We start from the raw sequence: 114,847 nt of genomic DNA on the forward strand, positions 1-114,847 counted from the left end.
GACAACTTCCTGAGTTGTTACAGTGGTAAAAGGCATTTTTACATCAAGTTTCAAATTCTCTTTATTTATTACAATGGTTTTAATAACGGACTCGAATCCAATAAAGGAGAATTGTAAGGTCATCTTTCCCGATGGCAAATGTTCCAATTGGTAAGCACCATTTTCGTCACTTACAGTACCTTTTTGAATTTCTGGAATAAAAATGCTAACACCTGGAATTGGCGAGTTATCTTTTTGATCGCTTATTATTCCACTTAGTTTATTGTTTTTTATTTCGCCAACAGAAAAGGCAAATTGTGGCAATAACAGAAGTATTGCCAATAGATATCTATTCATAATTGTAATAGAATTATATTGATTTGTCGTGTGAAATTTGAAATACATAGATTTAATCGATAAAATCTGTTTGACTTTATCAACCTGTATTCTAGTTATTCTGTAAACAGAATTGGTTCTATAATTTTAACTACACAACAGGAGGGGCACGTAATGAATAGGTGAGATTAATTTTTACAATTGAACTGATAGTAGCATCCACACTATCTTGTTTCAGCAAAATACTGATGACATTGGGAACAGTGGTTATATCAGCTGGTGTAAAAAAGAAGTAATCGAATTCCTGAATCCTACAAATATCAAGCAGACCAGCATCATGCTGAGTGCACGAATGACAATGATGTTCATGATTGGGAAACATCATGTGCTGACTTTTTATAATCAATGGCATCAAAAATGCCAAGGATAAAAGCCCTGCAAGAATTCTATGATTTTTATTTAGATTCATTCAAAACAAAGCTAGACAAAAAATTAGAAGGCACAAAAAAAGCCGATGTATAACACATCGGCTTAGCTATATTTTGAGATATCTATTCGATATTCTGAAGCATATTGTAAGGAATTTGAGTCAATCCTTCAGCCAGTTGATCGATACCTTTTTCCAGTTTCTTTTTCAGCATCATTTTCATCATGGCATTCAACTCAGCATGCACAGTCAAACGAATTCTTGTATCGTAAGTATCTTTTTCAATCAATTGAATCCAAATATAGAATTCGAACGGGCTGCGACCATAACCAGTTAGCTTTAAAGTTTTGTTCTCTTCCTTCTCAACAAATTGCAAACCTGCTTCGCCAAAACCTTTAATCACGAAAGTACAATTGTCTTCGGTTGCTTCCCAATGCTCAATATGATCGCTAAAGTTCATTTTTTTCTTGGTTTGAGCTTCGATTTGCTCCTGAACTTGTGGGTTATTTGCAGCCAATTCAAATACTTTGGCAATTTTTCTGAAATCAGAAAAGAAACCATACACATCACCAACCGTGTGTGGAATCATTTTTACTTCACTAATAATCTTTGTTGTCGACATTTATCCGTTCGTTTAAACTGTTTTATTCCAATAATTTCCAGTTTAATGCCGATAGATATTTGACTTTCAATATCAAGTTTTCGCAGATAGTGAATTTTTCAAATACGAATCGGTATTAGAATACAAAAGAGGGCATTCACAGTGGAATGCTCTCTTTTTAATTTTATTTTATCAGCAAATTAGAGATTATACTCCCCAACTTCCCGGATCTTTTCTCCATTTTTTCAACTGATCTACATCTTCAGGTTTAACGTATCCAATTTCCTGAGCACGATCAATCATCACGTTGTAATCACTTAAAGTATCTACCTTACATTTTGCATTTGTGAAATTGTCTTCGGCTTTTTGAAAACCATAAGTGAAAATAGCTAGCATTCCCAATACATCGCAATTTGCTTCACGCAATGCTTCAACTGCCTTTATACTACTACCACCTGTCGAAATTAAATCCTCAATTACAACAACTGTTTGTCCAGCTTTAATTTCACCTTCAATTAGGTTTGTCATACCATGAGCTTTCGCCGATGAGCGGATATAAACCATTGGTAAATTCAATTCTTCAGCTACCAATGCACCCAGTGCAATTGCTCCTGTTGCAACACCTGCAATTACTTCTACATTTGGATATTTTTCTTTAACCGCTTGGGCAAAAGCTTTTTTAATGTAGGTTCTTACCTCAGGAAATGAAAGGGTTTTTCGGTTATCGCAATAGATAGGCGATTTCCATCCAGATGCCCAGGTAAATGGGTTTGTTGGTTCAAGCTTAATTGCTTTAATTTGCAACAAATATTCAGCGACTTGTTTAGCAGTATTTTGCATTCTTTCAATGGATTTATGGATTGTTCGTAAATTCAAAAAGCGGAAATTCAAGCAATTGTATATTCCGACACGTTTTAAAAATCTACCGCAAATGTATAAAGTATTTTTTAAAGATCGATCGATTTTTTTAGGGGATAAAAGTGAAAGTTCGAATTTTGAAGGTATGGTATATGCCTGGACCGAGGGAGAATCTCTGGAAGGTTTGATTTTACAGTTTGATGAAGATGAAAGTAAGGAGGCTATTTTTATTGTAGCTGATGATTTGAATGAACTTTATAATCACTTTAAGTCCTGTTTTAAATACATTGAAGCTGCTGGAGGTGTGGTGTACAATTCCAACGCACAAATTTTAGCCATTTACCGATTGGATAAATGGGATTTGCCGAAAGGAAAGGTGGAAAAAGGAGAATCAGTTCGCGAAGCTGCCGTACGCGAGGTGGAAGAGGAGTGTGGTATTTCAGGAGTTGAGATCGTAAAGGAAGTAAATTCGACCTATCATACCTATTGGATGAAAGGGAAGTTTGTATTGAAAAGAACTTACTGGTACGAAATGAGTTACTCAGGCTTAGAAGAATTGGTGCCACAAACAGAAGAAGATATTCAGGAAGCAAAGTGGCTTTCTCAAGATAATTTAGAAGAATTCAGAAGCAATACTTATGCTTCGATTCTTGAAGTAATTATTTAACTTTCCTTATTTGCTCATACATATTAATATTTTCAAAAAGGAATTATACGTTTTATTGGAAACTGCTCCGTAATAAATACTTTGTATTTATTATATGCTTTACCTTTTGAAAAGGTGACCGAGAATTGGATTAATTCGTGATTAAGATTAACCATTTTTAATAATAAGGTCCAGACTTTCTGGTTTAAGTATGGTAATGTTTTTATCCTTCAGTTCTATGATTCCATCGGTATGGAATTTAGCCAGTGTGTGTATTGCACTCTCCTTTGAACAACCAGCCAGAGATGCAAGACCTACACGTGTAACCGGTAAAGTAAAGCTGTCGCTGGAGTATATTTCACTAAATTCCTGTATAATTATAGCCAGTGAACCTTCAACATTTTTATCAGATAATCTGCTTGTTCTGTGCACCATGCTATTGGTATTTGATGACATATGACGGATTAATTTAAGTGCAAATTCACCATTTTCTTTAATAAGACTTAAAAAGATATCCATATTGATCATTTGGATGGTAGTATCTTCTAAAGCAACAGCAGAAAAATCGAGACTTTTGCAGGCAAAACTGCAAACAATTCCTATAAAGGCTCCGTCACTTAGTAATTTTATTGTTGATATTTTCGAATCATTGGTGACATCTAATTTGGCGAGTCCTTTTTCAATATAAAGAATGTGAGATGCTACAAATCCTTGTTTGATGATTGTTTCGCCTTTAGCAAAATGAAGTAAGGTGGTGGAATTTTCCACTATTCTTTTTTGATCAGAAGTGAGGGCATTAAAACAGTCATCAGCACTAATTAGCTCAGCATCGGTTTGATACCTCTCAATTTGATATTCTAAATTCATTTTAGGAACAGATTTGATTTATAGATTGTTACAATCTTGCTGTTAAATTACACCAAATATAGTGAATCTATACTTCGGTTAATAGTTTTATAGTTGATTAAGACACCGCATTTTTAAATGGTAAATTAATTCAGCAACCAAAAATTATAATAAAATGTCAGATTTAAAATTTAGAGTAAAGGCACATAGCGAAAATCCAACCAAAACAATTGTTAAAGCAAGAGGTTTTGAAATTGTAATTGATGAACCGGCGGATTTGGGAGGAACAAATGAAGGAGCAAATCCGGTAGAATATATTTTAGCTGCTTTCTGTGGTTGTATTAATGTAATGGCTCACGTAATTGCAAAGGAAATGAACATTGAATTACGATCGGTAAAAATTAAAATGGCAGGAGAATTGAATCCGAATCGTTTGTTTGGAACATCATATGATGATAGAGCAGGTTATAAAGGGATTCAGGTGGTAATTGAGCCTGATTGTGATGCAACCGAAGAGGAACTAGCAAAATGGTTGGAAGCTATTGAAGATAGATGCCCTGTATCTGATAATTTGAGAAATATAACTCCTGTAGAGTTAAAATTAAAATCTAAAAAATTAGTTGTTTCTTAATTGATAATGAAATTAAAACCACCACATAATTACAGTTGGTGGTTTTTTTATTGTTTGTTATACGATTTCCTTGCAGCATCTCTCGCAATTTTAATAAACTCCATGCGGATATTTTCTTTTGGACCAGCAGCAGGAGCTTTTGCAATATTTCCACTTGGGTCGATTAGAACATAACTAGGAAATGCTTTAACCTTGTACTGGTGAATTAATTGGTGCTGATCTCCAATAGGAACTATTGGCCACGAATAAGCATTCTTTTGAAGAAAATCCAATACAGTGTTTTCATTCCAATTGCAAGCAATACTTAAGAACTCAATGTGCTGACCAAATTGCTGTTTCAGTTTTTCAATTTCTTTAAAATCTTGTACACAAGGATAAGATTGAGTGTTACAAAAATTTAAATACAGATATTTCCCCTTGTAATTAGCCAAAGAGTGATCTCCAATTGTAAAATTGGGAGCAGGATAATTCTTTTGCAGATGAGTTATTTTTGCAATATAATTTGAACTCAAATTCTTATTGTAAGAGTTTTGTGTGTTTTGCTTGAGATCTTTTAATATTGAAAGTGTTTTCCCTTTGCTTATAAATTTTCGGGTATAAGAATCAAATATCGAGCTAGCAATTATCATGTTTCTCAATTGAGAATTCTGATAGGCAGGATACTTTTTCATTAAAGCTGTAAGTGCTTTGAATGTAGTTTCGGATTTGAATGCAGCAGATAAATTGGCTGACTCTTTTTGCTTGAAATATCCGTTCAAGAAATTACCATATTGCTTTTTGTACAAACTTACATAGGCAGGATTCTTCAGTTGAAGTTCCTGATCTAAAAAGTATTTTTCTTCAATTTTCAGGAAGGAATTCGGATAAGCAAGGAATTCTAAAAATCCCAATCGATATTTCAAATATTCTTTAAAAAAGGTATTCTCAGTTGATTTATAATCGTTATTTAATTCTTTAGAAAAATCATTTCCAATGGATTTCTCTTTTTTTCGATAAATTTTGTGAAAGTTCTGATTGATAAAAGAATCCATCTTGTCATCCAGCTTGCGAATCATAAGATTCAATTCTTCAGAATCCGCATTCGCAACACCTAACATCAACTCATCGGCTTCGAAAAACGGATTTAGTTTTTGAGCAGGTGATAATTCTTGTTTTGGAGGAAACTTAAGTTCATATTCCTTTCCTGGCTCCAGATAAACAAATCCTTTGTATATGCCTAAAGGGATAAATACCAACTGAGTTTGATCCAAATCGAATTCGCAAGAGAAATTACCATCAGCATCAACTTTAAATTCTGCTAATTGTTGATCATTATAGGTAAAGGATTCAGAATGAAATTTTACTTTTAGATTGGTTCCAGCATAAGAAGGAGTCGTACCTGAAATTATTACTTTTTCAGCCATTGTTTGAAGTGAAAAAGCCAATATTATCAATAGAAAAGTAAATGCTTTCATTCTGTAGAATTAGATGGATTTATTATTTCAGAATCTTTAAGGCAATATCAACATATTTTGGAATATCCATTGTAATTTGTCCTTGCTTCTCTTTGTCTTTTTGTTTTCCCAAACGAACTACCACAGCATTTTTTTCGGCAATAGCATAAATGTACTGACCACGATGTCCTCTCATGTAAGGGATATTCATTCCTTTATAAGGCAACACCCAATATTGATATCCGTAGCAATCGAGAGCAGCCGATTTTTCTTCGTTTAGTAAGAAACTTGCTGCTTGCGTGGCATCAGTAATGTAATTTTCTGATACCAATTGTTGTCCGTTCCACTGTCCTTTGTTTAAAACCAACTGTCCAAATCGGGCAGCATCGCGAGCATTGGTGTTAAAACAGCAAAAGGATTTCTCATCGCCATCTTTCTTATCTACACTCCAAAGAGCAGGTTTAACTGCGTTCATTGGTTTCCAAAGTTTTCTTTCGGCATACTTTGAAATGGTTTCGCCTGTAGCTTCTTCAACAATAAAAGCCAACAATTGCGTGTTTCCACTCTGATATCTAAAGCGAACGCCAGGTTTTTCAATCAATTGCTGATCGGTGCTAACCTCACGAAGATTTTTACCATAGTAGGCTTTGGTGGTAATCGAAGTAGGACTACTGTAGATCTCATTCCAATCTAAGCCTGAGCTCATGGTCAGCAATTCTTTAATTGTAATTTTACCTCGTTCGTCGGTCGAAAATTCTGTTAGATAATTGCCTATTGGTTCATCAACAGATTTAATTTTGCCTTCGTCGATAGCAATTCCTATTAAAAGGCTTACAATACTTTTGGTAGCGGAGAAAATATTGGAATGAGAATCTGTTCCATATCCATCCCAATATTCTTCAAATAGTACTTTCCCATCCTGAATAATCAGATAAGCAACAGTTTCGTGATTTTCCAGATATTCTCTATCGGTCTGATCTAATTCCTGCTTGTTATAGTTATCGGCATCAGCCCAATCAGCTCCATTTTCAACGGAAACCTCTTTGTTTTCGAATATGGTATAATCATCGAGATTTGCATACCAATAAATTAAACTGGTGCGTAAATACTTTGGAGCTAAAAGCATCCAAAGACCAACTGCAATAGCTAGAACTAAAACTGTTTTGCTTAATCGTGACATGAACTTATGGGTTTAGTTTATAGGCATCCGGATCGATTACATCTGGTAAAAATTGTGAAGCATCACCACCATGACGAATGATATCTCTAACGATAGTTGAGGTAATCATAGTATGTTCAGGAGTGGTTAAAAGAAAGATAGATTCTAAATCGTAAGCCATTTTCTTATTGATTTGAGCTATTGCACGCTCATACTCAAAGTCGGCAGCAGTTCTTAATCCACGTAGAATAAAACCAGCTTTTTTAGCCTGACAGTATTCAACTGTTAGTCCTCCGAAAGTTTCAACTTCAATTTTTGGATTGTTGTGGAATGCTTCTTTTATCCACTGTACTCTTTTTTCAACTGGGAAAAATTGTCTTTTTTCCGAATTGTATCCTATGGCAATAATAATCTTGTCGAATAAAGGCAAAGCCCGGGTCACAATAGATTCGTGACCAATAGTAAATGGGTCGAAAGAGCCCGGGAAAATAGCAACGCGTTCCATTAAAATGTATTTTTTGGTATAGAGCAAAAATAGAAAGAATTATCGGATTGGCTCACGAGTAAAACGATCTAAGCTTGACTACAATTGAATTTTATTGATTAAACTTGAAAAATATTTACTTGCTTTCTGCAAATGCGATTCATACCATGAGAACATTTCACCATCGACTAATTCAATTTTAGCATTTGGTAAAATCTTCTGAAATTCTGCTTTATTAACATCAGAAAAAGGAAATGGCTCCGATGAAAGAAGAACAAGCTCTGGATTTAAATCTTTAATTTGTTCTTCGTTCAGAATTGGGTAACGCTCATCTGATTCTTCTATAATATTCTCGAACCCGCACATTTCCAACATCGAATTGATAAAAGTATCTTTTGCAACACACATGTATGGGTTTTTCCAAATCAGATATAAAACTTTAATTTTTTGATCTCGTTTTGGCAATTTCGAAAATTCTTCTCTAATCTTATTTGCGATTTCGAATGCCTTTGGTTCACTATTCGTAATTTTACCTGTCTTTAGAATATTGCTTAATGCATCTTCAAAATTTCGAACTTTACTAACGTAAACCGGATAGAGTTCCATTAATGCTTCTATCTGTGCTTTATTGTTTTCTTCCTCGTTTGCCAGAATCAAATCAGGATTTAGTAATTTAATTTTATCGGCATGTAGATTTTTAGTCCCACCAATATTCGGTAAACGTTCAATTTTATTTTCAGGATAACGACAAAATCTGGTACGTGAAATAACTTTATCATCCAATTCCAAATCAAATAGAAATTCGGTAGTTGAAGGAACCGCAGAAATTATTCTTTGCGGAGGAAATGGAATTTGTATTTCACGTCCTAAATCATCGGTTACTGTTATAAAATCAGCCATTACTTGATATTAATTTCTTTGTATGAACTTACGAAAAGAATATTTCCCATATCTTCAAAACCAGTGAATAAATTAACACCTTCTTCATCCACATCTTCGTGATTGAAACCTAAGATACTCAAATCGGCATCCATTGAGTTTTGCTTGATTACCTGCTTCTTATTGGCGTAATTTGCATTTATCAACTCAATATTACTAGGTGAAATTGGCAAACGTCCAGATTTAATTAGAGCTAATAATTTCTCTTTTTGATTTTCCAACTGATCTTCAGGGTAAATTGCAAATATCTTAATAGTTCCTTTTTTCCAATCAGGGTGACCTTGAATGATGTAGGCTAGGAGAATCATCAGATTTGCATTTTCAAGATCATTGGCGCCAATCCAGACATGAATTTCTTTTTGATAGCCAAATCCTTTGTATGATGTATTCAGAATACAAACATCAAAATGTGTTGATTCCAACAGCTTGTAATTGTCAATTACATAGTTTAATCTTTCAGGTTGTGTTCTCGAAAACTCAAAAAGAATTGTATTGTAACCGTGTCCTGATATTCCTGACAACTGCATTACCTGAGCTATTGCTGAAGTCATCGATGGACTAATAATTGTATCCAAATAAACACGATTTTTACTGCCTGAAGCTAGATTAATCAACCTGTTCATTACCTTCTTCGATTCAGCATTGGTCTCTTCATTCAAATATCCTTCAAGGAAATGAATGTAGGTGCCAAAACCGTATTTGTAAGATATCCATCGCAACAAATCAAAAGCTGATCTGCGTTTGAAAGAATCCTGCGATATGCAAATGGCAAAAGGTCTCCAACTTAATTCTCTATCACCTTTTTCTGCTCTTTGTGCAAAAATCTGTAAGTGACGACTTAATTGGAAAACAACGCCTCGGAAAAGTTTTGCTAGACCTCTGTGCTCTTTTGCCGTGATATTAAAACCGTAATAAATTCCACCCATTATCAATAAAGACAAAATGGCATAAGACATATTCATCTGGAACATGATCCAAAACGAAAGTAGAGCTCCTAATAGTGACAAGTACCATTTCGAACGGAATGTTGGTCGATAGGAAGGATCTGCAGCAAAATGCTCAAGGAATGAGATCATACAGATTGCACCATATGTCACCATGAAGAACATAGAGATAATTTGTGCAACGAAGTCTACATCACCAATAATTATAAAAACAAAAGCAATCGCAATTGATATTGCCGAAGCATTAATAGGTTCATTATTTTTTTTGCTTTCCGATTTTAACCATTTGTTTAGTCCTTTTTGAGGAAAAATATCATCTAAACCAATGGCTTGTAAAGTTCTTGGAGCAACCATTATCGATCCTAAAGCAGAGGATAAAGAGGCTGCAGCCAAACCGATTGGAATAATTGGACCCCAAATGGCAATTTTTCTCATGATCAACTGATCACTTGCCAGATCTTCCGGATTTGCAGAAACTGTAAATTTATAAGCAGCCCAGATGTATATTACCAATCCACCAATGGTAGCCCAAATGGTACCTCTAGGAATCGATTTTCTTGGATTTTTTAAATCGCCTGATAATCCCAATCCAGCGGCTAAACCTGTAAATGCAGGGAAAACAATAGTAAATACATAGAAGAAACTTTTAGGATTTTCTATAGTTGCATCCAACACAATTTCTTTAGGAGCATCAGCAGGTGACCCGAGAAAAAACATAAATAAGGAAACTCCTAAAGTTGCAACAACAACGTATAAGGCTTTCATTCCCATATTGGCTCCTCGATAAAGAAAAAGAGCTGAAAGAATGGTCATTGTAGGGATACTAATTGCTCGTTTATCGTAAATCAATATCCCATAATTATCAGCTAACCATTGAATTGCTGGATCGAATGCTTCTGCAAATGCAATTACATAAAAAGCTACGGATATGGCTTGTGAAAGGTACAAAGTGATACCAATGGCAGCACCAATATTTAATCCAAACGAGCGAGATATTATGTAATATGCTCCACCTCCTAGTACTTTTTGGTTAGTGGCAATTTCGGCAACTGCCATTGCTGTTGGGATTGTAATTAAATGACCAAGAATAATGATGCCAATAACACCTATAAATCCAACATTACCTACAGCCCAACCGAATCGAAGGAATAAAATTGCTCCAAGGATGGTGGAAATAGCAGTTAAAAAAACTGGCATGGTGCCAAAATTAGCTTTGGTTTTCAGTAAATTATCGGGCATGTAGAATCTCTTTTAATACTTTTTATCAAAGTGATAAATATAGTTAATCGTATTTTAAATCAAGCTAAGCTAGTTTGAAAGATGTTTCGATAGCTCTGTTTTTAAGATTTCAGGATCAAACTTGTTTTGTTTGTAGATAATGTTTCCTTCAGAATCGAGTAAAAAAGCCTTAAAACTTCTATCTAAATAGCGAATAAAATCGACACTATGGTCTAAACTTTCTATTTCAATACAATTCAATTCAGGTTTGGATTCTGGATGCCAATTTTTAGCTATTGCGCTACCTTTTATCTGAACCATGTTAAAGGATGAATTCCTCATAATACTTACGACTTCAAGTGTCGGATGAGTACTTGTGATTTCCTGAATATTGGTATAGAATTCTTTGTTTTGTTCTTGAGTCCATGTTCTCCAGATGTACAATAGAATTGGTTTGCCTTTTTGCTTTGCTAAATCATAAAGATCACCATTTAGAGTTTTTGCCTTAAAATAAGGAAATTGTCCATTACCATTTAATGTTTCAATTGTGTTCACTCTTTTTTCTAGATTATTCACATAAAGACCATTTGGGTTGGCTTGTTTCAGAGTTTTCAATTGTTCTTTAACATATTCAATCCCTTTTTTAGCTCTAAAATAATCTTGATAAATTAGATATGGAATTACCGGTGAGGAAGCATATTTGTAGTAATACTTATTTTTGAATTGATTTAATCTTTTGTATTCAGCCATGAATTTGGCTTTCTTAATAGAGTCATTATATACTTCCGGAATTTCAAGATTATCAGCAATTTTTAATTTTTGCTTATTGTTTTCTTTTAATTTGATTAGAAAATCTTCGTATCTGTCTTGGGCAGGTGAGCCTTTCAATTTTCCGATCGCAAATTTATGCTTAAAATCTTTTGCGTGAATAATAATGTTCATATTGGTAGGCGAGAGAAAAAGTTTACATTTTTTCCATTTGGTAATTCTTAATTCTGCCGCAAAGGCTTGTTTGCATTTTCCTGAGAATTTAAAATCACCATTTTTAATTTTTACTGAATCAATGAGTACTGATTTTTCACCATTGTTTTTATACAAATAGATGGTTTGATCTTGTAGTCCACCAATCATTCCTTGTAGAACGAACTCTTTGTCTTGAGCTTTTGTAGTGTAAACTGTAATTAAGGAAACAATTATGGAAAGTATTAATCTCTTCATTTTTAGGATACGTTAATTGGGTTTTATTTTAAAAACTAAAGATAATAATAATCTCTTTTAATCATAAATTATTAAAGATTTGGATTTTTTCGAGAAACTCACTTGTAAAAATGTCAATAATTAGTCTGGATTGTAAGGTAAAGTACTTATAAAAAGTTTTTTAAGTTTTAAGAAAGTATTTGTAAATTATAAGAATATGTGATGTTTATTAAAATGAATTATTTGTCGGTAAGAAATATAATCATGTTTATTTTGTTGGCTGGAATTATCGTGTTATGGATTTTTTCAGGAATCATTGCTGAATCTACTTTTAGCTTTGTGGAAACTAATTTATCTCCAGATTCATACATGCGTTCTGGCACTGAAGGCCTACAGGTTATTGTACAATCTTATGCTGGTGTATTATTAGTATTTTGGATATTACTTATAATCTTGTTGTTTACAGAGATAGGAGTAAGGTTACAATGTATTTTTTTCCCGGAAAGAGTTAAAGTGTTTTTTTTAGGAGATATCTCTAAAGCTAACGTACTAAAAAGATATTATCAAAAATTATTTTTCACTTCTGTACTTTTAGGGATTCCCATTACATTATTGTCTTTTTTTAATCATAGTCCTGTTGTTCAGGAATTATTAAAAGAGGATGGAATTTTTGAATACTCAACCTTTTTTCTTCTTTTAATTTCAAGTGTAATGCTTTTGGCTGCGTATTTTTTAAGTAGAAAGATACAGCCTAACAATAGAATATTAAGCTATGTATTTGTTCTGTTTTCTATATTTTTATTGCTAGTTGCTTTTGAAGAAATAAGTTGGGGACAAAGAATTTTTGGTTGGGAAACTTCAGAAGAGCTTATGAAATACAATGATCAGAATGAGATTAATATTCATAATATGTTTAATTTATTTTTCCCATTCATTTATCCAGTTGCAGCAATACTAATTTTTCTGTTGTGTCTATTAGGCTGGATACCACGACGTAAATATCGAACCGATAAATTTAAATTGTTTTTTCCACACCCAAGTCTTTTTCCATTTGTCTTATATGCTCTAATATCACTCTTGGCTGGAGATAAAGAGGTTTTTGAAGTATTCATTTATTTCTTCTTTTTCTTTTACAGTTTGAATATGTACTTGATATTATTTTATAAGAGAGTTGATTTGTAGAGAGCCTTAGGACTTAATTAAGAAAAAAATTAATAGGATGAAGAAAATAACTGTATTAGGCACCGGTTTGGTTGGTAAATTAATTGCAATTGATTTAAGTGAAAGATATGCTGTTACTGCTGTTGATCAAGATGCAAAAGCATTGGAGGAATTGAAACGATATTCAAGCATAAAGGTTTTAAGGAGGGATTTATCGGAAGTGGGAGCTGTCAGAAAGCTGGTTGCTGATTCTGATTTGGTTATTGGTGCAGTTCCTGGATTTATGGGGTACAAAACTGTTCGAGAAGTTATCGAGGCGGGAAAAGATATGGTTGATATCTCATTTTTTCCAGAAGATCCTTTTGAATTAGATGGTTTAGCAAAAAATAACGGATGTTGCATTCTCACAGATTGTGGCGTTGCTCCTGGTATTGGTAATTTAATTCTAGGATATCACAATGAAAAAATGAAGGTGAATAATTTTAGATGCATGGTGGGTGGTTTACCTTTCGAGAGGGAGTGGCCTTGGGAATATAGAGCAGTTTTTTCACCGCTTGATGTGATTGAAGAATATACCCGATCTGCCAGATATGTTCAAAATGGAGAGGTGATAGTAAGAGAAGCACTATCGGATCCTGAGTTGGTAAATTTTGAAAAGGTAGGAACATTGGAAGCGTGGAATTCTGATGGTTTGCGTAGTTTGATAAAAACGATGAATGTTCCTAATATGATTGAGAAGACATTACGATACCCAGGGACAATAGAATATTTGAGAGTTCTGCGTGATACAGGCTACTTTTCGCATGAGGAAATTGAGGTTGCTGGACAAATAATCAGACCCATAGATTTAACCTCAAAATTACTATTCTCGAAATGGAAATTGAAACCAGAGGAGAAAGAGTTTACCGTAATGCGAGTAGAGGTGGAAGGCACTAAGAATGGATTGAATCAACGAATTGTATACGATTTATTTGATCAGTTCGACGAAGAAAAAGGATTCACCTCGATGGCACGAACAACCGGATACACCTGTACAGCAGTGGCAAATATTCTCTTAAAAGGAAAATTTGATCGGAAAGGTATCAATCCTCCTGAATATTTAGGAAAGTATGAAGAGTGCTTCCAATTTGTCTTTGATTACCTAAAAGAGCGAGGTGTTAATTATACCATTTGCTAAGATCTACAAATAATCAAGAGATGAATCTTCTATTTTTGCAAATGGAGCTACAGCTCTGTTGTAAATTCCCTGTACATATGCAATTGCCATTCCGTAATTGGTTACTGGTATTCCTCCATCAATTGCCGGCTGCAGTCGGTTGCTCAATTGCTTGGGAGTAATCATGCAACCACCACATTGAATTAGTAATGCATAATCAGACATTTCATCAGGTATTTCATCTAAACCTGCTATTACAACAAATTCTAATTGTTTACCAGTGTAATTTGAAATCCATCGAGGAATTTTCACTCTGCCAATATCGTCGCAGGAAGTATGATGAGTACAGCTTTCCAATAGCAGAACTTTGTCACCATCCTTTAGGTCAGATATCTTCGGAGTTCCTTGTAAGTAAGCATTAAAATTACCTTTAAAATGTGCCAGCATAATACTAAAACTGGTAAGAGCCACATCCGAAGGAATCGATGCTCCTGCTTTTAAGAACACCTGGCTATCGGTTACAACCAATTTTGGTTTAATACCTGTTTTGCGAAGAAAAGCATCTACTTCACGTTCTTTTAAAACAATACAAACAGCATCATTATCTAAAATATCACGAATTGCCTGAACTTGCGGTAAAATTAATCGACCTGCAGGCGCTTCGATATCAATAGGAGTAATTAAAAGAACAATATCACCATAGGAAATCAGATCACCCAACAGGGAAGGAGTTGTAAATGCTGATTCCGGAATTGTCTGTTTGATACTCTTTACAATTGGCTCGATATTGCCGTTCGTATTTGAGAAGTGAAGTATTTCCTTTGCTCCTTTATCAAGTAGTAATTCTGATGTATTGGAGTGAAGTAGTTCAATATCTTCCTTATTGTGAACAGCGATGAATGGAACATCTTGTTTTTTGAATTTTTCAATTAGATCCAATTCAAATTCACCAAAAGTATTTTGAGTAATCACCAAAATTGCCAAATCGATAGTTTTAATGGCTTGATTGGTTTTAAGAATTCGTTTTTTTCCCAATTCCCCTGTATCATCAATACCGGCCGTGTCAATTAAAATCACTGGACCAAATCCGGTAATCTCGAACGATTTTTTAACTGGATCTGTTGTTGTTCCAGCAACATCTGAAACAATTGCAATATCCTGACCAGCTAAAAAGTTGATTAAAGTACTTTTACCATTATTTCTTCTTCCAAAAATTCCGATATGTGGACGTCTTTCTCTTCCCATTTTATTCAGTTATCGCTGTTCACTGTTAATCGTATCGCCTATAATAAATCCTAATTTCAACAATTCCTCTGGCTTAATTAAATTTTCCAATGATTGCACATCTATAATTTTAAGCTTTTCGTTCGCTTCAAGAATTGAAATTTGATGTATTTTCATCTCCTTAGCCAATTTTGCTGCTTTGTGATAGCCCACATAAGGAGATAATGCTGTGGCAACTGAAGGATTTTTTAGTAAATTATCTTCAATTGGATTTGATTTTATTATCAACTGTTTAAACAGATTATCTGCTAAAGTTTTATTCGAGGCAATTAATAGTTTGATACTATCCAAAAGTGCATGACCAATGGATGGGAGATAAGCATTTAGATCCAAACAACCTTGTCCGGCTAAATTACTAATCATCATATCATTTGAATAAACTTTGTGAGCCGAACTAATTATAAATTCTGGAATTACAGGATTAATTTTCCCTGGCATAATAGAGCTACCAACCTGTTTTTGAGGAAGATTAAGTTCTCTGTTGTGAAATAAATCGGAACCTAGTAATCTTAAATCAGAAACCATTTTTTCCAGATTTACAGCGTGCGCTTTTAGTATGGCATGAACTTCGACAAAACCATCCTGATTTGAAGTTGCGTCTGATAAATTCTCTGATCGGGTTATTGGTAATCCAGTTAGTTTTTGCAGGTTTGGAACTACTTCCATAATAAAAAATCGAGGAATAGATAGTCCTGTTCCAATAGCTCCACCGCCTAGATTTACTTCTTTAATTCTTTCGAAACATTTGGAAACTCTCCACCAATCTCTCGAAAGAGCATTGTTGTATGTGCTAAATAATTTATCGTAGGAAGTGGGAACAGCTGCCTGCATCTGCGTATAGCCTTGTCGAAGAACATTTCTGTACTTACTCTCGATTTTTTCAACTGCCAATCGTAATTCGTTAATTGATTCTTCCAGTTCCTGTAACAATTTAATGGCTGCAACTTTTAGCGAAGTAGGAATTACATCATTTGTAGATTGGAATACATTTGCATGTTCAAAAGGATCAATTTTGCTATAATCACCAATATCTTTGCCGGCGATTTGTAATGCACGATTTGAGATAATCTCATTCACATTCATGTTGATACTTGTACCAGCACCACCCTGAATTGCAGGAACTATAAAGTTCTCGAAATGTTTGCCTTCATTTATTTCAGAAGCAACATCTTGTAAATTTTCAATCAGATTTTTATCAAGTAATTGGAAAGGAAATTCTTGATTCGGAAATTTTCGATCAATTCCTTGCAGAAAACCAAGGTAGGTTTTGTAACAAGCCTTTTTCACGATTCCAACAGCCATAAACCATTCCTTATGAAATGGTGTTTGATCAGGGAAATTCTCTTGTGCACGAAGTGAATGTATTCCCCAAAGTGCATCCTTTGGAATCTCTCTGCTACCGATAAAATCTGATTCTGTTCTCATGTTTATTTGGCTACTTTGGTATATGATTTTACATCATCAACACTTATACTCGCTTGTCCTAATATTATTAATCTTTCAATAATATTTCTGAATTCTCTGATGTTACCAGTGTAGTTGATTTTCTTCAGTTCTTCCAATGCGTCTTCATCAATTCTTTTAATAGGTAAGCCCATTTCTGCACAAATCATATCAACAAAATGATTTGCCAACAGAGGAACATCATCAATTCTTTCATTTAGCGAAGGAACTTCAATTAAAATTACACTTAAACGGTGATATAAATCTTCTCTAAAATTGTTGTTTTGAATCTCTTCAGCAAGATTTTTGTTCGTAGCAGCAATCACACGAACATTCACTTTTATTTCTTTATCGCCACCAACACGAGTAATTCTATTTTCCTGAAGAGCACGCAGAACTTTCGCTTGCGCTGATAAGCTCATGTCTCCAATTTCATCTAGAAATAGAGTTCCACCATCAGCCAATTCAAATTTACCTTTACGCTGCTTGTGTGCTGATGTAAAAGAACCTTTTTCGTGTCCGAACAATTCACTTTCGATCAATTCTGAAGGAATTGCAGCACAATTCACTTCAATAAACGGACTTTTGCAGCGATTGCTTTGTTCGTGAATACGATGAGCGACTAATTCCTTTCCAGTTCCATTTGGTCCGGTGATCAGAACTCGCGCGTCTGTAGGAGCAACTTTGTCGATCATTTCATTTACTTGATGAATGGCTTCTGATTCACCAATCATCTCGTATTTTTTGCTCACCTTACGCTTCAAAACTTTTGTTTCTGTAATTAGTTTCGATTTGTCTAAAGCATTCTTAATAGTGATCAGGATTCGATTCAAATCCAAAGGTTTTTCGATAAAATCGAAAGCTCCTTTTTTAATGGCTTCAACAGCTGTGTCTATATTTCCATGTCCTGATATCATGATAACGGGTGTATCGAGAGCTAACTCCTGAGTTTTTTCCAAAACTTCGATACCATCCATTTGAGGCATTTTAATATCGCAAAGAATTACATCGAATTCATCACTCTTAGCCAGTTCCAATCCTTCTACGCCATTTTCGGCTAGACTGATTTCATAATTTTCGTAGCTAAGAATATCTTTTAAAGTATTGCGAATGCTTCGTTCGTCGTCAATGATTAGGATCTTGGACATGCTTATTTATTTACTTCAACAGATTCACTTTCTGTTGGATTAATATTTTTTTCAAAAAACTCATACAAAGCACCCTCTTTAAGCGCGTAGGATGATTGGTACAATTTACTAAATCCGGCTTCTTTCACCAGCTGGTTGATAAAAATACTTGCAATTACCATCAATTCAACTCGAACTGGGTCCATTCCAGGCATTTCTTTTCTCTCTTCTAAAGTTGAATTGAGAAAGCTTTGATGCAATCTGAAAAAATCCTTGAGTTTTATTTCAAATTGTGATTCTGGTAATCCATTTGAAGGAAGACCTTCGGCAAGTAGAACTTGTTTAATCGTATCGAACGATCCTGATGAACCAATCAAAGTTTTAACAGAATGAAGTTCAATTGCTTCGAATAAATCGGATAATTGTTCTTTTAAATAAGTTTCAACTTCCTGTGTCTCTCCTTTTTTGATAGGATCAGATGGCTTGAATTGTTCCAATAAACGAGTTATTCCTAGTTGATAACTTTTCTTCCAGAATACTTTCTCGTTATTAGCAATAATTATCTCATTGCTTCCGCCTCCAATATCGAGAATGGCAACTGGTTCGTGATTTAATTCCATTGCATTTTTGGTTCCGGAATAAATCAATTCAGCTTCTCTGTCACCAGAAATTATTTCGATTGAAACACCATAATTCTTCTCAAGCATTTTTACAAATTCAATTCCATTTTCGGCTGATCTTATTGCTGAAGTAGCAAAGGCTATGCTTGTATCAACTTTGTGTTCTTTTGAAATTTTAGCTATTTCATCAAAAGCATTTTTAGCTCGTTGAAAAGCTTCTTCCGTAATCATATTTTGATTAATACCGCCTTTTCCTATTTTGGTCGGATATTTTGAACGGTGCAGTATTTTAGGTTTCTCTCCCTCTTCTTGCTCCGCTACCAATAAATTGAATGTATTGGTTCCTAAATCAATTACAGAAATCCGTTTTATTTGCATTTTTGTTGGTTAAAGGTTTGTGTGAATGATGATTTCCTAATTCATAAAATAAATTGGGAAAGCTATTCTAAATCGAAGATAGTAAAAACTTTGTTTTCGATTCATGCCATTTGTCAATGTCTTGTTATTACTCGCACATAAGACACGAGGCTAGCACCCCAAAAACTGTGCCTTTTTTATATTTATGACAAATGCCCCAATAATAATTGAGGCATTTGAACTATTTAGTTTTTTTTTTTCTAATTGTGATATCGAAGCCATTTCCATATCTCTTTGTACGACACTTTTTTACCATACATTAGAATTCCTGTTCGGTAAATTTTAGCAGCAATCCAGGTGATGAATAAAAATGTTCCTATCAACAATGTCATAGATAACAAAAGTTCCCAAATTGGCACACCAAAAGGAATTCGAACCAACATTACAATAGGAGAGGTGAAAGGTATTATGGATCCCCAAAATGCCAAACTACTTTCCGGGTTTCTGGCAACAGCAAAACCAATATACAATGCTAAAATTAAAGGAATGGTAATTGGCATCATGAATTGTTGAGTTTCCGTTTCATTATCAACCGCACTACCTACAGCTGCAAAAAGAGCTGAGTACAATAAGTATCCGCCAAGGAAGAAGAAAATGAACGCTCCAATTATACCAGCAACATAAGCCAAATCGAATGTTCCTAATACATCCTGAACCATTTTAAACTGGTTTGCATTTAATGAGGCTGCACCTTCAGGTAATTCAGCAAGAGTTTTAGCTTGTTGGATAGTATCCATGTCAACTCCTGGTAACACAAGAGCGGAACCAACTGTAATGATAATTCCGGATAAAATTACCCATAAGATAAACTGGGTGAGACCCACCATTGCAACACCTACAATTTTCCCCATCATTAGCTGGAAAGGTTTAACCGATGAAATGATAACCTCAACAATTCGGTTACTTTTTTCTTCGATAACGCCACGCATCACTTGCACCCCGTAAAGGAAAATAAACATGTAAATAATGAAACTTGCAGCAAAACCAATTCCCATTGCAATTTCGGTAGAGCTTTGTTTTACTTCACCACCTTCACCAAACTTAATGGTTTTCATAGAAATAGGAGTGCGAGTTGCTGCCAGTTTCTCCTCTAGGTCTGGCATGTTGGCTTCTGCAATAATTTTTGAGCGTTTTATTTTCTCAATGTGTTGCCTGATTTGAGAACCAACTTCAGTTTTTACTTCTATGGTAACCTGTTTATAAGAGAATAAGTCGGCTGTTCTGCTTTCCAAAATATTTTTTGGAATAACAAGAATTGCATAATATCCTTTACTTTCAATCTGAGTTTTTGCATCTTCGAAACTGGTATTTTCGAGATAGTTGAAAGTTGTGTATTCTTTGCTTTGAACTGGCTCAACCAATTCTGATTCGTTGATAACGGCAATGGTTCTCTTTTCGGTATCATCTTTTAACATCATCCAAATCATGAATGCATAAATACCTGCAATCAATACTGGAGTAAGGAATGTTAAGATTAAAAATGATCTCTTTTTTACACGAGAAAGATATTCTCTTTGTATAATGATAAATATTTTGTTCATCGGTATAGATCTGTCTGGTTAGATTTTTTTATTTTCTTTCACAACTCTGATAAAGATATCGTTCATATTAGGAATGATTTCGCTAAATGAAACGATGTTTAAGTAGGGCAGAAGTTGTTCCAATAATTCGTTAGAAGTTGAGCCGTTGTGTAGCTTAATTTTTAAGCTGTTCGATTCAATTCCTTTTGTTTGTTCCACTACTTCAAAATCGGCTTTAAGAATTTGATCTAATTTATCGAATTCTCCAGTATAAGTAACTTCGTAGGTATTGGTTCTGTATTTTTTCTTGATTTGTTCAACCGGACCATCAAGAATTTTTTCTGATTTGTTGATCAATGCAATGTGATCGCAAATTTCTTCAACAGAACCCATGTTGTGAGTGGAGAAAATAATGGTGGCACCTTTTTCACGAAGTTCAAGAATTTCCTTTTTCAAAAGGTTCGCATTGATTGGATCGAAACCGGAAAATGGCTCATCGAAGATCAATAATTCAGGTTCGTGAAGAATGGTTACAATGAATTGAACTTTTTGCTGCATTCCTTTCGATAGCTCTTCAACTTTTTTATCCCACCAAGGTAAAATATCAAACTTATCGAACCACGATTTTAGCTTTTTGGTTGCTTCTTTCTGGCTCATACCTTTAAGTTGGGCAAGATAAACAGCTTGTTCGCCAACCTTCATTTTTTTGTATAAACCGCGTTCTTCTGGCAAGTAGCCAATTCTTTTAACATCGTCTGGCTTAAGAGCCTCTCCATTAAAAAAGACTGTACCTGAATCGGGACCGGTTATTTGATTGATAATACGAATAAGAGTTGTTTTACCCGCACCATTTGGACCCAGAAGTCCAAAAATACTGCCTTTCGGAACAGAAATGCTTACTTTATTCAGCGCTTTGTGTCCTGCATATTGCTTAACAACGTCTTTTGCTTCGAAAAATGCCATGTAGGATTATTTAGGTTTAGTTACACTTCAATTTTTAACTGAAATCTAATGTACGCAATTTTGAGAAACCCAACATAAAAAATCGATATAAACAGAAAAGAACATGTTTTTGTTCTGTTTTTCAACGATGTATTAATTAGAACAAAAAATCCCCAGCCGAAGACTGAGGATTAGATATTATTTTTTTTAAATCTTACTCAAAAAAGTTTCTCACCTTTTTAAAAAAGCTTTTCTCTTGTGAAGTTGGCTTAGGAGTAAATGATTCTGAAGCCTGAAGTTTTTCCAGAATCTTCTTCTCATCTTTAGTAACATTGTTTGGAACCCAAACATTAATTTTTACCATTAAATCACCTCTTCCATATCCATTTACATCAGGTAAACCTTTACCACGTAGGCGAAGAATTTTTCCAGGTTGAGTACCAGCTTCTATCTTAACTTTCACTTTGTTTTCGATAGTAGGAATTTCAACAGCAGTTCCTAAAATTGAGTCAGGAATACTAATAAATAGGTTGTATAATAAATCGTTTTCATCACGAACCAATTCTGGATGAGCTTCTTCCTGAATTAATATCAAAAGATCTCCGTTTACACCACCACGTCGTGCTGCGTTACCTCTTCCGCCTACAGATAGTTGCATTCCTTCAGCAACACCAGCAGGGATATTGATTGTAATTATCTCTTCGTCGCGAACGATACCTTCACCTGAACAACTAGTACATTTGTTGGTAATCATTTTACCTTCTCCACTACATGATGGGCAAGTTGAAGCTGTTTGCATCTGACCTAAAATGGTATTCTGAACTCTGGTTACCTGACCAGACCCATTACAGGTTGAACAAGTTGAGAAAGAAGAACCATCTTTTGCACCTGATCCGTTACAAGAGTTACACTCGATGTACTTTTTAACCTTAATTTTCTTTTCAACACCTTCGGCAATTTCTTTTAAAGTAAGCTTAACCTTAACACGAAGGTTGCTACCACGATTTACTCTTTGAGAGCGACCTCCGCCGCCGCCAAATCCACCGCCAAAGAAGGAACTACCTCCAAAAATATCTCCAAAATGAGAGAAGATATCTTCCATGTTCATTCCACCACCGAAACCACCTCCGGAAGCACCGCCCATTCCTGCATGACCGAACTGATCGTAACGTTGACGTTTCTCTGCATTGCTCAAAACTTCATATGCTTCAGCCGCCTCTTTAAAGTTCTCTTCAGCTTCCTTATTTCCAGGGTTTTTATCTGGGTGAAACTGAATTGCTTTTTTTCGATATGCTTTTTTTAGTTCGGCTTCAGAGGCTGATTTTGAAACCCCTAATACCTCGTAATAATCTCTTTTCGACATCTTTTATCAGATTAGATTTAGGAACCAGATATTTATTCTCCTACAACAACTTTTGAGAAACGGATTACTTTCTCGTTTAGAGTGTATCCTTTTTCAACACAATCAACAACTTTTCCTTTCAACTCCTCGCTAGGAGCGGGTATTTTTGTGATTGCTTCGTGGATGTCGGTGTCAAATTCCTGGTTTACAGCTTCAATTTCTTTAACTCCGTTTTGAGAGATAAAATCTTTAAAATTGCTATAAATTAACTGAACACCTTCTTTAAGAGCTTCAACATCTTTGGCATCATCCATAGATTGTAGCGCGCGTTCAAAGTTGTCCATTACAGGCAAAACATTAACAAGAATTTTTTCACCTGCCGATTTGGTAAGTTCCATTTTCTCTTTTAATGTTCTTTTTCGATAGTTATCGAACTCGGCAGACAAGCGCATGTACTTATCGCTGATATCTTGTAATTTAGTTCCAAGTTCTTCTATTTCATCTGCTTTTTTCTCCTTTGCAGATTTCTTCTTCTCTTTCTTTTTTTCTGCTTTTGGTTCTTCTTTAACCTCCTGCTCCTCTACTGTATTTTCAACAGTAGTTTCCAAATCCTTTTCTTCCAATTCTTCTTTTTTTGATTTGCTTTTATCTTTTGTCATTTTTCAATGATTTTTTTGTTCTAAAATTCTTGGCACAAGTAAACAAATAACCTGCCAATGTGCAGCTTTGCGACAAATTGGCACAAAGATAGAATTTGAATCTGTAAAAATTGCCTTTTTATGTCATTTCATTCAGATAATGATTCGATTAGACTTAATTAAAAAAGTATTGATTTGGTTATTTTCAAAAAGAAGTAACTTATGTTTTTCAAAGATTTGAGTGTTTAACTTCTTCATTTTGATTATTTTTAATTGTAAATAGGTTTTTTATGGAAATAGTAATTGACAATGAGGATTTTTGTATCCGTTTATATAAGAATGTAGCCTATCTAAAAGTGATAGGAATGCAGGATGCAGATTCGGCTGAATTCTTTGCAAAAACTATTGATGAGATGTTGAAAAAATATCCTTATAAAGAATTTGCTTCTCTTTGTGATCTTACAGATTTGATTTTATCTGATCCCAGAGTGGCATTACAAATTAATAAAGCAATACGAAAGATTACAGAAACCTTGGAATACAAGCACAATGCTGTAATAGTTAAGCCAAAATTCTTACAAATTATACAGGCTTATATTTTTTCATTTTATTTGAGAGATACGGATTTAAAAACGAAAATTTATAAAAATCAGCTAGATGCGATTTGTTGGTTGGAAGATAAGGGATATTGTTTGAAAAAAATAAAGGAATTTCTTTGTGTTAATTGTCAATAAAAAAGCTGATAACCACAATCATTTATGTAGTTACCAGCTTGAGATATATTTTAGAAAATTGTTATTTCTTGGTATAGTACTGAAGAGTTAATTCTAATTTTTCACCACGAATATTTTTGGCTAGAATAATACCGTTGCCATCAATTAGAAAGTTGGAAGGAATGGAGTTAATTCCAAACTTTGTTGAAGTTGGAGAATGCCAACCTTTTAACTCGCTAACGTGATAATCCCAGTTTAGTTTATCTTTTGCAATTGCAGCTTTCCAGCTTGCTAATTTTTTATCAAGCGAAAAACTATAAATGGTAAAACCATTCCCATTCTTAAATTTAGCATCCTTAAATTTATCGTATGCCATAACGATTCTTGGATTTTCAGCTCTGCAAGGAGGACACCACGAAGCCCAAAAATCAACAAGAACAACTTTGCCTTCCAAAGAGCTAAGTTTGATTTCTTTTCCATCAACTGATTTGGCAATGATATCTGGCAATTTATCGCCTACATTATATCCTTCTTTTACATCCTTTCCTTTTTCTCCAGCAATAGCTGAAAAAGAGAAAAGAAACGCGAATAAAACCAATGTATATTTCAAATTCTTCATATGTTTTTACTTTAAGCTATTAATATTTTCTATCTGATTTTAAAAATAGATATATCTATGTGTTTAAACTGTTAATGAATAGTTAATTAACAATTCGTTTGATGTTTGCACCGATAGCATTTAATCTAAGATCGATGTTTTCGTAACCTCGGTCAATTTGATCAATATTATGAATTGTACTTTTCCCTTCGGCTGATAAAGCGGCAATTAACAAGGCAACTCCAGCTCGGATATCAGGTGAAACCATGGTTGTTGGTCGTAACTGTTGTTCGTGATTTAGACCAATAACGGTTGCTCGGTGAGGATCACAAAGGATAATTTGAGCACCCATGTCGATTAGTTTATCAGTAAAGAATAAACGACTTTCAAACATTTTCTGATGTACTAAAACACTTCCTTTTGCCTGAGTAGCAACCACAAGAAATACACTTAATAAGTCAGGAGTTAATCCTGGCCAAGGTGCATCTGCAACAGTAAGAATGGAGCCGTCAATGAATGTCTCAATTTCGAAATTCTCTTGTTTTGGAACGTAGATATCATCACCTTTTAGTTCCAGTTTAATTCCCAATTTACGAAAGGCGTCAGGAATCATTCCCAACTCTTTATAGGCAACATTTTTAATGGTAATTTCCGATTTTGTCATCGCAGCCAAGCCAATAAAACTACCTATTTCAATCATATCAGGTAGAATTCTGTGTTCGCAACCTCCCAGTTTCGAAACACCTTCAATTTCTAATAGGTTAGATCCAACGCCAGTGATTTTTGCGCCCATTGAAATTAACATCTTACACAATTGTTGAATGTATGGTTCGCAAGCAGCATTGTAAATTGTTGTAATTCCTTTTGCCAAAACGGCAGCCATAATAATATTGGCAGTTCCTGTTACCGAAGCTTCATCAAGTAACATATAGGTGCCAGTTAATTCTTTGGCTTCAACACGGTAAAAGTTTTCACCTTTGTTGAAATTGAATTTTGCACCTAGCTTCTGAAAGCCAATAAAGTGTGTATCTAATCTGCGGCGACCAATTTTATCACCACCCGGACGAGGAATATATCCTTTTCCAAAGCGAGCCAATAAAGGTCCTATAATCATGATTGATCCACGAAGAGAAGATCCTTTTTTTGCGAATTCAGGTGAATTTAAATATTCCAGATTTACGTTTTCAGCTTTAAATGTGTAACTGTTTTTGGACTCTTGTGAGACATTTACGCCAAGATCAGAAAGCAGCTCAATAAGCTTGTTGACATCTAAAATATTGGGAATATTATGAATTGTTACTTTTTCATCAGTTAATAAAGTAGCGCAAAGAATTTGAAGAGCTTCGTTTTTTGCTCCTTGAGGAGTAAGTTCACCTTTTAGAGGTTTTCCTCCTATGATTTCGAATGTGCTCATTAGGTATTTATTTTGGTGTGAATGATAAGTTAAAGATAATTATAAAAATCATTCAGAAAAGTGAAATTTTGTGGGAATATCAATAAAAAAGCCGGAATAAATCCGGCTTGTAAATATTATCTTTTCTTGTGAAATTTTCTGTTATCGTTTCGATTGTCGTTTCGATTGTCGTTTCGATGATCCGGTCGAGTAGGTTTTCTTTTTTTATTTTTTTGTGAAAAATCCTTATCTCTACTTTCTCGTAATTTTAATTCCTCTGGAATTTGAAGTTTTCCATCTGACAACTGAATGATATCCTGAAAAATTTTATCATCTGGTACACTATCCTTGTTCCATGTAGTGTATGATTTTTTCATGTGATTGGCAATCATTTGGATAAGCGCATCTTTTTCTTTTGGCTCTTCCATTTCAATTGCTTTCTCAATTAAAGCTTCAATTGTTCTACCGTAATGCTTGTATTTAATACGCTGATTACTGTATGGCAGTTGATCCGGTCTTTCGGCAAGTTTCTCTTTAGTTGGAGCTTCGTATGGAGAATCAATATCTAAGGTGAAGTCCGACATAATAGCCAAATGATCCCAAAGTTTATGTCTAAAATCACTAACATCTCTAAGGTGTGGGTACATGTTACCCATAACAGCTATGATACTTTTTGCAACACGGTTTCTTTCATCTCTGTCTTCAACAGTCATTGCGAAATTAACCATTTTCTGAACGTTTCGTCCATATTCAGGAAGAACAAGATGTTTCCTGTTTGAATTATAATCCATTTAATCAGTTGTGTTAATTTTCGGTAATATAATTATTGTTCCAACTGGTACTTTATATCATAGTAATGCTAAAGCACTCTTTTATACCAAAAAAAATTGATGTCTGTTTTTCAATTATTCGGAGTGACTATGAACTTGTCGGTTAAATTACTATTGAAGAATAATGAAATTTTTAAGTACCATTTTTGGTAATCGACAAATTCAGAAAGTCTTAGAACTCATTACAAATGTATATGTTTTCTTGTTCCGATACAAATTGTGACAACAATTATCCTACTATTTTAAGTTTCGCAAATTTTAATAACAGTTGTTTTTGTCCAACGGTTTGGAAAAATACGGTTGCTTTAATGTTAGGTTTATTGCCTTCCATTTGCAGAACTTTACCTTTTCCGAAACGCTGATGCTCAACAACCATACCCGGTTGAATCAATTCAGGATCAGAAGGAGTAAAGTTAGGATCTGTATTTTTATTCGTACTCAGCTTAGTACGAGATAGTGGCTTGGTAAGTTTGGGTTTTGATGAGAAACTTTTTTTCTGTTGGAATCTTCCAGATTGACTTGGAACTTCATATTCAGATTGACTGTTGTAATTATCTGAGCCATTTCCAGAGAATGCAGGGGCTTCTTCGTAACCAAATTCCAAAAATCTTTCATCAATTTCCCGAATGAAACGACTTGGGCGTGGATAACTCATATTTCCCCACTTGTATCTCGATTTAGCAAATGAAAGCGTTGCTCTTTTTTCAGCTCGGGTAAGAGCTACATAAAACAGGCGTCTTTCTTCTTCTAGCTCTTGCGAAGTGCTGGTTGCCATTTGCGAAGGGAACAATTCTTCTTCCAATCCAACAATAAACAGATACTTAAATTCTAGACCTTTTGCCGAGTGAATCGTCATTAAGGTCACTTTGTCACGATCTTCATCTTTATCGTTATCCTGATCGGTCAGTAGAGCAACATCTTCAAGAAAATTAGGAAGGTGTAATTCTTTTCCTTCTTCCAGTGCATTTTGTGTGAACTCCTGTATACCGTTTAAAAGTTCCTGAATGTTTTCATGACGAGATACACCTTCAGGTGATCTGTCGTTATACATTTCTTTAATGATACCCGTTGTGTTGGCAATATTATTTGCCAGATCGAAAGCAGATTCAGTTTGCAATTGACTTTGGAAGCCTTTAATTAAATTGGTAAACTTTGTAAGTTTTGAAATTGTACCAGCATTTAATCCGTATGATCGATTCTGCAAATCACAAATAATATCCCACATGCTGCTAGCATTTTGAGCTGCTGCATCCTGAATTTTACTTATGGTTGTCGCACCAATACCTCTTTTAGGATAATTGATAACCCTTTTTATAGCTTCTTCGTCATTTGGGTTTACTGTCATTCTGCAGTAAGCCAAAAGGTCTTTAATTTCCTTCCGTTGATAAAAAGAAAGACCACCATATATTTTATAAGGTAAATTTAATTTTCGCAAGGATTCCTCAAAAATTCTGGATTGAGCGTTGGTTCTGTATAGAATTGCAAAATCCTGATAAAGACAATGCTCTCTCATTCTGGTTTCGAAAATATCGTTGGCTACCAAATAGCCTTCTTCGTGATCCGTTAATGCTTTAACAACTTTAATTTTATCACCTATATCGTTCTCCGAAAAAGAAACTTTTTTTATCTGCCCCTTATTTTTGTGAATAACACTATTGGCAGCATTTACAATATTTTGTGTCGATCTGTAATTCTGCTCCAGCTTATACAATTTATAATTAGGATAATCATTACGGAAGTTTAAAATATTCTCAATTTTTGCTCCACGAAACGAATAAATACTTTGGGCATCGTCACCAACAACACAAACATTTTTATGATTCTCGGCTAATTTTTTCACAATTAAATACTGAGAGTAATTCGTATCCTGATACTCATCCACCAAAACATATTTGAACTTATCCTGATATTTTGCTAAAACTTCGGGTTTGGTTTTAAACAAGATATTAGTTTGAAGCAGTAAATCATCAAAGTCCATTGCGTTGGCTTTGCGACAACGCTGACTATATTTTTTATAGATTTCGAAAATTAACGGACGACGAGCTTGAGCATCTATTTTTTGAGCGTTAGCGTTTTGCGCATAAGCATTGGCAGTTACTAAGTTATTTTTTGCAGAAGAGATACGATTTTGAACTTCGTTGGCTTTATAAACCTTATCATCCAATTGCATCTCTTTAATAATGGCACGATATAAATTTCGAGAATCCTGTGTGTCGTAAATTGTAAAATTAGAATCAAAACCAAGATGTTCTGCTTCGTAACGTAAAATTTTGGAGAAAATGGAGTGAAATGTTCCCATCCACAAACTTTGAGCTTCTTGTGGTCCAACTACTGCTGCAATTCTGTCTTTCATTTCTCTTGCAGCTTTGTTGGTAAAGGTTAATGCCAAAATTGAATATGGTTTAACACCTTTGTTTAGCAAGTGAGCAATTCTATAAGTCAATACCCTGGTTTTTCCCGAACCAGCACCTGCTATAACCAGCGATGCACCTGTAATGTTTTCAACAGCTTCTCTTTGAACGGGGTTCAACTCATTTAAATATTCCATTCTCGTCATTTAATTTTACGGTCATTTTCGACTGTCAAAAATAATACTTGTAACTTAAATTTCTGTTGTTTTTCGAAATTAAGCGATAAGATAATTCATTAATATGGAATTATCGACTTAATTTTTTTTAATATTGTAAATTACGATACATCATAAAACCAGTCATAGATAAAGATGAAACTCAATTTAGATTTACGCTATTTTTTAAGACTACGCAGCTTAGTATTTATTTTATTGGCTCTGTTGATATCTGGTCAAGTATTTTCTCAGATATCCTCACAGCCTGCAAGTTATAGAGCTTTGACCAAGTATACAGGCACTCCTCAGGACTCAATTTTTGTTTTTTGTGATAATATTGGAACTGGAGTAGGAGAACTGAAAGCTGATTCTCCTGATGGAACAACTGGTTGGACTTTTACTTGGACAAAGTGGGACGAAACTTCTACTGATTTTTCAATTCCTGTAATTGTTGAAAATGGACAGAGTTCTATTGTTACCAATTTAACAGATGGTAGATATCAGGTTTTGATGTCGAAGAGTGGGGAAGCTGAGGAGATAGACCAGGCTTGGGTTTTAAATAATTCGAATACAAAACCAGTGTTAAATCTTAATAAATTAGATTGTGTTGGAGTGCATTTTTCTGCGGAGTTTACCCCGATTGATCTTGAGTACTATGATGTAGGTGATATGCCTAATAAAAGAAGCGTTATTCCTAAACTTGATGAAAAGACAGTTAAGTTTGAAATGTTGAGTGTTAGTGAGGATCCGCTAAGTTCAAGCGAAAAGTTTTTTAATCCACCCTTCAATCAAATAAATAAAAGTTTCATAGATCAAGAGGCTTTTGAGGATGAACGAGCATACACTATGTTAGTTATAGATCAATATGGTTGTGAGTTTAAATCTGATGTAATAAATTCCGTTACTTATGCGGTAAAAGCGGAGTTTACATATGACCCTAAAGATGGAGAAGCCCCTTTGGACGTTACATTTACAAATACTTCAGTAAATGCAACGGAATATGAATGGTTTTTATTTCAAGATTTTGATAGAATTGTAGATGAGGTAACGGAGGACGAGGATAAATTGCTAACAGAAGGTGTGTTAACCGACAAGGATATTGATCTATTTACATACCTGCATCCAGGTAAATACTTTGTCAAGCTAAAAGTAAAATCTGATAAGGGACCTGAAGTTTGTACTGATGAATATTATCTAGAAGCTGAAGGTGAGCAAATTGTTGTTGATCCTTCTTTGGTGGATGCAGCCAATTATTTTATCCCTAGTAAACATGGGAAATGGATTATTAAAACTCAGTCTTTAAAGAGTTTTAATGCTATTATATTTAATAGATGGGGAAGAATCGTATATGAATGGAAAGATCAGACGGATAGTTGGGATGGTAAAGTAAATGGTAAGATGGCAACACCAGGAACTTATTTCTATGTAATCACCGCCGTTGGTAGTGAAGAGGAACCTAAAAAATATACTAAGAAGGGCTCCTTTATGCTGATAAGAAAATAAAGAACTTAGAGTAATACAGATAAGCAGTACTCAAATTTGGGTACTCAATTTTTTTTGAAAAGTAATTGATAGAAATAATAAAACCGCCTCGATGGAGACGGTTTTTAAAGTTAGTATGTTCTATGAATTATGCTTCTGCAGTTTCTTCTTCGTATGCAGCTAGTAATTCTTGCTGAACATCAGCAGGAACTTTTTCATATTCGGCAAACTTCATGGTAAACTGAGCTCTACCACCTGTTAAAGAACTAAGAGATGTTGAATATTTATTCATCTCTTTAAGCGGAGCTTTAGCAATAATTTTTTGGAATCCTTTTTCGGCTTCCATACCCATAATCATTGCGCGACGAGTTTGAAGATCGCTCATAACATCACCCATCCTGTCTTCAGGAACCAGTACTTCTATATCGTAAACAGGCTCAAGAATTTTAGGACCAGCATTTTTAAATGCAGCACTAAAAGCATGGCGCCCGGCTAATTTAAATGAAATTTCATTTGAATCAACTGCGTGCATTTTTCCATCGTAAACAACAACTCTAATGTCTCGGGCATAAGAACCTGTTAACGGACCTTCATCCATTTTTTCCATAACACCTTTCATGATAGCAGGAAGGAATCTTGTGTCAATAGCACCACCAACAATACAGTTGCAGAATACCAATTTACCACCCCAATTTAATTCATGTACTTCTGTTCCTCTTAAGTTAACTTTAAGTTCTTTTCCATTTACATTGTACATTACAGGATCTGGCATTCCTTCTTCGAATGGCTCAATTAGCAAGTGAACTTCTCCGAATTGACCAGAGCCACCCGACTGTTTTTTATGACGATAATCTGCTTGAGCTAATTTGGTAATCGTTTCACGATATGGAATTTTAGGCTTCATAAATTCGATTTCCATTTTATCGTTATGAAGCAATCTCCATCGTAAAGTATTCATGTGAAATTCACCCTGACCATGTAATAAGATTTGCTTGAGTTCTTTTGAGTACTCAATAAGAATTGTAGGATCTTCCTCGTGAATTCTGTGAAGTAATTCACCTAATTTTTCTTCATCACCTTCATCTTTAGCTTTAACTGCAGTTCTGAATTTTGGTTCTGGAAATTCTATTTCTTTATATGTGAAATCACAATCTTTACAGTTTAATGTATGATTGTTTTTTGTGTTTTTCAATTTTACGGTTGCTCCGATATCTCCGGCTACAAGTTCCGAAACTCTTTCTCTGTTTCTACCTGCTACCAAATACAATTGAGATAATCTTTCCTTGGTGCTATTATTGATATTTGTTAAATCATCACCTTCTTTAACTTTACCCGAAATAACTTTGAAATAACTTACCTCTCCAATATGAGGTTCCATTGATGTTTTAAACACGAATAATGAAGTTGGAGCATTTGGGTCGCATTTTGCTTCGCGTCCACTTACAGTTGGGATAGCTGGCATTTCAGTAACAAAAGGAACAATATTTCCTATAAATTCCATCAAACGTCTAACTCCCATATCTTTTTTAGCAGATATACAGAATACGGGGAATAAATCACCGGCAATCATGCCTTTTTTGATTCCTTCGCGCATTTCGTCTTCGGTTAAGGTTCCTTTATCGAAATACAATTCCATTAGGGCTTCATCATTCTCTGCTGCCGATTCTACTAATTCGTTGTGTAATTCGTCAGCTTTTTCTTTTTCTGAATCGGGAACGTCAAGAATTTGAGGTTCGCCTCCGTCTGGTCCCCACTGGTACATTTTCATTTTTAATACATCAACAACAGCATTAAAGTTTTCGCCAACGTTTACAGGATATTGTACAATAGTTACTTTATTGCCAAAATTGGTTTTTGCGGAGTCAATGGATTGTTCAAAATTTGCTTTGTCATGATCCAGTTGGTTCACAACAAAAATAAGAGGAGTGTTTAATGCTGCGGCTCTTCTTCCTATAATTTCGGTTCCCACCTCAATTCCATGCTGAGCATTAATAAGCATCAAACCTGTATCGGTTACATTTAATGCTGAAATAACGCCACCTGAAAAATCGTCAGCACCTGGTGTATCAATAAAATTGATTTTTTTATCAAGCCACTCTGTGTATAATACAGTTGAAAATACTGAGTTACCATATTCATGCTCTACCGGATTATAATCAGAAACGGTGTTATTATCTTCCACGTTTCCGCGTCTTGTAATAACACCGCCTTCAAATAACATAGACTCGGCAAGGGTAGTTTTACCCGAGCCGGCATTGCCAATGAGGGCGATGTTCTTAATTTCATTTGATTGATAAACTTTCATAATGGTAATTTTTTGGGTTTATATTATGAGTTATCTCACCGAGTAAAGGTTAGGCTCGGATTATAACTTGGTTTTAAGGCTTACCAAATTAATTAACTTTTTAATAATAAACAATACGTATCTGATACTTAGATTCATTAAGAATTGACAAGAAGAAAAAATGGTTGTATTTTTGTTTTTATCTCTTGATTTTTCTACGTGGATTCAGGGATTAGAGGAGATATTTTAAACTACTTATTTTTTTGGTAGATAATAACTTGTCTTTATTAAAGGCTTTTCTTACCTTTGTGCGCTGATTTCAAGGGTATTTTGCAAATTGCAATGGTTCTGCTATTGTTTTTTGTAAATAAATAATACCTTTGCAAACCAATTTGTTAAAATATATTTAATTAAAAAAGTAATTGTTAATATGCCTACAATTCAACAGTTAGTTAGAAAAGGAAGAACCAAGCTTCAAGAGAAAAGCAAGGCTCCGGCATTGGATTCTTGTCCTCAGAGAAGAGGGGTTTGCGTACGTGTGTACACAACTACACCTAAGAAGCCTAACTCGGCTATGCGTAAAGTAGCTCGTGTTAGATTGACTAACGGAAAAGAAGTGAATGCTTACATTCCAGGAGAAGGACACAATTTGCAAGAGCACTCGATCGTATTGATCAGAGGTGGTCGTGTAAAAGACCTTCCAGGTGTAAGATATCACCTTGTTCGTGGTGCTCTTGATGCTTCAGGAGTAGAAGGTCGTATGCAGCGTCGTTCTAAGTATGGTACAAAGAGACCAAAGAAAAAGTAGTTGAAATCTAGTTTGTAACTGTAGGAGTTATAGTTTATGTGTTGTTCCCACTAGGTTGAGTAAATAGTCGAGAGACTGTTGAAGACGCACAATGGGCAGCTAACATACGAATAGCTCGTAAACTAAAAGAAATGAGAAAATCGAGACCTAAAAAAAGGATTTTGTTACCAGACCCAAAATTTAATGATGTTTTGGTAACAAGATTTATTAATGACTTGATGGTTGATGGTAAGAAAAATCTTGCCTTCAAAGTATTTTATGATGCTTTGGATATCGTTAAGGCTAAGACAGAAAAACTAGAGAAATCTCCTCTTGAGATTTGGAAGAAAGCTCTAGAGAACATTACTCCTGGTGTTGAGGTGAAGAGTCGCCGTGTTGGTGGTGCTACATTTCAGGTTCCAATGGAGATTCGTCCTGAAAGAAAAGTGTCTATTTCTATTAAGAATATGATTCTTTTTGCTCGTAAGAGATCTGGTAAGTCTATGGCAGAGAAATTATCTGCAGAAATCATCGCTGGTTTCAATGAAGAAGGTGGAGCTTACAAGAAGAAAGAGGATACTCATAGAATGGCTGAAGCTAACCGTGCTTTCGCTCACTTTAGATTTTAATAATTGTTTAAGCAATTAGAGGATAAAGAAAATGGCTAAGAGAGATTTAAATTTTACCAGAAACATTGGTATCATGGCACACATCGACGCCGGTAAGACAACAACTACCGAGCGTATTTTGTATTATACAGGGGTGTCTCACAAAATTGGTGAGGTACACGATGGTGCAGCTACAATGGACTGGATGGAGCAAGAGCAGGAAAGAGGTATTACCATTACTTCTGCGGCTACGACATGTTATTGGAATTACGATAGCAAAAAGTATCAGATTAACATTATTGACACACCGGGTCACGTTGACTTTACTGTAGAGGTAGAGCGTTCATTGCGTGTTCTTGATGGTGCTGTCGCATGTTTCTGTGCTGTAGGTGGTGTTGAAGCTCAGTCTGAGACTGTTTGGAGACAAGCTGACAAATATAGAGTTCCTCGTATGGGTTTTGTAAATAAGATGGACCGTTCTGGTGCTGACTTTTTCAAAGCTGTGCGTGAGGTTAAGGAAAAATTAGGTGCTAATCCTATTCCTATTCAAATTCCTATCGGATCAGAAGATACTTTCCGTGGTGTAATCGACTTGATTACTATGAAAGCTATCGTATGGTATGATGATGAGAATGGTACAAACTACACATTAGAAGATATTCCTGATCACTTGGTTGCTGATGCAAATGAGTGGAGAGAGACTTTAGTGGAGGCAGTTGCAGAGAATGATGAGGAATTGTTGGAAAGATTCTTTGAGGATCCAGAATCAATTACCGAAGATGAAATGTATGCTGTTATCCGTAAAGCTACTATCTCAATGGATATTGTTCCTATGCTATGTGGTTCTGCATTTAAAAATAAAGGTGTTCAGCGTTTGTTGGATGCAATTATTACTTATATGCCATCACCACTTGATGTAGAGGCTATTGTTGGAACTATTCCTGGAACTGATGAAGAAGTAGTTCGTCAACCAGATGCAGATGAGCCATTAGCTGCTTTAGCATTTAAAATTGCTACAGACCCATTCGTAGGTCGTTTAGCGTTTACGCGTATCTACTCAGGAGCTATTGATGCTGGATCATATGTATACAATACAAGATCTAACAATAAAGAGCGTATTTCTCGTTTGTATCAAATGCACTCGAATAAGCAAAATGCTATCGATCGTGTTGAGGCAGGTGATATTTGTGCTTGTGTAGGATTTAAAGATATTCGTACTGGAGATACTCTTTGTCAAAAAGAAACTCCAATCGAACTTGAATCAATGGATTTTCCAGATCCAGTAATCGGTATTGCTGTTGAGCCATTGACTCAAAAGGATGTTGATAAAATGGGTATGGCATTAGCTAAATTGGCTGAAGAGGATCCAACATTCCAGGTTAAGACTGATGAAGATTCGGGACAGACTGTTATTAGTGGTATGGGTGAACTTCACTTGGATATCATTATTGATCGTTTGAAGCGTGAATTTAAAGTTGAGTGTAACCAGGGCGCACCTCAGGTTGCATACAAAGAGGCTATCAAAGGTTCTGTTGATCACCGTCAGGTATTCAAAAAGCAGTCTGGTGGACGTGGTAAGTTTGCTGATATCCAATTCCGTTTGATGCCAGTTGATGCTGATTTCGAAGGTGAAGGATTGCAATTTGTTGATCAGATTAAAGGTGGTAATATTCCTAAGGAATTTGTTCCTTCGGTACAGAAGGGGTTCACTGAAGCAATGAAAAATGGTGTGTTAGCAGGTTACACTGTAGATACATTAAAAGTTGAGTTGTATGATGGATCTTTCCACCCAGTTGACTCGGATCAATTATCATTTGAGATGGCTGCTAAGCAAGGTTTCAAAGAAGCTTGTGCTAAAGCAAATCCAGTTCTTCTTGAGCCTATCATGAAGATGGAAGTTATCACTCCAGAGGAATATATGGGTGACATTATCGGTGACTTAAACAAACGTAGAGGTCAGGTAGAAGGTATGGAGTCGAAGCACGGAGCTCGTGTTGTAAACGCTAAAGTACCATTGTCTGAACAGTTTGGTTACGTTACTGTGTTGAGAACCTTATCTTCAGGTCGTGCAAACTCTTCAATGGAATTTTCTCACTTCGAAGAAGTACCAAAAGGTATTGCTAAAGAGGTTGTAGAGAATGCAAAGGGTAAAGTAGAATTATTATAATTATATCATCGTATAATATCTAAATAAGATGAGCCAAAAAATTAGAATTAAACTGAAATCTTACGATCACAACTTGGTTGACAAATCAGCTGAGAAAATCGTAAAGACAGTTAAGGCTACAGGTGCTGTTGTTAGCGGTCCAATTCCACTTCCAACTCACAAAAGAATTTTTACTGTTCTTCGTTCAACTTTCGTGAACAAGAAATCTAGAGAACAGTTTCAACTTTCTTCTTTCAAGCGTTTGATTGATATTTACAGTTCAACTGCAAATACTATCGATGCTTTGATGAAACTAGAGTTGCCTAGTGGAGTAGAAGTTGAAATTAAAGTTTGATAATCTGTAAGATTTATTTTTAAAAAAGTAAAGAGAAATGCCAGGATTAATTGGAAAAAAAATCGGAATGACTTCCGTTTACAGTGCCGAGGGAAAAAATATTCCATGCACTGTCATTGAGGCAGGTCCATGTGTTGTAACCCAGATCAAAACTATTGAGACTGATGGTTACGAAGCACTTCAGTTGGCTTTTGACGATAAAAAGGAAAAGCGAACAACTAAGGCGCTAGATGGGCACTTTAAAAAGGCAAACACAACTCCTAAGAAAAAGCTTGTTGAATTTTCTGAATTTGAAGCTGAGTACAAATTAGGAGAAACTGTTACTGTTGATATCTTCGAAGAGTCTGCTTTTGTAGATGTAACTGGAGTATCAAAAGGTAAAGGTTTCCAAGGGGTAGTAAAACGTCATGGTTTTGCCGGAGTAGGTGGCGCGACACACGGTCAGCATAACCGTCTGCGTGCTCCAGGTTCTATCGGTGCTGCATCTTACCCAGCTCGCGTATTTAAAGGCATGAGAATGGCTGGACGTACTGGTGGGGAAAATGTGAAGGTTCAAAATCTTCAGGTTCTTAAGGTAATTCCTGAGAACAACCTTATTTTAGTTAAAGGATCTCTTCCAGGGTCTAAAGGTTCATACGTAATTATTGAAAAGTAATGGAATTAGCGATTTTAAACACAGCTGGAGCAGATACTGGTAGAAAAATTGAGTTAAATGATTCAATTTTCGGCATCGAACCAAATGAACATGCTATTTACTTAGACGTGAAACAATTTCTTGCAAATCAGCGTCAAGGAACTCACAAGTCTAAAGAAAGAGCTGACATTTCTGGTAGTACTGCTAAGATAAAGAAACAAAAAGGTACTGGTACAGCGCGTGCTGGTAGCATTAAGTCACCTATCTTCAGAGGTGGAGGTCGTGTATTCGGTCCTCGCCCAAGAAACTACGGTTTCAAATTGAATAAAAAACTGAAGCAATTGGCTCGTAGATCTGCTTTAACAATCAAAGCTCAAAATGAAGCTTTAATGGTTGTTGAAGATTTCAATTTCGAAGCTGTTAAGACAAAAAGTTTTGTTGCTCTACAGAATAGTCTGAAAGTATCTGATAAAAAAGTACTTTTAGTTTTATCTGAAGATAATAAAAACATATATTTGTCTTCTCGTAATTTGAAGAATGTACAAGTTGTTCGTGTTTCTGACCTAGCAACCTATGACATTATGAAAGCTTCAACTTTGGTATTTGTAGAGAGCTCAGTAAAAGGGCTAGATGAAATGTTTAAACTAAACTAAGTTTAAAAAAATGGATATTTTAATTAAGCCAATCGTTACTGAGAAAATGACTGAACAAAGCGAAAAATTCAATCGCTTTGGTTTTGTTGTTAATCGTAGAGCGACAAAGATCGACATAAAGGCGGCAGTAGAATCAATGTACAATGTGAAAGTGGCATCTGTTAATACCATGAATTATCAGGGTAAGAAAAAGAGCCGTTTTACAAAAGCAGGTGCTATTGAAGGAAGAACTGCGTCTTTCAAGAAGGCGATCGTTACTTTAGTTGAAGGTGATAATATAGATTTTTATAGCAATATTTAATAGAAAATGGCTGTACGTAAATTAAAACCTGTAACTCCTGGTCAAAGAAATAAGATCTTAAATACCTTTGAGCAGGTAACTACAGACAAACCTGAGAAATCATTGTTAAGACCAATGAAGAAAACTGGTGGTAGAAATAACACCGGTAAGATGACAATGAGATATATAGGTGGTGGTCACAAGAGAAGATATCGAGTTATTGATTTCAAAAGAGACAAAGACGGGGTTCCTGCAAAAGTTGTTTCGATTGAGTACGATCCAAACCGTACTGCACGCATCGCATTACTTGTGTATGCTGACGGTGAGAAACGTTACATCATCGCACCAATTGGATTAGAAGTAGGACAGACTTTGGTTTCTGGAGAAAAAGTAGCTCCTGAAGTCGGAAATGCAATGCCATTATCTGATATCCCATTAGGTACAATAATTCATAATATTGAATTAAGACCCTCTCAAGGTGCTGTGATGGCTCGTAGCGCTGGTGCATATGCTCAACTTGTTTCAAGAGAAGGCAAATATGCATTTATCAAATTACCTTCTGGTGAAGTTCGAATGATTCTTGTAACCTGTAAGGCGACTATCGGAACTGTTTCTAATACTGACCATGCGTTAGAGAGAAGTGGTAAAGCCGGTCGTACTCGTTGGTTAGGTAGAAGACCTCGTGTTCGTGGTGTGGTAATGAACCCGGTTGATCACCCAATGGGTGGTGGTGAAGGTAAGTCTTCAGGTGGACACCCTCGTTCTAGAACAGGTGTGTTGGCTAAAGGGTTTAAAACTCGTGCCAAGAAGAATGCTTCTAATAAGTATATTGTTGAAAGAAGGAAAAAGTAATTTGATTAATTAGATTGTTATGAGTCGTTCATTAAAAAAAGGCCCTTTTATCGATTTCAAATTGGAGAAACGAGTATTGGAGCAAAACGAATCAGGTAAAAAGTCAGTGATGAAAACCTGGTCAAGACGTTCTATGATTTCTCCGGATTTCGTAGGTCACACAATTGCCGTTCACAACGGAAACAAATTCATTCCTGTTTATGTTACTGAAAACATGGTAGGTCATAAATTAGGTGAATTTGCGCCAACTCGTACTTTTAGAGGACATGCTGACAAGAAGAAACGCTAGTCGCATGTTAAGGTTTTAATTAACATTTTGAAATTGTAAAAATGGGTGCAAGAAAAAGAATAAAAGCAAACCAAATAAAGGAGGAAAATAAGAGCAAAGCATTTGCTAGCTTGAGAAATGTTCCTACTTCGCCTCGTAAAATGAGACTTGTTGCCGATATGGTAAGAGGTATGGAGGTGAACCGAGCTTTAGATGTGCTTCGTTTCAGTCCGAAAGAAGCATCAAGTCGCGTAGAAAAACTAGTGCTTTCTGCTATTGCCAACTGGCAAGCGAAGAATGAAGGTCAAAGAATTGAAGAGAGCGAATTATATATCAAAGAAATTTGTGTTGATTCAGCTCGAATTTTAAAGCGTCTTAGACCAGCTCCTCAAGGGAGAGCACATAGAATTAAGAAAAGATCAAATCATGTAACTATATTGTTAGGCAGCAAAACTGCTGAAGCTAATGATACTAAAGAATAGTTAGAATGGGACAAAAAGTAAATCCAATTGGAAATAGATTAGGAATCATCAGAGGATGGGATTCTAACTGGTTTGGTGGAAAAAACTACGGCGATAAGCTTGTTGAAGATACTAAAATTAGAAAGTACCTAAATGCTCGTTTAGCTAAGGCAAGTATTTCTAAAATCATTATCGAAAGAACTCTTAAATTAATCACTATCACTATCAACACTGCTCGTCCTGGTATTATTATCGGGAAAGGTGGTCAAGAAGTTGACAAGTTGAAAGAAGAGTTAAAGAAGATTACTGACAAAGAAGTACAAATTAACATCTTTGAAATTAAGCGTCCAGAAATGGATTCTGTAATCGTTGCTAATAATATTGCTCGTCAAATCGAAGGACGTATCGCCTACCGAAGAGCAATTAAGATGGCTATTGCTTCTACTATGAGAATGGGTGCTGAGGGAATCAAAGTTCAGATTTCCGGGCGTTTAAATGGAGCTGAGATGGCACGTTCTGAAATGTATAAAGAAGGACGTACTCCACTTCATACCTTAAGAGCTGATATCGATTATTGTCAGGCGGAAGCATTGACTACCTACGGGTTAATTGGTATCAAAGTTTGGATCTGTAAAGGAGAAGTTTACGGTAAGCGTGACCTAACTCCTAACGCTGGCATGAAAGATAGCCGTGGTCCAAAAGGAAAAGGTGGTTTTAATAGAAGAAAAAAGAAGTAGTCTTTAAATTTTAAAGAATTAGTACGATGTTACAACCAAAAAGGACAAAATTTAGAAGACAGCAAAAGGGAAGAATGAAAGGTGACGCAGGACGCGGAACTGAATTAGCATTCGGATCTTTTGGGATCAAGTCACTTGAAGAAAAGTGGATTACTGGTCGTCAAATTGAAGCTGCTCGTGTAGCAGTGACTCGATATATGCAAAGACAAGGTCAAATCTGGATCAGAGTATTTCCAGATAAGCCTATCACTAAGAAGCCTGCAGAGGTACGTATGGGTAAAGGTAAGGGTGCACCGGAAGGATTCGTTGCTGCTGTTTCACCAGGAAGAATGTTATTCGAGTGTGAAGGAGTACCTTTTGAAGTAGCTAAAGAGGCTTTACGTCTAGCTGCTCAAAAATTACCTGTTACTACAAAGTTTGTCGTAAGACGTGATTATGTTGAAAATTCAAATGATTAATCATGAAGAATTCAGAAATTAAAGAGTTAACAACACAGGAAATAGTAGAAAAGTTGGATGCCGAAAGAGCATCGTTAACTCGCTTCAGACTAAATCACGCTATTTCACCTTTGGAAAATCCTTTGCAAATTAAGGAAACGAGACGAAACGTTGCCAAATTGATGACAGAGTTACGTCAGAGACAATTAACTGAAAAGTAAAAAAGTGATGGAAAGAAATCTTAGAAAAGAGCGTATCGGGGTAGTGGTTAGCAATAAAATGGAGAAATCTATTACAATTGCAGTTCACACTAAGGAAAAACACCCAATTTATGGTAAGTTTGTGAACAAAACCAAGAAATTCACTGCTCATGACGAGGAAAACACCTGTAACGAAGGTGATACCGTAAAAATCATGGAAACCCGACCTTTAAGTAAAAATAAAAGTTGGAGATTAGTTGAAATTATTGAAAGAGCTAAGTAATCATGATACAAACAGAAAGTAGACTATTAGTAGCTGATAACAGCGGTGCAAAGGAAGTACTTTGTATACGTGTGTTAGGCGGTACCAAGAAACGCTATGCTTCAATTGGCGACAAAATTGTGGTTACCGTAAAGAACGCTATCGCCGGTTCCGAAATGAAAAAAGGAACAGTAACAAAAGCAGTTGTTGTTCGCACCAAAAAAGAGATTAGAAGACAAGACGGATCTTATATTCGCTTCGACGATAACGCATGTGTATTGTTGAATACTGCTGGTGAAATGAGAGGAACCCGTATTTTTGGACCTGTTGCAAGAGAGTTACGTGACACTGACATGAAGATCGTTTCTTTAGCACCAGAAGTTTTATAATCTTTGTAAACCAAGAACAATGAAGTTACATATTAAAAAAGGTGATACCGTAATTGTTAATTCTGGGGAATCAAAAGGTCAGGAAGGTAAAGTATTAGAAGTTCTTATTGACAAGCAACGTGCAGTTGTAGAAGGTGTTAATATGATTTCTAAGCATACTAAGCCAAATGCAGAGAATCCTCAGGGTGGTATCGTTAAAAGAGAAGCCCCAATTCACATTTCAAATTTGAATGTGAAAGATCCTTCAACAGGAAATGCTACTCGTATTGGTAGAAAAATGGGCGATGACAATAAATTAGTTAGATACTCTAAAAAGTCAGGGGAGGAGATTAAGTAATGAGCTATACACCGACTCTTAAAAAACAGTATGCAGAAGAAATCGTTCCATCTTTAATGAAGGAATTCGATTACAAAACTGTAATGCAAGCACCAAAATTAACGAAGATAGTAATTAATCAAGGTGTTGGTCAGGCGATTGCTGATAAAAAAGTACTTGAATTCTCTGTAAACGAGATCACTGCCATTACTGGACAGAAAGCTGTACAGACAATGTCTTCAAAAGATATTTCGAACTTTAAATTGCGTAAAGGTATGCCAATTGGTACTACTGTGACTTTACGTCGCGAGCGCATGTACGAATTTCTTGAGAAATTGGTTCGTGTTGCTTTACCACGTATTCGTGACTTTAGAGGTATCAAGAGCAAATTAGACGGTAGAGGTAACTATACTTTAGGTATCGAAGAGCAAATCATTTTCCCTGAAATCGTGTTGGACGAAATCAACAAGATTATGGGTATGAACATTACCTTCGTTACTACAGCTAATACCGACGAAGAAGCTTATGCTCTATTGAAAGAATTTGGATTACCATTTAAAAATCTAAAAAAATAAGACGATGGCTAAAGAATCAATGAAAGCTCGCGAAGTTAAGCGTCAAAAGTTAGTTGAAAAATACGCAGCTAAAAGAGCTAAACTTAAAGAGGAAGGCGATTATATCGCACTTAGTCGTTTGCCTAAAAACTCTTCACCTGTTCGTTTACACAACAGATGTAAGATTACTGGACGTCCTAAAGGATATATGAGACAATTCGGAGTTAGTCGTATCACCTTCCGTGAAATGGCATCTTCAGGTCTAATCCCAGGAGTAAAGAAGGCAAGTTGGTAATCAAATTTTTGTTATCAGAATTTTGTTAAATATTGTCCCGAGCAATCGGGATCAATTTAATTTTTATATAATGACAGATCCAATAGCAGATTTTCTTACACGTTTAAGAAATGCGATCATGGCAAACCACAAAGTTGTGGAATTGCCAGCATCGAACGTGAAAAAAGAAATGACAAAGATTCTTAAGGATAAAGGTTATATCCTTAACTACAAATTTGTAGATGATGGTGTCCAAGGAGTAATTAAAATTGCTCTAAAGTACCATCCAGAAACCAAAATCTCAGCAATCAAAGATCTTAAACGTGTGTCAAAACCAGGTTTGAGAAAATATTGCGGAGCTTTAGAATTACCTCGCGTACTTAACGGTTTAGGAATTGCGATTCTTTCTACTTCTCAGGGAGTAATGACTGACAAGGAAGCTCGTCAGAAGCATGTTGGTGGTGAAATATTGTGTTACGTTTATTAATTAAGGAGGATTAGAAATGTCACGAATTGGAAAATTACCTATCAATTTGCCTGCCGGAGTAAGCGTAACGGTAAATAAAGATAATTCAGTAGTAGTTAAAGGACCTAAAGGTGAATTAACACAACAAATTAATACCGAAATCAAGGTTTCTGTAGAAGATAATCGTATTGTTCTTGAGCGTCCTTCTGATCAGAATAAAGACAAAGCATTGCACGGTTTATACCGTTCTTTGTTGAACAACATGGTTGAGGGTGTTACTAATGGTTACAAAATCGAACAAGAGCTTGTAGGTGTAGGTTATAGAGCGACTTCTAAAGGTCAAATTTTAGAATTGGCTTTAGGTTACTCTCACTTGATCCACTTGGAAATTGCTCCAGAGGTTAAAGTAACTGCAGTTACTGAGAAGCGTGCAAACCCGATTATTACTCTTGAAAGTTGCGATAAGCAATTAGTAGGTCAGGTAGCTGCGAAGATCAGATCATTCAGAAAACCTGAACCATATAAAGGAAAAGGTGTTAAATTTGTTGGAGAGCAGCTTAGAAGAAAAGCTGGTAAATCTGCAGGTAAATAATTTCTAAAACAGTAAATTATGGCTTTAACTAAGCAAGAAAGAAGACTAAGAATTAAAAGAAGAATTCGTAAGTCTGTTTCTGGAACTGCTGAAAGACCAAGAATGTCAGTTTTTCGTTCTAATAAGCAGATTTCAGTACAATTGATCGATGATCTTTCAGGAAAAACTTTATTAACGACTAGTTCGTTAGTAAAAGAAATTGCTGAAAAATCAGTAACAAAAATTGAACAAGCAGAACTAGTAGGACAAGCATTTGCTGAAAAAGCAAAAGAAGCTGGATTCGCTAGTGTTGTATTCGATAGAAATGGTTATCTATACCATGGTAGAGTTAAATCTTTAGCGGACGCTGCTCGTAAAAGTGGCCTTAAATTTTAATAATTATGGCAGATATCAAAAATGTTAAGACAAGCGACGCAGAGCTTAAAGATAGACTGGTTGCTATTAATCGTGTTACCAAAGTAACAAAAGGTGGTAGAACTTTCAGCTTTTCTGCAATTGTTGTTGTAGGTAACGAGAATGGATTAGTAGGATGGGGTCTTGGTAAAGCTAATGAGGTTACCACTGCTATCTCTAAAGGAGTTGACGCTGCTAAGAAAAATTTGATTAAAGTACCTGTTTACAAGGGAACTATTCCTCACGAGCAACTTTCACGTTTCGGCGGAGCAGAGGTTTTCATTAAGCCTGCTTCTCATGGTACCGGGGTTAAAGCCGGTGGTGCGATGCGTGCTGTATTGGAGAGTGTTGGTGTAACTGATGTACTTGCAAAATCAAAAGGTTCATCAAACCCTCACAACCTTGTGAAAGCAACATTTGAAGCTCTTGCTGAATTAAGAGATGCTCATACTGTGGCTGAACAACGAGGTGTTTCATTGGATAAAGTGTTTAACGGATAAGAATAAGGAAAATGGCTAAGATTAAAATTACTCAAATCAAGAGCAAAATCGGTAGTACCGATCGCCAGAAAAAAACCTTGGAAGCATTAGGTTTGAATAAAATCAATGCTACTGTTGAGCACGAAGCTACTCCTCAAATTAAGGGTATGGTAGTGAAGGTGCAACACTTGGTTTCCGTAGAAGAATAAATCATTGTAAATATTTAGTAATAAATAGATATGGACTTAAGTAACTTAAAACCCGCAGCTGGTTCTGTAAAGACAAATAAAAGAATAGGTCGCGGACAAGGATCTGGTAGAGGTGGAACCTCAACTAGAGGACATAAAGGTGCGAAGTCAAGATCTGGATACTCTAAAAAAGTTGGATTCGAAGGGGGTCAAATGCCTTTGCAACGTAGAGTTCCTAAGTTTGGATTTAAGAACATCAACAGAAAAGAATACAAAGCTATTAATGTTGATGTTTTACAAGCCTTGGCAGAAAAAAATAACATTACAGTTATCGACGTTAATGTTTTAGTAAATGCTGGTTTAGCATCAAAGAACGATAACGTTAAGATTTTAGGTAATGGAACGATTACTGCTAAGTTAGAAGTAAAAGCTCATGCATTCTCAAAATCTGCTCAATCTGCGATTGAAGCGGTAGAAGGAACAGTTGTTAAATTGTAAGTTTATATAATGAAAGGTTTAATAGAGACATTGAAGAACATCTGGAAGATTGAGGATTTAAGATCACGTATCTTAACTACTCTAGGTCTTCTGTTAGTTTACCGTTTAGGTGCTAAGGTGGTTTTGCCGGGTATTGATCCGGCTCATTTAGAAGCGTTAAAATCACAAACTTCTGAGGGAGTTTTGGGATTGTTGAACATGTTTTCCGGGGGGGCGTTTGCAAATGCATCCATCTTTGCCTTGGGTATCATGCCATACATTTCAGCTTCCATTGTAATTCAGTTAATGGGAATCGCGGTTCCTTATTTCCAAAGATTGCAGCGTGAGGGTGAAAGTGGACGTAGAAAAATCAATCAAATTACCCGTTACCTAACTGTAATTATCCTTGTTCTTCAAGCACCAGGATATTTATTAAACTTACATACAACATTACCAGAAGCTGCCTTTATTCTTAAAGGTACTTTCTTTACTGTATCTTCAGTTGTAATTCTTGCGGCAGGATCAATGTTTATTATGTGGTTAGGTGAAAAAATTACCGATAAAGGAATTGGTAATGGTATTTCAATAATCATCATGATTGGTATTATCGCAAGATTACCGTTCTCGTTCATTGCAGAATTAGGATCTAGAATTGAAGGACATGGCGGTGGTTTAATCGTTCTTGTTCTTGAGATTGTGATGCTATTCTTCATTTTTGTAGTAACAATTATGTTGGTACAAGGAACAAGAAAGATACCAGTACAATATGCTAAGAGAATTGTAGGTAACAAACAATATGGTGGAGTTCGACAGTATATTCCTTTAAAAGTGAATGCAGCTGGTGTAATGCCAATCATTTTTGCTCAGGCAATCATGTTTTTACCAATGGCGTTTGTTAATTATGCAAGTTCGGATGCATTAACAGGAGTAGCTGCAGCTTTATCTGATTTTACCGGATTTTACTACAATGCTCTATTCTTTGTGATGATTGTATTGTTCACCTATTTCTATACTGCGATTACTGTTAATCCTACTCAGATGGCTGAGGACATGAAAAAGAACGGTGGTTTCATTCCGGGTATCAAACCAGGAAAGAAAACTATTGACTTTTTGGATACAGTAATGTCACGTATAACATTACCAGGATCATTGTTCCTTGGTTTTGTAGCAATCTTACCTGCTTTTGCAATGATTGCTGGAGTGAATAATGAATTCGCACAATTTTATGGAGGTACTTCATTGTTGATTTTGGTTGGTGTAGTGTTAGATACATTGCAACAAATTGAGTCACATTTATTGATGCGTCATTACGATGGATTGATGAAGTCAGGTAGAATAAAAGGTAAATCTCCGGGAGGAGCTGCTGCTTATTAAAATATTTTTGCTTTCTTTGCAGTGATTTTTTATAAGACAGAGGAAGAGATAGAGTTACTCTATAAAAGTAATGATCTGGTAGCTAGGACCTTAGGTGAAATATCTAAGGCCATAGCTCCAGGTATATCTACCTTAGGCTTAGATAAGATTGCAGAGGAGTATATAAGAGATAATGGTGGTGAGCCTGCATTTCTTAATTACGATGGATTTCCTAATACCTTGTGCGTTTCAGTTAACAATCAGGTTGTTCATGGGGTTCCGTCTTCCTATGAGTTGAAAGAAGGCGATATTGTATCTTGTGACTGTGGGGTGTTGTTGAATGATTTTTATGGTGATTCAGCATATACTTTTTCAGTGGGAGAAATAAAACCGGAGATTCAACAACTATTAAAGATTACCAAAGAAGCTTTGTTTCTAGGAATAGAAAAAGCGTTAGATGGAAATCATTTAAGAGATATCGGTTTTGCCATTCAACGGCATGCTGAGGAATATAATTACTCAGTCGTTCGTGAAATGGTAGGGCACGGAATAGGAAAAAATCTTCATGAAGATCCTCAAGTTCCAAATTATGGAAGAAATGGAAGAGGATTAAAATTGAGAGATGGATTAGTACTAGCAATTGAACCAATGATTAATCTTGGAAAAAGAGAAATCTTTACTGAGGAAGATGGTTGGACAGTTGTAACGGCCGATGGACAAGTGTCCGCTCATTTCGAACAAACTATTGTTGTAAGAAAAGGGAAGGCTCAAATCCTGTCCGGTTTTGAATTTATTGAAGAATAACCAAATAAATATATAAAGAGCTTATGGCTAAACAGCCTTCAATAGAACAAGACGGTACTATTACCGAAGCATTATCTAATGCTATGTTTCGTGTAGAACTTGAGAACGGTCATGTGATTACTGCTCACATTTCCGGTAAAATGAGAATGCACTACATTAAGATCTTACCGGGTGATAAAGTAAAGGTTGAAATGTCACCTTACGATCTTACTAAAGGGCGCATTACTTTTAGATACAAAAATTAAATTTCGATAAAAATGAAAGTAAGAGCATCTGTAAAGAAACGTTCTGAAGATTGTAAAATCGTGAGAAGAAAAGGACGTTTGTATGTGATTAATAAAAAGAATCCTAAGTTTAAACAACGTCAGGGTTAATTTAGTTAATTTTGTAATAGATAAATATTTAATTTATGGCTAGAATTGTTGGAGTTGATTTGCCTCAAAACAAGCGAGGTGAGATTAGCTTGACTTATATCTTCGGTATCGGTCGTAGCGCTGCTCGTCAAATTTTGGACGAGGCTGGTGTTTCATACGAAACTAAGGTAAAAGATTGGAGCGATGATGAATCTGCTAAGATTCGTCAGGCAATTAATGCATCCTTAAAAGTTGAAGGGGAATTGCGTTCGTTAAATCAACTGAATATTAAGCGTTTGATGGATATCGGATGTTACCGTGGAATCCGTCATCGTATTGGTTTACCTGTGCGTGGACAGAAGACAAAAAACAACTCGCGTACAAGAAAAGGTAAGAGAAAAACAGTTGCAAACAAAAAGAAAGCGACTAAATAATTGTTAAGTTATGGCAAAGAAGTCAACATCAGTAAAGAAAAAAGTTGTGAAAATTGAGGCTGTTGGTCAGGCTCATATTCATTCATCTTTTAACAATATTATTATCTCTCTAACTAACAATAGCGGACAAGTTATTTCTTGGTCATCAGCTGGTAAGATGGGCTTTAGAGGTTCTAAAAAGAACACTCCTTATGCTGCTCAGCAAGCTGCTACAGACTGTGGAAAAGTTGCTCACGACTTAGGTTTGAGAAAAGTAAAAGTATTTGTTAAAGGTCCAGGAAATGGACGTGAATCTGCAATTCGTGCTATCAATTCATGTGGAATCGATATTTCGGAAATCGTAGATGTAACTCCATTACCACACAACGGATGTCGTCCTCCTAAGAGACGTCGAGTTTAATAGATATAGAGTTTAATAAAAAATGCAAACTTTAATTTGAATTAGTTTTTTGAAATTCTTTTCAAAAATCGCGGCAGTTTTGTAATTCGAATTAATTTGCAAAGTTTCTATTAATAGAAAAATTTAAATTTTAAAAAGCATGGCTAGATATATAGGACCAAAGTCAAAAATTGCTAGAAAATTTGGTGAGCCAATTTTTGGACCTGATAAAGCATTTGAAAACAAAAACTACCCTCCAGGACAGCACGGTAACAGCCGTCGTAGAAAAAAGATGTCTGAGTACGGGGTACAGTTGAAAGAAAAGCAAAAAGCAAAATACACTTACGGTGTATTAGAGAAGCAGTTCTCAAACTTATTTAAGAAAGCCGCGAGAAGTAAAGGTATTACCGGTGAGGTATTGTTACAACTTCTTGAATGTCGTTTAGATAACGTAATTTTCAGATTAGGTGTTGCTCCAACAAGATCAGCTGCTCGTCAGTTGGTTAGCCATAAACACGTAACTGTAAATGGTCAAATTTGTAACATTCCTTCATACTCGGTAAAAAACGGAGATATTATTGGAATTCGTGAAAAATCGAAATCTTTAGAAGTTATTACCGATTCTTTATCAGCTGCTAGATATAACCAATCATCTTGGTTGGAATGGGATCAAAACTCTCTTAGTGGTAAGTTTCTTAACGTACCAGAAAGAACAGAAATTCCTGAAAATATCAAGGAACAGTTAATCGTTGAATTGTATTCTAAGTAATAAATAGTTAATCAGTAATTTATGGCAATTTTAGCTTTCCAAAAACCGGACAAAGTTATCATGCTCGACGCTGACGAAAGATTCGGTAAATTCGAATTTCGTCCATTAGAGCCTGGATATGGTATTACAATTGGTAACGCCTTAAGAAGAATATTACTTTCTTCTCTAGAGGGTTTTGCCATTACAACCATCAAAATTCAGGGTGTTGATCATGAGTTTTCTACAATTCCGGGAGTCATCGAAGATGTAACTGAGATGATCCTGAACCTGAAACAAGTTCGGTTTAAACAAAGAGTTGAGGAAGTGGACAATGAGTTGGTTACTGTTACCATTTCAGATCAGGACACTTTCACAGCAGGCGACATTAACAAGTTCCTTACCGGTTTCGAGGTGTTGAATCCTGAACTTGTAATTTGCAGAATGGACAGCTCTGCCAAATTACAGTTAGATTTAACTATCAATAAAGGTAGAGGTTATGTACCTTCTGTAGAAAATAAACCTGTAGATGCTGAGTTTGGAGTGATTCCAATCGACTCAATTTTTACACCTATTAAGAATGTAAAATACGAGGTTGAGAACTACCGTGTTGAGCAGAAAACTGACTATGAAAAGTTAATTTTCGAAATCACTACTGATGGTTCAATTCACCCAAAGGATGCTTTGAAAGAAGCTGCTAAAATTCTGATTTATCACTTCATGTTGTTCTCGGATGAAAAGATTACTCTTGACTCTGATGAGAAATTTGCAAATGAAGAGTTTGATGAAGAAGTATTACACATGCGTCAGTTATTGAAGACCAAATTGGTTGACATGGATCTTTCAGTTCGTGCATTGAACTGTTTGAAAGCTGCAGATGTTGATACTTTAGGAGACTTGGTACAATTCAACAGAAACGATCTACTGAAATTTAGAAACTTTGGTAAGAAATCTTTAACTGAGTTAGATGATCTATTAGTATCATTAAATCTAACTTTTGGAATGGATATTTCTAAGTACAAATTAGATAAGGAATAAGGGAAAATGAGACATAGAAAGAAATTTAATCATTTAGGAAGAAAAGTAGCTCATAGAAAAGCAATGCTTTCAAATATGGCTTCTTCCTTGATTTTGCATAAAAGAATCTCGACTACTACTGCTAAAGCAAAAGCTTTAAAAATGTATGTTGAGCCGCTAATTACAAAAAGTAAAGTTGACAGTACTCACTCTAGACGTATTGTATTTGGATACTTGAAGCAAAAAGAAGCGGTAACTGAATTATTCAGAGAAATTTCACCAAAAATTACCAACAGAAACGGTGGTTATACACGTATTCTTAAAACTGGTAATCGTTTAGGTGATAACGCTGAGATGTGTATTGTAGAATTAGTTGATTTCAATGAAACATACACAACTGAGAAGAAAGCAGAAGCTAAGAAGTCTACTAGAAGACGTCGTGGAGGTAAATCAGCTGCTAAAGCTGAAGGTACTGAAGCTGCAGCAGAAGCAACTGAAGCAACAGATAAGAAGGAAGAGTAGTCTTTCTTTAAATAATATTAAAGGGGTAAAGTTTAGCTTTATCCCTTTTTTAATGCCCTAAAGATTTTTGAAACGTTTGCGTAAAATAAGTAGTATGTTTTAGACTAATTTGTACTGCTTGTTTGCATTAAAATACCGAAATTTAGGGTTGAAAAAAAGAAGTTAAATTATTACTATTATAATTTTTTTTAATACGTAAGTTATGTCAGAAATTGTAAAGATTCACGGTCGTGAAATTCTTGATTCACGAGGAAACCCAACTATCGAAGTAGAAGTAACTCTTGCAAGTGGCGTTATTGGACGTGCTGGTGTTCCTTCAGGAGCTTCAACAGGTGAAAATGAAGCATTGGAGCTTCGTGATGGCGATAAGGCTCGTTACCTAGGTAAAGGAGTTTTAAAAGCTGTTGAAAACGTAAACACAGTTATTGCAGAAGCTTTAGTTGGTATGGATGCAACAGATCAGGTTGCTATTGATACTGCAATGTTAGAGCTTGATGGTACTAAGACTAAATCGAAGTTAGGTGCTAACGCTATGTTAGGTGTTTCTTTAGCTGCTGCTAAAGCTGCTGCTGATTATTCAGGTATGCCATTGTATCGTTACATTGGTGGTACTAACGCTAATGTACTTCCTGTTCCAATGATGAATATTATCAATGGTGGATCTCACTCTGATGCTACTATCGCATTTCAGGAGTTCATGATTCGTCCTATTGGTGCTCCAACTTTCCGCGAAGCATTAAGAATGGGTGCTGAAGTATTCCACGCTCTTGCTAAAGTATTGAAAGGTAAAGGTCTTTCTACTGCTGTAGGTGATGAAGGAGGTTTTGCTCCAATGTTAGGTGGTACTGAGGAAGCTATTGAGTGCATCCTTACTGCTGTTAAAAACGCAGGTTACAAGCCAGGTCGTAAAGAAGATGGTGGTGATGTTTCTATCGCTATGGACTGTGCTGCTTCTGAGTTCTTCAAAGACGGTGTATACGATTACAGTATTTTTGAGCCAAATGGTGCAAAAAGAAATTCTGAAGAGCAAGCTACTTACCTAGCTGAATTGATCGCTAAGTACCCTATCGATTCTATTGAAGACGGTATGGACGAAGGTGACTGGGACGGATGGGTTGCTTTAAATGCTAAGATCGGTGATAAGTGTCAGATCGTAGGTGACGATTTATTCGTAACTAACGTTGATTACTTAGCAAAAGGTATCGAGCTTAAAGCCGCTAATTCTATTTTGATAAAAGTGAACCAAATTGGTACTTTAACTGAGACTTTAAATGCAATTGAAATGGCACACCGTGCTGGTTATACTTCAGTAACTTCTCACCGTTCTGGTGAAACTGAAGATGCAACTATTGCTGATATTGCTGTTGCAACTAACTCTGGTCAGATCAAAACTGGTTCTTTGAGCCGTTCAGATCGTATGGCTAAATACAACCAGTTACTTCGTATTGAAGAAGAATTGGGAGCTAACGCTAAATTCGGATGCTAATCCGTTAAGCATAAAAACAAAAAAGGGACCTTTAAGGTCCCTTTTTTGTAACTGAAATTTTTATAAATATTCCTGAATTAAGTCGTAAATAGTTTTACATTGGAATGGTTTGGATAAATAAACATCCATTCCAATTTCAATAGATATTTCCTTATCATCCGAATAGAAATTTGCAGTAAATGCAATAATAGGTATAGGTCTTTTTACTTCTCTTTCTTCTTCAATTTTTCTTATTCTTAACGAAGCTTCTATGCCACCCATAATTGGCATCTGAAGATCCATAAGAATGATATCGTATTCTTCTTTCACAAATAACTCTACGGCTTGCTTACCATTTTCGGCTATATCTACTTTAGCCACCTTATGCTTTAGATAAACTTCTAGAGTTTTTCTGTTGCTTGGTTGATCTTCCACCAGTAAAATTCTGGCATTTTCAATTGGAACTTCAGTTTTATTTGGATGAGTTTTTACAATTTGAATTGAATCAACATTCTCTTCCCAATATATTTTCTTTTTTGTCTCAATACCTATTTGTTCCAGTAAGGCTGAGAGCTTTTTATTTACTGTTTTTTCCATCTTGTAACCCCTCTGATTTATATTTAAAAATAGATAAATTTAAGTACAATAAAAAATGCATTTCAGTAAATAAATCAAGACACATTGGTCTTATAAATGATTAAAAACAATTAAGTATTGCACTTAAAGACATTTAATGAATTTAAATGAATCGCAATTTTTCTATTTTTGCAATAATTGATTGAGAAATTAAAAACACAAGATAATGTCAGACGATAAGAAGATTATTTTTTCGATGGATAGAGTTAGCAAAACCTTTTCATCTCAAAAAAAAGTATTGAATAACATTAACCTATCATTTTTCTATGGTGCTAAGATTGGTATCATTGGTTTAAATGGATCAGGAAAATCTACTTTATTAAAAATTATTGCTGGACTAGAGAGTTCATATGATGGGCATGTGGTGTGGTCGAAAGAGCACAATATCGGTTACCTGGCACAGGAGCCAATTCTTGATGACAATAAAACTGTAAGAGAAATTGTTGAAGAGGGTGTACAAGAAATTGTTGATTGCCTTGCAGCCTATGAAGCAGTTAATTTAAAATTTGCAGATCCTGATGTTTTGGAAGATCCTGATAAAATGCAGGCAGTAATGGACGAACAAGCCGAACTTCAGGAAAAAATTGACCATTTCGATGCTTGGAACCTGGATACAAAGCTCGAAAGAGCTATGGATGCCTTGCGTTGTCCGGAAGGAGATAATATCGTAAAGCATTTATCAGGAGGAGAAAGAAGACGTGTTGCTCTTTGTAGATTGTTATTGCAGGAACCGGATATTTTGCTTCTTGATGAGCCTACCAACCACTTGGATGCAGAATCAATTGATTGGTTGGAGCAGCATTTAGCACAGTATAAAGGTACCGTTATCAGTATTACTCACGATAGATATTTCTTGGATAATGTTGCTGGTTGGATTTTGGAACTTGATAGAGGAGAGGGAATTCCTTGGAAAGGGAATTATAGCTCTTGGTTGGATCAGAAGACTCAACGCATGCAGTTGGAAGAAAAGACAGCCAGTAAGCGTCGTAAAACTCTTGAAAGAGAGTTGGAATGGGTTCGTATGGCACCAAAAGCTCGTCAAGCGAAGAATAAAGCTCGTTTGAATGCTTACGATACCATGATGAATGAAGATTTGAAACAGAAAGAAGAGAAGTTAGAGATTTTTATTCCTAACGGACCTCGTTTGGGTAATAAAGTAATTCAAGTTCAGGAAGTATCGAAAGCATTTGGTAAAAAGTTGTTATTTGACGATTTGGAGTTTGAATTGCCACCAGCAGGTATTGTTGGTGTAATTGGACCTAATGGTGCGGGTAAAACAACTTTGTTTCGAATGATTATGGATTTGGAACAACCTGATAAAGGAACTTTCGAGGTTGGAGAAACAGTAAAGGTTGGATATGTAGATCAGCAGCATGCTGATATTGATCCTGAAAAATCGGTTTATGAAGTAATTTCTGGTGGAGGCGATTTGATTAATGTTGGCGGACGAACTGTTAATGCTCGTGCTTATGTTGGTCGTTTTAACTTTAACGGAGCCGATCAGGAGAAAAAATGTGGAGTTCTTTCAGGTGGAGAGAGAAACCGCTTGCATTTGGCATTAACTCTTAAAGAAGAAGCAAATGTTTTACTTCTGGATGAGCCTACCAATGATATTGATGTAAATACACTTCGTGCATTGGAAGAAGGTTTGGAGAGTTTTGCTGGTTGTGCAGTTGTAATTTCTCACGACCGTTGGTTCCTGGATAGAATTGCTACTCACATTCTAGCTTTCGAAGGAAATTCGCATGTACAATTCTTCGAAGGAGGTTATTCCGATTATGAAATTAATAGAAAGAAACGAATGGGTGATGAAGGTCCAAAGCGTATTAGATACAAAAAACTTATAGCAGATTAATTCTGTAAAGGGAAGATCTTCAAGTAAGAATCTTCCCTATTTTTTTGTAACTTAAACAAACAATATAATTTTTCACTTAAACCGATATCAATGAATCAATTTGCCACTCCAAGCGATGAAAGAAATTGGGCAATGTTTTGCCATTTAGCAGCCTTTTCAGGAGTAATCATTCCATTTGGACATATTGTAGGTCCTCTAATACTTTGGTCAATGAAAAAAGATCATTCCGCTTTGGTTGATCGAGAGGGAAAAAAATCTCTTAATTTTCAAATTTCTATGACTATTTATCTTTTTATTTCTGCAATTCTGGTAATTGTTGGTATAGGTATTTTGTTGTTAATTGCATTGGGTTTGTTAAACCTTGTTTTTGTGGTAATGGCTATAGTAAAAACATTGAATGGCGAGGATTACAAATATCCTTTGAGTCTTGAAATAATTAAATAATACAATGAACAAGTTATTAGTTTATAAGACAATCTACTTTACAGGGATTGTCTTAATTTTTATAGGTGGTTACCGATTGTTTAAAAATTTAGAGTACGGAACTCTTCCTTTTTCAGTAGGTGTCGTACTGTATACAGGAGTGCAAATATTTCTTCTTCTACAACATTCTTTAAAGGATTGGGCACTTTTTAACTATTTAAAATTCTCGGTTAATATTCTGTTTCTGATTTCGGTATTGTTACTTACCGTATTTCAATTAACACAATGGTATTATCCGTTTATTCTTGGCTTATTAGTTGATTTTTTTTCCAACATTTTGAAACGAATTCAAAAAACATAATTCCGGGCAATATACGTTAGAGAAATATCTTGTTATTAGCTTTCTTCATAAAGCTGTGTTTCTCTCAAAATATTTAATATTTTTGTAGCTCTGATAAAATAACCAAAAGAAAGAAGAGAATGGCTCAGAAACCGTCTATTCCTAAAGGAACGAGAGATTTTTCACCAGTTGAAATGGTGAAAAGAAATTACATATTTAATACCATTAAAGAGGTGTTTCAATTGTATGGATTTATGCCAATTGAGACACCATCGATGGAAAATCTTTCGACTCTAATGGGAAAATATGGAGAAGAAGGAGATAAATTACTTTTTAAAGTATTGAATTCCGGAGATTTTATCTCCAAAGTTCGCGATGAACAACTGCAGGAGAAAAACTCTGTAAAATTAACCACAAAAATTAGTGAAAAAGGTTTACGTTACGATTTAACCGTACCTTTTGCGCGTTACGTTGTTCAGCATCGCAACGAAATTAGTTTTCCTTTTAAGAGATATCAAATTCAACCAGTTTGGAGAGCGGATAGACCACAGAAAGGTCGTTATCGTGAGTTTTACCAATGCGATGTTGATGTAATCGGAAGCAATTCACTTTTAAACGAAGTGGAATTAATTCAGATTGTTGACGAAGTATATCGTAGACTGCTACTCAATGTAGTAGTGAAGTTGAATAACCGTAAAATTTTAGCGGGTATTGCTGAAATTATCGGCGAAGCAGAAAAGATTGTTGACATTACTGTAGCGATTGACAAGTTGGATAAAATTGGCTTGGACAACGTGAACAAGGAGTTGGTAGAAAAGGGAATATCTGCGAAAGCTATTGAAACTTTACAACCGATAATATTATTAGCAGGAACCAATAATGAGAAATTAGCCAAGTTAAAAGAGCTTTTGGCTAGTTCAGAAATTGGGATGAAAGGTATTGAGGAATTGGAAACGGTTTTCAATTACCTGAACAATTTAGATGTAAAAACCGAGGTAGAGTTGGATTTAACTTTAGCCAGAGGATTGAATTATTATACTGGAGCCATTTTCGAAGTTAAATCTAAGGATATGGAGTTTGGTAGCATTACCGGAGGAGGTCGTTACGACGATTTAACTGGTATTTTCGGATTAAAAGATGTTTCTGGAGTAGGAATCTCATTTGGTGCCGATCGTATTTACGATGTAATGGAGCAAATGGAAAAATTCCCTGAAGAAACTGCTGAAACTACCAAAGTGTTGTTTATCAACTTTGGAGAGAAAGAAGAAAAATTCTGTTTGCCAATTCTTGCTAAATTGAGAGCAAACGGAATTAATTCAGAAATATATCCTGCTTCTCAGAAAATGAAGAAGCAAATGACATACGCCAATAACAAAAACATTCCTTTTGTAATTATGGTTGGAGAAACCGAAATGGAAGAAGGATTGGTAAGTTTAAAAGACATGGATACGGGAGAGCAGTTAAAATTGACTCCAGATCAGTTAATTGAAAAATTGGCTTAAGCTACTGTTGTAGTAATTGAGTATTTAAGAAAAATTAAGAAATGATATTTGCCTTTTTAGAAAATAGACCCGTGGAGACAATCGGGGGAGACATTCGTTTTCCTTGAGTGTTGCTAGCTTATATTTTTAAATTGCACATTGCGATATTGTATCGTGGTGCATCATTTTTTTTTGATTTTAGAATAAATACTTAACACAATAAGAACATGGCTAACATGCATTTAATTTCTCCAGAAAGACTAACTTTCGAGAGAATAGAGGAAATTTTAGAGAACGGATACAAATTAGGATTATCCGATGAGTCTAAGGCATTAATCAAGAGGTCGAAAGATTATTTGGATGCTACTATCGCAAAATCTACTAAGCCAATTTACGGTATTACAACTGGTTTTGGTTCACTTTGTAAAATATCAATATCTGAAGAAGACTTAAGCCAATTGCAGAGTAATTTGGTAATGTCTCACGCTTGTAGTATTGGTAACGTTATTCCTAAAGATGTAATCAGATTGATGTTGCTTTTAAAAGCCCATGCCTTGTCTTTGGGAAAATCGGGAGTTCAATTGGCTACGGTTGAGAGAATTATCGACATGTACAATATGGACGTATTACCTGTTGTCCGTGATTTAGGATCATTGGGAGCATCGGGTGATTTAGCACCTTTAGCTAACTTATTCTTGCCTTTATTTGGCGAAGGAGAAGTTATTTATGAAGACGAAATGCGTCCTGCTAAAGAAATTCTTGCTGAACTAGGATGGGAACCAATTGCATTAGGAGCAAAAGAAGGATTGGCTTTATTAAATGGTACTCAGTTTATGAGTTCTCATGCTGTTTACACTTTGCTTAAGGCTTTCCAATTGGTAAAATATGCTGATATTATCGGTACTGTTTCTTTGGAAGGATATGATGGAAGAATTGATCCATTTTTAGCTCCAATTCACGATGCACGTCCACATAGCGGACAAATTGAAACAGCTCGTAACATTCGCACTTTGCTTGAAGGAAGTGAAATGATCGAAAGAGAAAAGAAGAATGTTCAGGATCCATATTCATTCCGTTGTATGCCTCAGGTTCATGGTGCATCAAAAGATGCAATTAACTATGTTGCTAGCGTAGTTGAAACTGAGATTAATTCGGTAACTGATAATCCAACAATTTTTGTTGACGAGGATATGATTCTTTCTGGTGGTAACTTTCACGGACAGCCTCTTGCATTAAGTCTTGACTTTTTAGCAATTGCAATGGCAGAATTGGGAAGTATTTCGGAACGTAGAACTTATCGTTTGATTTCTGGAGATCGAGATAATCCAGAGTTTTTGATTACCAATTCAGGTTTGAATTCAGGATTTATGATTCCACAGTATGCGGCAGCTTCAATTGTTTCTCAAAACAAGCAATTGTGTACTCCATGTTCAGTTGACTCTATTCCATCGTCAAACGAGCAGGAAGATCACGTAAGTATGGGTGGAAATGCAGCAACCAAAACATTAAAAGTAGCAGAAAACGTAGAGCGTATTTTAGCTATTGAGTTGATGAATGCTGCTCAGGCTGTTGATTTACGTCGTCCAGGCAAATCATCACCATTTATTGAAGATTTCTTGACTCAATTTAGAGATGTTGTAACATTTAACGAGTTCGATCGTGTAATGTACAAGGATATTGAGGCAGCTGTTGATTTCTTGAAAGATGGAAGATTTGTTTCAGAAGCAATAAGCTAAGCTATATGATTAGAAATTAAATAATATAGCGAAGGGCGATCAATTTGATCGCCCTTCTTTTTATTCTATTTTGTGCTTTGTTAGGGACTAAGTGGAAAGCCGAATTATTTATTTGATCTTTCTCCTCGCCCCATGTGTCTTCCTTTTTCTTTGATTTTATGTAATAACATTCTCTGAAATTTTCTTTCAGCTTGATACAAGAGTAGAATTTTCTTTATGGGAAGAATTTCTTTAAACTTTTGGTGATATTCTTTATCCAAATTGGCTTCAGAAATTCTATAATCGATCAATTGTTCACTTATTTTCATAAGTTCTTCATCGGTAAGTGATTTTTTTTCATCTTTCAACTGACGAAAGAAACCTCTTGACTTGTTCCTGAATTCATTTAATTTTTGGTTTTTTTCATTGTACAATGGCCAAAAGATTTGGGCTTCTTTAGGTGTTAAGTCAAGTTGTTGAGTAATAAAAGAAACTTTTTCCGCTTCAAATTTCTTACGCATTTTTCCAGAGCCATTATGTTCGCCACGATTTTGCTGAGCAAAACCAGAAAAACACATGCTAAGAAATAAGAAGAGAGTAATAGTTATATGTTTCATAATTATGTTCTTATAAGTTTGCAAGTAATGTTTCTGTTTCAATGTTGTAATCCGAAAGATACTCGATAATTTCATCAGAGGTAACATCCGACATGTCGTCAAAAGTCCATTCATAATCTGTATCTACAGCAGGAGTATTTATTGATTGAGTATCAGTTGCAACATTTACTTTACTGATTTTATAATTTTCAAAATCATCTGGAACTGAATTGGTAATAATTACCTTAACAATTAAAGCCATTCCAATTAAACTGGCAGCCATCCACATGTATGGCTTTAATACGTGTAAAACTCCTTCTTTTACAGTATTTTCCTCTTTTTCTATTCTTTCCTCTAAACGATCACTAAGAGTCTCAAAGTAATCTTCTGGAACCTTAAATGGCTGATCTTTTTTCATATTTGAAAGCTTGCTCATAATTATCTATATTCTTTAGACTTAGAATATTCCATTTGGTTTAATTTTACTTTAAACCTCTCTTAAATTTAAAAAAGATTCAATCTTTTTAACGGCATGATGGTAAGAAGCTTTTAAAGCTCCTACTGATGTTTCTAAAATTTCTGATATCTCCTCATACTTCAATTCATCGAAATATTTCATATTAAATACCAAACGCTGTTTTTCAGGCAACTTAAGAATCGCTTTTTGCAATTCTAATTGTGCCTGATCTCCATCGAAATATTCATCAGCTTCTAAGTTTGCCAGAAGCATATCCTCTACTTCTCCGTTTGCAAAACCTAATATCTTTTTTTGCTTATCAGCAATAAAAGTTAAGGATTCATTGGTCGCAATCCTATACATCCAGGTAAAAAGCTTGGCATCAGACCTAAAGTTTTGCAAGCCTTTCCATATTTTAATGAAAGTATTTTGCAAAACATCGTCTGTATCATCATGCGACATCACAATTTTTCGGATTTGCCAGTAAAGTCTTTCCTGATATTTTTTAACCAATAAGGAAAAAGCTTTGCTTCTAGTCTTTTTATCCTGAAATAGTTGTAATATTTCTTCGTCAGATATGTTATTCATCAATATCTAATCAGTTAATTGAATTTAAAAATAGCCATTTGCAATTGCAATGCGAAAAGTAAGACACATTTCTTTCCTAAAGGTTTAATGATAGGATAAAAAAAATCCGGAATCAATTTGATTCCGGATTTATATATTTAAACGCTGTCTTTTATTTTTGAAGTAAAGCTTCTACTTCTTTTACAACATTTTCAGCAGTATAACCAAATTTTTCATCTAAAACACCTGCAGGTGCAGAGTATCCGAAATGATCTAATCCAACTGATTTTCCGTTAGGTCCAACCAATCCCTGAAGAGTTACAGGCAATCCGGCCGTTAATCCTAATACAGGAATACCTGCAGGGATTACTTCATTTTGATATTCGGCAGACTGAGTTCTGAATAATCCTTCAGATGGTACAGATACAATCTGTACTTTCAATCCTTTTTCAGCACGTAAAATTTCAGCACCAGCTACCAAAGTTGCTACTTCAGATCCACTTGCCAATAAAATTACGTCAGGAGTGGTTTCAGGTTTCTCAACAATGTAAGCACCTTTTTCAGCCTGAAGAGCTTCCTCATAACGATTTCCTTTCGATGGAAGATTCTTAATATTCTGACGAGAGAAAATTAAAGCAGTTGGAGTTTTTGTATTCTCCATTGCCATTTTCCAAGAAACGGTAGCTTCATCAGCATCAGCAGGACGAAGAGCTAATAAACTCATTTCACCAGAGTGATTTTTCAATTGCTCTAACAAACGAATTTGTGCTTCTTGCTCAATTGGCTGGTGAGTAGGTCCATCTTCACCAACGCGGAATGCATCGTGAGTCCAGATATATTTCACAGGAACTTCCATCAAAGCAGATAGACGAACCGCTGGTTTCATATAATCAGAGAATACAAAGAAAGTACCACAAGCAGCAGTAACACCACCGTGAAGTGCGATACCGTTACAAATAGCAGCCATTGTTAATTCTGCAACACCAGCCTGAAGGAATGCTCCAGAGAAATCACCTTTAACAATTGCCTTAGTATTTTTTAAGAATCCATCTGTTTTATCAGAGTTACTCAAATCGGCAGAAGAAACAATCATGTTATCAACTTGATTAGCTAATTCACCAAGAACTGTTGCAGAAGCAGCACGCGTAGCAACATCAGCTTTTTGTGTAATTGCAGCATAGTCAATTTCTGGTGCATCGCCACTGAAGAATTTCTCCAATTTAGCAGCCAATTCAGGATTTGCTTTTGCCCATTCAGCTTGTTCAGCTTTCTTAGCAGCAGCATATTCTTGTTTTTTCTTTAAAACTTCTTTGTAATAAGCTTCAACTTCAGGGAAAATCTGGAATGGATTTTCTGATTGACCTCCTAAGTTGTCGATAGTTTTATCGATAGAAGCACCAGCAGCTCCCAATGGCTGTCCGTGAGTAGAAACTTTATTTTCGAAGCTACCACCATCAGCATCAACAGCACCTTTACCCATCAAAGTTTTACCGATGATAATTGTTGGACGTTCGGTTTCGTTGTTAGCTGCTAGCAAAGCAACACGAATTTCAGAAGCACTGTTACCGTCGATAGAAATTACATTCCATCCCCATGCTTCGTATTTTTTAGCTGTATCTTCTACGGTAACTTCTTCAACTGTTGTAGAAAGTTGAATGTTGTTAGAATCGTAGAACATGATTAAATTACTCAAACCTAAAGTTCCAGCAATTCTACCAGCACCTTGAGCAATTTCTTCCTGAATACCACCATCAGAAATGAAAGTGTATATTTTGTGAGACATCCAATCGCCGAAACGAGCAGCAAGGAATCTTTCCGCAATAGCGGCACCTACTGCCATTGTATGTCCCTGTCCTAATGGACCAGAAGTATTTTCAACACCACGGGCAAAATCAACTTCAGGGTGTCCAGGAGTTGGAGATCCCCACTGTCTGAAATTTGCCAACTCTTCCATACTATAGTTACCAGTTAAGGCAAGAATAGAATATAACATTGGAGACATATGACCTGGGTCAAGGAAAAATCTATCACGATTGATCCAGTTCATGTCTGTTGGGTCAAAATTTAAGAATTCGGAATAAAGTACATTTACAAAATCGGCTCCGCCCATGGCACCACCTGGGTGACCTGATTTCGCCTTTTCCACCATAGCAGCTGCAAGAACACGAATATTATTCGAAGCCATGTCAGTTACTGTAAGATCCACTTGGTTGTTCATTTCTTTTAGATCCATTTTAACAAATGAGATTTTAGATGATAAAAACTTGGTAAGATTTTATTTAATGGATGCAAAGATATACAAAAATGTAATCCTACCTCGTTCTTAAGCTCCTAAATAAGCTTAAAATGGAATAATTTAGAAATTTAGATTGTTGTAAATCAATATGATTACAATCGGACTGGAATTGATTTTCCTGAAGAGATAACAAAACTGCTTTTTCGAGAGTTTTGCGACAAGGAAGCATTTTTATTCCTGAAAATAACATGATAAACACCTGGCTGAAGCGTAATTGTTTCTCTCAGAGTCTTCTCATTCATGTCATATATCCATTCCAATTTGTTATCTCGTTGTACAAATAAACTACAAGGTCCCGATGTTGGTTTAAAGATGGTTGCCAATCCAGGTTGAGGAATTTTAATGGAAGTAGTTTTGCTTTGATCAATTTTTACATTTTGAATTTTAATCTTAGGCAAAGTTAAAATCTCTAAATCATAGTTATCGCATATATATTTTACCGTTCTGTTAACAGTCTGAACATTTATGGTTTCGCTATCTTTTTTTACCAGAGTTTTAAGGTTTTTATATAAACTGGTTCGGTTCGATTCTATTTTTAACATTCCCTGAGGAGCATCAAAACCAATTTTTGTGTGTTTTCCTGGAACTATACTAACACTGTCTCTATGAATTTCCGGAATAGTATGAATCGTAATATCATAGCTTAATAAAGGATCGATATAAAGTGTATCAGGATTTCCTTTTGCATTTAATGTGTGCATAAACTGATATCGTACTTTTCCAGAAACCGAGTTGTAAAAAGTCATTGCAACATCTGTTTCGGTAGGTGATCCGTTGGCATCTATTAAATTAATTTGAGTTGATGTTTTGTTAAGAACCTGAGATACTACATATTCCAATGTGCTACCAAATTGTTGTTCTTCTTTTACTTGAAGAAATTTTCCTATACATTCAAAACTACTCTTGAAATTCACATCTAAACCAATTCCGATAATAAATGGCTTAAGAAAAATACCTGCTTTCTGCAGTTTTAATGATACTTCGCAAGGATCTCCATCGCATGCTTCAACACCATCGGTAATTAATATTACTACATTTCGAACACCTGGTTTATTTGGTGGAAAGTCTTTGGCTGCAAGCTCTAAAGAATGTGCTATTGGAGTGGTCCCCTTTGGAGTAATAAAGCGTAAGGTTTGTCTAATTTTACTCGCATTATTTGGCAGAAAGGGTACTTCAAGTTTTGTATCGTTACAATCTTGAGGAGGAACAACACTTTGATGACCGTAGACACGTAAAGCCATATCAACATTGTTTTCACACTCCAGACTATCCACCATTCGGATTAGGAATTTACGGGCAATATCTATTTTTTTTGATTTCTCCCAATAACCATTCATGCTTTGAGAGGCATCGAATATGAAAAGAATTTTGGTCTTTTCATTTTGAAGATTTTTATTCTTTTGAGCTGAAATTTTATTGGGAATAAAATTAATCAGAAGCAGTGCGATAATAGTAAGTGTCTTTATTCTCAAGAGATTTGCTTTAAATTTTCAAAAGGTAAAGTTACTTATACTATAGTTGAATTAAAATAACTTGAAGAAATAAATCATTCTAAATGGATAATATCATCACCAGCTGATTCAATACGTCGTTGAATTGCATCGAAACTATCCATTGAGTTCAGCATCATTATTTCAGAGGAAATACCGGTTGATTGTTTGAATAAATTTATTGCCTTTTTAATTATTTCTTTTGCTTCTAAAAGATCATAGTAGTGTAATGATGTTATTTCTCCATCGTAATTTATGGCAATTCTTGAATAGCGATAATATTCAATGGCTTGATTGAATGTGTTGCCAGGATTTGTTATTACGATATCTTTAGCTGTTTTTAATCGCCTCTTTTTGTATGGTAAACTATTGAAAAAGCTTAGGGTATCCGAATAGTTATAGTTTATCGAACTTTCATTTATGTATTTTTGAATAGTTTCTTCACCTCTATTAAAGTGATTAATGGTAATAGGTGTTTTTAAGAATTGCCACATTTGTGTAAGTGGTAAATGTGTGAGAATAAATTTTTCAGGATGTACCATATAGAATTTATTGGTTCGGCTCTTTATTCCTGAGTGATGCAATACTGCATTTGACCAGCTTAAATCAAAAAAACGCCATTCATTATTTATTTTAACCACATTCCATGAATGGGTTGCTCTATCTTGAAAATTGCCTGTTTTGGAAATATATCCACCAATGGAATAGCATTCGAATCCTGATTGAATACAGAAAAATTGAAACAGCTTAGAGAATCCTTCGCACACCGCTTTTCGTTTTTTTAAAACACAGACCGGAGACACACAATTGTTAGAGCCGATATAGAACAATACGTTCGGATCATATAGCAATTCAACTTCATCTTTATAATGAACATTGGTAATAATCCACATGTAAAATGCTCTAAGTTGTTCCTCTTTTGAATTGGCTCCTGAAATTAGATATTGATGAAGATCAATTAAGTTGTCCGATACTTTATCGGGCGTTTTTCTTACATGACGATCTATTAATCGGTATTTTCCGAAATCAGGATCTTGAGCTTGAATAAATGTTATCGCAACAAGATATAAAATCGATATGAGAATAAATCGTTTGGTCATATAAGTTTCACTTATCTATAAATCTATAGAAAATATAATGGTTTGAAATATTATCTGGCTTCGTTTTGAGTCAATTAACAATTTTTTAGGAGATGAATCGGGAAAATTGGCACATCGGAAATTAAAATGTACTTTTGCACAGATTTTTAAAAAATGAATAGTCGCGAATCAAAATAATATAGAATTGCCATGGCATTACAGTGTGGAATTGTAGGATTACCAAATGTTGGTAAATCAACCTTGTTTAATTGTTTGTCGAATGCGAAAGCACAATCGGCTAATTTCCCGTTTTGTACTATCGAACCAAACGTAGGAGTGATTACCATTCCTGATGATCGTTTGATTAGATTATCAGAATTGGTGAAGCCAGAAAGAGTGCAGCCTTCGGTAATGGAGATTGTTGATATTGCTGGTTTGGTAAAAGGTGCGAGTAAGGGAGAAGGATTAGGTAACAAATTCTTATCGAATATTCGTGAGACCAATGCTATTATTCATGTATTGCGTTGTTTCGATAATGATAATATCGTTCATGTTGATGGTTCTGTAGATCCTATTCGTGATAAAGAAACTATCGATATCGAGTTGCAATTAAAGGATTTGGAAACTGTTGAAGCTAGATTGCAAAAAGCCGCTAAGTTGGCAAAAGTTGGAAAAAATCCTGAAGCGAAAAGATTGTGTGAAGTTTTGGAGCGTTATCAGGAAGCCTTAATTCAAGGTAAATCAGCTCGTGTTGTTGAGTTAAGCGAAGCAGATGAGAAAGTAACTACGGATCTTCACTTGCTAACAACAAAACCAATTCTTTACGTTTGTAATGTTGATGAAGCATCGGTAAAAGATGGAAACAAGCATGTTGATGCAGTAAAAGAAGCTGTAAAAGATGAAAATGCAGAAGTTCTTGTTGTTGGTGCTGGTATTGAATCGGATATTGCAGAATTGGAAACTTACGAAGAGAAACAGATGTTTCTTGAAGATTTAGGATTGGAAGAGCCAGGAGTTAACAAGCTAATTAAAGCTGCTTTTAGACTTCTTGATTTGGAAACCTATTTTACTGCTGGAGTAAAAGAGGTGAGATCATGGACTTATCCTAAAGGTGCGAAAGCTCCTCAAGCTGCTGGTGTTATTCACACCGATTTCGAAAAAGGATTTATTCGTGCAGAGGTAATTAAATATGACGATTACTCTGAACTTGGATCTGAGAATGCTTGTAAAGAAGCTGGTAAAATGAATGTAGAAGGAAAAGAATATATTGTACAGGATGGTGATATTATGCACTTCCGTTTCAATGTATAATTAAATCCTTATAAAAATACAGATGGCTGTTCGATTCGAGCAGCCATTTTTTATGAATTATTAATCTAAATCAAGATTAGTATATTTGTTATCAGTTAGGATTTTTAAATTATTCATTTTCAATTACTCATTATTAATTATTTTTTCATGCTTCGTACTTTATTGATTATAGGAATGGGAGGTTTTTTCGGAAGTGTTTCTCGTTACTTATTAGGACAGGGACTTCATCGAATTTTTGATACGATTTTTCCTATAGGAACCATGACAGTGAATATTTTGGGAAGTTTTATAATTGGTGTGGTTTATTCACTAGCGGAACGAGATAATTTAATTAATCCGGAAATGAGAATGTTTCTTGCAGTCGGATTTTGTGGTGGGTTTACCACATTCTCTTCCTTTGCATTCGATAAACTCAATCTTTTAAAAGACAGCGGATTTTTGTATCTTTCTGTATATCTGGCGGGGAGTGTTTTTTTAGGCTTGTTAGCAGTTTATTTAGGCACACAAATTCATAAGTTATTTTAGATATTAGTTTCATATAATAGTTCTGTCTGTAACTCATATCTATAAAATACTATACGATATGAAGTTGAAAGGGAAGGCAAAATTATTACGTGTATTTATTGGCGAAGCTGATAGAGTTTATCAGCGTCCGCTTTATGAAGCAATTGTTTATGGAGCTAAAAAATTTGGCTTAGCGGGAGTTACAGTGCATCGAGGAATCATGTCTTACGGTGCAAGTTCAAGAATTCATACTTCAAAAATTTTTGCCTTGTCTGATGATCTTCCAATCATCATCGAGATTGTCGATTCTACCGAGAAAGTAGAAGGATTTCTTCATATTATAGAATTATTAATTGAAAAATCGGGTGGTGGAGGAATGATTACCATGGAACAGGTTGATGTAATACGATATCAGCCACAAGCCAAATAAGAAAATTCAAACTTCACATCTTTATTAATCCAGTTTTTAACATTTTAACAAGGCTATTATCAGGCTGAATCAACTATATTTGTTGCGGACAATTTTAAAAAGACAACAACTCATAGTATGAATAATACCTTCAAAACCTTACTCATTATATCAATTTTGATATTCAACACTTTGTGTTTAAGTGCTCAACGAACCCGTAAAATCCCATCAGAAAAACCTAAATTGGTTGTAGGTATTGTTGTTGATCATTTACGTCCCGACTATTATTTCAGATATTCAAACTTAATAGGTGATAGAGGCTTTAAACGATTGATGAATCAGGGGACTTATTGCAAGAATACCAAGTTTAGTTATTTGTACTCACAAACCGGACCCGACCACGCCACGATTTTTACGGGAACTCCTCCTTCTTATCATGGTATCATTTCGCATGGATGGTACAATCGATTATCGGGAGAGTTGAACATGGCTAATGAGGATGATAGTGCAAATTTGGTTGGTATAGATTCAGAAGAAAAAGGCAAATCGCCTAAAAATTTATTGGCTCCAACCATAGGCGATGAAATTAAATTATTCAATCAACATTCCAGAGTTATAGGAGTAGGATTAAATGCTGAGGCAGCTCTTTTTTCTTCCGGTCATGCTGCGGATGGAGCGTATTGGATGGACAATTTATCCGGTAAATTTATCACGTCTTCACATTATCAGGATACCATTTACAATTGGGTGAATGTTTTTAATGAGAAAAAATTTGCCGATTTCTATATGGATCGGGTATGGACTCCTTTTGATGGAGAAAATAAACCAACAGTATCCGATAAACTATTGGGGAAGGTTGGATTGAACACCGAATTTTTCTACGATTTAAATAAGGAAAAAAGAACTTTTGGTTACAAAGCAATAAAAGCAACACCATTTGGAAACATGTTGGTAAAAGATTTTGCAATTGCAGCTATTATTAATGAAAACCTGGGGCGAGATGATGATTCTGATTTTCTTTCTTTAACTTTTTCGTGTTTGGATTATAAACACAGAGATCTTTCCCCTTTTGCTCCAGAAATGGTTGATAATTTTGTAAGGTTGGATAGAGAGATAGAACATTTTCTTGATTTTTTAGATGAACAAATCGGTTTGGAAAATGTGTTGGTGTTTTTAACTGCCGATCAATCTGCAAATTATACACCAGACAATCTAAAAGCTCAGAACATTCCGAACGGATATTTCAGCTCCTTTAATGCAATGGCTCTTTTAAAATCATACTTAAATGTTGTGTATGGTAATGGTGAGTGGATTTTGGGTTATGATTCGCAACAGGTGTATTTGAATCATGAGTTAATAGAAGATTCAAAACTTTCATTGGAAGAAATGCAGGTGAAAGCCGCGAATTTCTTAATTCAGTTTACAGGAGTTGCCAATACCATTACAGCAAATAGTTTGATTAAGACAAATTATACTCATGGTATCAAACAAAAGGTACAATGTTCGTTCAATCAGAAACGTTCGGGAGATGTAATGATTACTCTTGAACCAGGATGGATGCATAAAACCAAAGACGAGAGAGATGAGATTGCACAATACAGCTACACCAATCAGGTTCCTTTGTTTTGGTTTGGATGGAAAATTAAGCGATCAACAATTACTCGCTCTGTTCAAGTAGAGGATATTGTACCTACAATTTCTAATTTTCTGAACATTTCCATTCCAGCAGGCTGCGATGGAAATCCAATTGAAGAGTTGACTCAGTAAGAAGCTGTGATTAGTTATCAGTAAACAGTCATCAGAGAACAAATATCAGTTGCTTCTTTTTGGGGATTGTTTTTTTTGGAAATTTGTATGATCATGGCTATATCCCCATAAATTTTCGAGGAAGCATATAGGATCATGCCGATAAAGCCATCATATTTTTTTGAGACATCTGTGGTGAAGGCTACATCCCAGTTATTTTTTTAGAGCTGGTGTGCCGATATGAATGTATATCCATTTTATTTTTTTGATACACATTCCGGGATGATTGTGGCATATATGTTTTTGGAAGGAGATAAAATGTTGCTGGTATGTTCATTCTTTTTTTTCGATGCACATTCCACCATTATTTTATATCCATCTACTAGGGTTGAAAGGGATAAAATGCTGCTGATAGGTCAATAATTTTTTTAGGATTGCATTTTCATGATGATTTTATGGCAATCGTTTTTTGTAGAAACGAATAAAATCATAATTGTTGTTGGTTTATTTTAAAGAATAGACCAGCAAATAGTCATCGAACTGTAAATATTCGAAAGTATATTTTTTCAAGAAATCTGCTCTGCAGACTGCACCGGTAAATCTTTTATCACTTGGTTGAAATGCATCGATTTTTAGTTCATCAATCAAGTGAACATCTTTTTTTCCGTAAAGTTTAATCAAGCACTCCTTGGCACACCAATGTTGGTACAAATGCAAAGTTTTATCCGTTTCTGAAATATTTTCCAGCTCTGATTTGGAAAGAAATCGGGGAGCAATTCGATAAACTCGTTCCGATAAATATTCCATATCAAGAGCATGAACATGGGTTTTGCTTAAAAGGATAGCAACAAAACTTTTGGTATGTGTAATGCTTATTTTAAGATTAGAGTTGATCAGGTGTGGTTTGCCATGTTCATCGTTATAAACCTGCACATCTGTTCCCAAACATTTTTGGATTAATATTCGAGTGCATAAAAACTCTTTTTTTCTCGATTCGCTACCGAATTTCTCGAATTTTTGTATGTCGGTATCGTTAAGGGTTACCAATTGAAGAAGTTGATTCAAACTTTCATCTATTTTCCAGATGTACAGATTGCAATTGGTGTGAATTGATATGTGTTTAAAAATCGGCATTCTTAGATTATTTCCATTTAAGAGATTCGATTAATCTTACCATATCCTGATCGATATAATTAATAACAGGAGCTAAAGAATCCTGATTGGGATGTTGCTTAAAATACAGTGCACCCCTTAAAAAATGATTTGTACTATCTGTGGCAACAAATTGTACCGATGAGGCTGCATTTCCTTTTATCCTGTAGATTAAAGCATAAACTTTATTGTCATTATTCAGGTACGCCTGTTCACCAATTGCATCAGCTTTTATGCTGTGTTTGTATGCCATTTTTCTTGAATCTTCAAGATAGTCCTCAATGTTGTTGTCAACTTTTTTATAGCTAAGATGAATGGTTGCCTTGTATTCAGGATATTGAATGTTTAACCAATGCTTTTCTGCACCTTTCGATTTATCTTTTGTAATTTTTGCATAATTCAATACATCAAAACTGCAAGGATAATCCTCATTCCAATTCTGATACTGCTTTTGAGGCATATCGATTCTAAAGTATCCCTTAGGGCGTGGAGTATATTTTTTTTTGCACGAGATTTGACTTACTGCAATACCTAAAAGAAGTAGCAAGAAGATAAATTTATTCAATTTCATAAATAGACAATTGAGAGTGGAAAAGTATCCACATTATAATATTGAGGTGAAATTACTGCTTAACCTTGACTTTAGGAGGAAGAAAACGAATTTTCTTTATTCTTCTGTTATCAACAGCTTCAACAATAAATCGATAAGATTCATAGGTGAACTCTTCTTTTTTCTGAGGAATTTCTCCTTTTATTTCAAGTAGTAAACCTGCTAAGGTATCAGCATCACCCTTAACATTTTCGAAAATATCAGAGTCAAGATCAACAATTTTAAAGAAATCGTTTAAAAGAGTTTTTCCCTCGAACAGATAAGAACCGTCTTTTTCAAGAGTAAAAGTGTCCTTTTCTTCATCCGATTCATCGGTTATGTCACCAATAATCTCTTCCAGAATATCTTCCATAGTGATAATGCCAGATGTTCCGCCATACTCATCAACCACAATTGCCATATGGTTTTTCTGAGTTTGGAATTCTTCCAAAAGATCATTTATTTTTTTTGTTTCAGGCACATAATAAGGAGGTCGAATGATAGATTGCCAGCGAAAAGTGTTTGGTTTGTGGTGATGAGGCAAAAGATCTTTTACATACAATATACCACTCACATTGTCGAAAGTACCGTCGTAAACAGGAATTCGGGAATAACCCGATTCTATAATAGTAGATTTTACCTTACCAAAACCATCTCGAACATCCATAGCAATTACATCAACCCTCGACTTCATAATTTCTTCCACATTAATGTTTCCAAAATTTACGATTCCTTCCAGAATTTCCATCTCTTCAGTTATTTCATCGGCAGTAAGCTCTAAAGCTTGGGATAAATCGCCCATTGAAATATTCTGTTTTTTCGAAATCCGTTTGTTTACTATCGAAGTTGATTTTATCAATATCACCGAAAGTGGTCGAAATATTTTCTCTAGGTAAAACAATGGAAACGCCATGAACTTTGAGAAACGAACCGAAGTTTGTGTGGCGTATACTTTAGGTATAATCTCGCCAAATAGTAAAAGCAGGAAAGTAATAATTACTACTTGTACAATAAATCCGATGGTTTCGGCATTCGAGAAATCAACAAGCGAATTTGTTATGAAGCTGGATAGTATTACAATTCCGACATTAACGAAGTTATTTGCGATCAGTATTGTAGCCAATAGCTTTTCTGGCATCCTCAAAAGTTTGAGTAAGTGCTTATTCTTCGTGTTGTCTTCCGCTTCGATATCGTTAACCTGTTGAGGAGACAAAGAAAAAAGCGCAACCTCAGAACCAGAGATCAGAGCCGAACAAAATAAAAGAAGTACCATTATAAATAAGCTTACAATGGTACTTATGCTTAAAGAATGAAAAACAATATTTGAATTGTTTAAAAAAAGTGTTGAAAAACTTTCAGTTTCCAATTTTGTATTCAATTAGTTTACATCAGGATAATTAGAATGGAAGATCATCAGTTTCTTCCTCGGCAGTATCGGCTGTTGATGCTGCAGGCTGAGTTGTTTCAGAAGTAGCTTGCTGAGAAGTAGCTTCATTGTCAGCTTTACGACCTAGCATTTGCATGTTAGTTGCCATTACTTCAGTGATATATTTTTTATTACCATCCTGATCTTCCCATGATCTGGTTCTTAAACTACCTTCGATATATAGTTGCATACCTTTTTTAACGTAGTTTTCAGCAACCTTTGCCAATCCACGCCAAAGAACAACATTATGCCATTCGGTTTGTGTAACCTTTTCATTGTTTTTTGTATAGGTTTCACTTGTTGCTAAAGGAAAATTACAAACACTAACGTCATTATCGAAGTACTTAACTTCCGGATCTTTACCGACGTTACCTACTAGAATTACTTTGTTTACAGACATTATAATTGATTTTTTTAATTAACAATAGTTTAAAGATACAAAATAATAACTTGCATCATAATATGTTGGTATACTTTTATTTACTGATTATTTTCAAATGATTTTCAATCAGTTTTGGAAAAGGATATTTCTCCGCTTCTTCCATTGAAATAAAAACAAGATCATTTTTAGCTAATTCTTCTTCTTTAACTGTGATATGAACAAAACTAGCATGAATGTGCTGATGACTCAATTTGTGTACTATTGGTTTTGTTTGGCTATTAATAATCGCTGTACTATTTTTTAAATACAAATTCCATTTTTCAGTTTTCATCAAATCGTGATGTTCTACTGGGTGATCCGTCTCAATTAAAGGAAATTGGTACATGTTTTCCCATATGTCTTTTCCTTCTCTTTTTTCAATGGCAAATCGACCCGAGCAAGATAGGAACAAATAGTAAAAATATCGATTTTTCGTTTTAATTTGTTTGCTCTTTTTAGGCAATACCTCAATCATTTGATTCTTATGAGCAAAACAATTAGCAAGTAGCGGACAAGATTCGCAGTTGGGTGATTTAGGAGTACATTGTAAAGCTCCAAATTCTATTATTGCTTGATTGTACACTTCGGGAATAGCATCACCCATGGTTTCGGTAGCCAATTGCTGGAAAAGTTTTTTTCCTTTTCCACTGTCAATAGGTGTTTCTATACCATATATACGTGATAATACTCTAAAAACATTTCCATCTAAAACTGCATGAGGTAAATTGTAAGCGAAAGATGAAATTGCGGCAGCAGTATATGTTCCAATTCCTTTTAATGTAAGTATACTATTATAGGAGTCGGGAAATATGCCTTTGTGTTCTTTTACTATTGTTTTTGCAGCAAAATGTAAATTTCTTGCTCGTGAATAGTAACCAAGTCCTTGCCAAAGATTTAGAACCTCTTGTTCATCGGCATTAGCCAAATCTTTAACCGTTGGAAATTGAGTTATAAAGCGATTATAATAATCTATTGTTGTTGAAACTCTTGTCTGTTGTAGCATGATTTCTGATATCCATATTGAATAGGGATCTTTGGTTTTACGCCACGGAAGATCTCGTTTATGTATAGAATACCAGTTTATGATTTGGTTATTAAGCATCTCGAAAAAATTGAATGATTCTTTTTTTTTCAAATTTGCGTAAAAATATTTGTTTTCGATTTCATTAATAACTGGAAATCTTATATATTTGCATTCTGATTTGAGGAAATGATGTTGTAAATAATTGATAATTAAAGATTTTTTAAGAGATGACTAAAGCAGATATTGTTAACGAGATTTCTAAAAACACAGGAATTGAGAAAATTACAGTACAAAAGACTGTTGAAGCTTTCATGGATACTATTAAGGGTTCATTGGTAAAAGGAAAGAATGTGTATTTGAGAGGTTTCGGGAGTTTTATCGTTAAGAAAAGAGCAGAGAAAACTGCAAGAAACATTTCTAAAAACACCACAATTATTATCCCTGAACACTTTATTCCGGCATTTAAGCCAGCTAAAACTTTTGTGAGTAAAGTGAAAACTAACGTAAAGTAGTTTTAAGATATTAATTAATTAAAATATTAAGTTATGCCTAGCGGAAAGAAAAGAAAAAGACATAAGATGGCTACGCACAAGCGTAAGAAAAGATTAAGAAAAAATCGTCATAAGAAGAAGAAATAGTTTTCTTAATTGCTTGTTTGTAAGAACGAAAATAAATAAACCTAAAGAACTTTTTAGTACTTTAGGTTTATCTATTTGTAAGAACTGATTACCTTTAATAAAAATAAGAAGAATTTATAGTGAGTAACGAGCTAGTAATTGATGTAAACCCTAATGAAATTGTAATTGCTCTATTAAGCAACCGACAGTTGGTTGAGTTAACTAGAGAGAAAAGTAATCTTCAGTTTGCGGTAGGAGACATATATTTGGGAAAAGTGAAAAAGATTATGCCTGGCTTAAATGCAGCATTTGTTGACGTTGGGTATGAAAAAGATGCTTTCCTTCATTATTTGGATCTAGGACATCAGTTCCGTTCTCTAAATAAATTTTTACAACAGGCACTTGCTCGTAAAGGGCGTAACTTGTCCATCTCTAAAATGAGATTGGAACAAGATATCGACAAGAATGGTAAAATTGCTGATGTAGTTAAATCAGGTCAATACCTACTTGTTCAAGTGGCTAAAGAACCAATTTCCACAAAAGGACCGAGACTTTGCTCGGAAATATCCATTGCTGGGCGTAATATCGTCCTGATGCCTTTCTCTGATAAGGTTTCTATTTCACAGAAAATTAAATCTACCGAAGAGAAGAATCGTTTGAAGCAATTACTTCAAAGTATCAAACCAAAAAATTACGGAATCATTGTGCGTACGGTTGCCGAAGGCAAACGTGTAGCAGAGTTAGATCAGGAATTGAGATCATTGGTTGAGAAATGGGAGGAAAGCTTTTTACACATTAGGGATATGAATCCTCCACAACTGGTGTTGGGGGAGATGGATAGAACGACTGCGATTTTGCGTGATATACTGAATTCTTCATTTGAGAATATCTACGTTAATGATGCAAGTGCAGCTAAATCTATAAAAAATTACATTGCTGGAATAGCTCCTGAAAAATCGAAAATTGTAAAGCATATCACTGGTGATGTGCCTATTTTTGATCAACTTGGAGTGGATAAACAAATAAAATCTTCTTTCGGAAAAACGGTTTCATTTAAGAATGGTGCTTACCTGATTATAGAGCATACAGAAGCTTTGCATGTTATTGATGTGAATAGTGGAAATCGCTCGAAAGCAGGAAACGATCAGGAAACAAATGCTGTTGAAGTGAATCTTGCTGCTGCAGATGAAATTGCTCGTCAACTTCGCTTGCGTGATATGGGTGGAATTATTGTTGTCGATTTTATTGATATGCATGCAGCTGAAAACCGTCAGAAGGTTTTCGAACGCATGAAAGAAATCATGAGTCAGGACAGAACCAAACACAATATCTTACCATTAAGTAAGTTTGGTTTGATGCAGATAACTCGCCAGAGAGTTCGCCCTGAAATGAATATTGAAATCCAGGAAACTTGTCCTACTTGTTTAGGATCAGGTAAAATTTCTCCTGTAGTATTGCTTACCGATCAGATAGAACAAAGACTTAAATTAGTAGTTGAGCAAAGTGATGAAAAGAAAATAACATTAAAAGTTCATCCTTTTGTTGCAGCCTATATTAATAAAGGATTTTGGAAAACTTTGCGTCGACAATGGCAATCTCAATTGGGAATTAAGCTAAATATTCTTGAAATTCCTTCATATGACCTCTTAGGGTACAAATTCTTCGATAAAAATAACAGCGAAATTAAGCTGTAAATTTCATGTATTGAGTTTGATGTATTGTGCAACTTCTTAAAAATATGTTAAGAGGTTGTTCTTGTTTTGTATGACTGCTATATAATGCTAATTTTGTGGGTGTTAAAAGCAACAAAACAAAACCTTATGAAACAAAAAATTCTTGCATTATTCCTGGGGATTTTCCTTACCGGTATTATTTCAAGTCAAGCACAAATTCTTGAAACCGTATCCTGGGATTTTTCAACTGAAAAAATTAGTGATACCGAAGTTGATTTGGTATTTAAAGCTACAATAGACAAGGAGTGGCATTTGTACTCCCAGCATTTTGAGGATGGTGGTCCAATTCGTCTTAGCTTTATTTTTAATGAATCGGCAAACTACGAGAGAGTAGGAGAAGTTGAAGAAATTACAAAAGCCAAAACTGAATACGATGATATCTTTGAAATGGATATTCAGTATTTCGCTGGTGAGGCAATTCTAAAACAGCGAATTAAAGTTCTAAACGAGTCAGCTTTCACCGTTTCTGGTGAAATGGAATATCAAACTTGTAGAGAAGGAGAATGTGTTCTTTTTACTCCTGATTTTGATTTCAAAATTAACAAAGGGAAAGAAGCTGCAGTTGTTGCAGATAAACTAGTTAAGGAAAAAAGCAACCCTATGAAGAATCCTCATAAGGAGTATTCATCATTATGGGGATTGTTTTTTGGAGCCTTTGTATTTGGATTATTTGCCCTATTAACTCCATGTGTATTTCCAATGATTCCAATGACTGTATCATTTTTTATGAACAGCTCAGAGAATAGAGGTAAAGCAATTTTTAACGCTATTTTCTATGGTATATGCATTATTGGTATCTATACAATTATTGGTACAATAGTGTCAGTAACATTAGGTCCAAGTTTTGCTAATTGGTTAAGTACTCATTGGATTCCAAATATTATATTCTTTGTAATCTTTTTAATTTTTGCATTTTCATTCTTCGGAATGTTTGAGATTACGATGCCAAGTTGGGTGGTTAATAAATCTGTTGCCAATGAAGATAAAGGTGGATTGGCAGGATCCTTTTTCATGGCATTTACATTGGTTTTGGTCTCATTTTCATGTACTGGTCCTATCGTAGGATCTATCTTGGTTAAATCAGCAGGTGGTGAAGTATTGGAACCTATTATTGGTATGTTTGGATTCTCTTTGGCATTTGCTCTTCCATTTGCATTATTTGCAATATTCCCTTCGTGGTTGAATAGCTTACCTAAATCGGGTGGCTGGTTAAATTCTGTAAAGGTAATTTTAGGATTTTTAGAATTAGCTTTGGCATTGAAATTCTTAAGTATTGCGGATCAAGCTTACGGTTGGGGAATATTAGATCGTGAAATTTATTTGGGAATTTGGATTGTTATTTTCATCCTAATGGGATTCTACCTGTTAGGAAAGTTAAAATTCAGTCACGATAGTGAAGTAAAATACGTTTCAGTACCACGTTTGATGCTGTCTATTATTTCATTCTCTTTTGTAGTTTACATGGTTCCGGGAATGTTTGGTGCGCCATTAAAAGCAATCTCCGGATATTTGCCACCTCAAACAACGCAAGATTTTGATATCTCTGCAATTGTTCGCGATCAGTCAGGAGCTTCGTATAATGCAAAAAATGATTTGTGTGAAGCACCTAAATATGCAGATAGATTGCATTTACCACACGGATTGAAAGGATATTTTGATTTTGAGCAGGGATTAGCTTGTGCTAAAGAACAAAACAAACCTGTATTTATCGATTTTACTGGTCACGGTTGTGTAAATTGTCGTGAGATGGAAGCTAATGTTTGGTCTGATGCTCGAGTGCAGAAAGTACTTCGCGAAGATTATGTGATTATTGCACTTTATGTGGATGATAAAGAGAAATTACCAGAGTCGGATTGGATAACATCTACCTATGATGGAAAAGTCAAGAAAACTTTAGGTAAAAAATATGCTGATTTTCAGATTACTCGTTTCGGTGTAAATGCTCAACCATATTACGTTTTAATGGATCAGGAGGAGAACAGTTTGGTTAATCCAAGAGCTTACGATTTAAATGCGGATGCATTTCTTGAGTTCCTTGAAAATGGGAAAAAAGAATTTGCAAAAAGATAAATAACAACTAAAACAATACCAACCGGAGCATTTAATGTTCCGGTTTTTTTGTGCCCGAAATTTAAAATGGATATAAAGAAAGAGAGGCTATTTTCTTAAAAAGAATGCCTATTTTTAAAAGTTTGCCTTTAGAAAAAATGGTAAGCCGCATTAATCTTTAAAAATAAAATAAAACGTATGGGAAAATACGATGTGATTATTGTCGGAGCCGGTCCAGCCGGTATTTTTTGTGCTTACGAATTAGTAAAAAACAGAAGTGATTTAAAAATCCTTATCCTTGAAAAAGGTAGAGGTATGGATAAGAGGAATTGCCCGAAACACACCAATGGTGGAACTTGTGTACATTGCAAACCTTGCAGTATTACTACAGGTTGGGCAGGAGCAGGAGCTTTTTCAGATGGAAAATTGTCCTTGTCGCATGAAGTAGGTGGTACTTTGCCAGAGTATTTAGGAGTGGAAGAAACCATTGAATTGATTCGCTATACCGATGATATTTATTTGGAGTTTGGAGCAGCTACGGATATTCATGGTGAGAAATTAACGCCAGAAATGGAAACCATCCGCCGAAAAGCAATTGAATCCAATTTAAAATTGGTTCATTGCCCGGTCCGTCATTTGGGAACAGAAAAGGCTCAGGATCTGTATCGAAAATTATACGATTATGTGATTGACAAAGGAGTGGATGTTCGATTTAATTGTGCTGTTGAAAGTCTTATTTTGGATGGAGATACCATTAAGGGAGTGAAGAACGGTAAAGGAACTTACTATGGTGATTTGGTAATGGTTTCAGTTGGTCGTGATGGTGCAGATTGGTTGATGAAGGAGTGTAGTAAGGAGAGTATATCAACCGAAGTAGGAGTGGTTGATATAGGGGTTCGTGTGGAGTGTAGAAATGAAATCATGCAAGATATCAATGACAATTTTTATGAGGCGAAATTGATTCATTATACCCAAACTTTCGACGATAAGGTTCGAACTTTTTGTAGTAATCCTGGTGGTTTTGTATCATCTGAGTATTACGATGACAATCTTGCGGTAGTGAATGGACATAGCTTTAAAGATTTAAAAAGTGACAATACCAATTTTGCACTTTTGGTATCTCAGAAATTTACCGAACCATTTAGAGCACCAATTGAGTATGGAAAGCACATTGCAAGGTTGGCAAATATGCTAACCAACAATCAGATTTTGGTGCAGCGATTTGGAGATTTGGTACGTGGAAGAAGAACCACATCGAAAAGATTGTATCGTAACAATATCATTCCTACTTTAAAGGATGCAGTTCCTGGAGATTTGAGTTTGGTATTGCCTCACCGTATTTTAAAGGACATTGAGGAAATGATTTACGCTTTGGATAAAGTTACTCCAGGTTTGGCATCAGATGAAACTTTATTGTATGGTGTCGAGGTGAAATTTTATAGCAATATCACAAAAGTGGATGAAAGTTTCCAGTCAACATCGGTAAATAATCTTTACTTAGGTGGTGATGGTGCCGGTATAACACGAGGATTAATGCAAGCTTCGGTAAATGGAGTTGTAATTGCAAGAGAGTTGCTAAAACAGCTTTAAAATAATTCAGATGGTCGGTTATTTTAATCGACCATTTTTATTTTCTTCAGGCATATTTGTAGGCAAATAAAAGCTAAACTTACTGCCTTTTCCTATTTCACTTTCTACATAAACCCAGCCATCTAGTCTTTTTACAATGCGCTGAACAATGGACAATCCTAAACCATTGCCTTTAACTATGCCTTCACCCATTTTCTGAGGATCTGAGAAAATGAATTTTATTTGATATTCGTTTAATCCTTTGCCATTGTCTTTTATCCAAAATTTATTGTAACCATTGTCTTTTTGGGTGCTTCCAATTTCAATTTTTGGTGGATTTCCCCCATATCGAATTGCATTTCGAATGTAATTGTACCAGACCTCTTCAATTAAAGGTGCACAACCATATGAAGAATCAAGTTGAGGAGAAATTTTTATTTCGATATTTTTCCTTTCGGAAGGATTGATTCGTTGAATGGCTTCATCAACAATCTGGTTCATATTTAGTTCAGAGATTTCAATATCTTCTTTTTTCCGGTTGGCATAAAACAGAATTTCCTGAATAATATTGCTCATTTTAGTGCCATTGGCAACAATCAATTCGGTGATGTAATTTCTTTTTTCTTCAGTCAGATTATTTTTGTTTAGCAAAATTTGTCCAAATCCAATAATGCTGTTTAATTGTGATTGTAAATCATGAGCTACCGTGTGGGCATAAGCATCCAATTCAAGATTTCGTTGTTGCAGTTCATTTTCAATTTTTACTCTGGCTGATATATCAGTAATAAATGCCATGCCAAACAACTGATTGCCAGAATTGATAAAACTTAAACTTATTTCTACAGGAAATTCTTCGCCACTTTTTTTTCTGGCTAATAGTTTTGAATTCTCATCGCCCATTGAGCGATTCTTAGGATTAGTGAAGTAGGATTTAATATGATTTCCATGATTATTCTTAAAACGATTGGGAATTAGAATATCAATAAATTGACCCACCATTTCTTTTTCTTCAAATTCGAATAACTGAAGGGCTTTTGAGTTGACAAATACAATTTGACCTTGTTTATTAATAAAAACAACGCCTTCCGAAATCGACTTTAGTAGTGTCTGTACCGAAATATTATTTTGAATAACCTCAGAAAAATCCATCATACTTTATCCAATTGGTAGCCTATTCTCATAAAAAAGTGAAAGTAAGATACTAAAAACAAATCTTTTCCCAACTTTGATTGATGGATTGTAATTTTGAATTGACTTAAATACGATATTTTCGTTTTTTATTGTTTTTTGAGGACTTCTTCGGTAAGTAATATAAACTCACGTCCCTCTTCCTGATTTACCAGTTTAAAGAAACTGCAATTGATGCAAGAGAGTAATTTGTCTTCCAAACCACCTTGTATTTTATGATCGCACAAGGTTCCTTCAACAGTCCAGCAGTATCTTCCAGCGTACGTTCCACCGTTTATGCCAGTGTTTTGTTTTAATGTACTTGCTGGGCAAATTCCTAATTCATTAGTGTTTACTCCTCCAGGCTCTCTACCACAATTAAAATATTCCCAACAGTTCTGCTCTTTCATCTTCACAATTTTCTTCATCCAAAAATAGGCTATTCTTTAAATAATCAGAAAATCATTTGTCGAATAGCCTATTATCATTGCCTAATCTGTAGTTATGCCTGATTGGGATTTAATTCCCACATTTCTTTGATTTTATTGTCGGAGTACAACTCAAGTTTTAAAAGCTCAACGTACGGATTACCCGATAATTGTAAAAGCTGGGCAAAAGCTGGCTCTGTTTTTAATCCATCTTTTTTTAGTTGAATTACTTGTTGTTTAAATTCCTCTCCCAATAGTTTCAACACTCTATCCTCTATCAGCATATGGCGATAAGAGTTTTGTGAGATAACCGGGAAAAGAGAACCATATATCTCGATATCGAAATTTTGGAATTTAAATCGGGCAACCACTACCCAATAGCCATCCTTTTCTTTTTGCTCAATTGTAAATCCTTTTTGCTTTCCAAACAGAGATTCAACTCTTGACTCAAATCGATCTGCATCCATATAGTAGCAAACAATATCCAAATCGCTCGAATCTATCGCAATATCAATAGGAATAGTTCCGGTAAGAGTAGGATTGTATTCATGAAGTGAATCGAATATATGCAGTTTGTTTAAGCACTTGTATGCCTCTAACTGGGTAGGAGTCCCATTTTTTAGATAGGAGAAATCTCTCCAGTTCATGTTAATGGCATTAAAATGTTTTTTTAGGATTGTTTTAGCTTCGTCGAGCGTACTGTATTTGAAACATTTCAACTGAGCACACCCACGAATCATAGCCGAAACATTTTTTCCAAATTCGGTTCTATACAAACAAACAATTGGCTTTTTCATTTCAACAGCGCGACCAATTTCATAGCCAACTCCCAGTGATGTAGTGGTAACTTCGGCAACGACCACATCCGATTCTTCCAGCCACTCCACGTCACGGTTATGAATTTCTTCGTCGTTTAAACTGCTATCCTGTATTTTATTTCCGATATGTTCGGTTAGTACAGTACCATATTGTTTTAAATCTGTAATGATTTCCTGATAAAGTTCAGCATCTTGCTGTCCTCCTCGTATCGATCCTGAGAAATATATTTTCATAGAGAGTGGTGTTTAGACCCCCGTGACCTTCCGATTTTTTTGGAAATGTTCTAAAGGGGATTGTGTTCTTTTTCTAAGATAATTGAAATCTGCTTTTATTCCAATACTGATAATAGCTTTAAGTTCAATTTTTACTACTTGTTGCTTGATATTTGGTATTGAATTTAATTCAATCTCTGTTTTACATTTGCAGGTATCAGTTTTTGAAGTCCTTTGGCCTGTGGAGAATTGATATCTATATATTTCCAGTTATCCGTTTTTTTATCGGCAACAGCCACCATCGATCGGTGTGCCTGTATGGTAAACGAATTGCTTTCTTCGTTGTACTTTACGTTCTCTTTTCCGAATTCCGCTTCGAATTTTGGCTGTACCAAACTACTGCCCTGGCTCATTAAACCCGAAAGTTTTACCTTAACCACACCATAGTAGTATATCTTGCAATATTTTTCTTTGCCCGATTCCACAACATCCGAAATTTTATCGATGGATTTAAAATCGGTGGTCATTTTCACGCCCATATTGTCCATTCCTTGCATTATCATTACCATATTGTCTTTGCTCATCATCTCAAAAACACGAGGATACATCATTTCGGTAACCACATTCCACTGTTTGTTGTTAAAAGCGGTGGTATAGCTAATTAAGTCTTTCTCGAAATGTTGTTTCAATTTTTTTTGAGCGAATGCCGGGCTTATGCTAAAACATACAAGTAATAATATTGCTAATTTTTTCATGTTGTCAATTTTTGTTTCGGTTGAATATAGCAAAAAGCATGCGATCCTTGACTTTAAAAGATGTTAAAAGTTCTCATTTGTGAGATCGTATAGGTTTTCCGTACGCCTTGGTGATAGTTCCGTAACACAGGCTTATCCTTCCGTGACAGCCAAAATAGTTTCCGTGACACGAGATGAGACTTCCGTAACAGCAAAGAGTAGCTTCCCTTTGTGAAACTCTGAACGGAATACCAGCAAGCTGTAACGGAACGGGAAAAATTGTGTACGGAAGATAAAACCATTGTTACGGATCAGATCAAGTCAGTTACGGAACAAGTACCACAGTGTTCAAATAAAATAAGGGGCTATTCAAGAGTCTGTTCATTAAAGTGTGTCAATAGTTAAATTTTCTGAACAAGCTGGTTTAAAATATCATTTACAATGCTTTGTTAAAGGCTTATTGTTTTGTAGATTCAATGACAAAACTAAATATACTAAGGTTGGGATATATTGTTAAAAATTAATTTAGATGAAAAAGATGCGATTAATATTCTTACTGATGTTTTGTACAGCAAGTTGTTCATTAATACTGAATGATAGCAAATTATCTGATTCTGATCTGGATTATATACAAAAACTAGGATTGCTAAATGACAATGAAAAATTACTTTTATTCTCGACTTCTATGAATATTAAGACTAGTGGAAATTTAATCACTGATTATAGAATTGCGTCATACTGGGTTGACAAGGATGAGAGTAAATCATATAAGGAATTTGCCTATTATTCTGATATTGTAAATATTGAATCGGTTGATAACACACAGGCATGGACGTATAGTTCTTACCTTTTAATAACCAGGAAGGATAATTCAACTTTCAAATTATATATTGATGGTGATAAAGAAAAATATCGTTCATTCATAAAAGTAGCAAATGCAAAATGGGGAGAGAATAAATGATTAAGAAAATTATAGATATTCTGATTGTTGTATTTTGGACAATTGCATCAATAGTATGGATCATTACAATTGTTACAGATCTTGTAATTACAAATGAATTGATAAGAAATATATGTGCTGTTGCAACATTTTTAGGAGTTATCTACGCAATATTGCATTTTCTTTCATTTAAAAAGCCAAAGAATTATATAGGTATAGTGACAGTTGCTGCTGTTTTATTAACTGGGATTATAACAGAATTATTTGATCGGACTGGAGAGTGGAAAACGCAAACAGTACTTTATGAAAATTGACATTTTGAGTTTAAAACAATTGAATTTCAAATGCAAGATAATGGTGTATTGGGTTATAATCGGAGAATCGTTGAAGTAACAAAATTAACGAGTTTCTTAAAAATAATTGAATCGGTGGATACTTCAAAAACTGAATTACCTTGGATTAAGGTAAATAAAGATATAAACGAATTAGAACTGAAATATTAAAAATATGTATCAAAAATGTTTACAAATAATAGGAGATATAGTTTTAAATAAAGGCTTTTAGACTGCTACTAATTCATGTAACTTGATGAGGTAAATTGACTATTTCTATCAATTAGCAAATATTCTTAAAAAACTCAATCATGAAATTCGCCATCAGATTATTAGGAGTACTGATTTTTCTTTTAGGTATTTTATTGCTGGTTCAACCTGAAATTATTTTTGCGTGGATGGAAGACCATCAGGAAAGCAGTTGGTTGTATGTTTCTGCAATTGTCGTTAGGATCGTATTTGGAGTTTTGCTGATAATAGCTGCTAAGGCATCAAAACATCCTCTTGTTGTTAAAGGTTTTGCATATTTAGCGATAATAGCTGCTTTAATTTTTCTCTTCATCGGTAAAGAAAGCTTTCAAGAATTCTTATCCTCAATAATTCCGCATCTAAAATCTTACGATATCATGATTGGCGTTATCGCAATGCTGTTAGGCTGTTTCCTTTTTTATACCTTTTCGGGAAATAGGAATTTAAAGAATAAATAGAACCACCAATAATAAATTAACCCAATATGAAACTCACAAAATTTACATTTTTAATTGTATTTGTAACCCTGCTAATCTCTAGTTGTGTTGATAAAAAAGCTGATTGTATCAAGCAATTTCAAGTGGAATTGGATAAAGAAGTGAATGAAAACAACCCCGGGATTTTGGTAAATGTTAATTCTGTAGACAAGGATATTGTTTGGAGTGGAGCATCTGGCGTATCCGATAAGGAAGACAAAACGGTATTAAAGTCTGATCAGACATTTAGAATTGCCAGTGTAACCAAAACATTTGTAGCAGCTACGGTTCTACGCTTGTGGGAGGATGAGAAATTGAGTTTGGATGATCCAATTGCTAAGTATGTTTCGGAAGAGCATATTGATATTTTAAAAGGTGGAGGATACAAGGTGGATCAGATCTTAATCAGACATTTATTGACTCATTCGAGTGGTCTTGCCGAGCATACCCAATCGCATAAGTTTTCGATCGAATTCATGAACACAAGACATGTGTGGACGCGAACCGAGACGATTACCGATTTGATTACTTACGCTACACCAGTTGGGGAAGTAGGCAAGCAATTTAGTTATTCGGATACCGGATACATTTTACTTGGTGAAATAATAGAACGCATCACAGGAAAATCGATGGGTGATGCCATAATGGAACAATTAAACCTGAAAGCTTTGGGTTTGAATGATACCTATATGGAAGATTTTGAGGGTGATTTTTCAGGAAGAAGGGTTCATCAGTATCATGAGAATGCAGATACGTACAATTTTCATCCATCGCTGGATTATTATGGTGGTGGAGGATTGTTATCAACTACAGCTGATTTGAGCATTTTCTATCAAAAACTATTTGCTCATGAGGTATTCCACAACAAAAGTACCTTAAATAAAATGTTGGAACCTGTGGTCTACAATACCGAGCAATCTTTGGATTACAGAATGGGAATCTGGAAAATGGATATTGATGGTAAAGAGGCATATTCTCATTCAGGTTTTTGGGGCACACAGGTAGTTTATTTTCCTGAAATAAAAACAGCTATTGCTGTAAATTACAGTCAGCATTGGCCACAAAGAGGAGTGGCGCCGATCATACCTGCAATTTTGAAAGTAATTACCGAAAACAATTAATGAGCATATGAAAAAAATCTTAATAATTAATGCGATTATATGGGCTGCTGTAATTCTATCAGCCTCTTATTTGTATAGAGGAACCGAAAATTATCAAACGTTATTTGGCATTCTATTGGTTGCAGCTGCTTTAGAAAATGGACTTATTTATAATTTCTTGAAAAAGGAAAAGTTGAAGAAATAGTTTTTTACTAGTGAATTAAATTTGAGTTTGATCATTTGTTTGGTTAATAAAGCAATACTATTAAAATAGACATGAAACTCAGCAATTCTATAATCAGACATTATGAAGCAAATCTTTGCTATCCTATTTATATTTATTGTGTTTATGCCAACTCAGGCACAGAATTTTAAGTTATTCGATAGATACACTATTACTTCTGATAGTTTATATTCAAAATATTCAGAACTGACTTCATTTGAAGATTACAGTCTGTATGCAAAAGGCTATATTGGACAATTCCAAAACCAAAAATATGGGATGACAATATTATTTAACGAAACTTCCTATTTGTTATTTATGGAGAGCCTACACGAAGATCAGTTCAAAATTATAGACATTCTGAAAGTAAATAGGGAGGATAACTGTTATTTACAAAATATGATGTGTTTTCTTGATGAAGAAATTGATTGTGAAATAGTGGCTTTAGCTAGAATTCAAAAACAAGAATTCCAAACAGAAGAATTCTTTGTAAATATTATTAATTCATGGAGGTTAAATATTAAGAAGAAACGAATTGAGATTATTGATGCAAGTAATATTAAATGTTATAATGAAGGTTATGGTGTTTAATTATACTAATGAATATTTATTATTTAAGTACTACCCAAAAGAAAAAAACACAAAAAAGACCAACTAGGAGTTGGTCTTTTTTAAAAGTTCTTTTTGTAAGATTCAGGAGTTTTATTCCAAACGCATTTTACAGTTGTTTGCGCGAATATTAAGTTTCGAGAAGGTTTTCTTGTTGCCAATTTTTCCTTTGGCTACAAAAGTTTTCTTGTCGGCGGTTGTTTCGTTTTTCAATGTAAAATCGTTCGAGTTATCGAACTTAACCGACTTGTGATTGATTTCATACTCCATATTGCAGCCCTCCATAAAGCTTAAGCCAATGTTTGCATATTTCGAATCGAGCTTAATAAAAGAGTACATGTTGTTAATGTTGAAAACATTGATGTGACCAAATTTTAGATCGTAATCAATTTCACCACCCATTTGTGCAATTTCGAACTTCGAGAAATTCGACGATCCGTATAGGTATTCAATCTCTTTAATATCGAATTTATCGCGAGATGATTTAATGTTTAAATTGTCGATAACCTGGATGTTGAATTCAGAATCGCGACTTTCACCAGTAATCTTATTTGCATTCTCAATTTTTAATTTCGATCCGGCGGCTTCCAATTCAGTGTTGTTCAATTGATCCACTTTTAGCTTTACGCTAGATAGTTTTAGATTGTTCTCACCATTTAATGCCTTTGCAGTAAAGTTTCCGTTGCTATGATCCAAGTTAAGTTTTGCATTGTGATCATCCATGAAGACATCGCCATTTTTGTGCACCAATTCCAGATTTACATTGGCTGGCATTTGTACACTGTAGTTAATCTTAATCTTTCCTTTATTGAATAAGGAATTGGTTAACTTCTTAATAGAGAAGAAATCACCTAAAACGGTCTGAGCTACCAATTGCTGATCGCCTTCGGTGAAGTCGATATTAATGTTCTCAGCCATGGTTTCGTTTTTCTCTTCTTTCGATCCGTCAACCGTAATTAAAACCTCGAAACGAATTTCGTCTTTATCCCAGGTTTTAATCTGAATTTTGCCGTAGTGAGCGTCTATTTTAAGGTTTTCAACAGACTTAAAAGTCTTCTCTATTTTTTTGTGTTTGGCTGCATAGGAGTTTCCTGTAATCATGCAAAAAGCCAAAAGGGCAAGTAGTAATCGATGCATATGATATGTGTTTATGAAGTTTTTAAATACTGCTTAAAAATAAACCTTTTCCAATTATTTTTTTGGCAATTGGGTGGTGTAAGCACGAATTTTAACAAACATTAATAAAAGCAAACTAAAAAACAGACAAATTCTGCCTATGTAATCACCATGCTCCGAATAGAATGTTTGTCCTTTTAATAAACTTAGTTCTCCTGTAAGTATTGTTTTGTGCCACCATTTTGTTTTAGCAATTACCGTGCCTTTGGAGTTAATATGTGCCGAAATTCCATTATTGGCTACACGAATGTAATGTCGTCGGGTTTCAATTGCACGCAAGCGGCTAAAATTAAAATGATGGAGATAACCAGGAGTGGTTTTCCACCATCCATCATTGGTAATCATGCATAGAAAGCCTGACTGTTCAGGAACTCGTTGAGCACAGTAATCTCCAAAAATAGACTCAAAACAAACCACAGGAACAATAGCAGTGCTATCAGATAAAAAATATTTTTTTTGATTTCGACTACTGTAGGTTCCGTGATATCCGCCAATTTCTAATGAATATTCTTTTAGAAACCCAAGATATTTATCGAAAGGCATTCTCTCAAATAAAGGGACCAATTTTATTTTGTGATAATATTCGGGTGTAGAACCAGATAAAAATAGAGCTGTATTGTATGAATCTTCTTTTTCCTTTATCTCTTTCTTGCTGTGAACACCCAAAAGAAAGCTGGTTTTAGGATATTTCTTTTTCAGATTTAATAATTGTCTGAAATAATAGGATGAATCTGGTCTTTCTTCATCAATAGATTGAAGAATTAATGTTTCGGGTCCGAATAGATAATCTGGATGAATTAGTTCACAGATAGAATCCGCTGTAGCGATAAATTCTTCGAAGTGGATTCTCTCATTTTCGGGTACAAATTTTTCGGTATAAGGATCCAAATTGGGTTGGATGAGGGCAAAGGTTTTCTGTTCTAACACTACTTCTCTACTATCCATACGAATGGAAGAATAAAGAAGAGGGATTCCTAGTAAGAGAATTAAAAATACAATTTGCCTGTAGCGAAAATTTTTTGAGCGTTTAATGATTACAAACAAGCTAATGTTGACCAAGATAATCCACAAACTACCACCGCGTGTTCCTGTAAAATCGTACCATTGCACCCATTGTGGAACTGAGGCAAAAGTATTTCCCAGGTTGAGCCATGGCCAGGCTAAATCCCAACGGGTATGGAAATATTCAAATCCTAACCAAATAATAAGAAAAGGGAATAAAATAGATATTTTAAGAATGCTTTTTGCTTTGCTGATCAACCAAAATATCAGCGCAAGCAGCATTGAATTGATTAAAATGATTAGGATGACACCTATCAGTTGAGCTTGAGAAACCCACCAGTAAGCCATGGTATTCCAAATAGCAAAACTTAAAAATGCATAATTGAAAAGGAGATATGGATTTGGGTGATGACTTGTTTTTTCCTCAATCCACAATAATGGAATCCATGCAAAAAATATTAGGAAAAAAAGTTGGGGAATGCAAAATGGTAATCCCAGTAAAATTCCTGATAAAATGGATAGTTGAATGTTTTTGTTCACAATTAGCGATGCGTTAAATTAACACCAACTAATATAATAATTATTGAGGCAATTTGCGCCAGAGAAATGTGATCGCCACCAATTACGATTCCCCAGAAAATGGCTACAATAGGGATAATATATGCGATTGATGCTGCGAATATATGTGAGGATTGCTTGATGAGGCGATTGTAAAATATAACTCCTGCAAAAGTTAGAATAGCAAGAAGAGAAAGCATTAATGCACTTTTTGAGAAAACTTCAGAAGCTAAAGGAGCACTTAAATCGGTAAATGCAAGATAGCAACCAGCCATAGGTCCAACAAATAAAAATGCCAGCGATGCAATTTCCGTTCCTGTTAATTTAGGCAAGGCAAAACTCACAATGTTAATGCTTATTGCCACGGAAAGAATAGCCAGAAATACATAGAAAACACCCCAGAAATAAGACTCTCCGTGTGAATCTCCCGAGAAGCTGATAATCAGTGTACCTGCAAATCCCAGAAGAATGCCACCTATTACTTTTTTGTTGCTTTTTGATTTGAATAGGGCAATGGCAATTAACAAGGTAATCATGGGTAACATTGCATTTAGCATGCCGGCAACCGATGAATTGATTTGCGTTTGAGCCTTAGCAAAAAAGTAGGAGGGACCAATATTTCCAGTCACTCCAGAAAGGAATAGTGGTAATATATTATCCTTGGAGAGTTTCTTTAAATTCTTAAATATTAAGGGAAGGAATAGTAGAAACGACATGAAAACCTGAAAAGCAGCCACCTGGTTGTGGCTGAAGCTTTCCAATGCAATTTCCCTTAATATGTAAGGGCTTCCCCAAATAAATGATACCAATAAAAGTAAGAACCAGTTGTTGTATTTGCTTGGAATATTCATTTGATTTGGGCTGAGGGGTTTGTTATTCTTGTTCTTCTTCGAAGGCTTTATACTTGGCTGTTAAATCAGAAATCAGCTGGCTGAAAGTGGTAACAGCAGCAATAGTTTCTTTCGAGATCTCTTTTTGCTGTAGTTTCAACATTAAGATTCCATATAGTGCAGTCAAACAGACTTCAATGTCGTTATTTTCTTCTTTTGCCTGCGACTTTTGGCGGAATTCTGAAATGTTACCACTTGCTTGTTGAAAAAATCCAGTATAGGCAGCATCCTTGGTATTGTTTAGCAGGTGCAAATGAAAATCGTACAACTCGTTAATATTGTTTTTAAGAATCTGAAGATGACCACGCTCTTCCACCTTCTCAATTTTCATCATCTCAATTAAATTCTCGTACCAATCACGAATCTCTTTACTGATTTCGGCAGTTTGCTGAAACTGAGAAATTACATTTTTGTCGATGGTTTCGATATCAAACTTATATGCTCTAATGATATCTTCAACTTGCCACATGTACAAAATGTATTCTGCTAAGTTGGTTTTCTTTTTCTCTTGTGCAATTATCATGTTTATCAGTTATCAGTTACTGTTTCAATTTGTCTATTAATCTTCTTTCCTGCTTTGTTGGACGACCAGCTCCTCTTTGTCTATGCTCAAATCCATACGATTTGGTTGCATTTAACAAATCCAATTGATCCTGAGCTGTAATATCTTCCACAAAATCAACTGCAAGTTTAGCCGACATTCGTTTACCGGATATCGCTTTTACTTGGTAGCTTCGAGTGATAGGAGGAACACGAATGTCGATTTTTTCGTTCAACCTGATTTCTCTTGATGGTTTTATCGAAACGCCATTGATGCTTACCTTACCTTTTTTACAAGCTTCGGCTGCCATGCTTCGGGTTTTAAATATCCGAACTGCCCACATCCATTTGTCAACTCTTACCTTCTCGTCCATGTTGTGCGGTTTAGAAAATTATTTGCTTACTTTTTTTGTATTGTAGGCAGTCATGGTGCGTTGTATTCCAATTGTACTCATTCCTTTAATCATATTGATACAGATTTTGTACAGTTCTGGTAACTTCTCCGTTTCCTCAGCGCCCCATTTCCCTAGTACGTAGTCAATTTGTTGACCTTTGTTAAAGTCATCTCCAATTCCAAAACGCAAGCGTGCATAGTTTTGATGCCCTAAGGTTTCGTTGATGTGCTTTAAGCCATTATGACCTGCATCGCTGCCTTTTGGACGAAGTCGCAAGGTTCCAAAAGGCAAAGCAAGGTCGTCAACAAGAATCATCATGTTTTCAACTTCGATTTTTTCCTTTTGTAACCAATAATTTACGGCTTTACCACTCAAATTCATATAGGTGCTTGGTTTTACCAAAACATAAGTTCGCCCTTTAAATTTGTATTCAGCCATGGCACCGTAACGCGCATCCTTAAATTCAATTTTAGCTGTTTCGGCTAAAGCATCTAAAATATTAAAACCAATATTGTGACGGGTATTATGGTATTCAGCACCAATATTACCCAAGCCCACAACCAGATATTTCATGTGATTATTGTTTATTTCCTTATTGGAAGATACTGAGATCCCCAATATTTTTTTCAAGAATTGAATCATATCAGAACCAAAGGTAAAATATTTGTTCGAAAAGCTTAAACTCTTATTATCTGATATTAAAAAACCTCCCATGCCAATGGCTAGGGAGGTTATATTTTTTACTAAAGAAAAGATTATTCTTCTGTAGTAGCATTTGCAGCAGCACGAGCAGCTCTTGTAAGCTTAACTTGTACAACAACGGCATTCTTAGCATTAAGCATTTCAAGGTTCTCGAAATCAAGCTCCTTAATCTGAGTACTCTTACTAAGACCTAATTCAGTAACGTCGATAGGTAAGAATTCAGGAAGATCTTTCATTAAACCTTTAACTTTTAATTTTCTCAAGTTAACAGCTAATTTACCACCAGCCTGAACACCTTTTGCGAATCCTTCTACTTTGATAGGAATCTGAACTTCGAAAGCTTTGTCTTCGAATACCTGGAAGAAGTCAGCGTGAATTGCTTTGTCTGTAGTTGGGTGAAATTGAACATCTCTCATTACTGCAGTAAACTCTTTTCCTTCGATATCGAATTTTACGATGAAAGTTTCAGGAGTATAAAGCAATTTGTTAATGTCTTTTTCGCTAATTGCAAAGTGAACGTTCTCGCCACCACCATACAATTCACATGGAACCATTTCTGCTCTACGTAAAGCTTTAGTAGCTTTTTTTCCTAAGTCAGTTCTTAAAGAACCTGTTAATTCTAAAGTTTTCATTTGATATGAATTTTGTGCTACTCAATGTCATCTTCAACACCCGGTAAAAAAGGTTCTGCTAACATCCCATCACACGTTTATAAATATGTTTTACCTAAATTCGGCGCAAATATAAGAATTATAAAATAAAATTGGAACTTATTGATTCGCAATTGTAAACATTCATAATTGTTTTAGCAAAAATATCAGCAATTGTCAATTCCTGGATCTTAGATGTCTCCTTTCTTAATGGAATAGAATTGGTGAAAATTACCTCTTCCAAAGCTGATTCTTCAATTCTTTCGTAAGCAGGACCTGAAAGAACCGCATGCGATGCAATAGCGCGAACACTTTTAGCACCTTTTTCTTTCAGCATATCGGCAGCTTTGGTAATTGTTCCTGCAGTATCGATCATATCATCAACAATAACTACATTTTTACCTTCAACTTCACCAATTGCAGTCATTTCCCCAACTACATTTGCTTTCTCTCTTGATTTGTGACAGATAGCTAAACCTGCATTTAAATATTTAGCATAGGCATTAGCTCTTTTACTACCACCCATATCAGGAGAAGCAACTACCAAATTATCAAGTTTTAACTCTTCGATATATGGAAGTAATACAGAAGAACCATAAAGATGATCAACTGGAATATCGAAGAAACCTTGTATTTGATCAGCGTGTAAATCCATTGTCATAACACGATCAACACCAGCAGCCATCAACAAATTAGCAACTAATTTTGCTCCAATAGCAACTCTTGGGCGATCTTTTCTGTCTTGACGAGCAAATCCGAAATACGGAATAACCGCACAAACTTTATAAGCCGAAGCTCTTTTTGCAGCATCAATCATTAATAATAATTCCATCAAGTTATCCGTTGGAGGATAAGTTGACTGAACGATAAAAACGTGAGATCCACGAACTGTTTCTTCGTAACAAGTTTCAAACTCTCCATCGCTAAATCTAACGATACTCGACTCTCCAACACTTAAACCTGCTGCTTCTGCAATTTTACCTGCCAAATGCTCGCTGTTTGAACCAGCAAAAATTTTAATCGGGGCTTTCATTAAAGTATTATTTATTTATAAATCAGATAAGTTTTCCTTTGCAAATTTATGAATTATTGCTTCAAAAAAATTAAATAAATTTCATTGTCGCAAAAATTTTGACCAATTGATTTCTTTGATCTTAACTTGTATTTAAAATAAAAAAGAAGATTTCTTTGCAGAGATCTTCTTTTACTTTTATTCTTGTAATGTGTTCATTGTGTTATGGATGTAATCCAAAATCTCCTCTTTTCCCATTCCAGAATTCGAAGAGCTTACGAAAAATGGAGGCATTTCTTCCCAAATTTCCAGCATTTCCTTTTCGTAGGCAGCCAGATTATCAGCCAGATTACGCTTGGTAAGTTTATCTGCTTTGGTAAAAATGATTGAAAAAGGAATTTCATTAATCCCTAGCCATTCCATAAACTCTGTATCTTTTGCCTGAGGTTCATGTCTAACGTCAATTAAAACAAAAAGAGTTACCAAATTCTCACGACTTTCGATATAATTAAAAATCAATTTCGAAAATCGCTGACGAGTTGATTTTGCTACCTTAGCAAAACCATAACCTGGTAAATCAACCAAATACCACTCTTTGTTAATCATGAAATGGTTTACCAACTGAGTTTTACCAGGCTTCGCCGAAGTCTTGGCTAAACTCTTATGGTTGGTCAGCATATTTATTAATGATGATTTTCCAACATTTGATCGCCCGATAAACGCAAACTCAGGTTTATCTTGTTTAGGACATTTTTTTACGTCCGAGTTGGACATCACAAATTCTGCTGTATTTATATTCATTGGTTCTCTGTTTTCGAGCGCAAAGTTATACATTTATCCGAAAATCGATAGAATAAATTCAATTGACTTTGATGAATTTGATGGAAAAGAAAAACCTCTTCCTGTATCAACAAAAAGAGGTTTAACTATATATTTTAAAATTTATTTAAGATATACTTCCAGAATTTGTGTTTTACCTGTAGGTTTTAAGGTAACATTATCTAGAGCTGCAGGAATCAAAACTGATTCTCCTTTTTCCACGGTAGTTAAAATTCCACCTTCGCTTTCAATGGTAAAATCACCTTCCATACACATGTAAATTACAAAAGAATCTAAAGCTGAATAGTCTTTCTCTGTTTCTTTATCGAATTCTAAAGTGTTGGTTGTGAAATATGGGCAACGAACCAATTCTTTGGTTTTATTAATTTCAGTTTCGTAATCTGTTCTGTACTTTTTCTCGAAACTATAGTCGATAGCATCAACTGCTAAATCAGTATGTAACTCGCGAGGATTTCCTTTATCGTCGGTTCTGTTCCAGTCGTACATGCGATAGGTAACATCCGAAGTTTGCTGAATTTCAGCTAAAAGAATTCCTTTGCCAATAGCATGAACTCTACCAGCAGGAATAAAGAAACAACTTCCTTTTTCAACAGGTTCATTGTTAAGGATTTCTTCCAACTTACCTTCTTCAAGTTTGGCTACGTATTTTGCTTTATCAACTTCCTGATTGAAGCCTACAATTAGTTCAGATCCCTTGTCAGCTTCTATAACGTACCACATTTCTGTCTTACCAAAAGCATTGTGTCTTTCTTTAGACATTGCGTCATCAGGATGAACTTGAATTGAAAGAACATCGTTAGCATCGATAAATTTTATCAACAATGGAAATTCCTGTCCAAATTCTTCGAATACATGATCACCAACAAGGTCACCCATATAAATTTCAACCAACTCTTCAAGGTTATTACCAGCAAGTCTTCCATTACTTACAACAGAAATATCTCCCTCAACTCCAGAAATTTCCCAACTCTCACCAGCATTTGGCAGAGGAGAAAAATCTTTATTCAACACAGTTTTTAATTTGTTCCCACCCCAAATTTTATCTTTTAGGATAGGTTGAAATTTTAATGGATACAAACTCATTTTTTGTACGATTAATTAATTTGATGTTATATGGCTTTTGGCACTAAAATTCGTAATCAATCACTTTACGGTCTGCTGCCATCTCTTTTATTACCGAAGCGGCTTTTACATGTTCGGGATGATTGGCATATACCGATAAAGCGTCTAAATTTTCTATATCAACATTTACAATAAAATCAAATGATGCATCTGAATGTAATTCATCAAATCCTATTTGTAAGAATTTAATTTCGGGAACTTTATTTTCCAATCCTTCAAATGCTTCTATCAATCTGTTGTTATAGCTATTCTTTTCTTCCTCCGACCCGAAAGCCTTGAATTTAAACATTGCGATGTGCTTAATCATTTCAATTCTTTTTTAAATAATTAGTAACTTTCCGGCCTAATTTAATGCAAAATTATCATTTTTGTACCAAACACCTAAATATCATACAACATGTTGATTATTGGAATTGCCGGAGGAACCGGTTCCGGGAAAACTACAGTAGTTAGAAAAATAATAGAAAGATTACCTCAAGGAGAAGTGGCCGTTTTGCCACAAGATTCTTACTATAGAGATAATGCTCACCTTCAGTTAGAAGAAAGACAAGAAATGAATTTTGATCATCCTCATTCAATTGAGTTTGAATTGTTAGTTGAACACTTAAGGCAGTTGAAGAAAGGTGAAGCCATAGATCAACCTATTTATTCATATTTAACTTGCTTGCGTTCTGAGGAAACCATTAAGGTGGAGCCAAAGGAGGTTGTAATTGTTGAAGGTATATTGGCTTTAACACAACCTGAGTTACGCGATTTGATGGATATTATGGTTTTTGTTGACTGTGATGCCGATGACAGGTTGAATAGAGTAATAAAAAGAGATATTGTAGAGAGAGGGAGATCGGTGAACAAGGTTTTAGACAGATATGAAAAAACGGTTAAGCCAATGCACTTACAATTTATTGAACCTACAAAAAGATATGCTGATATTATTGTACCACAAGGAGGTAACAATATTGTGGCGATTGACATCTTAACTCATTACATTCAGAAAAATTTAAAAGTTGAATTGTAAACTGTTGATAAGATTTGTAAAGGAGGCTTTGTAAATGTCTCCTTTTTTTATAACTTTTGATTTTGTTTATGATAAATCTTAATCATGCTGAATAAAATTAAAGCTGAGAGTTTACTCTTTATTGATATCGAAACGGTGTCGGGTCAAGATTCTTTTGAAACTTTATCGCCAAAGCTACAAGAGCTTTGGGAGAAAAAATCCAATTATTTTAGATCGGAAGAGGAGAGTGCCGCAGATGTATATCAACGATCGGGTATTTACGCTGAATTTGGTAAAATAGTGTGCATCTCAACAGGAATGATAGCACAGAAAGATGGAATTAGGAAGTTTATAGCAAAATCATTTTATGGAGATGATGAGAAGAGATTGCTGGAAGATTTTGCAGATATGCTTACTCGATTTTGCACAAAACCAAACCGAAACTTATGTGCCCATAATGGTAAAGAATTCGATTTTCCGTATATAGCAAGGCGCATGTTGGTTAATGGAGTGAAATTGCCAGAAGTGCTTGATATTGCTGGAAAGAAACCTTGGGAAGTACAGTTTGTCGATACTATGGAACTGTGGAAATTTGGAGATTACAAACATTACACATCGCTTGCTCTTTTGTGTGAAGTATTTGATATTCCTACTCCAAAAGATGATATTGATGGCTCAATGGTTGGTGAGGTGTATTGGAATGATAAGGATATTGAGCGGATAGCAATTTATTGTGAAAAGGATATTCTGGCAACCGCACAGTTGTTTTTAAGATACCAGGGACAAGAGTTGATTCCTGAAGAAAATTTCGAAAGAATATTATTGTAATCCTCTTGTTATTGTACAATAAATTGAGTTTTTTCGTGTTAGTCTTACGGGTAATATATTTTTATCTGAACTAAAGTTTAAACTAAAAGATATTAGAAATGAATCGTTCATTTTATAAAAGGTTATCATTTGCCGCACTTATTGTGGGAAGTATGTTTATGTACTCATGCGGAAGTAGCAGTAGCGGTGGCGATGATGAGGATTTTGAATTTAAATCGTCTGATTTAACCAACAAATACTGGTATGCCAACCCTTATTTGTCCTCAGATTACGATCGCGATGACGAACTAATAGTTTATCGATTTGAAGGCGGAGGTGTTTTAAAGAAACAGGAATTTAGTGGGCGTAGAGATAAAGTTGTAGGGGAGTGGAGTCTTGTAGACAATGAGCTGGTAATTGAAGATGAATCTATCTCGCTTACAGATAGACAGGAGTGGTTTATACAGTCAAAATCAACCAGTTCATATCTTAAATTGAATAGTTCAAGTGGTACAAGAGAGTTTTATACGGATATAGATGATTTGAATGATGTGACAGCTGATGCTTATGTTGTAAATGATCTTCGTTTGGTAAATAATGCATATGAATCATCGTTTCGAAATGAGTATGCGGTTTACGGAGCAGAATTAAGTCAGGTAAAAGTTTTACCCAACGAATCAACAACTATTGAATTGGAAGATTTTACAGATTTTCAGGGAGAGAAGGTATACTATTTAAAAGAGAGCGATAGAGAGGAATATTTCGATGCTTATCCAGGGAGTCAGACTGTAAAGTTTTTCCTGAAAGCAAACGGGGAAAATTACAAGTTGGAAGATCAGATGTATAGTGAAGCTATTGCAGCCTTAGATAATTTTTCTACAACGGCTACACATGCTAGCGCTAGTGGAAGTGTTACAATTAATTGGAAAGCCATTGACGAAGATGATATCTATTATTACGTTGAAATATTAGATAAGAATGGTAATGAGTATCAACCTAATTTTAGAAGTACACGTCAACCTGCTGTTGCTGGTGAAGATAAGGTGTTGACTATAGACAATTCAATTGCTAATGAATTGGAAGCTCTAAGTGAATTGGAAGTTGGTGAAGATTACTTTGTGAAAATTACTGGTTTTAAATATGAAGACGATATTGATCCGAATAACAGTTCAAATAAGGAGATGAATATTCAGGCTGTAACTCGCTACGTTTTTAAAGCGGGAGTTTGGTAGATTTCAAAGAAATATAAATCAAAAACTCCGCTATAAGCGGAGTTTTTTGTATCATTTAATCAAGAACAAAATACTCAATGGTTTTTACCAATAATTTTGGTTGTTCGGCATGAACCCAATGTCCTGCATTCGGAATTGTAGTAACCTCGGCATAAGGGAAAATGGTTCTAATTAAATTGTGATCATCATCGGTAATGTAGTTCGATTTAGCACCTTTTATAAACAGAACCGGAAAGCCTGTAATTCCTTTTCCATGTGTAAAGTCATCCTTATTCATTCCATCCATTATTTGAGGAAGGAATTTACTGATGGTTTCAATGTTTAATTTCCAGGTAAATCTTTTTTCTTCGTCTCTTTTTAAATTTTTCAAGAGAAATTGACGTACCCTTTCGCTTTGAATGCTCTCTGATAATTTATGATCTATTTCGGTTCTTGATTTAAAATTCTGTAAATCAAGATTTAGCATTGCAGAAATAATGGTGTTGTGATCTATAGTTTGTGGAGCGTAATCAGAAATTTTGCTGTAGTTTTTTGGAGCAATATCAGCCACTAACAGGTTACTTACTTTTTCGGGATGCTCGGCAGCAAAAAACATTACCGTTTTACCTCCCATCGAATGACCAACTAATGTTGCTTTTTCAATTTCATGATCATCCATGAATTCCAATAAATCTTCTTTTAAGTCCTGATAAGTGTGAGAATCGGAGTGTGGAGAAGCTCCATGATTTCTTTGATCGATAATGTAAACTTCAAAATTTGAGGCGAGATCTTTTGCTACACTCAACCAATTATCTGACGAACCGTAAAGTCCGTGGACTATAATAAGAGGATAACCTTCTCCAATTTTTCTAAAATTAAGCTTCATAGAATAAAGATATAACAGATCTTTAAAATCAAAAAAGAAAGGATGCCTTTTGAGCATCCTTATATTTTTATCAAATGTGTATCCTATTTAAGACACTTGCGATACATCTGAATTGTATTTTCCAATCCAAAATAAAGAGAGTCGGATATTAGTGCGTGACCAATTGACACTTCAGCTAAATTAGGAATGTTTTTGTAGAAAAAATTAAGATTCTCCAAACTCAAATCATGTCCGGCATTAATTTCTAATCCAAGTTCCGAAGCTCTTTGTGCAGCAATAACAAATGGGCGAATTGCCTCTTGTTTGTTAATAGGATAGTTAGTTGCATATGGTTCTGTGTATAGCTCAATTCTATCTGTTCCGGTAGCTACAGCTCCTTCGATATTTGCCAAATCTGTATCTACAAAAATGGATGTTCTAATTCCTTCGGCTTTAAATTTAGAGATAACTTCAATTAAAAAATCTTTATTCTTAACCGTATCCCAACCTGCATTTGAGGTTATGGCTTCAGGTGGGTCTGGAACTAATGTAACCTGATCAGGTTTGATATCGATAACCATATCAATAAAATCTTTTGAAGGATATCCCTCAATATTGAATTCAGTACTAACCAAAGGATTTAAATCAATAACATCCTGATATCTAATATGTCTTTCATCTGGACGCGGGTGAATTGTAATTCCTTCAGCTCCAAATCTTTCGCAGTTAACTGCAGCCTCGCATACATTAGGAGTATTACCGCCTCGGGCGTTTCTTAATGTCGCAATTTTGTTTATATTTACACTAAGTCTGGTCATATTTATGAAATCTTAATAAATAGAATGACAGGTAAATTTAGTTCATTTTGCCATGAAACTGATCTTACCTTGCGGCAAAAATAAAAGTAATTCCTAGAAAACAGGTATATATGATAGCAAAAGATTTAATTTCTGATGTTGTTCCGGTACTAAGAGAGACTGATACTGGCATACAAGCGTTAAACTGGATGGAAATATTCAGAGTATCGCATTTGCCAATTGTAAAGGGCGATGAGTTTCTGGGTTTAATTTCTGATAATGATATTTACGATCTAAATAAGGCAGAAGAACCAATTGGTGACCAAAAGCTTTCTTTGTTTAGTCCATATGTAATGGAGAATCATCATATTTATGATGTTATTGAAATTATTTCAAGATTAAAACTTACTGTTATACCAGTTCTGGAAGATGAGAAAACCTACCTGGGCTTAATTACTTTAAACGATTTGATGCAATATATTGAGCGAATCTTTTCAGTAAGAGAACCTGGTGGAATTATAGTTCTCGATTTAAATTCTGTCGATTATTCATTAAGCGAAATATCAAGGATAGTAGAAAGTAACGATGCAAAAATTTTAAGTCTGTATGTAAAATCTTCTACTGATTCAAAAAAAATAGAGTTAACGATTAAGGTCAACCGAAGTAACCTCACATCTATCATTCAAACCTTTCTACGCTACGATTATACGATCAAATCAACTTATGTTCGCGAGGATGATATGAAGGACATGTTGGAAGATCGATACAATTCTTTTATGCGTTTTTTGAACATCTAACCAATATTAAACTGCTTTTCTCCGTTTAGGTCTTTGAAGACTTGTAGAATCATTTATATTTGCTGTTGACTTATTTTATTAATAAGAAAAAGAACACTTTTACGATCAAACTACAAAACGATGAAAATAGCCTTGTTTGGTAAATTGTTTAATGAAAATTTTACCGAAAGTTTTAAGCTGATGTTTGATGTATTTTCGAAGCATGATGTGGAGATATACATTTATCAACCATTTTACGATTTTTTAATTAGAGAAATAAATTTTAAACCACCGGTTCATGGCTATTTTAATGGTTTTGATAGCCTTGATAAAGATGTGAAGTTCGTGTTCTCGATAGGTGGTGACGGAACCTTTTTAGATGCTGTAACCATTGTTCGAGATTCAGAGATTCCTATTGTTGGAATAAATAGTGGGCGACTAGGATTTATGGCTGACATAGCTAAAGATGAAATTCCACAGGCTTTAACCGATATTTTTACAGGTGAATATTCTATTGAGGAGAGGAGTTTATTGCAATTGGAAACTTCTAAAAATGGATTGTTTGATGAGTTTAATTATGCTTTAAACGAATTTACAGTTCATAAGAAGGACTCGGCTTCGATGATAACTATTCATACCTACCTAAACAATGAATACTTAAATTCTTATTGGGCGGATGGATTAATTATTGCAACTCCAACAGGATCTACTGCTTATTCTTTAAGTGTTGGCGGTCCGATTCTTATTCCTAATACACAAAATTTTATCATCTCTCCAATTTCTCCACACAATCTTACAGTGCGACCAATTGTTGTTCCAAATCATCATGAAATAACACTAAGGGTTGAAGGACGAAGTGATACTTATCTGGCTTCCTTAGATTCTCGTTCTTGCACTTTTGAGTCTTCAATTGAACTTAAAATAAAAAGGTCAGATTTCCAGATAAAGGTGTTGAAACTGAAAACTCACAGTTTTTACGGAACCTTGAGAAATAAACTGATGTGGGGTGTTGATAAACGTAATTAATAATCTCAAATACATTGATTTTCATTTTAACAAAATTTAACGGAAGACTCATTTAATTTTACTTCTGAAATAAGGTTTTTTAAGATTATATGTTACTTTTGTAGCTTGTGAATGAATTTAGGGTGATTGTATCCTAATCATATCAATGGTTATAGGGATTTGAACATGAAAAACGAATTCATTTACATGGAGAAAAAAAACAAACTGCTGTTCATGCATAAACTGATTTTGGGAATACTGTTTTTAGTCGTTAGTAGTACGGCATTTACGCAAACCAAAGCAGAATTAGGTTTTTATGGAGGTGTTGGCTATTATATGGGCGATATCAATCCAACATACCATTTTTATTCAAGCTCAGTTGCTATAGGAGGAATTTATCGATACAATTTTAATTCTCGATATTCTCTTAGAGCTGGAATGATTTTCTCTGGATTAAGTGGTGAAGATAGAGATTTTAAAAATCAATACCAGCAAAGTAGAGGAGCGTCTTTTGATACTGATTTGGTTGATTTGTCCTTACAAGGTGAATTTAATTTTCAACCATTTTGGTCACCAGGAAAATCGAAAACAAAAAGGCTGGTGCCTTATGTAACAGCAGGTATTGGATATATAGCTCCAAGTAGTACAGAATCCTCGTTTACCATACCTATGGGAGCTGGGTTTAAATACAATCTTGGAGGAAGATGGACTGCAGCATTGGAATGGAGTTTTAGAAAAACTTTCACCGATGATCTGGATCATTTAGATGATCCAAATAATTTTAACGAACGCAATTTAATGCACAATAACGATTGGGCATCCTTTTTCGGAATCATGATTAGTTATAAACTGTTTCCAGATAATGAGGAGTGTCATTCATACGGTCGATTTGTAAAATAATATATGTCATTCAAAGATAAAATCATAAAAGAACGATTGCCGAATCATTTGGCAATAATTATGGATGGAAATGGTCGTTGGGCAAAGATGCGAGGCGAACATAGAATAATTGGACATCAGAATGGCGTTGAGGCAGTACGCCAAACAGTTGAAGGTGCTGCTGAATTAGGAATTTCTTATCTCACTCTTTATGCTTTTTCCACAGAGAATTGGAATCGTCCTCAGGATGAGATTTTGGGATTAATGTCTTTGCTTGTTGAGGCGATAGAGAACGAAACTCCAACTTTAATGAAGAACAATGTTCGATTAAAGGCAATTGGAGATTTAGAGAGTTTACCAGAAGAGGTAAGGGAGAAATTACAAGGAACAATTGACAATACAGCGAAAAATACCGGCTTAACCTTGGTGTTAGCTTTAAGTTATAGTTCTCGTTGGGAGATTATGAATGCAGTTGGTAAGATTGCAGAAAAGGTTCATTCTGGTGATTTAGCTCCAGAGGATGTCAATGAATCTATTTTTGAAAGCCATCTTACAACCAGTGGAATTCCAGATCCGGAATTGATGATTAGAACCAGTGGTGAGAATAGAATTAGTAATTTTTTACTTTGGCAGTTAGCATATTCAGAATTGTATTTTACGGATCTGTTTTGGCCTGACTTTACAAAGGAAGAGCTATATAAGGCACTTTTGAATTATCAAAGTCGTGAAAGACGATTTGGTAAAACAAGTGAACAATTAAACGATAATTAAGCATTAACCATTATAACTATAGTAATGATTAAACGATTAACTTTCATTTTTACTCTATTTTTAAGTATCACTGCCATAGCGCAGGAAACAGATACAATTTTTAATCCAACTTTACATTATTCTTCACCCAAGAAATACGAATTGGGAGGAGTAACGGTTACAGGAGTAAAGCATTTGGAAAGTAACGTGCTTGTTCAAATATCTGGTTTACGGGAAGGTTCGGAAATTGAAGTGCCAGGGGAGAAGGTAACAAAGGCAATTAATAAACTTTATAAGCAAGGTTTGTTTTCTGATATTCAGATTGCTGCTACAAAAATAGTTGATAAGAAAATTTATTTGAGTATTCATCTTCAGGAACGTCCAAGGTTATCTTCGGTAAACTACATTGGTACTTCTAAAAGTGAAACAAATAAGTTAAAAGAGCGATTGAAATTACAAAAAGGAACACAGGTAACCGATTTTTTAATTGCAAATACTCAAACTATCGTTGAAAATTACTTTAAAGAAAAAGGTTTTTATAATATTGATGTAAATGTGTTGCAGCGTGATGATCTTACGGAGGAAAATAGCGTTATCATCGATATCAATATGGATAGAAATAATAAGATTAAGATTAAGAATATCTTTATTGAAGGAAATGTTGCTTTATCTGATAAGAAAGTAAAAAAGGCAATAAAAGAATCAAAAGAGAAAAGACTGAGGAATTTCTTTAAATCTTCAAAGTATATTGAGGATAATTGGAAGGAAGATAAGATTACCTTAATTTCTAAGTACAATGAAAATGGGTATAGAGATGCTCTTATTATTACTGATAGTGTAGAACAGGTATCAGAAGATCGTGTTAATATTTATTTAAAATTGAATGAAGGAAATCAGTACTTCTTTAATGATATTACATGGGTTGGTAACACGGTATATACATCTTATGATTTAGAGCGTGTTTTAAAGATAAAGAAGGGTGATGTTTACAATCAGACTTATTTGGATGAAAGATTAAGTCTTGATGATGATGCTGTAAGTAATTGGTATTTGGATAAAGGATACTTGTTTTTTAATGTAAACCCTATTGAGAAAGTTATTGGTAAAGATTCGATTAATCTTGAAATGAGAATAATTGAAGGGAAGCAAGCTACAATCGATCGTGTAAATATAATTGGTAATACAAAAACTCATGAACATGTTGCTCGTAGAGAGTTGTATACATATCCTGGCGAATTATTTAGTAAATCAGATATCATTCGTAGTGTGCGAGAGCTTGCTCAGTTAGGTCACTTTGATCCTGAGGCTATTAATCCTGATATTAAACCTCACCCTGAAAGTGGAACGGTTGATATCAATTACGAATTGGAAGAAAAAGCAAATGATCAGATCGAACTTTCCGGAGGTTGGGGAGCTGGTATGATTATTGGTACTGTTGGGCTTCGATTTTCTAATTTTTCGATACGAAATATTTTCAATAAAAAAGCTTGGAGTCCACTTCCTACTGGTGATGGACAAACCTTAAGTATTCGAGCGCAAACCAATGGCTCTTATTATAATTCCTATAGTATATCGTTTACAGAACCATGGTTGGGAGGTAAAAAACCAACTTCATTAAGTACATCGATATATTATTCACAGCAGTCGGGATATAGCAGTAGTTATAACTATTATACTACATATGGGAATAGTTCTGATCAGAGTCAGAAAATTTTCGGAGCAAGTGTAGGTTTAGCACGTAGATTAAAATGGCCAGATGACTATTTCTCATTATACAATGAGGTAAGTTATCAAAATTTCAACTTGGAGAACTGGCAATACTATCTGATTTCTGATGGAACATCGAATAACTTTAGTTTCACTACAACTTTATCTAGAAGTTCGATTGATAATCCATTGTATACACGTAAAGGATCTTCATTCTCACTAAGTTTAAAATTTACACCTCCATATTCATTATTCGAAGATTTGGATTATTCTCGTGCTAGCGAGGAAGAATTGTACAAATGGATTGAATATCATAAGTGGACGTTTAAAGGAAAAATGTACAATGGTCTATTGTCAAAAAATGATAAGTTAGTATTATATACAGGAGCCGAATTTGGTTACTTGGGGTATTACGATAAAAACAAAAGATCTCCATTTGAAGGATTCGAAGTTGGTGGTGACGGTATGTCGGGATATAGCATGTACGGAAGTGACAATGTTGGTTTAAGAGGATATGAAAATGGTTCATTAACTCCGGTATTTTCTGACGGTCGCCGTAAGGGAGGAAATATTTATTCGAAATTTACTGCTGAGATTAGATATCCATTATCACTAAGCCAGTCGGCTACGATTTACGCATTGGCTTTTGCAGAGGCGGGTAATGCCTGGTATGATTTTGAAGAGTTTCAGCCATTTAACTTGAAACGTTCAGCTGGTGTTGGTCTTCGAATTTTTCTACCTATGTTTGGATTACTTGGTATAGATTATGGATATGGTTTTGATAATGCTAACCTAGCCGGACAGAACGGTGGTCAGTTCCATTTTGTAATTGGTCAACAATTTTAACATATTTTAAGTAGAGGCTCTTGGGAGCTGAATTAATTTAAGTTAATTTAGAGTTTGATTGCAAAACAAATTATTATGAAACGTTTACTATTCTTACTTGCAGTTTTATTTTTTAGTTTTGGAAGTTCGTATTCTCAATCCCGATATGGATTTGTTGATACTGAATACATCTTGAATAAGATGCCAGACTATAAAAATGCTCAAGAGCAATTGGATAAAGTATCCATTCAGTGGCAAAAAGAAATTGAAACTATCAGTGTTGAGATAAAAGATCTTCATGCAAAATTCAGAGCTGATGAGGTTTTTTTATCATCAGAAATGAGACAACAAAGAGAGAAAGAGATTCATGATAAAGAAATGATGGCTCAAAAACTTCAGCAAAGATATTTTGGTCGTAATGGGGAGCTTTATAAGAAACGTCAGGAATTAATGAAACCAATTCAGGATGATATCTATGAGGCAATCAAAGAGATAGCGAAGTCTGGAAGTTATGGTATGATTATTGATCGTGCTAATGGACCAGCAATAATATACAGTAACTCTAAATTTGATTTGAGTGATAAAGTACTGTATAAATTGGGAATAAGAACTAATTAAAATTTCAAATAAAAAACTAACTGAGTATACTATGAGACAATTTTTAAAAGTTACATTAGTAGCCATTTTCCTTTTTACAGGAGCTAACCTTTTTGCACAAACAGCAAAATTTGGTCATATCGATTCTAATAAGTTATTATCAATAATGCCTGAAAAAGCAGAAGCTCAAAAGCAAATACAAGCTAAAGCGGCAGAATACGATAATCAAATTAAGGCAATGAGAGAAGAGTATCAAACTCTTGTTAATTCATATGTTGAGCAAAGAGAAACTCTATCTGAAGCTTTAAGAGCAACTAAAGAAAAAGAAATTCAGGATTTACAAAATCGTATGCAAACATTTGATGGTTTTGCACAGCAAGAACTTCAAAAAACTCAAAATGAGTTATTAAAGCCTATTTTTGATAAAGCTTCGAAAGCGATTAAAGATGTTGGTGCGGAAAATGGTTTTACTTACGTATTTGATATTAGTACTGGAGTAATTTTACATTTTTCTGATAATAGTGTTGATGTAATGCCTTTAGTTAAAGCTAAATTGGGAATTCAATAGTCTTTTACAAGATATATTTTAAAAAGGTGGTATTTTAATACCACCTTTTTTAATTTTGCATCATGATGTATTAGTGTAAGCAAAAATTATATGATCGATAATAAACAACCCATTGGAGTTTTTGATTCAGGATATGGTGGTTTAACCATTTTAAATGAGCTTTTGAAAGAATTACCGGAATATGACTTTCTTTATCTGGGAGATAATGCTAGAAGTCCATATGGAACGCGTTCTTATGATGTTGTTTACGATTATACTCTACAGGCCGTTGAACAGCTTTTCTCGATGGGCTGTGAATTGATTATTTTAGCCTGTAATACTGCCTCGGCAAAAGCCCTTCGAACTATTCAACAAAAAGATCTTCCAAAAATTGATCCAAATAAACGGGTTTTGGGTGTGATTAGACCTAGTGTGGAAAAATTGGGAGCATTAACTCAAACAAAACATGTAGGTGTACTCGGTACTGTAGGAACTGTTCGATCCAATTCGTATCCTATGGAAATCGAAAAGCTTTATCCTGAAATAGAGGTTGTGCAGGAAGCGTGTCCTATGTGGGTTCCTTTGGTAGAGAACAATGAGTTTACTACTTCCGGAGGAAGGTACTTTATCAAGAAAAATATAGAGAACTTACTTTCAAAGGATTCACAGATTGATACCATAGTTTTAGGTTGTACGCATTATCCAATTTTAAAGGATGAGGTCAAACGTTATTTGCCTAATAGTGTAAATCTAATAGCTCAAGGTGAAATTGTCGCAAAAAGCCTTAAAGATTACTTGAAACGTCATCCTGAAATGGAGGTGCGTTGTTCTAAAAATGGGGAAAGAGAATTTTTGACAACCGAATTTGTTGATAGTTTTGAAGAGAAAGCAAGTCGATTTTTGAATAAAAATTTAAAAGCTCAACATATTAGTTACTAAAAACCAGTTGAATAATTTCAACTGGTTTCTGCGTAATGTATGAATTGTGTCAAGCCACTTGTAAACTTGATAAGAAAAATTTCTTATTCGGCAATTTTTTCGTCAGTTTGATACCAGCTGGCATACATTGCATAGCTATTTGCAATTCTGTTAATTTCTCCCTCTAATAATTCAGGGCTAATTTCTTTAATTTTTTTTGCTGGAGATCCGGCATAAACACTTCCAGATTCAACGTGTGTACCTTTAGTAACTACAGCACCTGCAGCAATTATCGAATTACTTTCTACGATTGCATTGTCTAGAACAACTGCGCCCATTCCAATCAAAACATTATCTTTAATTGTACAGCCGTGAACTACTGCATTGTGTGCAATAGATACATTGTTGCCAATATTAGTTGGTGATTTTTTATATGTAGCATGAATTGTTGCGTTATCTTGTATGTTAACGTTGTTACCTAGTTTAATGTAATGTACATCCCCACGTAATACTGCGCTGTACCAAATACTGCAGTCATTCCCCATCTCAACATTTCCTATAATTGCCGCATTCTCTGCCAAAAAGCAATTCTCACCAAATTTTGGGGATTTTCCATTCAAATCTCTAATGATAGCCATTGTTATTTAGTTTGATTATAAATACAAAGATAATTAAAAAAAAGATTCGGGAGTTTAATGTATACAAGGGGTTTTAATAATTTCATTTTATTATTAAAGGCAATGTGCGTATGTAATTTCAGAAATTAGTTCTTTAACAGCTCCAATTTATTTGTTGAATTATCATGCGATTAGAGCTTTTAAAGGGAGAGGCTTTCGCTAGAAAGAATGATTGGATTCCCTGATTTATGTAGATTACTAATTTAAGTTTTGTAAAACTGATATACTTGTTCTGTTTGTTATAAGGTAATTATCCCGTTAATTTATCTTTACTTATTAATTAATGCTGTATAATCGATTCGTGTGCTAGTAATGTACTATTAAAATAGAATAGAGAATTTTAAATACAGTGTACGTAGTTATTTAGTGTGAGTCTAAATAGATGTAGGAATAGCAGACATATTAATCAATTACTATAGAATTTAAGATTGTAAAAAATACGCAAACGTTAACGATGTTAAAATTGATAATGAGATGATTAGTATGGTTGCAAATTGTTTCTGATTTGATATTATTATTTGCAATTTATAAGTTTACGTTTTGTTGATTATTTGAAATTAAAAGGTTTGCGGAAAAAGATGGTTTGATTATTTAAGATTTTTTTACACTTTTGACGGGTCGGAATTTTATAGGGGTATTTAAATTTCGACTCTATATGTTGATATGAATCGATATATAGGATTTATTCTAAAGGGAGCATATTCTTTCTAGCGTCTTAAATAATGATTAAAGGCGAGTAGGATATATTATAGATGTGTATTAATTGTTAATTAACCACTAACTAAAAATTTATGAAAAAAAGTTTAGTTTCGATGTTAATTCTATTTTTTATAGGATTACAGGGCGTTCTAGCTCAAAGTCGAGAAATCTCAGGGGTGGTTACCTCAGCTGAAGATGGGCTGTCGATCCCCGGAGTTTCCGTTATTATTAAAGGTACAACCATCGGTACCACAACTGACTTCGATGGAAAATACGCGTTAAATGTTCCAGAAGGTGAAAATACACTTGTGTTTTCATTTGTTGGTATGACAACGCAAGAACTTCCTATTACAGGTACTACAATGAATGTTATAATGGAATCTGAATCTATTGGTGTAGATGAGGTTATGGTTGTAGCTTTTGGTACTGCAAAAAAGGAATCTTTTACTGGTTCTGCTGGTGTAGTTGGTGCTGAGAAATTAGCAGAAAGAACATTGACTTCAGTTACGCAAGCATTTGAAGGTTCTACTACTGGTGTTCAGGTTGCTGCAGCATCAGGTCAGCCAGGTGAGGCTCCAGCAATTCGTATTCGTGGTTTTGGTACCTTAAACGGTAATGCAGAGCCATTGTATGTTGTTGATGGTGCTCAGTTTGATGGTTCATTAGCTGATATTTCTCCTGATGATATTCAATCTTTAACAATTTTAAAAGATGCTTCTTCTACCGCATTGTACGGTGCTCGTGCAGCTAATGGTGTTGTAATGATTACCACTAAGCGAGGAAAAAAATCAGGTGGAAAAGTAAAAATTGACTTTAAAGCAGTTGGTGGTATTGTTTCAAAAGCTATCCCATATTACGAAACTGTTGGAGCTAAGGATTACTATGAATTAATGTTCCAGTCATACAAAAACTCTTTAGTTTATGGTGATGGACAAGCTGAAGGTGTAGCAGCAGAAACTGCAGCAAAAGACATCTTTAATAAGCTTAAGTATAATCCTTTTAATGTAGCAAATGACAATATCGTTGGTACTGATGGAAAAATTAATCCTAATGCTGAGGTTATTGCAAAAAGTTTAGACTGGTATGATCCTTTGGAGCAAACTGGTTACAGACAAAACTATAACCTTTCTGCTTCAGGTGGTGGTGATAAGCATGATTTCTTTGTTTCTCTTGGATACCTTGATGAAGAAGGATATATGATTAACTCTGATTACGAACGTTTAAATGCTCGTATGAACTTTAATGCTAATCCTAAAAAATGGTTGAAGTTAGGTACTAATTTGTCTGCTTCTATGAGTAGTCAAGGACAAGCTTATACTTCAGATAGTAATACAGGATATGCAAATCCATTTAACTTCGCTCGTTTTATGGGACCAATTTACCCTGTGTATATTGTTGATCCAACAACAGGAGAATATATTCTTGATGCAGAAGGTAAAAAGCAATATGATTTAGGTGGTGGTTATACCGAATATGGTATTAATGCACGTCCAGCAGATGCAAATAATGGTCGTCATATCGTAGCTGAGCAGAATTACAATTATAACAAGACAAAGAGAAACAATATTTCGAATAGATCTTACGCTGAATTCACAATTATGGAAGGTCTTAAGGTTTCTACTAACGTAGGTCTTGATATTCAGAATTATAATGCGAAAGAATTTGAGAATGAGATTGTAGGTGATGGTGCTCCAACTGGTCGTTATAGCGAAGATCGTTATACTAGAACAAGTGTTAACTGGAATCAATTGATCAACTATAATACATCAATTGGTGAAGATCACAACATTGAAGTATTATTAGGACATGAGTCATTCAGCAGAGAGTATTCTCTTATGAGTGGTATGAAATCTCAATTAATCGTTAAGGGAATTAACGAGTTTGATAACTTCGTTACTCCTTCTTCTTTGTCAGGTTATACTACAGATAAGAAAACAGAAGGATATTTCGCTAGATTGAAATATAATTTCCAGCACAAATATTATATCGAAGGATCTTATCGTAGAGATGGTTCATCAGTATTTGCAGATGACGTTCGATGGGGTGGTTTCTACTCAGTAGGTGCTACTTGGAGAATGGATCAGGAAAACTTCATTCAAGGTATTGAGTGGATCGATCAGTTAAAAGTTCGTGCTTCTTATGGTCAGGTTGGTAATGATAACCTTGGATCAGCAACTTCTGACTTGTACGCTTACCAAGCTCTTTATGAGCCATTCCCAAATGCAAGTACTCCAGGTCTACGTTGGAAAACAACTGGAAATACTGATTTGACTTGGGAGTCTAACAACTCTTTTGATGCAGCTGTTGAATTTTCATTATTTAACGGTAAACTACACGGTGCTGTTGAATACTACAAAAAGACTTCTGAAGACTTATTGTATGATATGCCTCTTGCTCCAAGTATGGGATTATCATCTCAGCCAAGAAATATTGCAACTTTATTTAATGAAGGTTTCGAAATTTCTTTAGGTAGTACTCTTGTTCAAAATGATGATTTCAGATGGGATATCCAAGTTCAGGCTTCTACCATTAAGAATGAAATTACTGATATTCCAACACCATTCGTTAATGGATCTAAAAGATGGGCTAAAGGACACTCTGTATACGATTATTACTTGTATGATTTCCATAGTGTAGATCCAACTACAGGTGCTACTTTATACCAGGTTTGGGAAAAAGATGCAGATGGTTTAGGAACACATAAAGCATATAATGAAGATGGTTCTGCTAAATTATCAGAGAATTACTTAGATTCAGAAAAAGGTTATACTGGTGATTCTTCTATTCCTGATTTATTCGGTTCTGTTTCAAATACTTTAAAATATAAGGACTTTCAGTTGAGTTTCATGTTTACTTATGGTATTGGTGGTAAAGTATTAGACTACTCTTACGCTGCTCTAATGGGTGAAGGTAATTATGGTTCAGCTATTCACGTAGATCAGAAAAAAGGTTGGAGAAAAGATGGTGATATTACAAATATTCCAAGAATGGAAAATGGTAACACTCACCTTGCTACATCTATGTCTGACAGATGGTTAACTGATGCTACTTATTTGTCATTAAAGAATGTGAATTTGAGCTATACTTTCAACCAAAAAGCAATTAAAGATTTTGGAATTAATTCATTGAAAGTGTACGCTTCAGGTGAAAACCTATTCATCCTAACTGAAAGAAAAGGTATGAATCCTCAGCAAAGTTTTGCTGGTACAACAAGTAATGTATATCTACCATCACGTGTAGTTTCATTCGGTGTTAACGTATCATTCTAATCTTGTTTGACGAATAAAATTGAAAATAGAATTATGAAAAAATATATTAATAAATTATTGTTAGCAGTAATGGTTATTGGCTCGGTAAGCTGTTCAGACAGTTTCCTTGAGACTTACCCAACTGATAGTGTATCTCCTGAAGATGCTTTGTCAACACCTGAAAATATGATGGTGGCATTGAATGGTGTGCACAGAGAAATGTATTCTCAATCGCCATTAGATGGTTATGAGCCAGGTTATGCTGGGGAATCATATATTTTACCTTTAATGGAATTAAATGCTGGAGATATGCTGTTTTCAGCTGATGGTAACGGATGGTTTTTGAATCATGTTAAATGGAATAGACATACAAACCCTAATTCATCTGATCCAAAATTTATTTGGATGCAATACTACCACATTATTGGTAGTGTAAATGCTATCATTAATGGTTCTGAGGGTATGGTAGAGTCTGATTTATTGAATAATGTTTTGGGTCAAGCTTATGCATACAGAGCATTTTGTCACCATCGTTTGGTTTCAATATATGCTAAGAATCCTGCTTATGGAAATCCATCTACTGATGATGGGGTACCTATCATGTTAAAAACGGAAGCTCCTTACGAAGGACAGGAAAGAGCTACAGTTGAAGCAGTTTATGCACAATGTGAGTCGGACATTCAAAAGGCAATTGTTTATTTGGCTGATGATGCTAGTGTAAGCTCTAATGCAGATAACAAATCAAATATCGATTTAAATATCGCTAATGGTATTGCTGCTCGTATTGCAC

The 114,847-nt window shown here is 34.9% G+C and carries 126 protein-coding genes (2 of these 126 running past the window's edge); 72 read left to right on the forward strand and 54 right to left on the reverse strand.

Annotation, left to right across the window (positions count from 1 at the left end):
• The 4 genes from GCQ56_RS01865 to pyrE form a co-directional block, all read right to left on the reverse strand.
• A protein-coding gene (locus GCQ56_RS01865; RefSeq protein WP_193323691.1) for a TonB-dependent receptor crosses the window boundary here: on the reverse strand, positions 1–336 show its 5' portion. It extends 1,974 nt beyond the left edge of the window; the window shows 336 of its 2,310 coding nt (coding positions 1–336); its start codon is at positions 334–336; the stop codon falls past the left edge of the window.
• 130 nt (positions 337–466) lie between these two features.
• The gene (locus GCQ56_RS01870) at positions 467–784 is read right to left on the reverse strand and encodes a hypothetical protein (RefSeq protein ID WP_152732697.1); all 318 of its coding nucleotides are present in this window, start codon (positions 782–784) and stop codon (positions 467–469) included.
• A gap of 82 nt (positions 785–866) precedes the next feature.
• Entirely contained in the window at positions 867–1,364 is a 498-nt protein-coding gene (locus GCQ56_RS01875; protein ID WP_152732698.1) for a hypothetical protein, read from the reverse strand.
• 186 nt (positions 1,365–1,550) lie between these two features.
• The gene (pyrE, locus tag GCQ56_RS01880; RefSeq protein ID WP_152732699.1) at positions 1,551–2,183 is read right to left on the reverse strand and encodes an orotate phosphoribosyltransferase; all 633 of its coding nucleotides are present in this window, start codon (positions 2,181–2,183) and stop codon (positions 1,551–1,553) included.
• A gap of 91 nt (positions 2,184–2,274) precedes the next feature.
• Between pyrE and GCQ56_RS01885 the strand changes: the two genes are divergently transcribed.
• Entirely contained in the window at positions 2,275–2,868 is a 594-nt protein-coding gene (locus GCQ56_RS01885; protein WP_193323692.1) for an NUDIX hydrolase, read from the forward strand.
• A 147-nt stretch (positions 2,869–3,015) separates the two neighbouring features.
• On the opposite strand, the gene GCQ56_RS01890 is transcribed toward GCQ56_RS01885, so the two are convergent.
• Positions 3,016–3,714 carry a Crp/Fnr family transcriptional regulator gene (locus tag GCQ56_RS01890; RefSeq protein WP_152732701.1) on the reverse strand — a complete coding sequence of 233 codons (699 nt, stop codon included), beginning with the start codon at positions 3,712–3,714 and terminating at the stop codon, positions 3,016–3,018.
• 154 nt (positions 3,715–3,868) lie between these two features.
• Here GCQ56_RS01890 and GCQ56_RS01895 point away from each other — a divergent pair, with 154 nt between their 5' ends.
• Positions 3,869–4,324 carry an OsmC family protein gene (locus GCQ56_RS01895; protein WP_152732702.1) on the forward strand — a complete coding sequence of 152 codons (456 nt, stop codon included), beginning with the start codon at positions 3,869–3,871 and terminating at the stop codon, positions 4,322–4,324.
• A 47-nt stretch (positions 4,325–4,371) separates the two neighbouring features.
• Here the strand turns inward: GCQ56_RS01895 and GCQ56_RS01900 are convergent, their stop codons facing one another.
• From GCQ56_RS01900 to GCQ56_RS01925, 6 genes are all read right to left on the reverse strand, one after another.
• On the reverse strand, positions 4,372–5,778 hold the full coding sequence (locus GCQ56_RS01900; protein ID WP_152732703.1) for a TlpA disulfide reductase family protein: 1,407 nt from the start codon (positions 5,776–5,778) through the stop codon (positions 4,372–4,374).
• A gap of 22 nt (positions 5,779–5,800) precedes the next feature.
• A complete protein-coding gene (locus GCQ56_RS01905) occupies positions 5,801–6,937 on the reverse strand; it encodes a serine hydrolase (protein WP_227005966.1) in 1,137 nt (378 codons plus the stop codon).
• A gap of 4 nt (positions 6,938–6,941) precedes the next feature.
• Positions 6,942–7,421, reverse strand: a complete 480-nt coding sequence (gene coaD, locus GCQ56_RS01910) for a pantetheine-phosphate adenylyltransferase (protein ID WP_152732704.1) — start codon at positions 7,419–7,421, stop codon at positions 6,942–6,944.
• Between the two features lie 78 nt (positions 7,422–7,499).
• Positions 7,500–8,300, reverse strand: coding sequence for an ABC transporter substrate-binding protein (locus GCQ56_RS01915; RefSeq protein ID WP_152732705.1), 801 nt, complete (start codon positions 8,298–8,300; stop codon positions 7,500–7,502).
• The gene (locus GCQ56_RS01920; protein ID WP_152732706.1) at positions 8,300–10,522 is read right to left on the reverse strand and encodes an amino acid permease; all 2,223 of its coding nucleotides are present in this window, start codon (positions 10,520–10,522) and stop codon (positions 8,300–8,302) included. The genes GCQ56_RS01915 and GCQ56_RS01920 overlap by 1 nt, the downstream gene beginning before the upstream one ends.
• 69 nt (positions 10,523–10,591) lie before the next feature.
• The gene (locus GCQ56_RS01925; RefSeq protein WP_152732707.1) at positions 10,592–11,719 is read right to left on the reverse strand and encodes a DUF4369 domain-containing protein; all 1,128 of its coding nucleotides are present in this window, start codon (positions 11,717–11,719) and stop codon (positions 10,592–10,594) included.
• 243 nt (positions 11,720–11,962) lie between these two features.
• Here GCQ56_RS01925 and GCQ56_RS01930 point away from each other — a divergent pair, with 243 nt between their 5' ends.
• On the forward strand, positions 11,963–12,880 hold the full coding sequence (locus GCQ56_RS01930) for a hypothetical protein (protein WP_152732708.1): 918 nt from the start codon (positions 11,963–11,965) through the stop codon (positions 12,878–12,880).
• Positions 12,881–12,917: 37 nt separating this feature from the next.
• Positions 12,918–14,036, forward strand: a complete 1,119-nt coding sequence (locus GCQ56_RS01935; RefSeq protein ID WP_152732709.1) for a saccharopine dehydrogenase family protein — start codon at positions 12,918–12,920, stop codon at positions 14,034–14,036.
• 3 nt (positions 14,037–14,039) lie between these two features.
• Here the strand turns inward: GCQ56_RS01935 and hydF are convergent, their stop codons facing one another.
• From hydF to GCQ56_RS01975, 8 genes are all read right to left on the reverse strand, one after another.
• A complete protein-coding gene (gene hydF / locus GCQ56_RS01940) occupies positions 14,040–15,260 on the reverse strand; it encodes a [FeFe] hydrogenase H-cluster maturation GTPase HydF (RefSeq protein WP_152732710.1) in 1,221 nt (406 codons plus the stop codon).
• Between the two features lie 9 nt (positions 15,261–15,269).
• The gene (locus GCQ56_RS01945; protein ID WP_152732711.1) at positions 15,270–16,724 is read right to left on the reverse strand and encodes a lyase family protein; all 1,455 of its coding nucleotides are present in this window, start codon (positions 16,722–16,724) and stop codon (positions 15,270–15,272) included.
• 2 nt (positions 16,725–16,726) lie between these two features.
• Positions 16,727–17,890, reverse strand: a complete 1,164-nt coding sequence (locus GCQ56_RS01950; protein WP_152732712.1) for a sigma-54 dependent transcriptional regulator — start codon at positions 17,888–17,890, stop codon at positions 16,727–16,729.
• 2 nt (positions 17,891–17,892) lie between these two features.
• Complete coding sequence (locus GCQ56_RS01955; protein WP_152732713.1) at positions 17,893–18,867, reverse strand: phosphatase; 975 nt, start codon at positions 18,865–18,867, stop codon at positions 17,893–17,895.
• 239 nt (positions 18,868–19,106) lie between these two features.
• Complete coding sequence (locus GCQ56_RS01960; protein ID WP_152732714.1) at positions 19,107–20,447, reverse strand: ABC transporter permease; 1,341 nt, start codon at positions 20,445–20,447, stop codon at positions 19,107–19,109.
• Between the two features lie 18 nt (positions 20,448–20,465).
• The gene (locus GCQ56_RS01965) at positions 20,466–21,389 is read right to left on the reverse strand and encodes an ABC transporter ATP-binding protein (protein ID WP_152732715.1); all 924 of its coding nucleotides are present in this window, start codon (positions 21,387–21,389) and stop codon (positions 20,466–20,468) included.
• 193 nt (positions 21,390–21,582) lie between these two features.
• Positions 21,583–22,731, reverse strand: a complete 1,149-nt coding sequence (dnaJ, locus tag GCQ56_RS01970; RefSeq protein ID WP_152732716.1) for a molecular chaperone DnaJ — start codon at positions 22,729–22,731, stop codon at positions 21,583–21,585.
• 32 nt (positions 22,732–22,763) lie between these two features.
• Positions 22,764–23,369 carry a nucleotide exchange factor GrpE gene (locus tag GCQ56_RS01975; protein ID WP_152732717.1) on the reverse strand — a complete coding sequence of 202 codons (606 nt, stop codon included), beginning with the start codon at positions 23,367–23,369 and terminating at the stop codon, positions 22,764–22,766.
• Between the two features lie 269 nt (positions 23,370–23,638).
• Here GCQ56_RS01975 and GCQ56_RS01980 point away from each other — a divergent pair, with 269 nt between their 5' ends.
• Positions 23,639–24,082, forward strand: a complete 444-nt coding sequence (locus GCQ56_RS01980; protein WP_152732718.1) for a hypothetical protein — start codon at positions 23,639–23,641, stop codon at positions 24,080–24,082.
• A 61-nt stretch (positions 24,083–24,143) separates the two neighbouring features.
• On the opposite strand, the gene GCQ56_RS01985 is transcribed toward GCQ56_RS01980, so the two are convergent.
• From GCQ56_RS01985 to GCQ56_RS02000, 4 genes are all read right to left on the reverse strand, one after another.
• Complete coding sequence (locus GCQ56_RS01985) at positions 24,144–24,680, reverse strand: TlpA disulfide reductase family protein (protein WP_227005967.1); 537 nt, start codon at positions 24,678–24,680, stop codon at positions 24,144–24,146.
• A gap of 82 nt (positions 24,681–24,762) precedes the next feature.
• Positions 24,763–26,073, reverse strand: a complete 1,311-nt coding sequence (gene murA / locus GCQ56_RS01990; RefSeq protein WP_152732719.1) for a UDP-N-acetylglucosamine 1-carboxyvinyltransferase — start codon at positions 26,071–26,073, stop codon at positions 24,763–24,765.
• Positions 26,074–26,189: 116 nt separating this feature from the next.
• Positions 26,190–26,843 (reverse strand): DUF4290 domain-containing protein, encoded by a 654-nt coding sequence (locus tag GCQ56_RS01995; protein WP_152732720.1) that lies wholly within the window; start codon positions 26,841–26,843, stop codon positions 26,190–26,192.
• Positions 26,844–27,111: 268 nt separating this feature from the next.
• A complete protein-coding gene (locus GCQ56_RS02000; RefSeq protein WP_152732721.1) occupies positions 27,112–29,430 on the reverse strand; it encodes an ATP-dependent helicase in 2,319 nt (772 codons plus the stop codon).
• Between the two features lie 174 nt (positions 29,431–29,604).
• Between GCQ56_RS02000 and GCQ56_RS02005 the strand changes: the two genes are divergently transcribed.
• Entirely contained in the window at positions 29,605–30,951 is a 1,347-nt protein-coding gene (locus GCQ56_RS02005) for a gliding motility-associated C-terminal domain-containing protein (protein WP_152732722.1), read from the forward strand.
• Between the two features lie 127 nt (positions 30,952–31,078).
• Here the strand turns inward: GCQ56_RS02005 and GCQ56_RS02010 are convergent, their stop codons facing one another.
• Positions 31,079–33,235: a translation factor GTPase family protein gene (locus tag GCQ56_RS02010; RefSeq protein WP_152732723.1), complete on the reverse strand. Its 2,157-nt coding sequence runs from the start codon at positions 33,233–33,235 to the stop codon at positions 31,079–31,081.
• 409 nt (positions 33,236–33,644) lie between these two features.
• Between GCQ56_RS02010 and rpsL the strand changes: the two genes are divergently transcribed.
• The 34 genes from rpsL to eno all read left to right on the forward strand — a co-directional run bounded on the left by rpsL (position 33,645) and on the right by eno (position 53,115).
• Entirely contained in the window at positions 33,645–34,022 is a 378-nt protein-coding gene (rpsL, locus tag GCQ56_RS02015; protein WP_054714004.1) for a 30S ribosomal protein S12, read from the forward strand.
• 131 nt (positions 34,023–34,153) lie between these two features.
• The gene (gene rpsG / locus GCQ56_RS02020) at positions 34,154–34,630 is read left to right on the forward strand and encodes a 30S ribosomal protein S7 (RefSeq protein WP_152732724.1); all 477 of its coding nucleotides are present in this window, start codon (positions 34,154–34,156) and stop codon (positions 34,628–34,630) included.
• Between the two features lie 31 nt (positions 34,631–34,661).
• Complete coding sequence (gene fusA, locus GCQ56_RS02025; RefSeq protein WP_152732725.1) at positions 34,662–36,776, forward strand: elongation factor G; 2,115 nt, start codon at positions 34,662–34,664, stop codon at positions 36,774–36,776.
• A gap of 28 nt (positions 36,777–36,804) precedes the next feature.
• Positions 36,805–37,110 carry a 30S ribosomal protein S10 gene (rpsJ, locus tag GCQ56_RS02030; RefSeq protein WP_110361030.1) on the forward strand — a complete coding sequence of 102 codons (306 nt, stop codon included), beginning with the start codon at positions 36,805–36,807 and terminating at the stop codon, positions 37,108–37,110.
• 37 nt (positions 37,111–37,147) lie between these two features.
• Entirely contained in the window at positions 37,148–37,765 is a 618-nt protein-coding gene (gene rplC / locus GCQ56_RS02035; protein ID WP_152732726.1) for a 50S ribosomal protein L3, read from the forward strand.
• Entirely contained in the window at positions 37,765–38,397 is a 633-nt protein-coding gene (rplD, locus tag GCQ56_RS02040; RefSeq protein ID WP_152732727.1) for a 50S ribosomal protein L4, read from the forward strand. Before rplC ends, rplD begins: the two co-directional genes overlap by 1 nt.
• A 10-nt stretch (positions 38,398–38,407) precedes the next feature.
• Positions 38,408–38,698: a 50S ribosomal protein L23 gene (gene rplW / locus GCQ56_RS02045; RefSeq protein WP_120238562.1), complete on the forward strand. Its 291-nt coding sequence runs from the start codon at positions 38,408–38,410 to the stop codon at positions 38,696–38,698.
• A gap of 6 nt (positions 38,699–38,704) precedes the next feature.
• Positions 38,705–39,529, forward strand: coding sequence for a 50S ribosomal protein L2 (gene rplB, locus GCQ56_RS02050; protein WP_152732728.1), 825 nt, complete (start codon positions 38,705–38,707; stop codon positions 39,527–39,529).
• Between the two features lie 19 nt (positions 39,530–39,548).
• Positions 39,549–39,818, forward strand: coding sequence for a 30S ribosomal protein S19 (rpsS, locus tag GCQ56_RS02055; RefSeq protein WP_152732729.1), 270 nt, complete (start codon positions 39,549–39,551; stop codon positions 39,816–39,818).
• Positions 39,819–39,859: 41 nt separating this feature from the next.
• Complete coding sequence (gene rplV / locus GCQ56_RS02060) at positions 39,860–40,279, forward strand: 50S ribosomal protein L22 (RefSeq protein WP_152732730.1); 420 nt, start codon at positions 39,860–39,862, stop codon at positions 40,277–40,279.
• Positions 40,280–40,284: 5 nt separating this feature from the next.
• Positions 40,285–40,995 carry a 30S ribosomal protein S3 gene (rpsC, locus tag GCQ56_RS02065; RefSeq protein WP_152732731.1) on the forward strand — a complete coding sequence of 237 codons (711 nt, stop codon included), beginning with the start codon at positions 40,285–40,287 and terminating at the stop codon, positions 40,993–40,995.
• Positions 40,996–41,021: 26 nt separating this feature from the next.
• A complete protein-coding gene (gene rplP, locus GCQ56_RS02070; protein ID WP_152732732.1) occupies positions 41,022–41,453 on the forward strand; it encodes a 50S ribosomal protein L16 in 432 nt (143 codons plus the stop codon).
• A 2-nt stretch (positions 41,454–41,455) separates the two neighbouring features.
• The gene (gene rpmC, locus GCQ56_RS02075; RefSeq protein ID WP_152732733.1) at positions 41,456–41,653 is read left to right on the forward strand and encodes a 50S ribosomal protein L29; all 198 of its coding nucleotides are present in this window, start codon (positions 41,456–41,458) and stop codon (positions 41,651–41,653) included.
• A 4-nt stretch (positions 41,654–41,657) separates the two neighbouring features.
• Complete coding sequence (rpsQ, locus tag GCQ56_RS02080; RefSeq protein WP_366139665.1) at positions 41,658–41,915, forward strand: 30S ribosomal protein S17; 258 nt, start codon at positions 41,658–41,660, stop codon at positions 41,913–41,915.
• A gap of 2 nt (positions 41,916–41,917) precedes the next feature.
• Positions 41,918–42,283: a 50S ribosomal protein L14 gene (gene rplN / locus GCQ56_RS02085; protein ID WP_152732735.1), complete on the forward strand. Its 366-nt coding sequence runs from the start codon at positions 41,918–41,920 to the stop codon at positions 42,281–42,283.
• Between the two features lie 19 nt (positions 42,284–42,302).
• Complete coding sequence (rplX, locus tag GCQ56_RS02090) at positions 42,303–42,620, forward strand: 50S ribosomal protein L24 (RefSeq protein ID WP_152732736.1); 318 nt, start codon at positions 42,303–42,305, stop codon at positions 42,618–42,620.
• Positions 42,620–43,174, forward strand: a complete 555-nt coding sequence (gene rplE, locus GCQ56_RS02095) for a 50S ribosomal protein L5 (protein ID WP_152732737.1) — start codon at positions 42,620–42,622, stop codon at positions 43,172–43,174. The genes rplX and rplE overlap by 1 nt, the downstream gene beginning before the upstream one ends.
• A gap of 4 nt (positions 43,175–43,178) precedes the next feature.
• Complete coding sequence (gene rpsN / locus GCQ56_RS02100; RefSeq protein WP_152732738.1) at positions 43,179–43,448, forward strand: 30S ribosomal protein S14; 270 nt, start codon at positions 43,179–43,181, stop codon at positions 43,446–43,448.
• Positions 43,449–43,518: 70 nt separating this feature from the next.
• On the forward strand, positions 43,519–43,914 hold the full coding sequence (gene rpsH / locus GCQ56_RS02105; RefSeq protein ID WP_152732739.1) for a 30S ribosomal protein S8: 396 nt from the start codon (positions 43,519–43,521) through the stop codon (positions 43,912–43,914).
• Between the two features lie 16 nt (positions 43,915–43,930).
• The gene (gene rplF, locus GCQ56_RS02110; protein ID WP_152732740.1) at positions 43,931–44,485 is read left to right on the forward strand and encodes a 50S ribosomal protein L6; all 555 of its coding nucleotides are present in this window, start codon (positions 43,931–43,933) and stop codon (positions 44,483–44,485) included.
• A gap of 18 nt (positions 44,486–44,503) precedes the next feature.
• Positions 44,504–44,860, forward strand: a complete 357-nt coding sequence (rplR, locus tag GCQ56_RS02115) for a 50S ribosomal protein L18 (RefSeq protein WP_152732741.1) — start codon at positions 44,504–44,506, stop codon at positions 44,858–44,860.
• 5 nt (positions 44,861–44,865) lie between these two features.
• Positions 44,866–45,378 (forward strand): 30S ribosomal protein S5, encoded by a 513-nt coding sequence (rpsE, locus tag GCQ56_RS02120; RefSeq protein WP_152732742.1) that lies wholly within the window; start codon positions 44,866–44,868, stop codon positions 45,376–45,378.
• 11 nt (positions 45,379–45,389) lie between these two features.
• Positions 45,390–45,566 carry a 50S ribosomal protein L30 gene (gene rpmD, locus GCQ56_RS02125; RefSeq protein ID WP_152732743.1) on the forward strand — a complete coding sequence of 59 codons (177 nt, stop codon included), beginning with the start codon at positions 45,390–45,392 and terminating at the stop codon, positions 45,564–45,566.
• Positions 45,567–45,596: 30 nt separating this feature from the next.
• Positions 45,597–46,043 (forward strand): 50S ribosomal protein L15, encoded by a 447-nt coding sequence (gene rplO, locus GCQ56_RS02130; RefSeq protein ID WP_152732744.1) that lies wholly within the window; start codon positions 45,597–45,599, stop codon positions 46,041–46,043.
• Between the two features lie 9 nt (positions 46,044–46,052).
• On the forward strand, positions 46,053–47,396 hold the full coding sequence (gene secY, locus GCQ56_RS02135; RefSeq protein ID WP_152732745.1) for a preprotein translocase subunit SecY: 1,344 nt from the start codon (positions 46,053–46,055) through the stop codon (positions 47,394–47,396).
• Positions 47,397–47,417: 21 nt separating this feature from the next.
• Positions 47,418–48,179, forward strand: coding sequence for a type I methionyl aminopeptidase (gene map, locus GCQ56_RS02140; protein WP_299992986.1), 762 nt, complete (start codon positions 47,418–47,420; stop codon positions 48,177–48,179).
• A gap of 23 nt (positions 48,180–48,202) precedes the next feature.
• Positions 48,203–48,424 (forward strand): translation initiation factor IF-1, encoded by a 222-nt coding sequence (gene infA / locus GCQ56_RS02145; RefSeq protein WP_054714084.1) that lies wholly within the window; start codon positions 48,203–48,205, stop codon positions 48,422–48,424.
• Between the two features lie 12 nt (positions 48,425–48,436).
• On the forward strand, positions 48,437–48,553 hold the full coding sequence (ykgO, locus tag GCQ56_RS02150) for a type B 50S ribosomal protein L36 (RefSeq protein WP_054714088.1): 117 nt from the start codon (positions 48,437–48,439) through the stop codon (positions 48,551–48,553).
• Positions 48,554–48,588: 35 nt separating this feature from the next.
• The gene (rpsM, locus tag GCQ56_RS02155) at positions 48,589–48,966 is read left to right on the forward strand and encodes a 30S ribosomal protein S13 (RefSeq protein ID WP_152732746.1); all 378 of its coding nucleotides are present in this window, start codon (positions 48,589–48,591) and stop codon (positions 48,964–48,966) included.
• A gap of 10 nt (positions 48,967–48,976) precedes the next feature.
• Complete coding sequence (gene rpsK / locus GCQ56_RS02160) at positions 48,977–49,366, forward strand: 30S ribosomal protein S11 (protein WP_152732747.1); 390 nt, start codon at positions 48,977–48,979, stop codon at positions 49,364–49,366.
• Between the two features lie 139 nt (positions 49,367–49,505).
• A complete protein-coding gene (rpsD, locus tag GCQ56_RS02165) occupies positions 49,506–50,114 on the forward strand; it encodes a 30S ribosomal protein S4 (RefSeq protein WP_152732748.1) in 609 nt (202 codons plus the stop codon).
• Positions 50,115–50,135: 21 nt separating this feature from the next.
• Positions 50,136–51,128: a DNA-directed RNA polymerase subunit alpha gene (locus tag GCQ56_RS02170; RefSeq protein ID WP_152732749.1), complete on the forward strand. Its 993-nt coding sequence runs from the start codon at positions 50,136–50,138 to the stop codon at positions 51,126–51,128.
• 6 nt (positions 51,129–51,134) lie between these two features.
• Complete coding sequence (gene rplQ / locus GCQ56_RS02175; protein WP_152732750.1) at positions 51,135–51,629, forward strand: 50S ribosomal protein L17; 495 nt, start codon at positions 51,135–51,137, stop codon at positions 51,627–51,629.
• Positions 51,630–51,831: 202 nt separating this feature from the next.
• Positions 51,832–53,115 carry a phosphopyruvate hydratase gene (eno, locus tag GCQ56_RS02180; RefSeq protein WP_152732751.1) on the forward strand — a complete coding sequence of 428 codons (1,284 nt, stop codon included), beginning with the start codon at positions 51,832–51,834 and terminating at the stop codon, positions 53,113–53,115.
• A gap of 60 nt (positions 53,116–53,175) precedes the next feature.
• Here the strand turns inward: eno and GCQ56_RS02185 are convergent, their stop codons facing one another.
• Entirely contained in the window at positions 53,176–53,691 is a 516-nt protein-coding gene (locus GCQ56_RS02185) for a response regulator (protein ID WP_152732752.1), read from the reverse strand.
• A gap of 205 nt (positions 53,692–53,896) precedes the next feature.
• On the opposite strand from GCQ56_RS02185, the gene ettA reads away from it, so the two are divergent.
• The 5 genes from ettA to hutH all read left to right on the forward strand — a co-directional run bounded on the left by ettA (position 53,897) and on the right by hutH (position 59,565).
• The gene (ettA, locus tag GCQ56_RS02190) at positions 53,897–55,585 is read left to right on the forward strand and encodes an energy-dependent translational throttle protein EttA (protein ID WP_152732753.1); all 1,689 of its coding nucleotides are present in this window, start codon (positions 53,897–53,899) and stop codon (positions 55,583–55,585) included.
• Between the two features lie 90 nt (positions 55,586–55,675).
• The gene (locus GCQ56_RS02195; RefSeq protein WP_152732754.1) at positions 55,676–56,029 is read left to right on the forward strand and encodes a DUF4870 domain-containing protein; all 354 of its coding nucleotides are present in this window, start codon (positions 55,676–55,678) and stop codon (positions 56,027–56,029) included.
• 4 nt (positions 56,030–56,033) lie between these two features.
• Positions 56,034–56,369 carry a hypothetical protein gene (locus tag GCQ56_RS02200; protein WP_152732755.1) on the forward strand — a complete coding sequence of 112 codons (336 nt, stop codon included), beginning with the start codon at positions 56,034–56,036 and terminating at the stop codon, positions 56,367–56,369.
• Between the two features lie 119 nt (positions 56,370–56,488).
• A complete protein-coding gene (gene hisS / locus GCQ56_RS02205) occupies positions 56,489–57,850 on the forward strand; it encodes a histidine--tRNA ligase (RefSeq protein ID WP_152732756.1) in 1,362 nt (453 codons plus the stop codon).
• Positions 57,851–58,056: 206 nt separating this feature from the next.
• Positions 58,057–59,565, forward strand: a complete 1,509-nt coding sequence (gene hutH / locus GCQ56_RS02210) for a histidine ammonia-lyase (RefSeq protein WP_152732757.1) — start codon at positions 58,057–58,059, stop codon at positions 59,563–59,565.
• A 104-nt stretch (positions 59,566–59,669) separates the two neighbouring features.
• Here the strand turns inward: hutH and GCQ56_RS02215 are convergent, their stop codons facing one another.
• The 6 genes from GCQ56_RS02215 to GCQ56_RS02240 form a co-directional block, all read right to left on the reverse strand.
• Entirely contained in the window at positions 59,670–60,161 is a 492-nt protein-coding gene (locus GCQ56_RS02215) for a hypothetical protein (protein ID WP_152732758.1), read from the reverse strand.
• Between the two features lie 10 nt (positions 60,162–60,171).
• Positions 60,172–60,576 carry a hypothetical protein gene (locus GCQ56_RS02220; protein WP_152732759.1) on the reverse strand — a complete coding sequence of 135 codons (405 nt, stop codon included), beginning with the start codon at positions 60,574–60,576 and terminating at the stop codon, positions 60,172–60,174.
• 51 nt (positions 60,577–60,627) lie between these two features.
• Positions 60,628–61,185: an RNA polymerase sigma factor gene (locus tag GCQ56_RS02225; protein WP_152732760.1), complete on the reverse strand. Its 558-nt coding sequence runs from the start codon at positions 61,183–61,185 to the stop codon at positions 60,628–60,630.
• Positions 61,186–61,336: 151 nt separating this feature from the next.
• Positions 61,337–63,397, reverse strand: a complete 2,061-nt coding sequence (locus GCQ56_RS02230; protein ID WP_227005968.1) for a transketolase — start codon at positions 63,395–63,397, stop codon at positions 61,337–61,339.
• A 155-nt stretch (positions 63,398–63,552) separates the two neighbouring features.
• Positions 63,553–64,932, reverse strand: coding sequence for a VWA domain-containing protein (locus GCQ56_RS02235; protein ID WP_152732761.1), 1,380 nt, complete (start codon positions 64,930–64,932; stop codon positions 63,553–63,555).
• Positions 64,933–65,006: 74 nt separating this feature from the next.
• Entirely contained in the window at positions 65,007–66,050 is a 1,044-nt protein-coding gene (locus GCQ56_RS02240) for a transglutaminase domain-containing protein (protein WP_152732762.1), read from the reverse strand.
• Positions 66,051–66,239: 189 nt separating this feature from the next.
• On the opposite strand from GCQ56_RS02240, the gene ychF reads away from it, so the two are divergent.
• From ychF to GCQ56_RS02260, 4 genes are all read left to right on the forward strand, one after another.
• Entirely contained in the window at positions 66,240–67,340 is a 1,101-nt protein-coding gene (gene ychF, locus GCQ56_RS02245; protein ID WP_152732763.1) for a redox-regulated ATPase YchF, read from the forward strand.
• Positions 67,341–67,487: 147 nt separating this feature from the next.
• On the forward strand, positions 67,488–67,865 hold the full coding sequence (gene crcB, locus GCQ56_RS02250; RefSeq protein ID WP_152732764.1) for a fluoride efflux transporter CrcB: 378 nt from the start codon (positions 67,488–67,490) through the stop codon (positions 67,863–67,865).
• A 58-nt stretch (positions 67,866–67,923) separates the two neighbouring features.
• Entirely contained in the window at positions 67,924–68,274 is a 351-nt protein-coding gene (locus tag GCQ56_RS02255) for a DUF190 domain-containing protein (RefSeq protein ID WP_152732765.1), read from the forward strand.
• 117 nt (positions 68,275–68,391) lie between these two features.
• Entirely contained in the window at positions 68,392–70,020 is a 1,629-nt protein-coding gene (locus tag GCQ56_RS02260; RefSeq protein ID WP_152732766.1) for an alkaline phosphatase family protein, read from the forward strand.
• A 483-nt stretch (positions 70,021–70,503) separates the two neighbouring features.
• Here the strand turns inward: GCQ56_RS02260 and GCQ56_RS02265 are convergent, their stop codons facing one another.
• The 5 genes from GCQ56_RS02265 to mutY form a co-directional block, all read right to left on the reverse strand.
• Positions 70,504–71,133, reverse strand: a complete 630-nt coding sequence (locus GCQ56_RS02265; RefSeq protein WP_152732767.1) for a 4'-phosphopantetheinyl transferase superfamily protein — start codon at positions 71,131–71,133, stop codon at positions 70,504–70,506.
• A 7-nt stretch (positions 71,134–71,140) separates the two neighbouring features.
• Positions 71,141–71,722: a gliding motility lipoprotein GldD gene (gene gldD, locus GCQ56_RS02270; RefSeq protein WP_152732768.1), complete on the reverse strand. Its 582-nt coding sequence runs from the start codon at positions 71,720–71,722 to the stop codon at positions 71,141–71,143.
• A gap of 52 nt (positions 71,723–71,774) precedes the next feature.
• On the reverse strand, positions 71,775–73,013 hold the full coding sequence (gldE, locus tag GCQ56_RS02275) for a gliding motility-associated protein GldE (RefSeq protein WP_152732769.1): 1,239 nt from the start codon (positions 73,011–73,013) through the stop codon (positions 71,775–71,777).
• A 124-nt stretch (positions 73,014–73,137) separates the two neighbouring features.
• On the reverse strand, positions 73,138–73,566 hold the full coding sequence (locus tag GCQ56_RS02280; RefSeq protein WP_152732770.1) for a single-stranded DNA-binding protein: 429 nt from the start codon (positions 73,564–73,566) through the stop codon (positions 73,138–73,140).
• Positions 73,567–73,642: 76 nt separating this feature from the next.
• Positions 73,643–74,689: an A/G-specific adenine glycosylase gene (gene mutY / locus GCQ56_RS02285; RefSeq protein ID WP_152732771.1), complete on the reverse strand. Its 1,047-nt coding sequence runs from the start codon at positions 74,687–74,689 to the stop codon at positions 73,643–73,645.
• Between the two features lie 149 nt (positions 74,690–74,838).
• Between mutY and GCQ56_RS02290 the strand changes: the two genes are divergently transcribed.
• From GCQ56_RS02290 to GCQ56_RS02305, 4 genes are all read left to right on the forward strand, one after another.
• Positions 74,839–75,123, forward strand: coding sequence for an HU family DNA-binding protein (locus GCQ56_RS02290; protein WP_054714163.1), 285 nt, complete (start codon positions 74,839–74,841; stop codon positions 75,121–75,123).
• A 245-nt stretch (positions 75,124–75,368) separates the two neighbouring features.
• Positions 75,369–76,922 carry an Rne/Rng family ribonuclease gene (locus tag GCQ56_RS02295; protein ID WP_299992973.1) on the forward strand — a complete coding sequence of 518 codons (1,554 nt, stop codon included), beginning with the start codon at positions 75,369–75,371 and terminating at the stop codon, positions 76,920–76,922.
• 126 nt (positions 76,923–77,048) lie between these two features.
• Entirely contained in the window at positions 77,049–79,031 is a 1,983-nt protein-coding gene (locus GCQ56_RS02300) for a cytochrome c biogenesis protein CcdA (protein ID WP_152732772.1), read from the forward strand.
• Positions 79,032–79,208: 177 nt separating this feature from the next.
• Positions 79,209–80,600, forward strand: a complete 1,392-nt coding sequence (locus tag GCQ56_RS02305; protein WP_152732773.1) for an NAD(P)/FAD-dependent oxidoreductase — start codon at positions 79,209–79,211, stop codon at positions 80,598–80,600.
• Positions 80,601–80,618: 18 nt separating this feature from the next.
• On the opposite strand, the gene GCQ56_RS02310 is transcribed toward GCQ56_RS02305, so the two are convergent.
• The 4 genes from GCQ56_RS02310 to GCQ56_RS02325 all read right to left on the reverse strand — a co-directional run bounded on the left by GCQ56_RS02310 (position 80,619) and on the right by GCQ56_RS02325 (position 83,960).
• Entirely contained in the window at positions 80,619–81,731 is a 1,113-nt protein-coding gene (locus GCQ56_RS02310) for a HAMP domain-containing sensor histidine kinase (RefSeq protein ID WP_152732774.1), read from the reverse strand.
• A 125-nt stretch (positions 81,732–81,856) separates the two neighbouring features.
• Positions 81,857–82,156 (reverse strand): two-CW domain-containing protein, encoded by a 300-nt coding sequence (locus tag GCQ56_RS02315; protein WP_152732775.1) that lies wholly within the window; start codon positions 82,154–82,156, stop codon positions 81,857–81,859.
• A gap of 92 nt (positions 82,157–82,248) precedes the next feature.
• Positions 82,249–83,226: a DUF4269 domain-containing protein gene (locus GCQ56_RS02320; protein ID WP_152732776.1), complete on the reverse strand. Its 978-nt coding sequence runs from the start codon at positions 83,224–83,226 to the stop codon at positions 82,249–82,251.
• Between the two features lie 164 nt (positions 83,227–83,390).
• Complete coding sequence (locus tag GCQ56_RS02325) at positions 83,391–83,960, reverse strand: hypothetical protein (RefSeq protein ID WP_152732777.1); 570 nt, start codon at positions 83,958–83,960, stop codon at positions 83,391–83,393.
• 508 nt (positions 83,961–84,468) lie between these two features.
• Here GCQ56_RS02325 and GCQ56_RS02330 point away from each other — a divergent pair.
• From GCQ56_RS02330 to GCQ56_RS02350, 6 genes are all read left to right on the forward strand, one after another.
• On the forward strand, positions 84,469–84,900 hold the full coding sequence (locus GCQ56_RS02330) for a hypothetical protein (protein ID WP_152732778.1): 432 nt from the start codon (positions 84,469–84,471) through the stop codon (positions 84,898–84,900).
• The gene (locus GCQ56_RS02335) at positions 84,897–85,193 is read left to right on the forward strand and encodes a hypothetical protein (RefSeq protein WP_152732779.1); all 297 of its coding nucleotides are present in this window, start codon (positions 84,897–84,899) and stop codon (positions 85,191–85,193) included. The genes GCQ56_RS02330 and GCQ56_RS02335 overlap by 4 nt, the downstream gene beginning before the upstream one ends.
• 329 nt (positions 85,194–85,522) lie before the next feature.
• Entirely contained in the window at positions 85,523–85,918 is a 396-nt protein-coding gene (locus GCQ56_RS02340) for a hypothetical protein (RefSeq protein WP_152732780.1), read from the forward strand.
• A gap of 26 nt (positions 85,919–85,944) precedes the next feature.
• Positions 85,945–87,057, forward strand: a complete 1,113-nt coding sequence (locus GCQ56_RS02345) for a serine hydrolase (protein WP_152732781.1) — start codon at positions 85,945–85,947, stop codon at positions 87,055–87,057.
• Positions 87,058–87,064: 7 nt separating this feature from the next.
• Positions 87,065–87,241 (forward strand): hypothetical protein, encoded by a 177-nt coding sequence (locus GCQ56_RS20235; protein ID WP_193323693.1) that lies wholly within the window; start codon positions 87,065–87,067, stop codon positions 87,239–87,241.
• A 102-nt stretch (positions 87,242–87,343) separates the two neighbouring features.
• Positions 87,344–87,850, forward strand: a complete 507-nt coding sequence (locus GCQ56_RS02350; RefSeq protein ID WP_152732782.1) for a hypothetical protein — start codon at positions 87,344–87,346, stop codon at positions 87,848–87,850.
• 111 nt (positions 87,851–87,961) lie between these two features.
• Here GCQ56_RS02350 and GCQ56_RS02355 read toward each other — a convergent pair whose 3' ends face one another.
• From GCQ56_RS02355 to GCQ56_RS02405, 11 genes are all read right to left on the reverse strand, one after another.
• Positions 87,962–89,005: a hypothetical protein gene (locus tag GCQ56_RS02355; RefSeq protein WP_152732783.1), complete on the reverse strand. Its 1,044-nt coding sequence runs from the start codon at positions 89,003–89,005 to the stop codon at positions 87,962–87,964.
• Positions 89,006–89,059: 54 nt separating this feature from the next.
• Complete coding sequence (gene lnt / locus GCQ56_RS02360) at positions 89,060–90,586, reverse strand: apolipoprotein N-acyltransferase (protein WP_152732784.1); 1,527 nt, start codon at positions 90,584–90,586, stop codon at positions 89,060–89,062.
• Positions 90,587–90,588: 2 nt separating this feature from the next.
• Entirely contained in the window at positions 90,589–91,455 is an 867-nt protein-coding gene (locus GCQ56_RS02365; RefSeq protein WP_152732785.1) for a DMT family transporter, read from the reverse strand.
• A 22-nt stretch (positions 91,456–91,477) separates the two neighbouring features.
• Positions 91,478–92,017 (reverse strand): DUF4924 family protein, encoded by a 540-nt coding sequence (locus GCQ56_RS02370; protein ID WP_152732786.1) that lies wholly within the window; start codon positions 92,015–92,017, stop codon positions 91,478–91,480.
• A 16-nt stretch (positions 92,018–92,033) separates the two neighbouring features.
• Entirely contained in the window at positions 92,034–92,408 is a 375-nt protein-coding gene (locus GCQ56_RS02375) for an RNA-binding S4 domain-containing protein (protein ID WP_152732787.1), read from the reverse strand.
• Between the two features lie 18 nt (positions 92,409–92,426).
• Complete coding sequence (gene pth, locus GCQ56_RS02380) at positions 92,427–93,002, reverse strand: aminoacyl-tRNA hydrolase (RefSeq protein ID WP_152732788.1); 576 nt, start codon at positions 93,000–93,002, stop codon at positions 92,427–92,429.
• A gap of 182 nt (positions 93,003–93,184) precedes the next feature.
• Positions 93,185–93,763, reverse strand: a complete 579-nt coding sequence (locus GCQ56_RS02385) for a 50S ribosomal protein L25/general stress protein Ctc (protein ID WP_152732789.1) — start codon at positions 93,761–93,763, stop codon at positions 93,185–93,187.
• A gap of 118 nt (positions 93,764–93,881) precedes the next feature.
• Positions 93,882–94,802: a ribose-phosphate pyrophosphokinase gene (locus GCQ56_RS02390; RefSeq protein ID WP_366139675.1), complete on the reverse strand. Its 921-nt coding sequence runs from the start codon at positions 94,800–94,802 to the stop codon at positions 93,882–93,884.
• 189 nt (positions 94,803–94,991) lie between these two features.
• Positions 94,992–95,594 carry a ribosome biogenesis GTP-binding protein YihA/YsxC gene (yihA, locus tag GCQ56_RS02395; RefSeq protein WP_152732791.1) on the reverse strand — a complete coding sequence of 201 codons (603 nt, stop codon included), beginning with the start codon at positions 95,592–95,594 and terminating at the stop codon, positions 94,992–94,994.
• A 141-nt stretch (positions 95,595–95,735) separates the two neighbouring features.
• Entirely contained in the window at positions 95,736–96,716 is a 981-nt protein-coding gene (locus tag GCQ56_RS02400; RefSeq protein ID WP_152732792.1) for a type I phosphomannose isomerase catalytic subunit, read from the reverse strand.
• Positions 96,717–96,759: 43 nt separating this feature from the next.
• Entirely contained in the window at positions 96,760–97,062 is a 303-nt protein-coding gene (locus tag GCQ56_RS02405; RefSeq protein WP_152732793.1) for a Dabb family protein, read from the reverse strand.
• A 90-nt stretch (positions 97,063–97,152) separates the two neighbouring features.
• On the opposite strand from GCQ56_RS02405, the gene udk reads away from it, so the two are divergent.
• The 3 genes from udk (at position 97,153) to GCQ56_RS02420 (ending at position 99,788) form a co-directional block, all read left to right on the forward strand.
• Positions 97,153–97,770 carry a uridine kinase gene (gene udk / locus GCQ56_RS02410; protein ID WP_152732794.1) on the forward strand — a complete coding sequence of 206 codons (618 nt, stop codon included), beginning with the start codon at positions 97,153–97,155 and terminating at the stop codon, positions 97,768–97,770.
• 84 nt (positions 97,771–97,854) lie between these two features.
• Positions 97,855–98,577, forward strand: coding sequence for a 3'-5' exonuclease (locus tag GCQ56_RS02415; RefSeq protein ID WP_152732795.1), 723 nt, complete (start codon positions 97,855–97,857; stop codon positions 98,575–98,577).
• A gap of 98 nt (positions 98,578–98,675) precedes the next feature.
• Positions 98,676–99,788 (forward strand): hypothetical protein, encoded by a 1,113-nt coding sequence (locus GCQ56_RS02420; RefSeq protein WP_152732796.1) that lies wholly within the window; start codon positions 98,676–98,678, stop codon positions 99,786–99,788.
• 55 nt (positions 99,789–99,843) lie between these two features.
• Here the strand turns inward: GCQ56_RS02420 and GCQ56_RS02425 are convergent, their stop codons facing one another.
• A complete protein-coding gene (locus tag GCQ56_RS02425) occupies positions 99,844–100,653 on the reverse strand; it encodes an alpha/beta fold hydrolase (RefSeq protein ID WP_152732797.1) in 810 nt (269 codons plus the stop codon).
• A gap of 83 nt (positions 100,654–100,736) precedes the next feature.
• Positions 100,737–101,450, reverse strand: a complete 714-nt coding sequence (locus tag GCQ56_RS02430; RefSeq protein WP_152732798.1) for a pyridoxine 5'-phosphate synthase — start codon at positions 101,448–101,450, stop codon at positions 100,737–100,739.
• Between the two features lie 110 nt (positions 101,451–101,560).
• On the opposite strand from GCQ56_RS02430, the gene GCQ56_RS02435 reads away from it, so the two are divergent.
• The 8 genes from GCQ56_RS02435 to murI all read left to right on the forward strand — a co-directional run bounded on the left by GCQ56_RS02435 (position 101,561) and on the right by murI (position 109,454).
• Positions 101,561–102,226: a CBS domain-containing protein gene (locus GCQ56_RS02435; RefSeq protein ID WP_152732799.1), complete on the forward strand. Its 666-nt coding sequence runs from the start codon at positions 101,561–101,563 to the stop codon at positions 102,224–102,226.
• Between the two features lie 120 nt (positions 102,227–102,346).
• Positions 102,347–103,231, forward strand: coding sequence for an NAD kinase (locus GCQ56_RS02440; protein WP_152732800.1), 885 nt, complete (start codon positions 102,347–102,349; stop codon positions 103,229–103,231).
• A gap of 165 nt (positions 103,232–103,396) precedes the next feature.
• Positions 103,397–104,110, forward strand: coding sequence for a DUF6089 family protein (locus GCQ56_RS02445; RefSeq protein WP_152732801.1), 714 nt, complete (start codon positions 103,397–103,399; stop codon positions 104,108–104,110).
• Positions 104,111–104,113: 3 nt separating this feature from the next.
• Positions 104,114–104,860, forward strand: coding sequence for an isoprenyl transferase (locus GCQ56_RS02450; protein WP_152732802.1), 747 nt, complete (start codon positions 104,114–104,116; stop codon positions 104,858–104,860).
• 24 nt (positions 104,861–104,884) lie between these two features.
• Positions 104,885–107,392, forward strand: a complete 2,508-nt coding sequence (gene bamA, locus GCQ56_RS02455; protein WP_152732803.1) for an outer membrane protein assembly factor BamA — start codon at positions 104,885–104,887, stop codon at positions 107,390–107,392.
• Positions 107,393–107,467: 75 nt separating this feature from the next.
• Positions 107,468–107,989 (forward strand): OmpH family outer membrane protein, encoded by a 522-nt coding sequence (locus GCQ56_RS02460; RefSeq protein WP_152732804.1) that lies wholly within the window; start codon positions 107,468–107,470, stop codon positions 107,987–107,989.
• A gap of 31 nt (positions 107,990–108,020) precedes the next feature.
• Positions 108,021–108,536 carry an OmpH family outer membrane protein gene (locus GCQ56_RS02465; RefSeq protein ID WP_152732805.1) on the forward strand — a complete coding sequence of 172 codons (516 nt, stop codon included), beginning with the start codon at positions 108,021–108,023 and terminating at the stop codon, positions 108,534–108,536.
• A gap of 90 nt (positions 108,537–108,626) precedes the next feature.
• Positions 108,627–109,454, forward strand: a complete 828-nt coding sequence (murI, locus tag GCQ56_RS02470; protein ID WP_152732806.1) for a glutamate racemase — start codon at positions 108,627–108,629, stop codon at positions 109,452–109,454.
• Positions 109,455–109,537: 83 nt separating this feature from the next.
• Here the strand turns inward: murI and GCQ56_RS02475 are convergent, their stop codons facing one another.
• On the reverse strand, positions 109,538–110,071 hold the full coding sequence (locus GCQ56_RS02475; protein ID WP_152732807.1) for a gamma carbonic anhydrase family protein: 534 nt from the start codon (positions 110,069–110,071) through the stop codon (positions 109,538–109,540).
• Between the two features lie 830 nt (positions 110,072–110,901).
• Between GCQ56_RS02475 and GCQ56_RS02480 the strand changes: the two genes are divergently transcribed.
• Positions 110,902–114,078, forward strand: coding sequence for a TonB-dependent receptor (locus GCQ56_RS02480; RefSeq protein ID WP_152732808.1), 3,177 nt, complete (start codon positions 110,902–110,904; stop codon positions 114,076–114,078).
• Positions 114,079–114,111: 33 nt separating this feature from the next.
• Positions 114,112–114,847 carry the start of a RagB/SusD family nutrient uptake outer membrane protein gene (locus tag GCQ56_RS02485; RefSeq protein ID WP_152732809.1) on the forward strand. The gene runs 878 nt beyond the window's last position, so 736 of the gene's 1,614 nt are visible here — the first part of the coding sequence; it begins with the start codon at positions 114,112–114,114; the stop codon falls past the right edge of the window.

It is taken from the genome of Marinifilum sp. N1E240, from assembly GCF_009295825.1.
GTDB classification, from domain to species: Bacteria; Bacteroidota; Bacteroidia; order Bacteroidales; family Marinifilaceae; genus Marinifilum_A; species Marinifilum_A sediminis.

What these genes read in the sequence shown, in the direction of transcription:
- GCQ56_RS01870 (WP_152732697.1), bottom strand. Translation starts at nt 784, where the DNA reads ATGAATCTAAATAAAAATCATAGAATTCTTGCAGGGCTTTTATCCTTG.
- GCQ56_RS01875 (WP_152732698.1), bottom strand. Translation starts at nt 1,364, where the DNA reads ATGTCGACAACAAAGATTATTAGTGAAGTAAAAATGATTCCACACACG.
- pyrE (WP_152732699.1), bottom strand. Translation starts at nt 2,183, where the DNA reads ATGCAAAATACTGCTAAACAAGTCGCTGAATATTTGTTGCAAATTAAA.
- GCQ56_RS01885 (WP_193323692.1), top strand. Translation starts at nt 2,275, where the DNA reads ATGTATAAAGTATTTTTTAAAGATCGATCGATTTTTTTAGGGGATAAA.
- GCQ56_RS01890 (WP_152732701.1), bottom strand. Translation starts at nt 3,714, where the DNA reads ATGAATTTAGAATATCAAATTGAGAGGTATCAAACCGATGCTGAGCTA.
- GCQ56_RS01895 (WP_152732702.1), top strand. Translation starts at nt 3,869, where the DNA reads ATGTCAGATTTAAAATTTAGAGTAAAGGCACATAGCGAAAATCCAACC.
- GCQ56_RS01900 (WP_152732703.1), bottom strand. Translation starts at nt 5,778, where the DNA reads ATGAAAGCATTTACTTTTCTATTGATAATATTGGCTTTTTCACTTCAA.
- GCQ56_RS01905 (WP_227005966.1), bottom strand. Translation starts at nt 6,937, where the DNA reads ATGTCACGATTAAGCAAAACAGTTTTAGTTCTAGCTATTGCAGTTGGT.
- coaD (WP_152732704.1), bottom strand. Translation starts at nt 7,421, where the DNA reads ATGGAACGCGTTGCTATTTTCCCGGGCTCTTTCGACCCATTTACTATT.
- GCQ56_RS01915 (WP_152732705.1), bottom strand. Translation starts at nt 8,300, where the DNA reads ATGGCTGATTTTATAACAGTAACCGATGATTTAGGACGTGAAATACAA.
- GCQ56_RS01920 (WP_152732706.1), bottom strand. Translation starts at nt 10,522, where the DNA reads ATGCCCGATAATTTACTGAAAACCAAAGCTAATTTTGGCACCATGCCA.
- GCQ56_RS01925 (WP_152732707.1), bottom strand. Translation starts at nt 11,719, where the DNA reads ATGAAGAGATTAATACTTTCCATAATTGTTTCCTTAATTACAGTTTAC.
- GCQ56_RS01930 (WP_152732708.1), top strand. Translation starts at nt 11,963, where the DNA reads ATGTTTATTTTGTTGGCTGGAATTATCGTGTTATGGATTTTTTCAGGA.
- GCQ56_RS01935 (WP_152732709.1), top strand. Translation starts at nt 12,918, where the DNA reads ATGAAGAAAATAACTGTATTAGGCACCGGTTTGGTTGGTAAATTAATT.
- hydF (WP_152732710.1), bottom strand. Translation starts at nt 15,260, where the DNA reads ATGGGAAGAGAAAGACGTCCACATATCGGAATTTTTGGAAGAAGAAAT.
- GCQ56_RS01945 (WP_152732711.1), bottom strand. Translation starts at nt 16,724, where the DNA reads ATGAGAACAGAATCAGATTTTATCGGTAGCAGAGAGATTCCAAAGGAT.
- GCQ56_RS01950 (WP_152732712.1), bottom strand. Translation starts at nt 17,890, where the DNA reads ATGTCCAAGATCCTAATCATTGACGACGAACGAAGCATTCGCAATACT.
- GCQ56_RS01955 (WP_152732713.1), bottom strand. Translation starts at nt 18,867, where the DNA reads ATGCAAATAAAACGGATTTCTGTAATTGATTTAGGAACCAATACATTC.
- GCQ56_RS01960 (WP_152732714.1), bottom strand. Translation starts at nt 20,447, where the DNA reads ATGAACAAAATATTTATCATTATACAAAGAGAATATCTTTCTCGTGTA.
- GCQ56_RS01965 (WP_152732715.1), bottom strand. Translation starts at nt 21,389, where the DNA reads ATGGCATTTTTCGAAGCAAAAGACGTTGTTAAGCAATATGCAGGACAC.
- dnaJ (WP_152732716.1), bottom strand. Translation starts at nt 22,731, where the DNA reads ATGTCGAAAAGAGATTATTACGAGGTATTAGGGGTTTCAAAATCAGCC.
- GCQ56_RS01975 (WP_152732717.1), bottom strand. Translation starts at nt 23,369, where the DNA reads ATGACAAAAGATAAAAGCAAATCAAAAAAAGAAGAATTGGAAGAAAAG.
- GCQ56_RS01980 (WP_152732718.1), top strand. Translation starts at nt 23,639, where the DNA reads ATGGAAATAGTAATTGACAATGAGGATTTTTGTATCCGTTTATATAAG.
- GCQ56_RS01985 (WP_227005967.1), bottom strand. Translation starts at nt 24,680, where the DNA reads ATGAAGAATTTGAAATATACATTGGTTTTATTCGCGTTTCTTTTCTCT.
- murA (WP_152732719.1), bottom strand. Translation starts at nt 26,073, where the DNA reads ATGAGCACATTCGAAATCATAGGAGGAAAACCTCTAAAAGGTGAACTT.
- GCQ56_RS01995 (WP_152732720.1), bottom strand. Translation starts at nt 26,843, where the DNA reads ATGGATTATAATTCAAACAGGAAACATCTTGTTCTTCCTGAATATGGA.
- GCQ56_RS02000 (WP_152732721.1), bottom strand. Translation starts at nt 29,430, where the DNA reads ATGGAATATTTAAATGAGTTGAACCCCGTTCAAAGAGAAGCTGTTGAA.
- GCQ56_RS02005 (WP_152732722.1), top strand. Translation starts at nt 29,605, where the DNA reads ATGAAACTCAATTTAGATTTACGCTATTTTTTAAGACTACGCAGCTTA.
- GCQ56_RS02010 (WP_152732723.1), bottom strand. Translation starts at nt 33,235, where the DNA reads ATGAAAGTTTATCAATCAAATGAAATTAAGAACATCGCCCTCATTGGC.
- rpsL (WP_054714004.1), top strand. Translation starts at nt 33,645, where the DNA reads ATGCCTACAATTCAACAGTTAGTTAGAAAAGGAAGAACCAAGCTTCAA.
- rpsG (WP_152732724.1), top strand. Translation starts at nt 34,154, where the DNA reads ATGAGAAAATCGAGACCTAAAAAAAGGATTTTGTTACCAGACCCAAAA.
- fusA (WP_152732725.1), top strand. Translation starts at nt 34,662, where the DNA reads ATGGCTAAGAGAGATTTAAATTTTACCAGAAACATTGGTATCATGGCA.
- rpsJ (WP_110361030.1), top strand. Translation starts at nt 36,805, where the DNA reads ATGAGCCAAAAAATTAGAATTAAACTGAAATCTTACGATCACAACTTG.
- rplC (WP_152732726.1), top strand. Translation starts at nt 37,148, where the DNA reads ATGCCAGGATTAATTGGAAAAAAAATCGGAATGACTTCCGTTTACAGT.
- rplD (WP_152732727.1), top strand. Translation starts at nt 37,765, where the DNA reads ATGGAATTAGCGATTTTAAACACAGCTGGAGCAGATACTGGTAGAAAA.
- rplW (WP_120238562.1), top strand. Translation starts at nt 38,408, where the DNA reads ATGGATATTTTAATTAAGCCAATCGTTACTGAGAAAATGACTGAACAA.
- rplB (WP_152732728.1), top strand. Translation starts at nt 38,705, where the DNA reads ATGGCTGTACGTAAATTAAAACCTGTAACTCCTGGTCAAAGAAATAAG.
- rpsS (WP_152732729.1), top strand. Translation starts at nt 39,549, where the DNA reads ATGAGTCGTTCATTAAAAAAAGGCCCTTTTATCGATTTCAAATTGGAG.
- rplV (WP_152732730.1), top strand. Translation starts at nt 39,860, where the DNA reads ATGGGTGCAAGAAAAAGAATAAAAGCAAACCAAATAAAGGAGGAAAAT.
- rpsC (WP_152732731.1), top strand. Translation starts at nt 40,285, where the DNA reads ATGGGACAAAAAGTAAATCCAATTGGAAATAGATTAGGAATCATCAGA.
- rplP (WP_152732732.1), top strand. Translation starts at nt 41,022, where the DNA reads ATGTTACAACCAAAAAGGACAAAATTTAGAAGACAGCAAAAGGGAAGA.
- rpmC (WP_152732733.1), top strand. Translation starts at nt 41,456, where the DNA reads ATGAAGAATTCAGAAATTAAAGAGTTAACAACACAGGAAATAGTAGAA.
- rplN (WP_152732735.1), top strand. Translation starts at nt 41,918, where the DNA reads ATGATACAAACAGAAAGTAGACTATTAGTAGCTGATAACAGCGGTGCA.
- rplX (WP_152732736.1), top strand. Translation starts at nt 42,303, where the DNA reads ATGAAGTTACATATTAAAAAAGGTGATACCGTAATTGTTAATTCTGGG.
- rplE (WP_152732737.1), top strand. Translation starts at nt 42,620, where the DNA reads ATGAGCTATACACCGACTCTTAAAAAACAGTATGCAGAAGAAATCGTT.
- rpsN (WP_152732738.1), top strand. Translation starts at nt 43,179, where the DNA reads ATGGCTAAAGAATCAATGAAAGCTCGCGAAGTTAAGCGTCAAAAGTTA.
- rpsH (WP_152732739.1), top strand. Translation starts at nt 43,519, where the DNA reads ATGACAGATCCAATAGCAGATTTTCTTACACGTTTAAGAAATGCGATC.
- rplF (WP_152732740.1), top strand. Translation starts at nt 43,931, where the DNA reads ATGTCACGAATTGGAAAATTACCTATCAATTTGCCTGCCGGAGTAAGC.
- rplR (WP_152732741.1), top strand. Translation starts at nt 44,504, where the DNA reads ATGGCTTTAACTAAGCAAGAAAGAAGACTAAGAATTAAAAGAAGAATT.
- rpsE (WP_152732742.1), top strand. Translation starts at nt 44,866, where the DNA reads ATGGCAGATATCAAAAATGTTAAGACAAGCGACGCAGAGCTTAAAGAT.
- rpmD (WP_152732743.1), top strand. Translation starts at nt 45,390, where the DNA reads ATGGCTAAGATTAAAATTACTCAAATCAAGAGCAAAATCGGTAGTACC.
- rplO (WP_152732744.1), top strand. Translation starts at nt 45,597, where the DNA reads ATGGACTTAAGTAACTTAAAACCCGCAGCTGGTTCTGTAAAGACAAAT.
- secY (WP_152732745.1), top strand. Translation starts at nt 46,053, where the DNA reads ATGAAAGGTTTAATAGAGACATTGAAGAACATCTGGAAGATTGAGGAT.
- infA (WP_054714084.1), top strand. Translation starts at nt 48,203, where the DNA reads ATGGCTAAACAGCCTTCAATAGAACAAGACGGTACTATTACCGAAGCA.
- ykgO (WP_054714088.1), top strand. Translation starts at nt 48,437, where the DNA reads ATGAAAGTAAGAGCATCTGTAAAGAAACGTTCTGAAGATTGTAAAATC.
- rpsM (WP_152732746.1), top strand. Translation starts at nt 48,589, where the DNA reads ATGGCTAGAATTGTTGGAGTTGATTTGCCTCAAAACAAGCGAGGTGAG.
- rpsK (WP_152732747.1), top strand. Translation starts at nt 48,977, where the DNA reads ATGGCAAAGAAGTCAACATCAGTAAAGAAAAAAGTTGTGAAAATTGAG.
- rpsD (WP_152732748.1), top strand. Translation starts at nt 49,506, where the DNA reads ATGGCTAGATATATAGGACCAAAGTCAAAAATTGCTAGAAAATTTGGT.
- GCQ56_RS02170 (WP_152732749.1), top strand. Translation starts at nt 50,136, where the DNA reads ATGGCAATTTTAGCTTTCCAAAAACCGGACAAAGTTATCATGCTCGAC.
- rplQ (WP_152732750.1), top strand. Translation starts at nt 51,135, where the DNA reads ATGAGACATAGAAAGAAATTTAATCATTTAGGAAGAAAAGTAGCTCAT.
- eno (WP_152732751.1), top strand. Translation starts at nt 51,832, where the DNA reads ATGTCAGAAATTGTAAAGATTCACGGTCGTGAAATTCTTGATTCACGA.
- GCQ56_RS02185 (WP_152732752.1), bottom strand. Translation starts at nt 53,691, where the DNA reads ATGGAAAAAACAGTAAATAAAAAGCTCTCAGCCTTACTGGAACAAATA.
- ettA (WP_152732753.1), top strand. Translation starts at nt 53,897, where the DNA reads ATGTCAGACGATAAGAAGATTATTTTTTCGATGGATAGAGTTAGCAAA.
- GCQ56_RS02195 (WP_152732754.1), top strand. Translation starts at nt 55,676, where the DNA reads ATGAATCAATTTGCCACTCCAAGCGATGAAAGAAATTGGGCAATGTTT.
- GCQ56_RS02200 (WP_152732755.1), top strand. Translation starts at nt 56,034, where the DNA reads ATGAACAAGTTATTAGTTTATAAGACAATCTACTTTACAGGGATTGTC.
- hisS (WP_152732756.1), top strand. Translation starts at nt 56,489, where the DNA reads ATGGCTCAGAAACCGTCTATTCCTAAAGGAACGAGAGATTTTTCACCA.
- hutH (WP_152732757.1), top strand. Translation starts at nt 58,057, where the DNA reads ATGGCTAACATGCATTTAATTTCTCCAGAAAGACTAACTTTCGAGAGA.
- GCQ56_RS02215 (WP_152732758.1), bottom strand. Translation starts at nt 60,161, where the DNA reads ATGAAACATATAACTATTACTCTCTTCTTATTTCTTAGCATGTGTTTT.
- GCQ56_RS02220 (WP_152732759.1), bottom strand. Translation starts at nt 60,576, where the DNA reads ATGAGCAAGCTTTCAAATATGAAAAAAGATCAGCCATTTAAGGTTCCA.
- GCQ56_RS02225 (WP_152732760.1), bottom strand. Translation starts at nt 61,185, where the DNA reads ATGAATAACATATCTGACGAAGAAATATTACAACTATTTCAGGATAAA.
- GCQ56_RS02230 (WP_227005968.1), bottom strand. Translation starts at nt 63,397, where the DNA reads ATGGATCTAAAAGAAATGAACAACCAAGTGGATCTTACAGTAACTGAC.
- GCQ56_RS02240 (WP_152732762.1), bottom strand. Translation starts at nt 66,050, where the DNA reads ATGACCAAACGATTTATTCTCATATCGATTTTATATCTTGTTGCGATA.
- ychF (WP_152732763.1), top strand. Translation starts at nt 66,240, where the DNA reads ATGGCATTACAGTGTGGAATTGTAGGATTACCAAATGTTGGTAAATCA.
- crcB (WP_152732764.1), top strand. Translation starts at nt 67,488, where the DNA reads ATGCTTCGTACTTTATTGATTATAGGAATGGGAGGTTTTTTCGGAAGT.
- GCQ56_RS02255 (WP_152732765.1), top strand. Translation starts at nt 67,924, where the DNA reads ATGAAGTTGAAAGGGAAGGCAAAATTATTACGTGTATTTATTGGCGAA.
- GCQ56_RS02260 (WP_152732766.1), top strand. Translation starts at nt 68,392, where the DNA reads ATGAATAATACCTTCAAAACCTTACTCATTATATCAATTTTGATATTC.
- GCQ56_RS02265 (WP_152732767.1), bottom strand. Translation starts at nt 71,133, where the DNA reads ATGCCGATTTTTAAACACATATCAATTCACACCAATTGCAATCTGTAC.
- gldD (WP_152732768.1), bottom strand. Translation starts at nt 71,722, where the DNA reads ATGAAATTGAATAAATTTATCTTCTTGCTACTTCTTTTAGGTATTGCA.
- gldE (WP_152732769.1), bottom strand. Translation starts at nt 73,013, where the DNA reads ATGGTACTTCTTTTATTTTGTTCGGCTCTGATCTCTGGTTCTGAGGTT.
- GCQ56_RS02280 (WP_152732770.1), bottom strand. Translation starts at nt 73,566, where the DNA reads ATGTCTGTAAACAAAGTAATTCTAGTAGGTAACGTCGGTAAAGATCCG.
- mutY (WP_152732771.1), bottom strand. Translation starts at nt 74,689, where the DNA reads ATGCTTAATAACCAAATCATAAACTGGTATTCTATACATAAACGAGAT.
- GCQ56_RS02290 (WP_054714163.1), top strand. Translation starts at nt 74,839, where the DNA reads ATGACTAAAGCAGATATTGTTAACGAGATTTCTAAAAACACAGGAATT.
- GCQ56_RS02300 (WP_152732772.1), top strand. Translation starts at nt 77,049, where the DNA reads ATGAAACAAAAAATTCTTGCATTATTCCTGGGGATTTTCCTTACCGGT.
- GCQ56_RS02305 (WP_152732773.1), top strand. Translation starts at nt 79,209, where the DNA reads ATGGGAAAATACGATGTGATTATTGTCGGAGCCGGTCCAGCCGGTATT.
- GCQ56_RS02310 (WP_152732774.1), bottom strand. Translation starts at nt 81,731, where the DNA reads ATGATGGATTTTTCTGAGGTTATTCAAAATAATATTTCGGTACAGACA.
- GCQ56_RS02315 (WP_152732775.1), bottom strand. Translation starts at nt 82,156, where the DNA reads ATGAAAGAGCAGAACTGTTGGGAATATTTTAATTGTGGTAGAGAGCCT.
- GCQ56_RS02320 (WP_152732776.1), bottom strand. Translation starts at nt 83,226, where the DNA reads ATGAAAATATATTTCTCAGGATCGATACGAGGAGGACAGCAAGATGCT.
- GCQ56_RS02325 (WP_152732777.1), bottom strand. Translation starts at nt 83,960, where the DNA reads ATGAAAAAATTAGCAATATTATTACTTGTATGTTTTAGCATAAGCCCG.
- GCQ56_RS02330 (WP_152732778.1), top strand. Translation starts at nt 84,469, where the DNA reads ATGAAAAAGATGCGATTAATATTCTTACTGATGTTTTGTACAGCAAGT.
- GCQ56_RS02335 (WP_152732779.1), top strand. Translation starts at nt 84,897, where the DNA reads ATGATTAAGAAAATTATAGATATTCTGATTGTTGTATTTTGGACAATT.
- GCQ56_RS02340 (WP_152732780.1), top strand. Translation starts at nt 85,523, where the DNA reads ATGAAATTCGCCATCAGATTATTAGGAGTACTGATTTTTCTTTTAGGT.
- GCQ56_RS02345 (WP_152732781.1), top strand. Translation starts at nt 85,945, where the DNA reads ATGAAACTCACAAAATTTACATTTTTAATTGTATTTGTAACCCTGCTA.
- GCQ56_RS20235 (WP_193323693.1), top strand. Translation starts at nt 87,065, where the DNA reads ATGAAAAAAATCTTAATAATTAATGCGATTATATGGGCTGCTGTAATT.
- GCQ56_RS02350 (WP_152732782.1), top strand. Translation starts at nt 87,344, where the DNA reads ATGAAGCAAATCTTTGCTATCCTATTTATATTTATTGTGTTTATGCCA.
- GCQ56_RS02355 (WP_152732783.1), bottom strand. Translation starts at nt 89,005, where the DNA reads ATGCATCGATTACTACTTGCCCTTTTGGCTTTTTGCATGATTACAGGA.
- GCQ56_RS02365 (WP_152732785.1), bottom strand. Translation starts at nt 91,455, where the DNA reads ATGAATATTCCAAGCAAATACAACAACTGGTTCTTACTTTTATTGGTA.
- GCQ56_RS02370 (WP_152732786.1), bottom strand. Translation starts at nt 92,017, where the DNA reads ATGATAATTGCACAAGAGAAAAAGAAAACCAACTTAGCAGAATACATT.
- GCQ56_RS02375 (WP_152732787.1), bottom strand. Translation starts at nt 92,408, where the DNA reads ATGGACGAGAAGGTAAGAGTTGACAAATGGATGTGGGCAGTTCGGATA.
- pth (WP_152732788.1), bottom strand. Translation starts at nt 93,002, where the DNA reads ATGAAATATCTGGTTGTGGGCTTGGGTAATATTGGTGCTGAATACCAT.
- GCQ56_RS02385 (WP_152732789.1), bottom strand. Translation starts at nt 93,763, where the DNA reads ATGAAAACTTTAGAATTAACAGGTTCTTTAAGAACTGACTTAGGAAAA.
- yihA (WP_152732791.1), bottom strand. Translation starts at nt 95,594, where the DNA reads ATGAATATAAATACAGCAGAATTTGTGATGTCCAACTCGGACGTAAAA.
- GCQ56_RS02400 (WP_152732792.1), bottom strand. Translation starts at nt 96,716, where the DNA reads ATGAGTTTGTATCCATTAAAATTTCAACCTATCCTAAAAGATAAAATT.
- GCQ56_RS02405 (WP_152732793.1), bottom strand. Translation starts at nt 97,062, where the DNA reads ATGATTAAGCACATCGCAATGTTTAAATTCAAGGCTTTCGGGTCGGAG.
- udk (WP_152732794.1), top strand. Translation starts at nt 97,153, where the DNA reads ATGTTGATTATTGGAATTGCCGGAGGAACCGGTTCCGGGAAAACTACA.
- GCQ56_RS02415 (WP_152732795.1), top strand. Translation starts at nt 97,855, where the DNA reads ATGCTGAATAAAATTAAAGCTGAGAGTTTACTCTTTATTGATATCGAA.
- GCQ56_RS02420 (WP_152732796.1), top strand. Translation starts at nt 98,676, where the DNA reads ATGAATCGTTCATTTTATAAAAGGTTATCATTTGCCGCACTTATTGTG.
- GCQ56_RS02425 (WP_152732797.1), bottom strand. Translation starts at nt 100,653, where the DNA reads ATGAAGCTTAATTTTAGAAAAATTGGAGAAGGTTATCCTCTTATTATA.
- GCQ56_RS02430 (WP_152732798.1), bottom strand. Translation starts at nt 101,450, where the DNA reads ATGACCAGACTTAGTGTAAATATAAACAAAATTGCGACATTAAGAAAC.
- GCQ56_RS02435 (WP_152732799.1), top strand. Translation starts at nt 101,561, where the DNA reads ATGATAGCAAAAGATTTAATTTCTGATGTTGTTCCGGTACTAAGAGAG.
- GCQ56_RS02440 (WP_152732800.1), top strand. Translation starts at nt 102,347, where the DNA reads ATGAAAATAGCCTTGTTTGGTAAATTGTTTAATGAAAATTTTACCGAA.
- GCQ56_RS02445 (WP_152732801.1), top strand. Translation starts at nt 103,397, where the DNA reads ATGAAAAACGAATTCATTTACATGGAGAAAAAAAACAAACTGCTGTTC.
- GCQ56_RS02450 (WP_152732802.1), top strand. Translation starts at nt 104,114, where the DNA reads ATGTCATTCAAAGATAAAATCATAAAAGAACGATTGCCGAATCATTTG.
- bamA (WP_152732803.1), top strand. Translation starts at nt 104,885, where the DNA reads ATGATTAAACGATTAACTTTCATTTTTACTCTATTTTTAAGTATCACT.
- GCQ56_RS02460 (WP_152732804.1), top strand. Translation starts at nt 107,468, where the DNA reads ATGAAACGTTTACTATTCTTACTTGCAGTTTTATTTTTTAGTTTTGGA.
- GCQ56_RS02465 (WP_152732805.1), top strand. Translation starts at nt 108,021, where the DNA reads ATGAGACAATTTTTAAAAGTTACATTAGTAGCCATTTTCCTTTTTACA.
- murI (WP_152732806.1), top strand. Translation starts at nt 108,627, where the DNA reads ATGATCGATAATAAACAACCCATTGGAGTTTTTGATTCAGGATATGGT.
- GCQ56_RS02475 (WP_152732807.1), bottom strand. Translation starts at nt 110,071, where the DNA reads ATGGCTATCATTAGAGATTTGAATGGAAAATCCCCAAAATTTGGTGAG.
- GCQ56_RS02480 (WP_152732808.1), top strand. Translation starts at nt 110,902, where the DNA reads ATGAAAAAAAGTTTAGTTTCGATGTTAATTCTATTTTTTATAGGATTA.